Here is a 112,540-nt window from a genome sequence, read left to right as displayed (position 1 = left end):
CTTGCGGTGCCTGTCCAGCAGCCGTCGCTGCCACACCTCGTGCGGAACGGACTCGACCTCGCCGCGCTCGGGCTCGCGCGCCTGGTGGTAGTTCTCGAACCAGTAGATCTCCCCGCCGGGCGTGGTCTGGTGGCCGAAGAAGCCGTCCAGGCAGAACGACATCCGCATGGTGCCGTCCTCGGGCGCCCCGTGCGCCGAGTGCGTGTACCCCGCGGTGCCGATCACGCCCGTGTAGGCCGGCTTGGGCGCGTCGGGCAGCACGCTGTAGCGGGTCCTGGAGTGGATGCCGTCGCAGCCGACCACGAAGTCGCCCTCGGCCGTGGTGCCGTCGCGGAAGCGGACGACGACACCGGCGCCGTCCGCCGGCTCCGTCACGCTGTCGAAGAACTTGCCGAACTCGATGACGATGCCGCGCTCGCGTGCGGCCTCGCGCAGCGCCCTGTTGAGCAGGCCGCGCTTGATGAGCACCGTCTCCGCCGGATTGCTGCCCAGTTGCTTGCCCTTGTGGTTGAGGAAGGCGGTGTCGCGGGTCGGGGTGCCGCTCTTCTCCACCTCGTCGGCGACGCCCAGGGTCCTCAGGACGGCGAGCCCGTTGGGCGCCAGGTTCAAGAAGGCGCCCACCGTGTCGCGGGGCTCCTCGCTGCCCTCGTGGATGACGGCCTCGATGCCGATCCGCTGGAGGAACATGGCCAGGACGGGCCCGGCGATGCCGCAGCCGATCAGCAGCGCTCTGCGGGGTCGGGCGGCCTGAGTGCTGCTCATGGATCAACCTCGTTCTCTGCGGGATACGCGGTGGGCGGTACCTGTCAGTCCTTCTCCAGGCCGAACCGGGGCACGGCGCGCTCCAGCGGGCGCGGCAGCCACCAGGCGCTGCGGCCGAGCAGCTGCATCGCGGCGGGCACGACAAGACAGCGGATGAGGACGGCGTCGATGAAGATGGCGAAGGCCAGGCCGAAGCCGAACTGGCGCAGCATCCGGTCGTCGCTCAGGAAGAAGGAGCCGAAGACGACGATCATGATGGCTCCGGCCGCTGTGATGACCGCCCCTGTCCTGGCCAGGCCCTCCTGGACCGCGCCTGCCGGGTCCCCGGTGCGGGTCCACTCCTCGCGCATACGGGAGAGGAGGAAGATCTCGTAGTCCATGGAGAGCCCGAAGACGATCGCGAAGACCATGATGGGCAGGAACGCCTCGACGGGGCCCGCCTGTTCGCCCAGCCAGCCGTTCTGGAAGACCAGGGTGAGGGCGCCGAGCGCGGCGCCGATGCTGAGCAGGTTGAGGACGGCGGCCTTCAGCGGGATCAGTACGGAGCGGAAGACGGCGGCCAGCAGCAGCACCGAGAGCCCGACGACGATCGCGACGAACAGCGGCATCCGGGAGGAGACCGTGTCGGAGTAGTCCACGACGGAGGCCGTCGAGCCGCCGACGAGGTACTCGGCCCCGGTGCGCTCCGACAGCCCCGGCAGCACGTCGTCGCGCAGGGAGTGCACCAGATCGGTGGTGGCCGCTTCCTGCGGCGCCGAGCCGGGGTAGGCGATGACGGTCGCCACCCGCCCGTCCTCGGTCGGCACGACGCCGCCGGTACCCGCGACGCCCCGGGTGTCCTCCAAGGTCCTGGCCAGGGAGCGCGCGGGTCCTGCCGCGCTGCCGTCTCCCGCGTCGACGGCGATGACCAGCGGGCCGTTGACGCCCGGCCCGAAGCCCTGGGCCATCCGGTCGTAGGCGGCACGTCCTGTGCTGCCGGCCGGGTCGTTGCCCGCGTCGGCGAAGCCGAGCCGCATGCCCAGCGCGGGTGCGGCCAGCGCGCCCAGCGCCGCGACGGTCAGCAGCAGCACGGTGACGGGCCTGCGCTGCACGGCCGCGCCCCAGCGGCGCCAGCCCGCGCCCTCCGCCGCCTTGCCGCGCTCGGCGCGGCGTGCCGCGCGTGCGGTGAACTGCCGCTGGAAGCGTGCCCCGAAGACGGCCAGCAGCGCGGGCAGCAGCGTCAGCGAGGCGAGCATCGTGACGAGGATCGTCAAGGCCACCGACAGGGCCACCCCGCGCAGGGCGCCCAGGCCGAGCGCGACCAGCCCCAGCAGGGCGATGATCACGGTGCAGCCGGCCACGGCGACGGTGCGGCCAGCGGTCTCCAGCGCGGCGCGCGCGGCGACTGCGGTGTCCTGGCCCCGGGTCAGCTCGGAACGGTAACGGGCGAAGATGAGCAGCGCGTAGTCGATACCGACGCCGAGCCCGACGAGCATCATCACGTACGGCGTGAAGGTGGCGATGGTGAACACGTGCGAGGCCAGGACGATGGCGCCCATGGTGGTGCCGACCGCGAACAGGGCGGTGACGACGGGCAGTCCGGCCGCAACGGCGGTGCCGAACAGGAAGACGAGGATGACCAGTGCGGCCAGGATGCCCGCGCCCTCGGCCGGGCCCGAGCCGCCCTGGGCCAGCTCGCGCGCCGCTTCGCCGCCGAGTTCCACGCCGAGTCCGCCGCCCTGTACCGCACGCGCCGTATCCAGGATGCGCCGGGTGTCGGCGGGGTCCATCTCCTCGGCCGGCCGGTCGAGTTCGACGGTGCCGAAGGCGGTGGTGCCGTCACGGGAGAGCGAGGAGCCCTCGGCGAAGGCGCCCCGTACAGCGGCCACTCCGGGCAGCTTCGCGACCTCACCCTCCATGGCCCGCACGGCGCTCCGCGTGTCCTGACCACGGAGTCCTGAGGGGTCGTGCAGCACGATCTCGACGGTGTCCCCGCCCTGTGCCGAGCCGTGCTCCTCCAGCAGTTCCACGGTCCGCTGGGTCTCGGTGCCGGGGATCGTGTAGTCGTCGCGGTAGTGCTCCCCCGCGGCGGACGCGGCTGCCCAGACTCCCGCCAGCACGACCAGCCACAGGATCAGCGCCGTCCACCTGTGGCGGTGCGCGAAGCCGGCCGTGCGCGCGAAGAAGCCGCCTCGCGGGGGCTCTTGCGCCCCGGGCGCGTGCCGTGTGCGGGGTGGCGTGACGGTCACGGGGTCCTCCTGGCATACGGGTTGCCCGGCCGGTGCCGGGCCGTGCGGCCTCAGCGGTCCATGGCCCAGCCTGGCCAGCGCCTCTGGAGAACGCCTTGAGCGAGCCCCTAGACCGCGTTGTCACGGTTCCCGCCTCAGGCCGAGCGGCGCTCGTGATCACCGCAGGCCATGACTGGAGGAGCCACCGTTGTCCACGACGACAGCCACAGCGCGAGCTGTTGAACCACGCGAGTCACCCCCTTACCCCCTGGGCCCGCCCGAGCGGCTCGATCTGGCTCCCGGCTACGGGCCGCTGCTGGCCGCACCCAGGATGACGCGGGTGCGCATGCCCTACGGCGGCGACGCCTGGCTGGCCGTGCGCTACGAACATGTGCGGGAGGTGATGTCCTGCCCGCACATCACCAGGGAGCTGGTCGCGGCGCCCGAAGCGCTCCCCCGCCGGCTGCCCGAACCGCCGCCCGGCGGCTCGATCATGACGATGGACGGCGCCGAGCACGCCAGGCTGCGCAGGCTCGTCAACAAGGCGTTCACCGCGCGCCGGATCGAGGCGATGCGCGCTGACGTCCAGCGCCTCGTGGACGGGTTGCTGGACGGCATGGAAGCGGCGGGCCCGCCCGTCGACCTGGTGGAGGCGCTGGCCGTGCCCCTGCCGGTGCGCGTGATCTGCGCGCTGATGGGCATTCCCGCCGACGACCACGAGCGCTTCCGCTCCTTCACCGAAACCATCATGGGGGCCGCGGCATCAGGGCCCGACGCGGTACGCACGGCCATGGGCGACTTCTTCGCCTACTTCTCCGAACTGATCGCGCAGCGCAGGGCCGAGCCCACCGACGACCTGCTCGGCGGCCTGGTACTGGCCAGGGACAAGGAGGACCGGCTCAGCGAACAGGAGCTGGTCTGGCTCGGTATCGCGCTGCTCATCGGCGGCCACGAGACGACGCTCAACCAGATCGCCAACTTCAGCTACACCCTGCTGACCCACCCGGAGGCGCTGGAGGACCTGCGCGCCCATCCGGAGATCACGCCCCGCGCCGTGGAGGAGCTGCTGCGCTACATCCCCACAGGTGCCGGCTCGGCCCGCGCCCACATCGCCACGGACGACGTGGAACTGGGCGGGGTCACCGTGCGGGCCGGAGAGGGGGTGGTGGTGGACCTGGGCGCTGCCAACTTCGACGCCGCTGTCTTCGCACAGCCGCACCGGCTCGACCTGCGCCGCGAGCCCAACCACCACCTGGCGATGGGCCACTCCTCCCACTTCTGCCTGGGCGCCCAGCTCGCCCGTATGGAACTGAGCATCACCCTGACGAGCCTGCTGCGCCGGTTCCCCGGTCTGCGGCTGGCCATACCGGTGGAGGAGCTGCAATGGAACAGCACAGGACTCATCCGGGGACTGGCACGGCTGCCCGTGGCCTGGTGAGCGGAGGGCCCCGATGACGCGTACGGCGGCGGCCGGCACGGCGGGAGCGGCGAGTGAGGCCGCCCCGCACCCCCACCGGTGGGCCGCGCTCTGCGTCATGCTGACGGCGCTGTTCATGAATCTGCTGGACGTCACCATCATCACCGTCGCCCTGCCGGCGATGCGCGAGGGCCTCGGCTCCGGCTACGCGGCCTCGCAGTGGTTCCTGACCTCCTACACGCTGGCGTTCGGTGCCGGGGTCATCACCGGCGGCAGGCTGGGCGACAGGTTCGGCCGCAGGAGGCTCTTCCTGCTGGGAGTCGTCTGCTTCACGCTGGCCTCGACCGCCTGCGGCATCGCCCCCGACGCTGCGCTGATGATCGCCGCGCGCACGGTGCAGGGCGCGGCTGCCGCGCTGATGGTGCCTCAGGTGATGGCGACGGTCTACGCCGTCTTCCCGCTGCGTGAACGGGGCGCGGCCAGCGGCGCGTTCGGTGCCGTGACGGGCTTCGCGGGAGTCGCGGGGCCCGTACTGGGCGGGGTGTTCGTCACCTACGACCTGGCCGGGCTCGGCTGGCGGGCCATCTTCCTGGTCAACGTGCCGCTCGGGCTGGCCACCCTGGTCGCGGCTGCCCTGGTGGTGCCCGACACCCGCGCCAAGGACCCGCTGCGCATGGATGTGTGGGGGGTTGTGCTGCTGACCGGCGGCCTGCTGTGCGCGCTCTACCCGCTGGTGCAGGGGCGGGACGCGGGCTGGCCGGGCTGGATGCGGGTCTCGCTGGTCGCCGCGCCCTGTGTGCTGGCGCTGTACGCGCTGCACGCGCGCGCCAAGGACCGCAGGGACCACTCGGCACTGGTGCCGCTGCGGCTGTTCTCGCTGCCGGGCTTCGGCGCGGGTACCGCCGTGCTGTTCACCGTGCATGTCGTGATGATCGGCTTCTTCGTCGCGGTCTCGCTCGCCCTCCAGATGGGGCTGGGCTACAGCGCGCTGCGTACCGGTCTTGTCTTCCTGCCCTGGGCGCTGGGCGGGGCGCTCGCCGCGCAGCTCATGCGGTACGCCGTGCCGCGGCTGGGCCGCCATGTGGTGTCGCTGGGCGCGCTGGTGGCCGCTGTGGGGCTGCTGTGGTTCGGCACGGTGCTGAGCGCGGGCGGCGGCTGGGTGCCGATGGCGCCCGGGCTGTTCCTGGGCGGAGTGGGCACGGTGTGTGTGATCGGCCCGTCCTTCATGTTCGCCGGGACGGGGGTGACGGCGCGGGACGCGGGCGCGGCCTCCGGCTCGTGCAACGCGGCGGTGCAGCTGGGCGGGGCCCTGGGCACGGCGCTGCTGGCGGTATGGCTGTTCGCGCCGCTGGCGAGCGCGGCGGCGAAGGCCACGGGCGCCGGAGGCACGTCCGGCGGCGGCTCCAGGCTGGAGCGGCTGGTGGCCGGGGTTCCGGCGGCCGAGCGGGCCGATCTGTTCACGGAAGCCTTCTGGTCCTACACCGTCATCGCCGTCGGCGGTCTGCTGCTGGTTGCGGTGATCGCGCAGGCGCTGCCCAAGGACACGAGCCCCTACGCGCGCTGAGCCGCTGGGGGTCCGGGCCGCTGGGGCCCGGCCGCGCCGGCGTGCCGCGTGAACACACGAGTGCCCCGTCCGTTCCGGACGGGGCACTCGCTTGCGGAAGGTGCGGGACGTACGGACCGTGCGGGACGGCGTGAGGGGCTCAGACGGGGCGGGCGGTGAGGACCCGGGAGTCCAGCGGGCGGATGGGCTCGCTGATGTCGGTCAGCTCGAAGGACGCCTTGCCCAGCAGCGCCCTGAACTCCTCGTCCGTGCGCTCCTTTCCGCCCGTGTAGAGCAGCATGTTCAAGTCGCTGGTGACCATCCGCACCGTCGGAGCCCGGCCGGGCCCCGTGGGAATCACCGGCTCGACCAGCAGCAGGGTGCCGCCCGGCGGGATCGCCGCGCGGACGCTCCGCAGGATGCGCACGCAGTGCTCGTCGTCCCAGTCGTGGATGACCGCCTTGAGCAGGTAGGCATCGCCGCCGCCCGGCACGGCGGTGAAGAAGTCGCCCGCGACCGCCTGGCAGCGCCCGGCGACCCCGGCGGCTGTGAGAGTGGCCTCGGCGCCTTCGCAGCCGGTGGGGGTGTCCAGCAGAATCCCCTTGAGGCCCGGGTGAGCGGCCAGCACCCCTGCCAGCAGGGTGCCGTCGTTGCCGCCGACATCCACCAGGGTCCCGAAGCGCGAGAAGTCGTACTCGACGGCGACGGCACGTGCGGCCCTGCGGGTGTTCTCCGCCATGGCCTCGTTGAATGCCTCGCCGACCGCGGGATGGGCGGCCGTGTACTCGAACACCTTCATGCCGTAGACCTTGTGGAAGGCCGGGTCACCCGTGCGCACGCTGTGCAGCAGCTCGCCCCAGGAACGCCAGCCCTCCTCGCGCAGGTTGAGCAGGGCGAAGGACCGCAGCGAGTCGGGTGCGTCAGCACGCAGCGGGCTGCCCAGCTCGGTCAGCTCGTACTCGCCCTCGGCCGTCTCCGCCGTCAGCCCGAGGCTGGTCATGGCGCGCAGGAGCCGCAGCAGCGAGGGCGGGTGGGTGCCGGTCTGTTCGGCCAGTTCCGCGACGGTGCGGGCGCCGGCTGCCAGCTTGTCGGGGAGGTTCAGCTCGGCGGCGACATGGACGGTCTGGGCCGCCATGTGGCCGGTGAGCATCTCGAACAGCGTCATGGACGAGGTCCGGGCCCCGCCCTCGGTGTCTGTCATGGGTCACCTTCGTCGTTTCCATGGCTCATGGCCTCATGGCCTGTGTCCCCCGCGACCCCCGCGTCCTCAGGCGCGGTGCGGCCTGACCAGCAGGCGCTGGGCCCCGGAGAGGCCCCAGCCGTAGGGCTCGAACCTGCGCTGGAGCACGTCGATCCCGCTGAACTGGTCCATCAGCATGTTGAGCGCGATCTGTCCCTCCAGGCGGGCCAGCGGAGCGCCCAGGCAGAAGTGCACGCCACGGCCGAGACCGATGTGCGGGTTGGGGTCGCGGCGGTGGTCGAAGCGCTCGGCTTCGGCGAACTCGCGCTCGTCGTGGTTGGCCGAGAGCAGCCATGCCTCGATCATCTGGTCGGGCGGGATGGTGACTCCGCTGACCTCGGTGGGCCGCTTGGCGACCCGCTTGGTGTGCATGAACGGGGCGCGCAGGCGCAGCACTTCCTCGACCGCGCCGGGGATGAGCGAGCGGTCCTCGCGCAGCTCCTGGTAGACGCCGGGGCTCTCGTTGAAGCACAGCAGCGCGTTGGCCAGTAGCACGACGGTGGTGACGTGCCCTGTCATCAGCAGCAGCCCGGCGAAGGTGCCGGTCTCCTCGTCGTCCATGCGCACGCCCTCGACCTCGGCCTGCACCAGCTTGCTGATCAGGTCGTCGCGCGGCTCGGCTCGGCGGTTGCGGCAGTGCTGGGCCAGGTACTCGGTGGTGGCGGTGACGGCGCCCTCGACGGCCGCGATCAGCTCGGGGCTGTTGGGGTCGGCGCCGTCGCTGAAGCGGATCGTCTCCGACCACTCGCGGAACAGCGGCTGGTCGGCGGCCGGAACTCCGAGAAGTTCGGCGATGACGGTGACCGGCAGCGGGTAGGCGAAGTCGCGTACCAGGTCGAACTCGTCCTTGTCCTGCACGTCCTTGAGCAGCTCGGCGCAGATCGCGGTGATCCGTGGCGTGAGCTTGTCGATGGCGCGACGCGTGAAGACGGAGGAGACGAGCATGCGCATCTTGCGGTGGTCGGGCGGGTCCATCAGCGTCAGGTCTCCACGGGAGACCCGGCTCTGGTCGGGCACCGCCCTCGTCTGATCGGCGGAGAACTCCTCGTACTCGGTGATGACACGCTGGACATCCGCATAGCGGAAGACATGCCACACCCCGTGCTCGTCCTGCCAGACGGGGTGATCGTCACGCATGGTCTTCAGCCAGGAGAAGAGCTTCCGGCCGCCGTCCTCGACAGACGGCCGCGGCGGTGGGCCTTCATGTGCGGTCACGTTCGCTCCCCTTCCACTCCTCGGTCGCGCCTCGGCTGCGCCCACGCTGACGGGCGGTTCTCGGGGCTCGCTGGAGCGCGGCCTGACGGCGGCCGGGGCCAGGGGCGAGGGTGAGGGACTCACGGTCCCGCTCCACCGGCGCTCCAGCGGGACTCGTGGGGCACTTGAGCCGACGGCCGCACACTGAGCCCATGACCGGCCACTATGGTCCGATGACGAGCGAACCGGACAAAGATGAAGAGCCGGGCGTGCCCTCGCGCGCCGAGGAGACGGACAACGAGGGACAGTTACGCCCGAGGCGCTCCCGCGTCAGGCGGCGTGTGCTGCTGACGGCCGGCGGGGTGCTGGGGGCGGGGCTGCTGGTGGGGGGCGCGTACGGGGTCAACTTCGCCGTGGTCTACCGGAACCGGCGGCAGAGCAATGTGGGCGATCTGGAGTTCGCCAACACGGTGCACATCCCCCGCCTGCTGGAAGGCAGCAGCGACGGGGCCGGCCGGCTGTTCGAGCTGAAGGCCCGCGCTGGCACCACCGAGCTGCTGCCCGGCAAACAGACACCGACCTGGGGCGTCAACGGCACCTTCCTCGGGCCCACACTGCGTGCCCGCAGAGGCGAGAAGGTGCGTGTCGCCTACGACAACAGGCTTCCCGAGGCCACCACCTTGCACTGGCACGGGATGCACCTGCCCGCCACGATGGACGGCGGCCCGCACCAGATGGTGGAGCCGGGCGCGGTCTGGAAGCCGTACTGGACGATCGAGCAGCCGGCTTCGACGCTGTGGTACCACCCGCATCCGCACGAGGAGACCGCCGACCACGTCACGCGCGGCATCGCGGGGATGTTCATCCTCGACGACGAGAAGGAGACCGAGGAGCGCACGGGGCTGCCGCGCGACTACGGCGTGGACGACGTTCCCCTGATCGTCCAGGACCGCAAGTTCAACGACGACGGCACCATGGAGCTGCGCGGCGCCACCACGATGGAGAGCTTCGCCGGGGTGGGCGGAGTGGGCGTGCTGGGCGACACCATCCTGGTCAACGGCACCTACGACCCGCATCTGAAGGTGACCTCGACGCTGGTGCGGCTGCGGCTGATGAACGCGTCCAACGCCCGCGTCTACAACTTCGGCTTCACGGACAACCGCGAATTCCACCTGGTCGCCCAGGAGAACGGGCTGGTGGAGCGCCCCGTGCCGCTGCGCCGCATCCAGTTGGCAGCGGCCGAGCGCGCCGAGATAGTGGTGCGCTTCGAGCCGGGGCAGAAGGCGCTGCTGCGCAGCTTCGCACCGGACCTGGGCAACAGCTTCCCCACCGAGCGCATGGACGGCGGCGAGGACACCTTCGACATCATCGAACTGCGCGCGGCGCAGAAGCTGTCGAAGTCCCGGCCGCTGCCCGAGCGGCTGCGGGACACGCCCCCCGCCATCGAGGTGCCAGGGGACGCGAGGGTGCGCGAGTTCCGGATGAGCGGGACGCAGATCAACGGCAAGGACATGGAGATGACCCGCGTCGACGCGGTCGCAGCGGCCAGGTCCGTCGAGCTGTGGGACGTGACCGCCTCAAGCGACGGAATGCACACCCTCCACATACACGGGCTCGCCTTCAACGTCGTCACCTACAAGGGCAAGCGCCCGCCGGCCCATCTGCGCGGCGCCAAGGACACGGTGCACGTGCCGCCGGACGAGAAGGTGCGGCTGGCGGTCGCGATGCCGCGGCACGTCAACGCCGACTTCCCGTACATGTTCCACTGCCACGTCCTCAAGCACGAGGACAGGGGAATGATGGGCCAGTTCACGGTCGTCAGGCCGGGAACGGAGGACCAGGCTCCGCGCACGATCTCCGCACATCACTAGACCGTGTCCGACGGCGTGCCGCCCGCACCACCGGCACAGCGCACACCCCGGGAACCGTACGCCCAGCACGCCGAGCGACCGAGCTGCCGACCGGAGGCACGTATGAGCAGTACCGTCCAGCCGCCCCGGCGGCGCACCGCCCTGGTGACCGGCGCCAACCGGGGCATCGGCCAGGCGGTGGCCGCCGCGCTGCACGCTGACGGTCACCGGGTGGTCCTCGCGGCCCGGGACGAGGAGGCGGTACGCAAGGCAGCGGCCGAGCTGGGCGAGGGCGCCACGCACGCCGTACTGGACGTCACGGAAGCGGAGTCGGTACGTCTGGCCGCCGCGCACGCAGGCCCCGTTGACATCCTCGTCAACAACGCGGGCGTCCAGCTCGACTGGGGCGAGCGGCCCTCGCGGGTGGACCTCTCCCTGGTCGAGCGCACGCTGGAGGTGAACCTGCTGGGCACCTGGCGGGTCTCCCAGGCTTTCGTGCCCGGCATGGTGGAGCGGGGCTGGGGACGGGTGGTGAACATCTCCAGCGGCACGGGTTCCTTCACGATCGGCATCGCGGACATGTGCCCCGCCTACTCGGTCTCCAAGTCCTCCCTGAACGCGCTGACCGTGATGCTCGCCAAGGAGACCGAGGGCACCGGTGTGCTGGTCAACGCGATCAACCCGGGCCTGGTGCGCACCCGGATGCGCCCTGCGGCCGAGCAGAGCCCGCAGGAGGCGGCCGAGGACATCGTGCGGGCCGCGACGCTGGCGGACGACGGCCCCTCGGGCGTCTTCTTCCGGCGCGGCACGGTCATCGGCTGGTGAAGGGCGGTACGCCGCTGCCTCGACAGATCCTTGAGTGTGACCCAGGTGTCCGGTGATTCGCTGGCGGCCCGAACGTCAGTGCTCACAGGATGTGGTGACGTATGCAGAAGTGGAACAGGCGCCGGGCCCTCACAGCCGGCGGAGCCCTCGGCGCCGCCCTGCTCACCGGGGTCGGCACGGCACGCGGAGCCGGGACGGCACACGGGGCCGGGCCCTCCACCACGCGGCCGGGCGCCCGGCCGGGACCGCTGGAGATCGTGACCGGCGAGGACGGCTTCACCTTCCCGTCCTCGGCGCCTCGGGGTACCACGACCTTCCGGTCCGTCTCCACGAGTGCCACCTGCGGCTTCATCGGTCTCGCCCGGCTGCGCGGCGGCCACGGCGAAGAGGCGTTCAGCGGACTGCTGCGCACCATCTTCACCTCGCAGGTGCCCCAGGAGACCATCAGGGCCACGCGGGAGTTGATGGCCACGGCCGAGTTGTTCGGCGGGGCCGCCGTACACCCGGGCGTCGTCTCGTACTTCACCTCGGAGCTGGAGCCCGGCCGCTATCTGCTGCTGGAGTACCGCGACTTCCAGAGCGACCTGGGCCGCAATCCCGCGCCTGGCCAGGAGTACGTACGCACCCTCACCGTCCGGGACGGGCCCCGGGCACGCGCTGACGGTGCGGTCGGCGCTGACAGCGCTGACGGCTCCGGCGGGACAGCGGGCCGGCCGCGCTGCTCGGCGACCCTGCGCGCCGTGCACACCAGCGAAGGTCCGCGCTTCGTGCTGCGCGGCACGGCACGCGCGGGGCGTCCGCTGCGGTACGTCAACTCCGTACCGGAACAGCCCGACGAGGCGATCATCTACCGGGTGGATGACGACGCGGTGACCGAGAAGGACGTGCAGGCGTTCTTCGACGGCACGGCACCTCCGCCGTTCGCCATCGCCTCGCCCCTGGGCACCCCGCCGCTGTCGCCCGGCGAGGGCGTCACGCTGACCATGCCGACCGAGCCGGGCCGCTATGTCGCGGTCTCCTGGGTGGGCAGCGTGAAGGACGCCCAGCCCATGGCCCGCCACGGCCAGCACCTCCTGTTCCGCGTGCGCTGACACCGGGAGGCGCCGGCGCGGGAAGGCGCTGAACGCCAGTAGACGGTGCATGACAGCAGACGCTGAACGCCAGCAGGCGGTGCAGGCGGTGAACGGCAGCAGACGGTGAACGACAGCAGGCTCCCTGGGTCAGGTCCGTCCGCTGTGCGCGCCGTTGCGGCGGCGAGGAGAGGCCCCGCCGCCGCAGCAACGGCGCGCACCTCACCACGGCCGCGAGGGCGGATTCACGGCGCTGATCTGCGCCGATCCCCTTGAGCCTGGCGCGAGTCGGGAGCGCCATTCTCCTGGAACGGTCCGCCGGCACTCCCCCGCCGCGCCCCCACACAGCGGGGCGCGACGCGGGGGAGAGCGGCGACACCGTCCTGAGACCGGGAGATGATCGACGTGCTCGATGGAGCTTTCGTTACCGACCACATGCGCGCCCTGGCTGTCCATCTGGTCGCGGTCAAGCCGAACCTCCGCATGGAGGAGATCGCACCGGATGCCTCACTGACCGACGACCTCGGCTTCGACTCGATGAACCTGGAGGCCCTGGGGCGCCGAATCCGGGAGGCATACCCGGACTTCGACCTGATGCACTGGCTGGATCAGACCTTCTCGTCCGAGTCGGACAGCGTCGGCTCGATGGCCGAGTCGCTGGCCGCCTGCGAATCCGCGCCGCTGCCGCGCGCGCACACGGTGCCCTATGTCTAGCGGCGCACCGGCCCGCACCGGAGGCCGCACCGGCTCCACAGGTACTACCGACTATGTGGCGCTGGCCCGCGAGTTGGCGCCCCGGTTCGCCGAGCGTGCCGCAGCGCACGACGCCGACTCCAGCTTCCCGCACGAGAACCTCGCCGAGCTGGTCGCCAGCGGCTACACCGCGATGACCGTGCCCAAGGAGCACGGCGGTGCGGGCGCGAGCCTGGCCGAACTGTGCCGGGCCCAGCGCATCCTGGCCGCGGGCTGCGCCTCGACGGCGTTCTCCGTGAACATGCATGTACACGGCCTCGCCATGATCGCCAACCTGGGCGGCGAGAGCACGGCCCGTGCCTGCCGCCAGGTGGCCGAGGGCGCCGTGATCGCCGGGGGCTTCAGCGAGCCGGGCGTGGGCGGCAACTGGTGGCACCCGACCACCAAGGCCGAACCGGTGGAAGGCGGTTACGTCCTCAACGGGCGCAAGGGTTTCTTCACCGGATTTCCCGGCGCCACCCATCTGTTCCTCTCCGCCGCCACCACCGACGACAGGGGACTGCCGCAGCCCATGGCCTTCCTGATCCCCAAGCCTGAGCGCGGCGTGCGGGTCACGGCCGAGTGGGACGCGGCGGGCATGCGCGCGACCGGCAGCCACTCGCTGGCACTGGAGGACCTGTTCGTCGACGAGGAGTCCTCGATCGGCGAGCGGGGCACCCTGCCGCTGCTGTTCATGAACGGGGTGCACTGGGCCTGGTGCAGCTTCGCCTCCTGCTTCGTCGGCATCGCGCGCGGCGCGCTGGAGCATGTGGTCGCCACCCAGCGCAAACGGGTCATCAGCGTCATCGGCAAGCCCAACGCACATCTGCCCGGCATCCAGTTCCGGGTGGCGGAGATGGCCACCAAGCTCGCGACGGCAGAGGCGTATCTGGAGGCGGCGATCCACGCCGACCACGAGAACGTCGACCCGCTGGGCCACTACATCGACATGAGCGTCATGAAGTTCACCGTCACCCGGCTCGCGCACGAGGTCGTGACGCTGGCCATGCAGGTGCAGGGCGGCTCAGGGCTGGCCTCGGCCGACCCGCTCCAGCGCATGTACAGGGACGTGGTCGCCGGGCTGCTGGTGCCGCCCGCCGGCGACGTCGTTCTGGAGTGGGCCGGCAAACAGGCCCTGGACGTACCGCTGTTCGCCGAGCCCCGCTGGGCGGGGTGAGCGCCGTGACCGCGAGGAAGGAACCCGTGGGGATGGGCAGCACCGAAGCCGCGTCCTGGACCCGGCTCACCGAGGAGGTGGCACAGCTCGCGGCCACCTTCGGCAAACGCCGCACAGACAGCGGCGTCAGCGCAGGGCACGCAGGCAGCACAGCCGACGCGCTGGAAGCGCGGACGGCCGAGAACCTCGCCGAGCTGACCTCGGCACTCGGCGCCGACTACGGCGGATCGCTGGTGCGCACCTGCGCGCTGCTGCGGATCGTGGCCGGCGGCTGCGCGCCGACCGCCTTCGCGCTGGCGGCCCGCCTGGCCACGCCCGGCGGGAGCGACAGCGCAGCCGAGGGCAGGAGCGGCGGCGGCGGGAAGGCAGCGCGCGTGGGCGATCACGCCGAGGCCGCCGTGCTGCTCGGCCTCGCCGAGCGCGCCTACGCGCTGGCCGTCGCCGACATCAAGGAGCGCTCGGCCCCCGCGGAGCGCTCACCCGGAGCGCAGCCAGGCGCTCCGCCTCCGGCGCTGCTGCCCGGCACCCAGTTCGCCGTCGCCAGGATGCGCGCGGCGCTGGCCGCCACCACCGCACTGCTGGAGCACTGCGCGCTGACCGAGGACACCCGGGACACCGGGGACACCGGGGACACCGGGGACACCGGGAACGCCGGGGGCGGGGTCCGGGTCGGGGTCGGGGTCGGGGTCGGGCAGCACACCACCCGCGCCGACAGCTCCCTGCCCCGGGTGCAGGCGGCAGCCGCGGCTGAGCAGGTCGTCTCCCTCGCCTACGAGCAGGTGCGCGGCCATGGCGGGGAGGCCGAGCCGAGCATCGCCCGTATCTGGCAGGACCTGAAGACCGGGCCCCGTATCCGCGTCGGCGCCCATGGGGGCCACGAAGCCGATACGGCCGCCGAACTGATCGGCAAGGCCGCCTTCGGCATCGATCCTGCCGAGTCGCCGAGGTGGTTGTGATGGCGGCTTCCGGCAGGCACCTGACGGCCCTGGACCCGTCCTCGGCCACGATCGACAACGACTACTACTCCCTGATCGGCGACTCGTGGTGGGACCCGGAAGGTCCGCTGCGCGCGCTGCACGACATGAATCCGGCGCGGGTGCGCTACTTCGACAGCACCGTGCGCGCCCGCCTGGGCGAGGACAGGTCGGCCGTCCGCGTCCTGGACATCGGCTGCGGCGGCGGGCTGATGAGCGAGCGTCTGGCCGAGCTGGGCTACTCCGTGACCGGCCTCGACCTGTCCGAGGGCTCCGTGGAGACCGCGCGCGCACACGCACGGTCCACCGGTGTCGAGGTGACGTACCAGGTGGGCTCGGCCTATGAACTGCCCGCCGGGGACGGCAGCTTGGACGTGGTGCTGCTCTCGGACGTGCTGGAGCACCTGCACGACCTGCCGGGCGCCGTCGCCGAGTGCGCACGGGTGCTGCGCCCCGGCGGGCTGCTGGTCTTCGACACCATCAACCGCACCGCTGCCAGCTATCTGATGGCCATCCTCGTGCTGGAACGCCTGCTGAAGATCATCCACCCGGGCACCCACAACTGGCGGATGTTCATCCGCCCCCGCGAACTGCACGCGGCCCTGGCCCGGCACGGACTGGCGCTCGCGAAACCGCGGGGGCTGGCCCCCACGGCGCCCCGCCACCGGCTGCTGGCCGCGATCGTACGGCGGCGCCCGCTGGGCGAGTTCGGCCTGACCTCCTCGACGGCGGTCAGCTACATAGGCCACGCCGCCAAGACCGGCACCGACGAGCCCGGGAGGGCACAGCCATGACATGGGTTCGATCAGCCAGCGACAAGAGCATCACCGTGCGCTGCACGAGGGAGCGGCTGCGCGCCCTGGTGAACGACGTGACCGGCTGCGGCCGGCTGATGCCGGGCGTGGAGTCGCTGGAGCGGGTCGCAGAGGCCGCAGACGGCACGGACACCCGCGGCGTCTACCACTACCGCCTGGCGACCGTCTCCAACGGAGCCGTCACCTTCACCCCCGAGTACGAGGCGCGCTTCGACACCTCGGACCCCGACGCGATCACCTGGGAGCCGCACGGCGAGCACAACTTCCGTTCCTGGGGCACCTTCCACATCGAGGATGGCGCGGCCGAGGGCGAGCAGCGGCTGCGCATCGAGACCCGTACCGAGGCGTCCGTCGACGTGGCGCCCGTGGTGGTCGTGCTCATCGAACCGTTCGCGCAGAAGGAGACCGACGAGGTCACAGAGGGCTTTCTGGAAGCGGTCAGAGAAGCCGTTGAGCAAGAGAGAGCGGGAGTGTCGTGACGGCGACAGCGGCGCGCATCGTGGGTCTGGCACCCGCCTCGGTCGGCGAACCCGTCGGCCAGCAGGAGATGTTCGACGCCTTCTACCGCGAGCTGTACAAGGACGTGCCGGAAGCCGAGAGCCTGTTCCTCAACACCCAGGTCCGCGAGCGCTACATGGCCTGGCCGCCGCACAAGCACTTCGCCGACCGGTACCCCAGCATGCGCGAGCGCATGGCCGCCTGGGAGGAGCACGCCTTCGCCATGGGCCGGGACTCGGTCGCCGCGGTGTTCGACGGGGCGGCCGGTACGGTCTCACCGGCGGACGTGGGCAGCTACACCTTCGTGAGCTGCACCGGCTACGCGGGCCCGACCCCCGAGATGCTGCTGGCCAAGGAGTTCGGGCTCCGCGCCGATCTGCGGCGCACCTTCGTCGGCCACATGGGCTGCTACGCCGCCTTCAACGGCATCAAGGTGGCCATGGACTCGCTCACCGCCCGGCCGGACGAGCTGGCGATGGTCACCTGCGCCGAGGTCTGCTCCGTCCATCTGCGCCCTGAGGTCACCAAGGAACAGGTCGTGGTGCACGGGCTGTTCGGTGACGCCGCCGCCACCATGCTGCTGGCCGCGGCAGACGCCGACGAGCCGCCCGCGACCTCGGGGCCTCTGGTGCTGGGCACGCACACCGAGACGCACCCGGAGAGCTTCCGGGCCATGACCTGGAAGGTGATGGACGACGCGTTCCGGATGACCCTGTCGCCTTACGTGCCGCTGTATCTGTCGGAAACCATCGGTCCCTTCGTCCAGCGGCTGCTGGAGCCGCGCGGACTGAGCACCGAGGACATCGCGTACTGGGGCATACACCCCGGCGGACCGAAGATCATCGACTTCATCGGGGAACGGCTCGGGCTGCCCGCCGAGGTGCTGCGGCCCTCCCTGGACATCCTCGGCTCGCGGGGCAACTGCTCCTCCCCCACGGTGCTGCTGATCCTCGACCACCTGATGCGCGACCTGCGCCCGGCACCCGGCGAGTACGGCGTCTTCATGGCCTTCGGCCCCGGCCTGACCATGGAGTCCGCGCTGATCAGGTTCTGAGCCCGGCTCCCCTCGCGTACTTCTTCGACAGATCGCGTACTCCTCCGACGGATGGCGTATTCCTCCGACAGATCGCGTACTTCTCCGACGGATCGCGTACTCCTCCGACAGCTGACGAAAGCGGTGACCCCATGACGACAGGTGAATCACCAGGCATCCAGGACCTGGTCGCCGATCTGCTCACCCAGCAGTGGGTGACCGACCTGTTCACGGAGCTGTCCGAGCGGCAGCAGGAGTCCCTCGCCGTCTCCGGGCAGGTGCGGGCCAAGTCGGTGTCCTCGCACGCCTTCTGGCCCTTCCACGCGCCCCAGTTCCCGCTGGTCACCGAGGAAGCCAGCGGCAGCAGGATCACGGACGTGGACGGCCGCACCTATCTGGACAGCCACCTGGGCTTCGGTGCCCAGGCGCTGTTCGGGCACAACCCGCCCCGCGTGGTCGAGGCCGTACGGGACCTGCTGGGGCGCTCGACGGGCAACGGCTATCTGCATCCGGTCGAGCAGCGCCTGGCCACCCTGCTGGGCGAGTTCGTGCCGCACTGCGAGCGGTTCGCCTTCCTCAACTCCGGCACCGACGCCACGGCAGCCGCGATCCGCCTCACCCGCGCCCACACGGGCCGCCGCATGGTCGCCAAGTTCGAGGGCTCGCTGCACGGCGTGCACGACATCGCCGCGCACAACACCGCGTTCTGGTACCACGGTCACCCGGTCGAGCCCTTCCCCGAGATCGGCGAGCACGGGGTGACGCCCCTGCCGGCACTGACCGGGGTGGCACCGGCGCCCGCCACCGAGCTGCTGATCCTGCCCAACGACACCGAGGCCGCGCTCGCACTGATCGAGAGGCACCGCGAGGAGCTGGCGTGCGTTCTGGGCGAGGCGGTCTCCTCCTCGTACCCCTACGCCGAGCACACCGTGCCGCTGATCCGGCAGGTCGCCGAGCGGTGCGGGGAGCTGCGGGTGCCGTTCGTGCTGGACGAGGTGCTGACCGGCTTCCGCTACGGGCCCTCAGGCGCGGCCGGGCACTTCGACATCCCCGCCGACCTGTACTGCTACGGCAAGGTCGTCACCGGGCTCGGGCTGCCGCTGTCGGTGCTGGGCGGCAGGTCCGACCTGCTGGAGCACATGACGACCTCGGGCCTGGCACTGACCGACCTGGGCCGCAAGACGTGCGTGCAGACCACGCACGCGGGCAACCACCTGTCGCTGGCCGCCTCCTACGCCTCGCTGAGCCTGCTGCGCGAGCAGGGTGACGCCTACTACACGCGCACCCGCGCCAAGGTGGAGCTGATCCGCACCCGGCTGGCCGGCTTCCGCGCCGAGACGGGCATTCCGCTGCGGCTGCTGGGCTTCGGCGACTTCATCGGCTCGTTCGGCTTCACCGCCGAGGAGTCCTACGCGGACTACCGCACCTTCGCCGAGGCGGTCAACCCGATCGGGCTGTTCCTGCTGACGCTGATGCTGCGCCGCCGCGGTGTCTACACGCTGAGTCTGCCGATGCTGTTCACCGGCGACGTGCACAGCGAAGCGGACATCGACGAGATCTCCGGCGCCGTCATCGACTCGGCGCGAGAACTGGCCAAGCACGACTTCCCGTTCGTACTGCCCTGAACGCCCGGCGGACGCCGCGGCCTTCCTGCCCCTTTTCCGAGAGTGGACGGACCGTTCCATGACGACATCCGAGATACCGCGGTCCACGACGGCCGACGACACGCACACGGCCGAGCCGGCCGGTGCCGCTTCCGACATCGTGACCGAGCTGCTGTCGCAGCCGTGGGTGGGCGAGCTGCTCACCGAGCTGGCCGAACGGCAGCGCGGCTCACAGGAGTTGGCGGGGCGCGCGGGCGAGCTGGCCTCGTCCAGCCACGCCTTCCTGCCCTTCCACGCGCCTCAGTTCCCGCCCGCCGTTGTGCGGGCCGAAGGCAGCCGGATCACCGACGTCGACGGCAACACCTATCTGGACATGCACGTGGGCTTCGGCGGCCAGTCCCTCTTCGGGCACAACCCGCAGCCCGTGCTCGACGCGGTACGCGAGGAGCTGACCCACGCCAACACAGGCAACGGCTACCTCAACCACATCGAGCCCGAACTGGCGGCGCTGCTGCGGGAGTTCCTGCCGCACTGTGAGAAGTTCGCCTTCCTCAACTCCGGCACCGACGCCACAGGAGCGGCGATCCGGCTGGCCAGGGCGCACACCGGCAGGCAGCTCGTGGCCAAGTTCGAGGGCTGCTGGCACGGCGTCCACGACGTCGCGGCGCACAACACCTCGTTCCTGGCGCACGGCAATCCGGGTCTGGCGCCCTTCCCCGCCGTGCGCGACGACGGCAGCGTACGGCCCGCCTCCGCCTTCGCCGGAGCCGCTCCCGTCGAGGTGCTGGTCCTGCCCCACCACGCGCCCACCGCGCTCGCGCTGATCGAACAGCACCGGCACGAGCTGGCGTGTGTGATCGCCGACCCGGCCTGCCAGTCGTTCCCCTACACCGAGCACACCATCCCCGAGCTGCGCGAGGTCTCCGAGCGCTGCCGCGCCCTGGACGTGCCGTTCGTACTGGACGAGGTGCTGACCGGCTTCCGCTTCGGGCCCGGCGGAGCCGCTGCCCGCTTCGGGCTGCACGCCGACCTGATCGCCTACGGCAAGGTGACCTCCGGGCTCGGCCTCTCGCTGGCCGTGCTGGGCGGCAGGGCCGAACTCCTGGACATCATGCGCACCTCGGGTCTGTCCGCCGGGGACGTCGGCCACAAGACCTTCCTGGTCAACACCCACTCGGGCAACCATCTGGCGCTGGCCGCCTCGCTCGCCTCGCTGCGGCTGCTGAAGGAGGCGGGGCCCGCCTTCTACGAGCGGATCAACGCCAAGGCGGCCCGGCTCCAGGGCGCGCTGGCCGGGTTCCGGGGGCGCACCGGGATCCCGCTGCGGCTGCTGGGCTTCGGCGAGTACTGCGGCACGTTCGGCTTCGTGGAGAAGGAGAGCTACGCCGAGTACCGCGAGTTCGCCTCGGCCGTGAACGCGATCGGCTCGTTCCTGCTGACCCTGCTCCTGCGGCGCAGGGGCGTCTTCACGCTGAGCATGCCGATGATCTATCTCGGCGACGCGCACGACGAGGCCGACATCGACGAGCTGACCGCCGCCGTCACCGACTCAGCGCTGGAACTGGAGACGCACGGCTTCCCGTTCGTCCTGCCCTGAACCGGCATGGGCTGTCCCGAGCCCACACCAACTGGCCTGAGCCCAACCCCCACACCCACACCCACACCCACACCCACACCGACGAGTCACCGCCGGAGCGGATATGACGAGCACGACCAGTACCCGAGCAGCAGTACACCCCGACCGGCGGGAGTGGCGGCCCGACTCCGCCCCCGCCCGGATGACCGACGCCCGCACCCTGGCCGCCGCGCTGGTGGACCGTGCGGCGCGCGAACCCGGTGCGGTCGCCTACTACCTGCCCGAGGCCGCCGAGGGCGCCGGGGCCCCCGACGAAGCGGACCGGATGACCGTCGGGCAGCTCCACGAACGTGCCCACGCGGCCGGCGCCGCGCTCGCTGCGGCCGGGCTCGGCCGGGGCGACCGGGTCGTGATGTGCCTGGACACCTCGCCCGAACTGGTGGCCGCGCTCTACGGCGCCGCGCTCCTGGGGGCCGTGCCCATGCTGGCCGAGCCGCCGCTGACCGTGGGCCGCCGCAAGCTGTGGCTGGACCGCGTGACGCACATGGTCGAGGTCGCCGGGCCCACCGCGGTCGTCTGCGACGAGATGCTGCGCGAGGCGGCCGAGGAGTCCCTCGCGCCGCTCGGACTCGCCGTCGTCTGCCCGCCGTTCGCGGCCGGCACCGTCGAGCAGCCGGCGGTGGAAGCCGATCCCGAGGAGCTGGCCCTGATCCAGTTCAGCTCGGGCACCACCTCCTCCGCGAAGGGCATCATGCTCAGCCACCGCGGCGTGTTCGCTGCTGCCCACTCCATCGGCGAGGGCATCCCCTACCGGCGCGGCGACATCATGATCAGTTGGCTGCCGCTCCACCACGACATGGGCATGGTCGCCGGTCTGCTGTCCACGTTCCTGCACGACCTGCCCTCGGCGCTGTTCCGCCCGCTGTCCTTCGCGACGAGGCCGCAGATCTGGCTGCGCACCATCCACCGCTACCGGGGTACCGTCTCCGCCGCGCCGAACTTCGCCTACCGGCTGGTCGCCTCCACGGCGCACCGCATGGACCTGGCGGGCCTCGATCTGAGCTGCTGGCGCTCGGCGTTCAACGGCGCCGAGGTCGTGGAGGCAGGCACCGTACGGGACTTCACCCGCGCGATGCGGCCACACGGCTTCAGGCCCGAGAGCATGCGGCCCTGCTACGGCATGGCCGAACTGGGGCTCGCGGCCTCCTTCGCACCCGCGGACTCGCTGCCCCGCGTGGAGGTGCTCTCCCGTACCGGCATGGCCGACCGCGGCGTCGCGGTGCCGCCCGTCTCCGAGCAGGACGCGCAGGAGTACGTCTCCTCGGGCCTGCCCGTGCCCGGCATCCGGATACGGGTCACCGACGCCGAGGACCGCGAGCTTGCCGAGGGCCACTCCGGCGCCGTCCAGGTGGCCAGCGACTCGATGATGAACGGCTACTACGGCATGCCGGAGCGCACCGCCGAAGACCTGCGCGACGGCTGGCTGAACACCGGTGACCTGGGCTTCTGCCTGGACGGCGAACTGTTCGTGACCGGCCGCTCCAAGGACGTCGTCATCATCGCAGGCGGCAACTACCAGCCGCAGCCCCTGGAGTTGGCCGCCACCGCGGTGGAGGGCGTGCGCCCCGGCGGGGTCGCGGCTGTCGGGGTCCTGGACGCCGTACAGGGCACCGAACGGCTGGTGCTGGTCGTCGAATCGCGGCTGCACTCCGACCCGGAGGAAGCCGCCCTGCTGGGCAAGCGCGTCGAACAGGCCGTCAGCCGCGCCACCGGGCTGACGCCCGCCGAGGTGGTCGTTGTTCCCCGCAAGACGCTGCCCAAGACTTCCAGCGGCAAGGCGCAGCGACCGCTGCTCGCCCGCATGCTGGCGGAGGGGAAGATTCCGTGAGCGGTCCCGAACTGGCCCTGCTGGGCGGCTCGTTGCGCCCCGGCTCCTTCAGCGTGCAGGTGCTGCGGGTGTGCGCCGAGCTGGCCGCCCGGCAGGGCGCCCACGTCACGGTACTGCCGGCGCCACAGCTCGGGCTGCCGCTGTACGAGCCGGGCTGCGAGCACCGCACCGAGGACGCACGGCGGCTGCTGGCCGCCGTGCGCCGCGCCGACGGCCTGATCGTGGCCACCCCCGTCTACCACGGCGGAATGTCCGGGCTGCTCAAGAACGCCCTCGACTACCTGGAGGACCTCTCCGGCGACGCGCCCGCCTACCTGGACGGCCGCGCCACGGGCGCCGTCGCCGTGGGCTGGAGCGAACACGGCGCCGCACACGCCGTCGCCGAGGTCCGCAACGCCATCATGTGCCTGCGGGGTTGGGTGACGCCGATGAGCGTGACCGTCAACTCCGCCGACATGGCCCCCACCGACGACGCGGTCTGGTCCTCGGCCCGGACCGTACGCCGCCTGGAGATCATGGTCGGCCAGGTCACCGAGTTCGCCGCCCGCAACGCGTCACTGGCCCGCGCCTGAGCCTTCGCCGGGCAGGCGGCTCCGTACTGGAGGCGCGCGCGCACTCATGTACGCGGGTCGGGCCGGCCGGCCCTGTCCGGAACCGGAGAGGTTCGGCGCAGGTGGATCGCGCACAGCCCGCCCTGAGCGGGAAGCTCACGGGATGAGGCGGCTGGTGAAGCCGTCACGGATGAGGGATTCGTACGCCGCATGCACGTCCCCCGGGACCTCCTGCCCGATGGCGAATCCGAGCTTCGGATACTCCATGACCCGCTGGAGATCGCCGACGAGCATGTCCAGGACGAGCCTCTCGTCGCCGATGGACTTCAGATAGTCGTCGAACTCCAGCGGCTCCGATGCGCAGAAGGTCTCGACGTCGGGCCACAGTTCGCGAGCGGTCGCGAACGATCGCCTTTCCATATAGGGCTTGGAGACCAGCAGCACCGTCGCGGGGTGGATGCCGGCGGCGGCGAGGACCTCGCGGGAGAGTGCGATGTTCTGCCCGGTGTTCGCCGCGTTCGGCTCCACCAGGATCGCCTCGGCTGGGACGCCGAGGTCGAGGGCGTGCTCCCGGAAGTGGACGGCCTCCCCGCGCGGGAAGACCTTGGCGGTGGTGGCGCTGTTGCCGCCGGTGAACACCAGGGTCGGGAAGAGTCCGCGGCGGTACAGCTCGGCGGCATACGTGGCAACGCCGAGGTCGTGACTGCCCAGCCCGATCGCCACGTCGACGGGCCGCGGTTCGTGGCACATCTGGTGGTAGTCCCAGATCAGCTTGGCCTGGCGCCACTGGTCCTCGGTGATGGCCTGCTGGTCGTTGCTCACGCGTTCCTCCCTGGTCACCGCTGCCGGGAGCCGGTCGGCCCCTCGCTCATGGCCCTGATGCCCTCGATGCTGCGCAGTTGGTGCACGAGCCCGTACCGCGCGGCCACCTGCGCGGCCCGGTCGAGGATGCGGAGCCCATCATCCCGGGTCGCCGGATCGGAGAGCAGGATGTGGCCATGAGCGGTGTCCAGTCGCACGCGATGCATGGGTGATTCGGTGGTCCCGCTGCTGCGGGCGATGCCGATGAAGTGCAGGGCCTGGACGAGGTCACCGGCGCCGCGGCGAGCGAGGGCGAGTTTCTGGTGGGCCACTGACCAATCATCGGGTTCTTGAAGATCTTCGAAATCGCGGGTCGCGGCCTGCATGATGCGGGTCGCACAGTCGTAGTTGCCGTCCTTGCTCAGCGCGGTCCCCACCCACAGCCGGGCCCTTGCGCGGTCGCGGCGGGAGAGCCGGTCGTCGTCGGCGAGGGTTTCGTAGTGGCGGGCGGCGAGTTCCAGCTTGCCGGACATCTCGGTGACGACCGCGTGGGAAAGGTCGAGCTGTGCGACGCGGCGCGGGATGTCGAGCTGGGTGAAGATGGCGCGGGCGCCGGCGTAGGAGTGGTGGGCGGAGAGCGGGCCGAGCACGGCGCCCTGGTCGCGTTTGAGGTCGCCGAGCAGGGCGGTGGACCGGGCAAAGAGATACAGGCCCTTCTCGTCCAGTTCGGGAGCCTTGAACCGGCTGAGCCACCGGGTCAGGAGGCTGTCGGCGAAGGTGAAGTTCTGCCGGGACAAGGCGACCACGACCCGGTCCAGGTCATCCGTCCAGGACTCGTACTCCCAGGCCCTGGGGCCCGAGGCGGTCACACGGTGGCGGGCGGCGGTCAGCGGGCTGGTCATCTCGGACAGGAGCGTTTCGAACCGCAGGTGGACGGAGGCATCCGCGCGGCCGAGGGCGGTGTCGAGGATGGCCTGAGTGTCGGGTCTGGGCTCCGTGCCGGCGAGTCTGGATTCCCACTTGGACACGGTCGCGACCGCCAGGCCGAGCTGCTGGGCGAAGGCCCGCACACTCAGTCGCAGGGCGAACCGCAGGGCCTTGGCCTCCAGGCCGGTCCAGTGGTGCACGGTCGCCACGCGTCACTCCCTTCCAGCGGCCATCGAAGCAGATGCGATGAGGCGGCGGGACGGAAGTGGAACGGAAGTGGAACGCCCGGTGATTGGCCGCGAGTTGGGATGCGGCCACGCTCAAGAGGTCACCGCTTTTCGAGCCTCTTGGACGGTCCTCAGCATGGAACCCCTCACGGAGCATCGCCGGGTCAGCGGCCCGGTGGTTTACGGATTCCTGCGACTGGTGCGGGTCTCTGCGGCCCGGCAAGCAGCGCTGACCGCGTCGCTCGCGGAGTACTGCCGCAGCCACGAGCTGCAGTTGTCCGGCGTCTTCACCGACCGCGAGGTGACGGCCCATGCGTCCTCCGCGGCGTTCACCGGGCTGCTGGACGTGCTCGCGCTGCCGGACGTCTACGGTGTCGTCGCCCCGGCCATGTCGCACATGGGGCCGAAGGCCATAGCGATCGAACGCGGGCGGCGGATCGAAGCGGCCGGCTCCCGGCTTCTGCTGGCCCGCCGTCCTCGTCCCCCGCACCCGTCCGTCTCCCGCAACGGCCCCGTCCACCGCCGCAGTCCCGGCACCGCCCGCGTCCTGGACACCGAGTCATGAGGACCGTGATGACCAAGACGACCCAGCGGTTCTTCGAGGCCCGGCCCGAGTCGGTCGGCCAGGCACGGACATTCACCACCGAAACTCTGGCCGAGTGGGGCCTGCCGGGCCGCGTCGAGGACGTCCGGCTCTGCGTCTCCGAGCTCGCCACCAACGCCCTGGCCCACGGCACCGCGCCCGGACACGGCTTTCTGGTCAAGCTCGACGTCGACGAGGAAGTCGTACGCATGGAAGTGCACGACAGCCGCCAACAACAACCCGAGGCCCGACGGGCCACCGCCACGGACACCTCCGGACGCGGGCTGACCCTGGTGAGCGCGCTCGCCGACGGCTGGGGCGTCGAGGACCGCACCCCGTTCGGGAAGATCGTCTGGTCGTGCTTCAAGGCCGCGGAAGGGATGACGCTGTGAGCATCACTCTCACCCCGCCCGGGTCCTGAGCTGCGGCTGCTGGTGTCGCTCGCCGCCTGGACCTGGCCGGGCACCGGCGGACGAGACGACTGCGGCAGGGCTCCGGCGCCTTCGATGAAGCAGCCGCCGCAGCGCTGGGCCTGAACCGCACGGACTCGCGTCGCCCGGACCTGACCCCGGCCAAGGACTCGATGGCGGCCGGAGAACTCACCGCGGCGGCCAAGCTCAGCCCCGCCGCGACGACGAGCACACGGCGCGGGCCAAAGGGGCGCCGGCGCCTGAGTGGACCCTGGGTGGACCCGGACGAGCGGGACCGGCTCGCGGCGGTGGTCCGGCGCTCACCCCGCCTTGTTCGCGCGGAAGACGCCGTACCGCATCACGTTCTTGTCGTACGCCTGCTTCATCAGCGGGACCGAGTTCAAGAAGCGGAAGGTGTTGAAGCCTTTCGCCTTGATGAGGTCGCGGACCACCCGGGGGTCGCGGACGACGGGCTTGACGATGTCGGCCGACAGCTTCCATGTGGCGCGCACGTGCTCGGTCCAGTCGGTGGTCTCCACGTCGGTGAAGCCCAGCTCGGCGCAGAGCTTCGCGTAGTGGTCCAGCGGCAGTACGAAGGCGATCGCGAAGTCGCGGTAGAGCTTGCGCAGCAGCCGTACCTCGCCGGGCGTGAGCCGGTCGTCGCGGCAGCACCAGGTGGCCACGGCGAGGGTGCCGCCGGGTTTGAGGACGCGTTGGCACTCGGCGAGGAACGCCTTCTTGTCGGGCATCAGCTCGCAGCTCTCCATGGCCCAGACGGCGTCGAAGGTCTCGTCGTCGTAGTCGGTGGCCATGGCGTCCATCAGCCGGAAGCGGGTGCTCTCGCCGACTCCGGCAGCCGCCGCCTTCTCCTGGGCCCGGCCGACCTGTTCCTCGCTGAGGGTGATGCCGTCGATCCGGCAGCCGTGTTCGGTGGCGAGCAGCAGCGCGGAGGCGCCGATACCGCAGCCGGCGTCGAGGACGCGGGCGCCCTCGGGTAACCGGGAGAAGGCGGTCAGTTCGCGGGTGGTGCGCTCCTGCGCCTGGTGGCGGGGGACGTCGGGGGCGTCGAGGTCCCAGTAGCCGTGGTGGATGTGTTCGCCCCACAGCTGCTCGTACAGGTCGATGAGCTTGTCGTAGTGCTCGCGCACGGCGTCGTGGAGCTCTTCCACGGAGCCTGAGGGCGTCAGTCCGTTGTCGGTTGCCGGGTTGTTCACAGCTTCACCTCTTTGCTGGGGTTCGCCGGGCCGGTCGCCGACCGCGGCTGCGGCACCGGCCCGGCGGAGGGCGCGGAGGGTGCCGTGGGCACCCGGCCCCATACGCGGGGGCCGAGCAGGTTCAGGGCGGCCGGCATCACCAGCAGCCGGATCACCAGGGCGTCGAGGACGACGGCGAGCGCCAGCCCGAGCCCGAGCTGCTGCACGACGCTGATCTTGGCGGCGAGGAAGGAGACAAAGACGGCCACCATGATCACGGCGGCACCGTTCACGAGGCCCGCCGTGTTGCGCATGCCCTCGGTGACGGCGCCCCTGTGGTCGGGCACCAGCAGATACCGCTCCCGCATGCGGGCGATCATGATGACCATGTAGTCCATGCTCAGTCCGAACATGATGGCGAAGAGCAGCACCGGAGTGGTGCTGTCGATGCGCTGCCCCAGCGCTCCCTGGCTGATGAGGGTCAGCAGTCCCAGACTCGCGGCGACCACCATGGCGTTCAGAACGAGCGCCAGCAGCGGCAGCCGCCAGGAGCGGAAGGCGCGGGACAGCAGCGCGAGGGTGATCAGCGCGACGGCGCCGAGGATGGCGGGAAGCGCGCCGACGAGCGCGTCGTCGAAGTCCACGCCGTGCGCGGTCGCACCCGTCACCTTCGTGTCCAGACCCGGCACGACCTCTGCGCCCGGCAGTGCCTCGCGCAGATCGCGTACGAGGTCGTGGGCGCCGTCGCTGTCGGGTTCGTCCTTGGCGACGACCACGACGCGGCTGACGTAGCGGCCGTCACGCTGGGACCACAGCCCCGCGAAGGCGGCGCGCGCCTCGCGCGGCAGAGCCTCCAACTGCCCGGATGCGGCGGCCTCTTGGGCCGCCTTCGGCAGCCCGAGGGTGGTGACGGACCGCACCGAGCCGGTCTCCTTCAGCCCTTCGGCACGGTCGGCCGCCGTGCCGACCGCCTTGAGCAGATCGCCGGGCGGGGTGCCGCGCGGCGCTGTCAGTACGGCCTGGAGCGGAAAGAGGTCCTGGGAGTCCAGGTCCTTCTGGAGGCGTTCGATGCCCTGCCGGGACTCGGCGTCCTTCGGCAGGATCGAGGCGCTGGCCACGGGCGCCTGGAGACGGACGTTCACGACGGGCAGCGCCAGCGCGCCGAAGACCACGACGGAGATCAGCAGCAGCGGCAGCGGCCTGCGGTGCAGCCGGGTCAGCAGCCCCGCGCCCCGCCCGGCGCGCGGCATGCCCGCCTCGCCCGACGTACCCGCCTTGCCCGGCGCGAGTGGCTCACCCGACGCGAGTGGCTCACGCGGCTCGCGCGACTTGAGCGAGCCCCAGTTGATGCGCGGGCCCAGCAGCCGGAGCACGGCGGGCAGCAGCGTCATGGAGATGGCCAGGGCGATCAGGGTGACCACGATCCCGGCGAGCGCGATGCTGGTGAAGACCATCATGCGCGGGATGAGCAGCGCCAGCAGGGCCACCACGACGGCCAGGCCGCTGAAGCGCACGGCGTGCCCCGCGGTGCGCATCGCGGTCTCCAGCGCGGCCTGCGGCCCTGCGCCCTCGGTCAGCTCGTCGCGGTAGCGCTTGATGATGAACAGGCAGTAGTCGACCGAGACGGCCAGCCCGATGATGGTGACCGCGTTCATGAACAGCACGGACAGGTCGGTGACTTGGGCCAGCAGGGTACCGGCCGCCATCGCGACGACCAGCGCGACGCCGGCCAGCACGATCGGCACCAGCATGGAGCCGACCGAGCGGAAGACCAGCAGCAGGACGATGATCAGCAGCGGGAAGGCGATCAGTTCGGCGGTGACGGTGTCCTTCTCGGACTGCACGCTCATGTCGTAGTCGAGGGCCTGCTCGCCGGTGACCTTGACATCGACCCTCCGCTCGCCGAGTGCGCCCGCCAGCTTCTCGCGCAGGCCGTCGATCTCGCCCTGCACGGTGGTGGCGTCCGCGTCGAAGCCGAGCTGGAGGAAGGTGGTGTGCCGGTCCTTGGACAGCCAGGTGGGCTGCTCGCGGTAGTCCTGGACGGAGGTGACCTCCGGCGACCCCTTGGCCAGCCGTGCCGCCTCGGGAACGGCGCGGGTCACCTCGCTGTCGGGGTCGTGCAGCACCGCCTGGAGGGTCTCCTCGGGTTCGTGGAAGTCCCGCTCCAGCGCCTGCTGCCCCTTGCGGTCCTCACCGCGCGGGTTCTCGAACCCGCCCGCCTTCAGTGCGCCGGTCAGGCCCATCATCAAGGGCGTACAGAGCGCGGCCAGCACGAGCCATACGGCGATCACCGTGCGGGGGCGCCTGATCGCGGCGCGGATGACGGATTCCATTACGCGCTCCCTGCGGTCGGGGGGAGTGTCCACGTTTCATGCTTCACCCTCCGACTCAAGTGCGCCTTGAGCGGACGGAGTTGGCCGACCGCTCACCCGGACCGGACGTTCAGGGCCGGTCGTTCAGGCCCGGACACTCAGGACCGGTCGTTCAGGCCCGGTCGTTCAGGCCCGGACGCTCAGGTCGTCGTCGGCCGCTTCGGCCACGGGGCCCGCGTCGCTCGCGGGCTCAGCGTCCGGGGGGTGTCATGGTCACGGCCGCGTGGAGGAGCTGATCGATTCCGAAGCTGAAGCGTTCCTCGAAGTCGACGGACATGAAATCCTCCAGGGCCGAACTCAGGCCGGGGAAGCGCTGTTCGTCCACGTTCTCGCGCAGGCGGTCACGGGCGTCGGAGGGCGTGGCCGCCTGTTCCTCCTGGACGAGGCCCAGGGTGAAGTAGAAGAGGTTCCAGGCCGTCCACGCGGCCGTTCTGCGGCTGGAGCAGCCCCGCAGGAGTGCGGTCACCAGGCGGTCGGTGAAGGCCAGGGTCCGCGGTTCCGCGGGGAACGTACCGGTGACGAGCAAGGCGCCGTCCCGGTGCCGGAGCATCGCCCGGCGCAGCCGTCTCAGCAGCTCGGCCGCTTGCTCGTCCCACTTCTCCGGCAGATTCTCCAGGTCGACTTCTCCTAGGAGGGCCTCGGACATCGCGTCCAGGAGCCGGTCCTTGGTGCGGATGTGCCACATGACGGTGTTCATGCTGACGCCCAGCTCGGCCGCGATCGCGCGGGTGGAGAGCTTGGCGACACCGCCCCGGTCGAGTACGTCGAACGCCGCGCTGACCACATGGCCGAGCGTGATCCCGACCCTGGCGCGATCGACAGCTTGCTTCTTGTTCACTGATCGAGTATATCTGAATCGAACTTCTTGGTCAGTGATAGAGGAGCTTCGGTTTCCAGAGCTTCAAGAGCCGGGCCGGGCCGAGGCCGGGCGGCTCAGTCCTGACCGGTCGCACCGATACGCCGGGTGGGCAGGGCACAAGACCGCCACGACCGCCCCCGCGACCGGGGACCGAGCACACCGAGAAGACCGAGAAGACCGCCCTCGCGGCCGTACGCGGCCCACAGCTCGAAAGGCACCACGCATGATCCACCGCATCGAACCGGCAGGCGTCCACGGCGTCCCGGACCTGGCCGGCCAGGTATCGCTACCGGCAAGGCGGTACCCCGCCCTGCTCGGCGGACGGCCGGTCCTGGACGGAGAAGGCCGCGTCGCCGGGGAGGACGGCCACCCGGCACGGGAGCGGCAGCCGGCGCGGGGGCCGCGGTCGGCGCGGCACCGTGCCGACCCGGTACCCGGCTCTCCCGGCGTGCGGCGCCAGGTCATCGCCGCCGGGCCCGACCGCGGGACGGAGCAGCGCCGATGACGGATACGAAGCAGACCACGGTCCGGCCCGTCCTGGCGCTGTTCGCACTCACGCTGACGGTCTCGGCGGTGCTGCTGGGCAGCACCATCCTCAACGTGGCGCTCCCCACGATGCAGAGCGACCTCGGAGCGAGCACCACCCAGCAGCAGTGGTTCCTGAACTCCTACACGCTCACCTTCGCCGGCTTCCTGCTCGTCGCGGGGAACGCCGGCGACAGGTTCGGCCTGAAGCGCGTCCTGATCTGGGGCACGGCTGCCTTCACGGTGACGACCTCCGTCACCGGGTTCCTCGACTCGCCCACCGCGATCATCGCGCTCCGCGCGCTCATGGGCGTGGCCGCCGCCACGATCATGCCCACCACCCTCGCGGTGATCCTGCGGATCTTCCCGGCCGGGAAACGCGCACGGGCCATCGCCTCCTGGGCAGCCGCCTCCGGTCTGTCCATCTCGCTCGGCCCGCTGCTCGGGGGTGCGCTGCTGAGCGGGGGCATGTGGTGGGGTTCCGTCCTCGAACTCGTCGCCCTGATAGCGCTCCTCGGTCTCGCCGCGTCGCTGCTGTGGATTCCCACGGTTACGCCGAGCGGTGCCGGAGAACTGCGCATGATGCCTGTCGCCGCGTCCTTGGCGGGTATCGGCCTGCTCGTGTTCGGGGTGGTCCACGCGACGGACAAGGGCTGGGGCTACCTCGGCACCTGGCTGCCCGCCGTCGTCGGCATCGCCGTACTGGCCGGCCTCGTGCTCACCGAGGCACGGCATCGCGAACCGCTTCTGGACGTCGGTCTCTTCAGGCATGCCTCGTTCACCGTGGCCGCTGTGGCGCTGACCCTCGGCTCGTTCGTCGTCTTCGGCTACCTGTACTTCGTCACGTTCTATCTGCAGACCCTGCGTGGCTACTCGCCGTTGCAGACCGGGCTGCTGCTCATCCCGCTGTCGGCCGGACTGGTGCTCGGAGCCCCGCTGTCGCAGAAGGCGACGGAACGGTTCGGGGCGCGGGCCACGATCGCCGCCGGGATGGCCCTGATGACCGCGGCGTTCGCCTGCGTCACAGGACTGGGTGTGCACACCGCTCCCGCCTGGTTCGTCGCGGACGCGTTCGCTCTGCAGCTCGGCTTCGCGCTCGTCCTCGCGCCCGGCATGACACTGGCCTCCTCGTCGGTGCCCACCGAGCGCGCCGGGGCCGGGTCGGCGCTGCTGAACACGCTGCGCCAGCTGGGCAGCGCGCTCGGAGTCGCGGTCCTCGGGTCGGTTCTCTGGTCCCGGTACTCGGGCATGATGCAGGACCGTCTCGCCGGCTCTCCGGCAGGCGTCCGCCACACGGCATCAGAGTCGCTCGCCTCGGCGCTGGCCACGGGCGACCCCGCGGTACTGGGAGCGGCCGGGCCCGCCTTCATCGGTGCCATGCACACGACGGCGCTCGTCGCCGCGGGGGTGTCCGGGATCGCCCTGCTCGTCGCGCTGTTCACGCGTAGCTCCCACCGGACGCGCATCGTCGCCGCCGCCTCACAGGCGCCGGCGCGGCAACGGGCCGACGCCGATCACGGTTCGTGACGACTGACGGCCGGGCATCCGGCCGTCCGGGCCGTCCGGGCCGGAGCCTGCGCCCAAGGGCCGGGGGGCCGGGGGGCCACGGGGGTTCTAGCGGTTGTCGAGGAACGACGTGATGTGGCGGCCCTCGCGGAAGACGGGGTCGGCGAGGATGTCGCGCAGCAGCGGGACGGTGGTGTGCACGCCGGGCCCGCTGATGCGGAACTCGCGCAGCGCCCTGTCCATCCGGTCCAGCGCCTCGTCCCGTTCGGGCGCCCAGCAGATGACCTTGGCGAGGAGCGAGTCGTACTGCGGGGGCACCTTCCACCCGGCCCTGCCGTGGGTGTCCACCCGGACGAACGGGCCGCCGGGCGGCACGAATTCCTCCAGGGTGCCCGGCGCGGGGGCGAAGTCCCGTTCGGGGTCCTCGGCGTTGACGCGGCACTCGACGGCCACCCCGCGCGGCACCAGGTCCTCCTGGCTCATCCGCAGCGACTCACCGGCCGCGACGCGGATCTGTTCGCGCACCAGGTCGACGCCGTAGACGGCCTCGGTGACGGGGTGTTCGACCTGGATGCGGCAGTTCATCTCCATGAAGGAGAAGCCCTCGTCGTGCACCAGGAACTCGAAGGTGCCCGCCCCGGTGTAGCCGATGGCGCGGGCACCGCGCACGGCGGCGCGGGCCATGGCCGACCGCAGTTGCGGGTGCAGCCCTGGCCCTGGGCTCTCCTCGATGAGCTTCTGGTGCCTGCGCTGCACGGAGCAGTCCCGCTCGCCCAGGTGCAGCACGGAGCCGTGTCCGTCGGCGAGTACCTGCACCTCGATGTGGCGGGCGCTGTCGCAGTACCGCTCCATGTAGACCCGGTTGTCGCCGAAGACGGCCTGCGCGGTGGCGCGGGTCTGCCGGTAGGCGGGCAGCAGGTCTGTGGAGTGGCGCACCACGGTCATGCCGCGTCCGCCGCCGCCGGCCGCGGCCTTGATGATCAGCGGGTAGCCGATCCGGGAGGCCAGATCGGCGGCCTCTGCCGCGCTGTCGACGGTGCCGGGGCTGCCGGGCAGCACGGGCAGCCCGGCGTCGGTCATCAGCGCCCTGGCCACCGCCTTGTCACCGAGCCTGGCGAGCACCTCGGGTCTGGGGCCGATGAAGGTGAGGCCGTTCTCGGCGCAGATCTCGGCGAAGTCGGGGTCCTCGGACAGGAATCCGTAGCCCGGGTGCACCGCGTCGGCGCCGGTGCGCAGCGCCGCCTCGATGACGGCGGGCGCCGACAGATAGGACTTGCGGGGCGGTCCCGGGCCGATCTGCACCGCTGCGTCCGCGTCCCGTACGTGGCTGCTGTCGCGGTCGGCGGTGGAGTGCACGGCGACGGTGCGGATGCCCATCTCCCTGCACGTGCGCATGACGCGTATCGCTATCTCGCCCCTGTTGGCCACCAGAACGGTGCCGAATCCCACGGTCACGCACCCCCGTCGGCGTCGTCGGCGCCGGTGGTGTCCGGGTCGATGAGCACCAGCGGTTCGCCGTACTCGACCGGCTCCCCGTCGCCGACCAGCACCTCGACGACCTGTCCAGCGCGGGTGGCCTCCAGCGGGTTCATCAGCTTCATCGCCTCGATGATGCCGAGCTGCTGGCCCGCCTCGACGCGGTCGCCGGGCTGGACGAACGGCGGGGCGCCGGGCGCGGGGGCCGTGTAGAAGGTGCCGACCAGCGGGGCACACTCGCGGTGCCCCTCGACCACGGCCTCGGCCTCGGCGCCCTCCGCCGCGCCGGCGCCGTGGAGGTACTGGCCGGCGGGCGCCGTGCTCCCGGGTGTGTCCTGGCCGTCCCACTCGACCTCGACGCTGGCCGCTCCCAGCGCGATGCGGACCCTGCGCGGCCTGCTGGGGCCCACCCGCATGACCTCGGCGATGCTCCGGCAGATGTCGGTGAGGGCGAGGGCGCTGTTGTCGTAGTCCAGCTCGGCGAGCGCATCGTCGGTCTGTGCGCGCGGACTTTCCTGAGTCAGCTCGTTCATGAGTTTCTCTCCGTAGTACCTGCCGTTGCCGTGTCCGTTACGCGCCTGCATGCCCCGGCTCCCTAGGTCCCGGGAGCGCCAGGGCCCCCTGGCGGAACCTCGCGGGCCGCGGGGGTCTCCGCGAGGCCGAAGGCCCGGAAGCGGCGCCTGCGTCCTGCCACCGGTCGTGTGCCGTCCGTGCCCCCCGTACCGGAGGTGGCCGCGCCGCCTCCGGTACGCAGCTCGCGCAGGGCGACAACGACCGCGCGCCGCACGGCGTCGCTCATCGTGGTGGTGTCGGTGTGGCCGCCGCCCTCCGGTTCGGGTATCACCCCGTCGACCACACCGAGGCGCAGCAACGAAGCGGCGTCCAGGGCGAGTTCGTCGGCTGCCACGGCGGCCTCGGCCGCGTTCTTCCACAGGATCGCGGCGCAGCCCTCCGGGCTGATCACCGAGTAGGTGGCGTTGGCGCAGATGAGTACCCGGTCGGCGACGCCGAGGGCCAGCGCGCCGCCGCTGCCGCCCTCCCCCGTGACGACGGCGACCACCGGCACCGGGAGCGAGCCCATCAGCCGCAGGTTCTCCGCGATGGCCCCGGACTGGCCCGTCTCCTCGGCCGAGATGCCGGGGTAGGCGCCGGGGGTGTCGATCAGGGTGACGACGGGCAGGCGCAGCTTGGCCGCCAGCCGCATGAGCCGGGCGGCCTTGCGGTATCCGGCCGGTGAGGGCATGCCGAAGTTGCGGTGGACGAGTTCGGCCGTGGTGTGTCCCTTCTGGTGCCCGACCACCATCACCGGCAGGTCGTCCAGGCGGCCGATGCCGCCGACGACGGCGGCGCACTCCTCGCCCGCGCGGTCCCCGTGCAGCTCGACGAATCCGTCCAGCCAGTAGCCGATGTGCTCCAGCGTGGTGGGGCGGTCCGCCTCGCGGGCGAGCTGGACGCAGTCCCAGGCGGGCAGTTGGTCCAGAAGCTGGCTGTCCCGTACGACCGGGTCCGCCTCCGCCTCGCCCCAGCCGGGTCCTGGGGTGTCGGCGACGGCCAGCAACCGGGCGAGCTTGGGCCGCAGTTCGCTGCGCTCCCACACGCCGTCGACCAGGCCGTGGTCGCGCAGGAACTCAGCGGTCTGGAAGCCGGCCGGCAGTTTCTGGCGGATGGTCTGCTCGATGACGCGCGGGCCGGCGAAGCCCATCCGGGCGCCGGGCTCGGCGACGACCACGTCGGAGAGCGTGGCGAAGGAGGCGGCGACGCCGCCGTAGGTCGGGTCGGTGACCAGCGTGACGGTCAGCAGCCCCGCCTCGTCCAACTCGGCCAGCGCGTTGCTGGTCTTGGCCATCTGCATCAGCGCGAGCGCGCCCTCCTGCATCCGGGCTCCGCCGGAGGCGGTGACGAGGAGCAGGGGGGTGCGCTCGCGCAGCGCGGTCTCGGCGGCCGTGGTGACGGCCTCGCCCGCCGCGACGCCGAGGCTGCCGCCGAAGAAGCGGAAGTCCATGACGGCGGCCGTCAGCTGCCGGTTCTCGATACGGCCCTTCACCGCGATGACCGCGTCCTGCTGGCCCGTCCTGTGGCGGGCCTGGGTGAGGCGCTCCGCGTACGGTCGCTGGTCCACGAAGTCCAGCGGGTTGAGCTGGGTCGCCGGTACGTCGAGGGGAACGACGCTGCCCTCGTCGAAGAGCTGGGCTATGCGCGCCGGGGCGTCCAGCCGCGCGTGGGCGCCGCACTCAGGGCACACGTGCAGCAGGCGCTGGTAGCGCTTGCCGTAGACGAGAGAGCGGCAGTTCGCGCAGGAGACCCATGAGGGCTGTTCTGTAGGCGGTGCTGTGGAGGTTGTCATTGGAGTCCCTTGGGTTCTCGGATTTCGGCACCGCCGGACACCACGTCGTGGCCGCCCGCCGTCGCGGCGGGGGAAGGTGGGCCCCTCAGTACGCGGCGTCGACCTCGTAAATGCCGAACGGCACCTTCAACCGGGTATCGCGGTACGGGCGCAACGGGGCCGTGTCGTCGCGGTGTTCGGGCCCCTCCTCCCAGGCACGGAAGGCGGCGAAGTCCGCCCAGCGGCTCACGACGACCAGTGCCGTCGGATCGGTGGGTGAGCGCAGCAGCTCGTTGCCGAGCATGCCGGGCACCCCGGCCATCCGCTTGCTGACCAGGTGGTACGCCTCGCGTACCGCGGCCAGCTCGGTGGCGTCGCGCGCCGCCTGGTGGACCAGCACCCGGACCTCACCGCGCATGGGCTGCGCCTGCCGTGCCCGCTGAGCCCGCGGAGCCCGCTGAGCCCTGTATGTGCGCGACCACGTACATGGTGTTGAAGGAGCCCTGCGAGCGGTACGGGTGCAGGCGCTCGCGGTGTGCGAGGTGCGCTTCGCTGGTCTCGAAGGCGCGGAAGCCGGGCTCGTCCACCCAGTCGCTGACGATGTAGTAGACGGCTTCCTCGTCGGTGGACTTGGACAGCCACTGGCCCAGGCACGCGGGGTGACCCGTGACGGCCTCGGTGCTGCCCCGCCAGACCTTCTCGAAGTCCGCCTCCATACCGGGGTTGACCTGCATCCGCAGCAGCACCCTGTAGGCGCCCTCGGTTCCGGTGCTCATCAGGAGATCCCTCCGTCCACGCCGATGGTGGCGCCGGTGACATAGCGGGACAGGTCGCTGGCCAGCCAGAGGACGGCGCCCGCCACCTCGTCGGGCGTGCCGAGCCTGCCGAGCGCGGTCTTGGCGCTGTATCGCTCGATCATGAGTTTCTGCTGGTCCTCGGGCATCTTGTGCAGGTTCTCCGTCTCGACGACGCCGAGCGCGACGATGTTGAACCTGATGCCCTTGCCGCCGAACTCCTTGGCCAGCGACCGGTTCAGGCCGACGAGCGCGGCCTTGGTCGCGGTGTAGTGGGAGCGCAGCGGGATGCCCGCCTCGACGGCCTTGGAGCCGATGCCGATGACCGAGGAGCCCTCGCCCAGCAGCGGCAGCGCGCCCTGGGTGACCAGGTGCACGCCGGTCAGGTTGGTGTCCACGATCCGCCGCCACTCCTCCAGGGGGAGTTCGGCGTACGGGATGTGGCTGATGGCTCCCGCGTTGTTGACGACGACATCGAGGCGGCCCCAGCGGGTGCGGGCCTCGTCGATGAGGGCGCTGACGCTGTCGGGGTCACTCACGTCGGCGCACACCACGTGGTGGTCGCCTTCGGTCTGCTTGAGCGCGGCCTCCAGCGAGGCCACGGCCTCGCTCTCGCGCTGATAGCAGGTGAGCACGTCGGCTCCGGCCTCGGCCAGGGCGAGCGCGATGCCCCGGCCCACCCCCCTGGTTCCGCCGGTGACCAGGGCCTTCTTGCCCTTGAGGCCGAGATCCATGAGATTCCTCCGGGTATGTCGGTATGTCACAGCAACAGCGCGAGTGCCGCGCAGTTGGCCAGCAGTGCCGCGACGGTCAGCGTGCTGCGCCGTTGGTTCCAGGCGCCCCAGCGCCGGCGCGGGTCGCGCGCGGCGAAGTCCTGCGGCAGGTTGTCCGGGTCGAGCGTCTGGATCCACTTGTTGACCGGCACGTTCTGGGTGAGCGAGATGACCACGGTGCAGGCCGCCAGGACGGCGCCCAGGACGAACAGGGCGCTCGCCGCGCCGTCGGGCGCGAGCACGGCGAGCCAGATGTCACCGGCCAGCGTGCCCAGCAGACACAGCGGCATGGCCGGGTCGTAGCGGGTGGCGAAGAAGGCGTGCGCGTGCACGTACCTGTCCGCCGGCAGCGCTGCCAGCAGCGGCCAGCCGCCGAGCTGGGTGCCGAAGAGCACCCCGGCGGCCAGGCCGTTGAACAGCACGACCGAGGGGGCGAGATACGCGATCACGGCTTCCCTGCCGCTGCCTTCGCCGCCGCCTCGACCTTCTCCTTGATGAGCTTCATCTGGACGGCCGTGTTGCGGTTGAGGTGTTCGGTCATGCCGTCGTCGGTGACGGGCGCCGCTTCCTTCATGTGGAAGTCCTGGACCCAGCGCATCCTCACGCCCTCGCCCTCGGGCACGTACTCCCAGTAGATGTTCATGTACTCGAAGGGCCCGGTCTCCACGCGGTAGGCGTTCACCTTGCGCGCCGCCGGGTCGGGGAGGCGCTTGGAGACCCAGCTCCAGGCGTTGCCCTCCTCGTCGGGGTGCATGGTGAGCCGGAAGGTGATCTCCTTCTCGTTCTCCTCCAGCACCTCGACGGCGGCGTACTCGCTGAAGAGCCGCGTCCAGGACGTGAGGTCGTTGGTCATGTCCCAGACCAGGTCCATCGGTGCGTCGATGACGATGCTGTTGTCGGTGTGGCCCGCCATGTCGTCTCCTCCCACTTCTCGTCGTGTCCCGTCACTTCTCGTGTCCCGTCACTTCTCTACGTGTCCCGGAAAGCGCTGTGGCCCAGTACGAGCGCCGCGTTGAAGCCGCCGTATCCGCGCGCCACGACCAGCGCGGTGCGCAGTTCCTGGTGGCGCGGTTCGCCCAGCACGAGGTCGATCCCGTATCCGGGCGCGGGAGCCGAGGGACCGGCGGTGTGCGGGATGACCTGGTCGCGCAGCGCGAGCAGTGCCGTCGCCGCGTCCAGTGCCGCTCCCCCGCCGTAGAGCCGTCCGGTCAGGGTCTTGGGCGCGGTGACGGGCACGCCGCACGGCCCGAACACCTCGGCGAGCGCGGCGGCCTCGGCCCTGTCCGCCTCGGGAACGCCGAGCGCGTCGGCGAACACCACGTCCACCTCGCCGGGTTGGAGACCGGCGTCGGCGAGCGCGGCACCGACCGTACGGGCCAGTACGGGGCCACGGTCGGAGTCCGGCGGCGGGTCGAAGCCGGCCGCGTAGCCCAGGACCTGGCCGTAGCGGTGCCCGGCGCCGCGTGCCTCGGCCGCGTCGGCGTCCTCCACCACGAGCAGCGCGCCGCCCTCGCCGGGGAGATAGCCGCTGGCCTCGCTGTCGAAGGGCAGATAGGCGCGGGCCGGGTCCTGCACGGTGGACAGCTGCCCGGTGGTGAGCTGGGCGGTCAGCCCGTAGGGGCACAGCGAGGCGTCGGTGCCGCCGGTCATCACCAGCTTGGCGCCGGTACGGATCAGCCTGCGGGACTGGCCGATGGCGTCGAGCCCGCCCGCCTGTTCGCAGCACAGCACTCCGCAGGGGCCGCGCAGCCCGTGCCGGATGGAGATCTGGCCCGTGGTGGCGGCGTAGAACCAGGCGATGGACTGGTAGGCGCCCACCCATTCGGGAGTGTGCTGGTAGAGGTTCTCCATCTCGTGCTGGCCGAACTCGGTGCCGCCCGAGGAACTGGCGGTGACCACGGCCAGCTCGTACTCGGGCAGTTCGGCCGGGTGCGCCCCGGCGTCGGCCAGCGCGGCCTCGGCCGCTGCCAGGCCCAGGTGGGTCCAGCGGTCGGTCTGCTGGATGAGCCTGCTGGGCACCCGCTCCCTGGCCGAGAACCCCGGCACCTGTCCTGCGAGCCGCACCGGGTAGGACGAGGGATCGAACAGGGTGATCCGGCCGATCGCCGAGGTGCCCTCCAGCACGGAACGCCAGTGTGCCGCGGCGTCGGTGCCGGTGGGTGCCACGATGCCCAGCCCGGTGACGACCGGGGGGCGTACGGCGGTGGTGACCCCGGTGGCTGAGCGCGGTGCGGGCGCTGTGACGGCACTCATGCGGCGTTCGCCTCCCTCTCGTGGTCCACGGCACCGTGCCGGGCCAGCACCGTGGCGCTCTGGAATCCGCCGAAGCCGCTGCCGACGCTGAGGACCACGTCCATGGCGTGCTCGCGGGCGGTCAGCGGGACGTAGTCCAGGTCGCACTCGGGGTCGGGGTTGCGCAGGTTGGCCGTGGGCGGGACGACCTGCCGGTCGAGTGCCAGGGCGCAGGCGGCGACCTCGATGGAGCCGATGGCGCCGAGCGAGTGGCCCACCATGGACTTGATGGAGCTGACCGGGACGCGGTAGGCGTGCTCACCGAGGCTGCGCTTGAAAGCGGCGGTCTCGTGGCGGTCGTTCTGCTTGGTGCCCGAGCCGTGCGCGTTGATGTAGTCGACGGCGCTCGGATCGAGCCTGGCACGGTCCAGACAGACCTTGATGGCCTCGGCCATCTCGCGCCCGTTGGCCTTGAGTCCGGTCATGTGGAAGGCGTTGCTGCGGCCCGCGTAGCCGACGATCTCGCCGTAGATACGCGCCCCGCGCGCCTCGGCTGCCGTCTTGTCCTCCAGCACCAGCACGGCCGCGCCCTCACCGAGGACGAACCCGTCGCGTTCGGCGTCGAAGGGGCGGGAGGCGTGCTCGGGGTCGCTGTTGCTGGGCGAGGTGGCCTTGATGGCGTCGAAGCAGGCCGAGGTGATCGGGGAGAGCGGCGCGTCGGTCGCCCCGGCGAGCACCACGTCGCTGGTGCCCTCCTCGATGAGCTGGACGCCGTGCCCGATGGAGTCCAGGCCCGAGGTGCAGCCGGTGGAGACGAGCGCGACCGGCCCCTCGGCGCCGACCTCCCAGGCCACCTCGACGGCGAGCGTCGAGGGCACCATGTAGCCGTACAGGTGCGGGACGCCGTAGGTGTGGTCGACCAGCCAGTGCTTGCCTGCGTCGGAGAGCAGGACGTACTCCTCCTCCAGGCCCATCGTGCAGCCCACGGCGCTGCCGATGCTGACGCCGGTGCGCGCGGGGTCGGCAGCGGCGAAGTCGTAGCCGCTGTCCTCGACGGCCTCGCGGGCGCTGACCACGGCGAACTGGGCCGCGCGGTCCATCCGCCTGATCTGCCGGGGGCCCAGCCCTGCGGCCACCGGGTCGAAGTCGGCCTCGGCCGCCATCTGGGAGCGGAAGGACGCCGGGTCGAACAGCGAGATGCGGCGGGTGGCGGTACGCCCGTCGGACAGCAGCTTCCAGAATGCCTCCCGTCCGACACCGCCAGGAGCGACCACGCCGACCCCCGTGATGACGGCCCTACGGCTCACGAGGCACCGCCGACCTGCGGGTTGGGCTGCTCGGGCCGGACGGCCTGCTCGGTGTCCACATGTCCGAGGTCGGGCCGTGGCGCCAGCGGGGACAGGTGGAAGGCGGCGTGCGCCGTCTCCGTACCGGTGTTCACCAGCCGGTGCCGGACGCCGATGGGCACCAGCAGCGAGTCGCCGGGACCGAGCGCGACGGCCTGGCCGTCCATGGTCATCTCCAACTGCCCCGTGACGAGGTGCAAGAACTCCTCCGAGTACGGGTGGTAGTGCTCGGTGACGTGCTCGCCCGGTGCCAGGGTCAGCACCCCGCCGAACCCACTGGTGCATCCGGTGGTCTTCGGGCTGAGCGTGGTCCTGATGTCGCCGCCGCGCCGGGTGTTGGCCTCGACGTCGTCGGCGTGCACCCGGACGGTGCGCGTGATCTCGGTGGTCACTGACCCCGCCTCCTGATCCCTGGTTCTCGGCTGGCTTCTCGCGGGTCCGCGGCGCTGAGCACCGTCGCAGCCGCACCTACAAACCCGCTCAAGACGCCGTTGACGGGACCTGCTCCCGGTCTGCTCCCTCAGGCCCGGCCCAGCCGCCTTCGAGCGGGCGACTAGCGGTGTGGGTGCGAATGGCGGGGCCGGTCCTCGGCCCGGCCCGCCGCCACCGGCCGCCGTTATCAGCCCGCCGCCACCGGCCCGCTGTCACCAGCCCGCTGTCACCGGCCCGCTGTCACCGGCCCGCTGTCAAAGGAGGAGCGTCCATGCCGTTCGCCGCCATCACCTACGACATCAAGCCCGGCTACGAGAAAGAGATCACCGAGATCTTCACCGGCTTCCGCCGGGTCGGCTCGCCCGTCGTCAAGGGCGATGGTGGCGAGGAGGCCGCCCGCATCCTGGCGACGGCCGTCTTCATCCGCGACGACACGATGGTCCGGGTCATCGAGTACGAGGGTGATCTGGACGCCGTGGCCCGCCACATGGCCACCCAGCCGGGGGTCGAAGAGGTCGAGAAGAAGCTCGCCCCGTACCTGAGCAGGCCCCGCGACACCAGCAGCGTCGAGGGATTCGTCGCGACCTTCCGGCGCAGCCTGCTGACCTGCATGGCGCAGATGTCGGTCCGGGATTCCTGAGCCGTCCGCCGGCTCCTCGCCGGCTCTCCGTCAGCCGTCCGTCCCAGTAGGGAGTTATCCGTGCTCACACGCAGAAGCATGCTCAGAGCCGGTGCCGCCACCGGTGTCCTGGCAGCCGTTCCGGCGAGCCTGGTCATCGGGGGCCGCCCGGGTACAGCTCGCGCCGCCGAGTCGCCGTTCGCCGTGCCGCTGAAGGTGCCCACGCCGCTGAGGCCCACCCGGTTCGCCGGCCACGACTTCTACCGGCTCACCACCCGCGAGGCGGACGTCACGGTGCTGCCTGGCACCCGGACCCGCGTCCGCTCCTTCAACGGCGTGCTGAACCCGCTGATCGTGGCCGAGCGGGGCCGGCCAGTGGTCATCGAGCAGGTCAACTCGCTGAATGTGCCCTTCGCCATGCACCTGCACGGAGGTCACGTCCCCGAGCGCTCGGACGGGCACCCCAAGAACGAGGTGAAGCCCGGCGAGCGGCGGCTGTTCCGCTACCCGAACGAGCAGCGCGCCTCCACCCTGTGGATACACGACCACTCGCACCACTCACACGCGGAGAACATCTACCGCGGCCTGGCCGCCACCTACCTCCTCACCGACGAGTTCGAGGAGAACCTGCCGCTGCCCAAGGGGCAGTACGACGTGACGCTCCAGATGCGGGACGCCAAGTTCGCCGCCAACGGCACGCTGGAGTGGGACGTGCACGACTTCGAGGGCCGCAACACCATCCTGGTCAACGGCTCCCCGCGCCCCTACTTCGAGGTGGCGGCGCGCAAGTACCGGCTGCGGCTGGTCAACACCGCCAACGAGCGGCCCTTCCTGCTCCAGCTCGGCGACGGCGAGGAGTTCACCCACATCGCCACGGACGGCGGCCTGCTGCCCGCTCCCGTGCCCACCCGGATGCTCCAGTTGTGGCCCGGCGAGCGGCACGAGATCGTCGTGGACTTCGGCCGCTACGGCGTCGGCAGGAAGCTGGTCCTCAACAACACCTTCCCGTACGACGGCGAGACCACGGAGGTCATGCGCTTCGACGTGGTACGCACAGCGGGCGACCCCAGCAGCGTGCCGGGCACCCTGCGCGCTGCACCTGACCTGGGGACCTCCACGGTGGAGCGGGAGTTCACCCTCTCCTTCAACCCGCGGACGGGCGAACACCTCATCAACAACGAGCCGTTCGACATCAACCGCGTCGACATACGGCCCCGCCTGGACACCACCGAGACGTGGAGGATCGTCAACGCCGACACCCAGTTCGGAATCCCGCACTCGCTCCATCCGCACCTGGACCACTTCCGGGTCCTGGACCGCAACGGAAAACCGCCGGCGGCCGGCGAGGCGGGGCTCAAGGACACCCTCACGGTGATGGCAGGCGAAGCCGCCCGCATTCAGCTCCGATTCACCGACTACGCGGGCCGGTTCATGTACCACTGCCATCTGCTGGGGCATCTCCAGATGGGCATGATGGGCCAGATGGAAATCAGCCGGTGAGTGCCCCGTCCGCCGAGGAATCGCGCTAGCGCGCTCGTCCTCAATCGCCGGACGGGCTCAATTGAGCCCGTCCGGCGATTGAGGACAAAAGGCGATTGAGGACAAAAGCATTGAGGACAAAAGCAGGGGCTCCCTACAGAGCCGCAACCCCCACGGCGTTGAGGGCGAGAGCAAAAAGCGCGAGCCCCGTCCGCAGCAGATGCCACCGCCGCCACAGAGGGCGCGGGTCCTCCCAGTCGGGAGGCAGCGCCTCCGGGTCGGCCACCGCCTTGACCCGCCGGTTGATCGGCACATTGGCCAGGTGGGAGACGGCGGAGACCCCCAGCAGCAACACCGCTGCGACGGCGAAGAGCACGCGGGCCCCGGCCCCTTCGGCCACGACGGCCAGCGCGAGCGCCAGCCCCGTCGAGCACAGGACGACGGCCGGCATCGTGGGGTCCCAGTTGCGCCCCAGCAGTTTGTGCGCGTACACATACGTTCCCGTCGGCATCGCGAAGAGCGCGGGCAGCACGCTCAGCGCCACGGCGAAGAGCACCCCCGCCGTGACGCCGCTGCCGAGGAGCACGGCGGTACCGAGCACCTCGTCCACGCTCATGGCCTCAGGCCCCCGCGGGGTGGGTGTCGACCGTGAGCTGGGCGATCGAGCGCATCGTCGCGTCGCGGAAGTACGCGGCGAACGCGGCGGGCGAGGAGGTGTCGCGCTCCTCGGCGAGGTAGGGCTGAAGCTTCTCCTCCAGCACATGCACCCCCTTCTGCGTGGCCATGTGCCTGCCGACGGCGGCGAAGTCGCCCTCGTAGTGGATGACGCGCACCATCACGTCGTCCTTGATGAACACGCCGGTCCCCAGCAGCCGTCCGGCCGCCTGGCCGTCGTCGCCCGGCAGTCGGGGGGTGTCGACGCGCTTGAAGCCGGCGAAGATCTCCGCGATCTCCTCCTCGTGTCCGGGCTTGACCCGGTATGTGATCGCCGCGTACGGCATCAGATTCCTCCATCGACTGTGATCGTGGCCCCGGTGACATAGCGGGACGCGTCGCCCGCGAGGTAGAGGACGGCGCCGGCGACGTCGGCCGGACTGCCGAGCCTGCCCAGCGCGGTCATACCGGCGAGGCGTTCGACGAGGTGGGGCGGCAGCCCGCCGCCCGGCTCGGTCTCGGTGACGCCCGGCGCGACGGTGTTGACGCGGATGCCGCGCGTACCGACCTCCTTGCACAGCGCACGGCCGAAGCCGACGAGTGCCGCCTTGGAGGCGGAGTAGTGGACGCCGAAGGCCCGGCCGCGCAGCGCGACCGAGGCCCCGACGTTGACGACCGAGGCTCCCTCGGAGAGCAGGTCGAGCGTCGCGCGGGTGACGAGGTAGGCCGAGGTGACGTTGCTGTCCATCAGCCGGTGCCACTCGGTCTCGTCCAGGTCGGCGAACTTGCTGTGCCCGTCCACGCCCACGTTGTTGACCAGGACGTCCAGGCCCTCCAGCCGGGCGCCGCACACCTCGGCCAGGCGCGCGGCGCCCTCTGTGGTGCTCACGTCGGCGCGCACCAGGTGGTGTTCGGCGCCGCTCGCGCTCAGCTCCTCCGCCAGGGCACGCGCGGCCTCGCCTGCGGTGCGGTGTGCCACCACGAGGCGGGCGCCCGACGCCGCGAAGGCGAGGGCCGTGGCGCGGCCGATGCCGCGGGTGCCGCCGGTGACCAGGACGCGTTTGCCCGCCAGCCCGGGGCCCGGCACGGGGGCCTGCGGTCCGGGGCCCGGCACGGGGGCCTGCCCGTTGCCGGCGCTCATGCCGCCTCGGGCAGGCTCGCGTTGATCATCTTGAGCAGCAGCCGGGGCGTCTCGGCCTCCACCACGGCGTCGTCGGACAGCTCGACGCCGTACTCGCGCTTGATCACGCCGGTCACCTGGAGCAGCGCCAGGGAGTCGTATCCCAGGTCGATGAAGGGTGCGTCGAGCGCGTCCTCGGCCATCAGGTCGACGCCTTCGGACTCCCCGGCACACTGGTACAGCTTGTCGGCCAGCTCGCGCTGGGTGAACTCGCTCACTGGATCCTTCCTCCCTCTTTCGTCCACACGTAGAACGGGTCGGCCATCGCGTCCTTGGGCTCCTGCCAGTTCGGGTCGTACGGCGACACGCACTGTGCGAGGCGGGTGTTGATGTCGTCGTAGAGCGGGTGGCTCCGGGCGCGGTAGAGATTCGGGGTGATGTCCTCGTCGGCCTCGACGAGGTGGAAGTACAGGTCGTGGAACGTGAAGAGCGTGCGGCGCGACACCCCGACCATGTGGGGCAGTTCGCTCGCGTCCGACTCCTGGAAGATCTGGGCGATGGAGTCGGCCTTGCCTGGCTCCATCCGCGCCACGATGAGCGTCCGGTGCGCCACCGTCGGCCTCCTTCGGGAAAGGGCTGGGAGAAGTCCGCACTTGGCGGGCTGCGCGCAGCGTGCCAGCGGGCTCTACAGCCCCGCTCAATAGCGCCGCGCCATAGCCCCGTACGGCAGCCCCGTGCGGCCCGGCGGGTGCTCGCTCAGCGCAGCGGGCCGGTGATCACGGAGCGGCGCAGCGCCGCCTCCTTGGAGAGCAGCAGCGGCCTGCCGATGAGCCTGCCGTCGCGGCGCACGGCACTGGCCCGCACCCCGTAACCCCCGTACGGCTGGTTGCCGTCCTTCATGTCCAGCGCCGTCGCGTCGCGGGTGAGGACGGCGGTGCCCAGCGTCTCGCCGGTCAGCCGGGGTTCGCCGAGCGCCGAGGCGTACATGCCGCGCTCCAGCTCCTCGGGCGCGCGCGCCCACTCCCGCAGCATCTCCGGGTCCTCGTAGGGGACGACGCAGAAGACCGGCGCGAGCAGCTCGGGCGGGTGGAAGGCGGCGTCCTCGTCGAAGACGAGCAACGAGGGCTCCACCAGCATCCGTTCGGGGTCGGCCCCGCCCCCGGCGACGACGCGGTCGGCGTGCTCGGCCAGGAAGGCCGCCGTTCTCTCCACCGCGTCCGCGTGCACGAGGGAGGTCAGTACGGCGTCCGGCCAGCTCCGGGCGCCGACGGTGAGCACGGACAGCTCGGCGCGCAACTGCTCGACCAGCGCGTTCAGCCGCAGCCTGTGCACGAAGAGCACATCGGGACACAGCGCGTCCTGGCCGGAGTTGTAGAGCCGGGTGCGCAGCACGGTGCGGCAGGCCGCCGCCGGTTCGGTGCGCGGGCCGACGATCAGCGGGTTGGGCCCGGACCCGGCGAGGAGGAAGAGCGGGCTCTCGCCGACCTCGGTCATCAGCCGGCGGGCGCTGTGCGCCTCGCCGGTGAAGACCACGGCGTCGGACTCGGCGCACACGGGCTGGAAGGCGGCAACGGAGGCGTCGGACAGCCGGATGCGCGCGGTCAGTGCGGGCGGGAGCTTGCGGGTGATGGCCCTGTGCAGCGCGTAGGCGGTGTCGCGGATGCGGGCCGAGGGGCGGATGACGACCTCGTCGCAGTACAGCGCGGGCACCAGCCCGTGGAGCACATAGGAGTACAGGACGCTGTCCGGCGGCAGGAAGACCGACAATCGGCCGAGCTGCGGCGGGCAGTTGCGGGCCAGTTCCCAGGGCGCGCCCGACAACGCGCCGACGGAGCGCAGGAGTTCGTCGCGTGCACTGCCGTAGGTGGCGACCCGGGTCAGTACCGCCAGCAGCTCGTCGCGGCACTGGAGCAGCACGGAAGCGGCCTGCATGGACTGTTCATGTGCCGCTTCGAGATCGGGCCAGGCGCGGGTGAAGGACTCCAGCACGGGCATGGACGGCTGGCTCATCGGGAGACTCCTCGCACGCGGGCGGCCTCAACTCGTCCTTGAGCCCGCCGGGTTAGGTTTGTCCGCCCCTCCGCAGACAAACCCGGCGCCGACCGGGAGTGATTCCCAGATTAATCAGCCCGGCGACACATTGTCCAGCGCTCGCAGCGGAAGCGAAAGGAAAAGGGAACAAGCGCAGACGGAATGCAGACGGAACGCTGACGGAATACGGAAAGAATTCCAGCGACGTTCTTTCCTGCCTTTTCCGTGCGCCGCACTGTCTCCCTTCGCACCGTCTCCCTTCGCACTGCCCCTTCCCGCTCCGCGCCAGGACGGCGGAGCCGAGAAGCAGGAGACAGGACGATGACGCTCGCCGATACGCCCGGCCGCGCCGGGCCAGTTGCCCAACCGCCCGTGCCGGCGCAGACGCCCGAGCCCCTGGCGGCCGAGGATCCTCCGCTGGTGCGCCACTGGGAGACCGTACGGGCCGCCGTGCGCGCGATGCACGAGCGCGGCGCGGCGCTGTCGGGCGCCGGTACCTGCGAACTCCCCGCGATGGACGGCCCGTTGCGGGAGTTCCTGGCGGCCTCAGCCGCCTCGGTCGTACGGCTGCCCGACTACAGGTCGGCCCAACTGCACCTGCTGGACCTGCGCCGTCATCCCGCCTCGCGTACCGCCGACACCCATGGCGCGCTGCTGACGGTCGCCCGCGCCGTCCAGCACATCCGCAGCACCGGTGAGCCCGTCACCCTGCTCGCCCCCTCGTCGGGCAACGGGGCCACCGCGCTGCGGGACGCGGTGCTGCGCGCCCAGTTGTGCGGGCTGGCCGGGCCGGAGCAGCTGCACGCGGTCTGCCTGGTGCCGGCGCGCTCCCGCGACAAGGTCGCCGACTCCACGCTCGGCGAGCACCCTGAGCTGCGCCGCCGCAATCCGCTGGTCCTGTGGCACGGCTCGGAGCCGGCCGGCGTCCAGGAGCTGGCCTGGTCCTACCACCAGACGCACGCCGACCGGCTGCGCGCGCTGACCGGCTGCGCGCTGTGGTGGGGCACCCACCCCTCCGACCAGCGGGTCGCCGGTGCGGTACGCGCCCTGCTGGAGCGCGAGTCGCTGCCGCCCGCACCCGACGGGGGCCGCGTCCACGCGCAGGCCGTCGCCACCGGCACCGGATTGCTGGGGCACCAACTGGGCACCACGCTGGCGGAGTCGGGGGGAGGGCCGGCGCCGCGCTACTTCCTGGTGCAGCAGCTGCGCACCCCCGGCCTCGTGCTGCACGCGCTGAGCGGCTCCTTCTCCCGCGACCGCGTGCCCTCCTACACCTGGGACCGGGCCCGCCGTCTGCACCGGCAGCGGGACGACGCGCGCTTCCCGTACACGGCCTACACGCCGGACGAGGAGGTCGATCCCTCGTTCTACGTGCGCTTCCCGCACACGGCCGGGGAGATGACCGCGGCCGTGCGCGCGGGCGGTGGTGACGGCATCGTCGTCTCGCGCTACGAGTGCCTGGCCCGCTACCCGTCGGTGCGCGCGATGCTGCGCCCGGCCGGCATCGAACTGCCCGACGACCCCGACGCGCTGCGGGAGTGGGCGCTGGTGATGACGCTGACCGGCGTCATGAACGCGGTGGACCGCAGGCTGCTGGAGTCGCCGGCGCCCGAGGTGCTGGTGCACGGCACCGGCTGCTACGGCGAGGAGGAGCGCACCCCGCTGCCCGGCGCACACGCGCGGTACGCGGACTCGGTGGACGAGCTGCACACCGTCGTCGCCGACGCGGTCGCCCCGTACGGACCGCCGCGATGAGCGCGCCGGCCCGCGGGGCCCACCCGTTCTTCCACGACCCCCGGCACCCCGAACCCTCCCTGGCGCGCACCCACTCACCCGCCGCGCTCGCCGAGCAACTGCGCGGCGCGCTGGCGGGAACGGGCGCTGACCTGACGGGCCCGCTGGCAGCGCAGCCGCTCGTGCTGCCCCGGCGCTCCTACGACGAGCTGTTCGGCGTCGGCAGGGTGCTGCTGGGACTGGTACGCAGGGCGGTGCTCTCGCTGGGCCCGACCTGGCCCGAACGCCTGGTGGCGCTGGATGCCGACCCGGCCGACCATCCGCTGCTGTCGGGGCTGGACAACACCGAGACCGACTACTGCGCGATGATGGCGCGCGCCGACATCGTCGTCGGCGAAGCCGGGCCCCAGCTCCTGGGCTTCGACGCGGGCGACACCTTCGGCGGCCCACACGAGACCCACGCCTTCACCCGCGTATGGCGGCGCACCCACACCGAGGACGGGCGCCCGCCGTTCACCGGGCACGATCCGCTGGCGGCCCGCGTCGGCGCGTTCGAGGACGTGTGCACCCGCAGAGGGCTGCCGCGCGCCCTGGCGGTCATCGCGGGTCCGCACTGCCCGGGTCCGCGAGCGGGCTCCGGCCTTCACGAGCGGGACCTGGAGCACTTCAGGGCCCGCGGTTTCGAGGCCGCCCGCTTCGGGCCGGGGGAGCTGCCCGCCGCGCTGGGCCACCCCGGAAAGCTGCGCTATCCGCTGGGCCTGCGCGACTTCGCGCCCGGCGACTGGAGCGGCTCGGGGGTGAGCGTGGAGCCCGTTCGGGACGCGCAGCGCGCTGGGCTGCTGCTCCTGCCGCCGCAGAGCAGCGCACTCCTGGACAACAAGAGGGCGCTGGCGCTGGTGTCCGAGGGCCTGCCCTGGATGACCCGGGGCGAACGCGGGCTGGTGGACCGCTGGCTGCCGTGGACCCGGATCACCGTGGCGGGCCGTACCGCGTGGCACGGCACCGAACAGGAGCTGCCGGGGCTGCTGTTGGGCGACCGGGAGCGGTTCGTGCTCAAGAGCGCGGTACGCGCCGGGGGCCGCCAGGTCCTGGTGGGCCGCGAGTGCGGCGCGCGCGCCTGGGCCGCGGCCGTGGAGCGCGCGTTCCTGGAGGGCGACAGCGTGGTGCAGGAGTACGTCGAGCCCGCGGGTGCCCCCGTGGAGCTGACCGACGGGGAGACCACGTGGATGTCCCGTCTCACGCCGGTCCTCAGCCCGATGCTGTTCGGTGGCCGGCCCGGCGGCTGCTGGGCCCGCAGCCGGCTGGCGGCCGGCGGTACGGTGCAGAACGCCGTGCTGACCCGGGTGCGGGACGGCGGCCGGTAGGCCCCTGAAAGGCCGCGCGGCGGTGTGGCTGACCGCCGTCGCGCGGCGGCGGCTCAGTGGCTGCCGCGGAGCGCCCGCAGCGGCCCTCCGCTGCCGCTGAAGCTGGTCTCCGGGGCGATACGGGTCAGCTCCTGCTCGACGGAGGAGTCCAGCACGGCGCACTGGAGGCGCTGGAGGTCGGGCGAGGGGTCCAGGCCGAGTTCACGTGAGAGCACGCCGCGCAGCCGCTGGTAGACCTCCAGCGCGTTGCCGCGCCGCCCGGAGCGGTAGAGGGCGAGCATCAACTGTGCCTGTATGCCCTCGTGCATGGGGTGCTGGGCCGCCAGTCCCGACAGCTCGCCGACCAGCTCGTGGTGCCTGCCCAAAGTCAGATCGACCTCGATGCGCTGGTTGAGGATGCCCAGCCGGGACTCCTCCAGCCTGGTCGCCTCGATCTCCAGGAGCGGCCCGCACTGCACGTCCACGAGCGCGGGTCCGCGCCACAGCTCCAGTGCCTTGCGGAAAGCGGAGGAGGCGCCCACGAAGTCGCCCGCCTCCAGGGCCCGGTGTCCTGCGCCCGAGAGCCGGTCGAACTCGGACACGTCGACCATGCCGCCCTGGGTGTCCAGCAGATAGCCGCCGGACTCGGTCACCAGGACGCTCTTGGCGCCGTTCGGCAGATCCGCCGGCGGCCGGTCGCCCAGCGAAGCGGCGATCAGGTTGCGGAGCTGCAGCACATAGGTCTGGAGGGTGGTCTGCACGCTGCGCGGTGGGGACTCGCCCCACAGCTCCTCCACCAGCGAGGCCACGGAGACCACCTGGTCCGGATACAGCGCGAGCAGCGCCAGCACCTTTCTCGGTTTGACCGCGGTCGGGACGACGGAGACCCCCGATTGGACGACCCTGCACGGCCCCAGCACGCTGATGTCCATCTCCTGCTCCCTTCGGTTCACTTCGCACTCATGCGGACAGGTGGCTCAGGTACGTCCCGCTCGCCGCCCGCTTCTGGTCGGCACCGCGCTTCTCGCCGTCGTACGTGTCGTTGTTGTACGCCTCGTTGTTGTACGCGTCGTTGCTGTACGCCTCACCGTCGTACGCGTCGTTGTTGTACGCGTCGTTGCTGTACGCCGCGTTGTTGTTGTACGTCTCGTCGTCGTATGTCTCGCCGTCGTACGTCGCGCCGTCGCGTGCCTCGTCGTTGTGCTTCTCGGCGCTGTGCTTCCCGGCGTTCACCAGGCTCTTCTGGGTCTTCACCAGGCTCTTCCGGCCGTCCGCCGGGCTCTTCCCGCCGGCCGGGCGGGGGTGCGGTCGGGTGCGGTGGCGCAGTTCGGCTGCCAGCAGTTCGGGCAGTACGGCCTCCCGGACGAAGAAGTGACCGCCGGGGACGGTGTGCAGTGCGAAGGGTCCGCTGGTGTAGCGGCGCCACTCCGCGACGGCCGATGCGGTGGCGGCCTCGTCCTCGGCCCCCGCGAAGGCGTGCACTGGGCAGGTCAGCCGCTCCCGCGCGCCCTCGCGCAGACTCGCGGCGAGGTGGAGGTCGTCCCGCGTCGTCGACAGCAGCGTGCTCAGCCAGCGCGGGCGCTCGAACAGGTAGGAGGGCAGCGTGCCGTACCGGTTCAGCGCGGCGAGCAGGCCCTCGTCCGACAGGTCCCGGTGCTCGGTCAGCGGCGTCGGCAGATGCGGCGGCGGACAGGCCCCGAGCCCGACCAGCGCGGGCGTCCGCTGCCCGGTGCGCTGCCGGTGCTGCGCGAAGCGGTAGGCGACCAGCGCGCCGAGGCTGTGTCCGTAGAAGGCGTAAGGCTCCTCCAGGAGCGGACCCAGATGGGTGTCCAGCTCGTCCAGCAGGTGCGAGCCCTCGGTGATACGGGGCTCGCGCAATCGGGTCTCCCGTCCTGGCAGCCGCACCGGAAGGACCTGCACCTCTGAGGTGAACTCGCGCTTCCAGCGGGCGAAAGTGAGCGCTCCCGCACCGGCGTGGTGGAAGCAGAAGAGCCGCAGCGTGGCGCTGGAGCGTTCGTCCGCTCCGGGGATCGCCTCCCCCAGCCTTCGGCCGGGAGGCGCCACCAGATACGCGTTCATGCCTCCCCCTTCCTGCTGTCCCGGACATCCGGTCGGCGTTGTCGAGGGCCCGATCCTCACGACCGTTACTGGACGACGGCTTGAAAGGAGGTGGACCGGACACGGGACGCGTCCATGAATCCACCGCCCGCCGTGCGCCCGTGGCCGCTGTCGCGGTCACCGTTGCTGCCGCAGTCGCGGTCGCGGTCGCCGTGGCCGCGGTCGCTGCCGCTGCCGTCGTCGCCGTGGCCGCTGCCGTCGCCGCCGTGGCTACCGCCGCCGCCGGGTCAACCGGCGATACCGGCCGCCGTCTCGCCGGCGCCTGCCGGGTCGCTCCAGGCACTGAGGGCGTCCTCGCCCCGGAGGATGGACTGGTGGAGGCGGTCGAGGCGGGGGGAGGGCTCCAGGCCCAACTCCTCGACCAGGATGCCGCGCAGCCGCTTGAAGGCGATGAGGGCGTCCGAGGACCGGCCGTCCTGGTAGAAGGCGATCATCAGCAGCGCGTGCAGGTTCTCATAGAGCGGATACCGTCCGCGCAGCGCGCACAGCTCCCCGAGCACCTCGCGGTGCCGGCCCAGCCGCAGGTCGGCGGCGATGCGCCGCTCCATGGCGCCGAGCCGGCTCTCCTCCAGCCTGGTGACCTCGATGGCCAGGTGCTTTCCGTGCGGCAGGTCGGCGAGCGCTGGGCCACGCCACAGCGCGAGCGCGTCCGTCAGCAGGCGGGACGCCTTGGCCATGTCGCCCGTTTCGAAGGCGGAGTGTCCGGCGCGCGTCAGCCGCTCGAAGTCCAGCGCGTCCACATCGGATTCGGCGGCCTCCAGCTGATAGCCGGCGTGCCGGGTGGCGAGGATGTCCTTGTCGCTGAGCCTTCGCGGGTCGTCTCCGGCGGACTCGCCCAGCGCGGTGCGCAGCCTGCGGCGCAGCTGGAGGATGTACGTCTGGAGCGTGGTGGGGGCGCTGCGTGGGGGATTCGCCCCCCAGACCTCTTCCATGAGGTCGGGAACCGGCACGATGTGCCGGCTGTTCAGAGCGAGCAGGGCCAGGATCTGCCGCGGTTTGGCCGCGCTCGGCACGACCGAGACTCCTGCCGTCTCGGCGTGCAGAGTTCCCAGCACCCTGATGTGCATGTGGTGCCTCCCGTTGGCTGTCCGGTCGCCTCCGGTCGTATCCCCGTGACCCGAGCGACGGGTCCCCCGTGAGGAGACCCCTCAGGAGAATCCCATCCGGCATCCGGGGACAACAGTGAGTAACTCACGATCATGGAGCGGATATCACGGCCGGCCCGACCGTGAATTCTTCATATGCAGGTTCGTGAAGCCTCCACTGGCCCTTCACTTGGCGTCCCGCTCACACTGCTGATTGCGCCAGCGACCCTCACGATCGGGCCACTCCCCACACCGGCTGTTACGCAGAGTTCTCACACGACGGGAGAAGTCACGATGTCAGGTCACGCGCTCTCCAAGGTCACCGTCACCCTTCCGCAGCCCGCGGCAGGCTCCGTCGACCAGGACTGGCGCTTCGCCGAACTCACCGCCCAGTGCTACCTGGACCCCACACTGGCCGTACGCTACGCCGTCGAACCGCACGACGTGCTCGCCGAGTTCGGGATGCGCACCGACGCACAGACCCCGATCCCAGCGCTGCCTGCCGACACCGGCGGCGAGCTGACGATCACCAGCCTCGACCCGCACGACCCGGTGCTGGTCACGCCCCGCCTGACCGGCTCGTCGGTCTGCCGGACCTCCGACGACCCGCGCGACCTCGCCCCCGTCCAGCGCGACACCCGCCACGGGTGAAGCTGTGGACACCGCGCCCTCGCGGGTGGCCTTCCGGCGCCATCTGACCCCTGTCGTGGTGCCAGGGGACGCGACCTACCTCGTCTCCGAGCAGGGCGTCACCGCCATCGGCAGTGAAGCCGTCGCGGCCCTGGCCCCGTTGCTGGACGGCAGCCGGGACCTCCCGGCGCTGGTCAGGGACGCCGCGGGGAAGCTGACACCCGCAGCGCTGGGCAACTTGCTGGCGAAGCTGACCCAGGCGGGTCTCATCGACCGGTTCGCACCCTCGCCGCAGGGCGCCTCCCAGGACGCCGAGGCCGCGTTCTGGGAGTGCGCAGGACTGCACGGGGACCGGGCCCGCGAGGAGGTGGCCTCGGCCCGTGTCCTGCTCAAGGACCTGACGGCCGGGTCGGGCGTGCGGGGAGCCCAGGCGCTCGCCGCCGCAGGACTGACCGTCGACGGGAGCGGCGGCCACACCCTCACCGTCGTCCTGTGCGACGACTACCTCTCCCCCGGTCTGGCCGGCATCGACCGGGAGCAGCGCGCGGCGGGCACGCCGTGGCTGCTGGCCAAACCCACGGGCGTCACCGCCTGGATCGGGCCCGTCTTCCAGCCGGGCGCGGGGGCCTGCTGGCAGTGCCTGGCCCACCGGCTGCGCCACCACCGCCAATCGGAGCTGTACCTGGGCGAGGCCCTCGGTATGGCGGCCCCGCCCACACCGCCGCGCGCCGCCACCGGTGCCAGTCATGCGACGGCGCTGCACAACGTGGCGCTCCAGGCGTCCAAGTGGCTGGCCGGATTCCGGCACGAGAGCCAGCAGGCCGTGTGCACGCTGGACAGCCTGTGCCTGGCCATCGGACAGCACCGCGTGGAGCGCCGTCCGCAGTGCGCGGAGTGCGGTGATCCGCTGCTGGTCACCGAGCAGGTGCGGCGCCCCGTACGCCTCGTCTCCCGGCCCAAGCTGGACCAGGGCGGGGGCAGTGGCGGGCACCGGGCGCTGCCGGCCCAGCAGATCCTGGAGCGGTACGAGTATCTGGTGGGTGAGGTCACCGGGGTGGTGCACACGCTGCGGCGCGATCCGCGCTGCCCCGAGTTCCTCAACTCCTATCTGTCCGGCTCGAATCCGGCGGTCGTCGGCCGTGGCCTGCGCGGAATCCAGCACGCGCTGCGCTCGCAGAGCGGTGGCAAGGGTGTCAGCGAGCTGGACGCGAAGGTGGGGGCGCTGTGCGAGGCGCTGGAGCGGTATTCGGCCACCTTCCACGGGGACGAACCCCGCACGGCGGCGCGCCTGAGCGACCTGGGCGCTCAGGCGCTGCGTCCGAACCTGTGCCAGCTCTACCACGAGCGGCAGTTCGCCGACCGGCTGCGCTGGAACGGGGTCCATCCGGCTTTCCAGTACGTGTGCGATCCGCTGGACGAGAACGCCGTCATCGACTGGACCCCGGTGTGGTCGGTGACCCATGGCACGCACCGCATGCTGCCGACCGGAATGCTGTACTACTCGGCGCCCGGTCCTCAGGACGCGTGTTACGTGCGGGCCGACTCCAACGGGAACGCGGCGGGCGCCAGTTTGGAGGACGCCGTGCTCCAGGGGTTCTTCGAACTGGTGGAGAGGGACGCGGTGGCCCTGTGGTGGTACAACCGCTCGCGGGTGCCTGGACTGGATCTGGACTCCTTCGCCGACCCGTGGCTGAGCACGACGCGGGAGCAGCACGGGCGTCTGGGGCGTGAGTTGTGGGCGCTCGATCTCACGTCCGACCTGGGGGTCCCCGCCTTCGCCGCGCTCTCCCGGATCGCCGAAGGGCCGCGCGAGGACATCGCGTTCGGCTTCGGCTGCCACTTCGACCCGGGGGTCGCGGTACGCCGTGCCGTGACGGAGCTGAACCAGCTCCTGCCCGCCATGATGGACGCGCGGACCACGGCCGAGGACCCCGAACTGCTGGACTGGTGCACCCGCAGGACGGTCACCAACCAGCCCTACCTGCTGCCGGATCCAGAGGCCGGGGAACGCGTGCGCGGGGACTTCCCGTACCACCGGAGCGAGGATCTGCTCGATGACGTGCTCGCTGCCGAGGCGCTGGTACGGGCGCGCGGGATGGAGCTGCTGGTGCTGGACCAGACCCGGCCGGACCTGGGGATTCCCGTTGTCAAGGTGCTCGTTCCCGGACTCCGGCACTTCTGGGCACGCTTCGCGGATGGCAGGCTGTACGACGTACCGGTACAACTCGGCCGTCAACAGGCGCCGACCCCGTACGACGGCCTCAATCCGATCCCGGTCTTTGTCTAGTAATGGCGCTCACGGCCGGCGACAGCGCGCCTACGATCCGGGCAAGGGGCGGCACTGCCACGGGGAGACGCACGGTGGTGAAGGCTAACCAAGCACGTAACGGGCCGCTGTGGGGCAGACGCGCGTATCGGGCGCTCATGGGATCGCGACAGCGCGACCACGAAGGTCCTGACACCCGCTCCGCCTCGCGCATCGCGCTGATCCTGCTGGTGGTGACGCTGTTCGGGTTTCTCAGTTCGGCGACGCTGCACCTGCTGACCATCGGCGGTTCCCTCCTGCAGATCGTGGGGGGAACCGCCGCTCTCGTAGGGCTGTTCGTCACCCAGATCATGCGCTCGGCACCGCGGTCCTCCCCGCTGCGCAGGAAACAGATCCACACCCTGCTGTGGGTGCAGGCCGTTCTGGTGTACGCGCCGGTGGCGGTGATGGGGCCCTCGTGGGTGAGCCTGCCGGGTCTGCTGGCCGGCTCGGTGCTGCTGTCCTTACGCCGCCCCTGGTCATGGATCCTGACCCTCGCCATCTGGGGCAGCGTCTTCTGGCTGACGGCGTGGTACGGCTTCGAAGGTATGGAAGGCGTCTACATCGGGGTCTCCAGCATGACCACGACGGCCATGGTGTGCGGGCTGACGCTGCTGTCGCAGATGGTGATGCGGCTGCGTGCGGCGCAGCAGGAGATCGCCCGGCTGGCCGTCGAGGAGGAGCGGCTGCGCTTCGCACGGGACCTGCACGACCTGCTGGGCTACAGCCTCTCGGCGATCACGCTGCGCAGCGAACTGGCGCACCGGCTGGTGGACGGCAATCCGGTGCGGGCGAAGAACGAGGTGACCTCGGTGCTGGAGGTCTCCCGCCAGGCGCTCGCCGACGTGCGTGCCGTGGCGCGCAGTTACCGCAACATCTCGCTGCCCGCCGAGGTCTCCTCGGCCGTCTCGGTCTTCGAGGCGGCGGGGATCGAGGCCGAGGTGGACACCTCACTGGAGCGGATACCCGAGGCGGTGGGCACGGTCCTGGCGACCGTGCTGCGCGAAGGGGTCACCAACATCCTGCGGCACAGCAAGGTACGCAAGTGCGCGATCACGGTGACCGGTGACGCGGGCTGCGCCGTGCTGCGGCTGGTGAACGACGGGGTGCAGCCACGCCCCGATCCCGCGGACCCGACGACTCCCGCACCCGACGCCGAGGGCGGCAGCGGCATCGGGAACCTCTCGGCGCGGGTCGGCGCGATCGGCGGCAGGCTGAGCGCACGGGAGGAGGACGACGGCTGCTTCCACCTGGTGGCCCGCGTTCCGCTGACGCCCTCGTCCCGTCCCGGCGATCCCGGCGCACACCCGCGGCTGTCCAGCGCGGTGTGACGGGCCGCCCGAGGTGCATGGGGGCCGGCCGAGGTGTGACGGGGCCCGCTGCCCGGCCCTGGACCGTGCCGGACGCCCTACAGCCAGCCCTGTTCGCGGGCGATGCGGAGGGCGTCGACGCGGTTGCGCGCGCCGAGCTTGATGACGATCGTCGTCAGGTAGTTGCGTACGGTCCCCACCGACAGGAACAGCCGCCCCGCGATGTCCCCCGCCTCGGCACCCTCGGCGGCCAGGCGCAGCACCTCGGTCTCGCGTGCGGTGAGCGGGTTCTCCCGGGCCGACCAGGCGTCCAGGGCCAGTTCGGGGTCGATGACCCGCTCACCGGCGTAGATCCTGCGGATGGCGTCGGACAGCTTGCTGGGTGGGGCGTCCTTGAGCAGGAAGCCGGAGACCTGGGCCTCCAGGGCCCGGCGCAGATTGCCGGGCTGGCCCAGGCTGGTGAGGATCAGCGTGCGGCAGGACGGCAGCTTCTCGTGCACCTCGGCCGCCGCTGTGAGCCCGTCCATGCCGGGCAGGTCGATGTCGATCACGGCGACATCGGGGCGGTGCGCGAAGACGGTGGGCAGGATGTCGTTGCCCGAGTCGACCTCGGCGACGATCTCGATGTCCGTCTCGATGTCGAGCAGCGCGACCAAGGCGCCGCGGACCATGTGCATGTCCTCGGCGAGCACCACTGAGATCATCGTCGAGTTCCCCCGCGGACTCGGCCGTCTGTCGCCTGACTCCGTCTGTGTAGCCTGACGTCGCCTGACAGTTCGGGATGTGAGGATACCGCCTTGAGCCGCCGTCAACACCGGCTGGAGCATAACCCGAGGCCAGAGCTGAACAGTTCGTGCATGTCTCTGGATTCCGCTGCCCGCACCCACCCTCCGGCCTATCCCCCGCCCCGCAGCTCGGCCACCGCCGTACCCGAGGACTACGCGCGGCTGCGCGCCGAACAACCCGTGGCCGAGGTCACCTTGCCGAGCGGCGACACCGGATACCTGGTCAGCCGCTACGAGGACGCCCGTACGGTCCTCTCCGACCCCCGGTGCAGCAGAGCGGCGACCGTACGGCCGGGGGCGCCGCGGCTGACGGCCGTACCCTTCGAAGCCGGCGGTCTGTTCACGATGGACCCGCCGGAACACACCCGGCTGCGCGGCCTGGTCTCCCGCGCCTTCACCCCGCGCAGGGTGGAGCTGATGCGTCCACGCCTGGCCGGACTCGCCACGGAGCTGGCCGACGCGATGGAGGAGGCGGGAGCGCCGGCCGACCTCAACGAGAGCTTCGCCTTCCCCTTCCCCGTCGCCGTCATCTGCGAGCTGCTCGGCGTCCCCTACGCCGACCGCGAGCGCTTCCGGCGCTGGTCCGACGCGATTCTCTCGCTCACGGCGCACACACCGGAGGAGATGCGCGGCCACCGGGACGCGCTGCTCGCCTACCTCCAGGACCTCGTGACCGAGAAGCGCCGCGATCCGGGCGACGACCTGCTCAGCGCACTCATCACCCTCCGCGACACCGAGGCCGACACCGAGGGCGAGGGCGACACCGATGCCGAGGGCGAGGGCGGGGACGGGGACGGGGGCAACGGGCTGGACGAGCACGAGTTGCTGACCATGGCGATGACCCTGCTGATCGCAGGCCACGAGACCACGGTCGGCGTACTGGGCACCTCCGTACTGACCCTGCTGCGGCACGCGGGCCGGATGTCCCTGGTACCGGACGACGACCAACTGGCCACGATGGTCGAGGAGTTGCTACGCCTCAATCCCATCGGGGACGGCGGACCCCTGCGTGTCACCACGGCGCCCGTCGAGATCGCCGGCTGCCCTGTCCCCGCGGGCAGCGCCGTCATCGCCTCCATCTGCTCCGCCAACCACGACGAGGCCCGCTTCCCCTCGCCCGCCGCCTTCCTCCCCGGCCGCGCCCCCGCACACCTCGCCTTCGGCCACGGGCCCCACTACTGCCTCGGCGCCCCGCTGGCCCGCGCCGAACTCCAGATCGCCCTGCGCACCCTGGCCACCCGCTTCCCCACCCTCCGCCTCACCACCCCACCCGAAACCCTCACCCTGCACACCGGCCTCCTCGTCAACCGCCTCACCTCCCTCCCCGTGACCTGGAACTGACCCCACGCGGGACGTGACCCGAACGCCGCCCGGCCGGACGCCCGCGGGGTGCGCCGCGACCAACTCCGCTGGCTCCGCCCTATGTTCCGTGACCTGGGCACCGGTGGCGGCCCGGACCCGGGAGCGAGGCACGGTCCGGGCCGCGGGCCCGTGAACTCCCGGCCCCCCGAACGGCGTTCGCGCTCCAGCCGGTCGTCGGGGCCACTCCCGCTCACGGCCAGCGGCAGGCATCACGCACAGGCGGCGCCGGGGTGCGATCCTCGTCCCGGACAGGATGGATCACCAGCACACCGCGGCGGGAGACGGACAATGCCGGGACTCGACCTCATCGACGCGCCGACGCTCAGGCGGCTTCTCCCGGTGGGTGAAGCCGTCGAAGCGCTCCGCACCGCGCTACGCGCAGGGCTGGACGTGACCGGGACGCCGCCGCGTTCGCGGGTACCGCTGTCGGCGGGGCAACTGCTGATGATGCCGGCGGAGTTCGGGCAGTACGCCGGGGTGAAGATCGCCGGGGTCGTGCCGGGCAACCCGGCGCGCGGTCTGCCGACCATCACGGGCTCGTATCTCCTGCTGGAGGCCGCCACCCTGAGCCCCCTCGCGGTCCTCGACGGGGAGGCGCTGACCCTGCTGCGCACCTCGGCCGTCTCGGCACTGGCCGCCGACCACCTGGCGACCCCCGACGCCGCACGCCTGGTGCTGTTCGGCACGGGCCCGCAGTCCTACGCGCACGCCGTTGCCCTGGCAGAGGTACGCGCCCTGCGCTCCGTCGCTGTGGTAGGCCGCGACCCCGCGCGCGTCCAGGCCCTCGTCACCCGGTGCCGTGACGCCGGGCTCCCGGCGGCGCCCGGAACGGTGGAGAGCGTCCCCGGCGCCGACCTCATCGCCTGCTGCACCTCCTCACCCGAACCGCTCTTCGACGGCCGGGAGTTGGCCCCGCACGCCACCGTCGTCGCCATGGGATCCCACACCCCGGAGGAACGCGAGGTGGACAGCGCCACCGCCGCCCGCTCCACCGTCGTCGTCGAAGACCCCGCCACCGCGCTCCGCGAGGCGGGCGACATCGTGATCCCGCTGCGGCAGGGCGAGTTGGACACCGCCGAACTGGTGCCCCTCGCCGACCTCGTGTCCGGGCACCACACCGTGGACCCCTCACGCCCCCGTCTCTTCAAGGGCACAGGGATGGCCTGGCAGGACCTCGTGATCGCCACAGCGGCCCACGCCGCGTCCACGCGATGACGCCGCCGCGTCCACGCGGTGAAGCACGCGCCCCTGTTCCCGCAAGGGCGCGTGCGTCCGCCGTATCGCCGGAGTGCACGGTCGTAGCCGTAGCCGTATCAGCTACCAGGCAACCGGCGTCAGGCGCAGGCGTCGGCGTCAGCCACCAGACGTCAGGTGTCGGCCACCAGGCACCAGGTGTCGGCCACCAGCCACCCGGCACCAGCCGTCAGCCATCGGCACCAGACATCAGGCGTCGGCCCGCATGTGCTCAAGGGCCCAGTTCTCGAAGCTGGTGAGCGGGATGCCGAGGTCTCTCGCGTACTGCGGGCGGGCCGGCTGGCCGGCCACGTTCAGCCACTGGTGCGAGGCACCCATCGGCGGCATCCCCGCCGCCACGGCCTCCTCCTCGGTCATGTCGGGCGCCGTCAACCGCCTGCCCAGGGCGCGCGAGAGGACCTCGGCGACCTCCGTCATCGGCAGGTAGTCGCTCGCCAACTCCAGCTCGACACCGTCGAACCGCTCCGGCTCGGCAATCGCTGCCGCCGCCGTCCTGCCGATGTCGTCCACAGCGACCAGCGACAGCCGGGTGCCGGGATTCAGGAGGGTCACCAGGCCGCCCTCGATGCCGCGCGGGAACAGGTACGCCAGGGACGGGAGGAAGTTGTCCATGAAGAACGCCGGTTTGATGAGCGTCCAGTGGCGGAAGCCGGCCGCACGTACCCGGTCCTGGATCGCGCTCTTGGCGCCCATGGTGGGTTCCATCGCGGCCCAGCGCCCTTCGGCCCATCCGGGCGTTTCGGTGTGCTGGCCGGCGCCGGAGACGGACGTGTGCACGAACTGCGGCACCCCGGCGGCCTTGGCACCCTCCACGAGGTTGACGCCCTGGGTCACTTCCCCCTCGAAGTCGACGCCTTCCGCCGTGAATTCGGGCATCTGCACGGAGAAGACGGCGCGGGCGCCCTCGGCGGCCCGGACCACGGAGTCGCGGTCACGGAGATCGCCGGTGACCAGCTCGACGCCGAGCGCCTCGACGGCCTTCGCCCGATCGGTGGCCGGGTCCCGCACCAGGGCGCGGACGGGAACACCCGCCGCACGCAGAGCCCGTGCGGTGGCCCCGCCCTGCCTGCCGGTGGCGCCGGTGACCAGGACTGGCGCTGAGTGTGTGGACATGCTGCTCCTCGGATGTTCGTTACGTAACGGACGGCAAGGGCCGCCCTTCGGCACCGGTACGGACGACAGCCCCACCCCTCCGCGCCGCAACAACGGATCGGACAGAACGGACGGAACGGACGACAACTCCATCCCCCCACGCCGTAACGACGGATCGGATGGAACGGACGGAACGGACGGCACAGGCCGCCACACCCCCGGTGCGGGCGAAACGGCGGGGTCCGCCGTTTCTACTCCGGTACGATATGGCGGAGTCCGCCACTTAGCAACCTGGAGATGCCGCCATGCCCGACGGCCAGCGCGCCGACGCCCGGCGCAACTACACGCGCATCCTCGCCGTGGCCGAGGAGGAGGTCTCGGCGCACGGCGCCGCCGCCTCCCTGGAACAGATCGCCCGCACGGCAGGCGTCGGCTCGGCGACCGTGCGCCGGCACTTCCCCACCCGCCGCGCGCTGTTGGAGGCCGTCTCCGGGAAACGGATCGAGGCCCTGTGCGTACGCGCCCGGGACCTGACAGGCGAGGGCGACAGCCGGGCAGCGCTCCTGGAATGGCTGAGCGAGGTCGTCGCCTACTCGGTCTCCGCCCGTGGCCTGGCCGAAGCCCTGTCCTACGACGGCGCCGGGGCCGACCCCGTGTACGAGAACAGCTGCTCGGCAGCGCTGGAAGAGGCCGCCGACCCCCTACTGCGCCGCGCCATCAAGGACGGCGCGGTGGCGACGAACGTCACCGTCGCCGACCTGATCACCCTCGTGGTCGGCATCGTCCTGGCCACAGAACACCACCCCGACCCCGCCACCCGCGCCGACCACCTGTTCCACCTGGCCGTAGCGGGCCTGAGCCCCCAGCGCTGACGCCGCACTCGCGCGCTCGCCTGCGCCGCCACCCTCAACACCCGGCGCCGCGTGCGGTATCCCCCACCCCGCCGCTGATCCCGCCCCTCACCAAGGAGCTTGCATGGGCCCGGCGCCCGCCCGCGCCGGGGGCTCCTCCGGCGCCGCACTCACCGACGAACTCGGCCGCATCCTGCTGGTGCACCCCTCGTACAAGCCGGGCTGGAACCTGCCCGGCGGGCACTTGGACGAAGGGGGCGAGAGTCCTTCGCGCGGCCTGCGAACGCGAGGTGCACGAGGAGCTGGGTCTCGCCGTTGCCGTCTCACCCGAACCGCTCGTGACCGCATGGGTGTCGGCGACCGACCGGCCACCGCACCTGTACCGCCTCTTCGACGGCGGCCGGCTGACGGCCGATCAGCAGGGCGCCGTCCGGCTGCAGCACAGCGAGCTGACGGACTGGCGCTTCTTCCCACCGGAGACAACGGACCCCGAGGTCATCCCGCCCTCCCTGCGCCCCATCTGGAACACCCTCAAAACCGCCCGCATCACAGGTCGCCCCGCCTACCTCGAAGTCGCGCGGCAGGGCGGGCCCGGCTCGGGCGAAAGACCTAAGCGGCGACGAGTTCGCGTGCCCGCTCATTGAAGTCGGCGACCAGGTGGTGCCTGCCGAAGGGCTTCATGCGGCGCTGCAGGTCCTGTACGGCTTCTACGGAGTGCGCACGTCACGGCCGGTGCCTGCCACCCCCGAGACTGAGATCCTCGGGTCTACTCGTATGCCCAGGCGCGGCCGGTCTGGCGGTACTCCTCGACCGGGATCGGGTCGGCAGCGGGCCGCATCCGGGCGGTGTAGAGGAGACCGTCGAGATGGTCTACCTCATGCGCCACGAGGCGGGCCAGGCCCCGCTCGTAGACGGTGGTGACCATTTGGCCGTCGAGTACGGTGGTCTCCACCGTGATCCGCAGGGGGCGGGGCACCAGGCCGCGGACGTCGAAGAAGGACAGACAACCCTCGTACTGATCGTCGATGTCGTCGCTGGCCTCGGTGATGCGGGGGTTGAGCAGCCCGATCGGCTCGATGCCCGCTTCGGCGGGCCGAACTACTGCGGCGGCGCGCCCGATGCCGATCTGTGGGGCAGCTAGGGCCCTTGCCGGAGAAGTCGTGCACGGCCGCGATGCGGCCCATGGCCTCGGCGAGCCGCTCAACGACCTGCTCGGAGGTGTCCTTCTCCGCCGTCAGGTCGAAGGGCCGCGCCACCTCGGCCAGGATGTGGGCGCCGTACTGGACGACACCGAGATTGCGCATGCGCTGGCTTGGCCGCCGTACCTCGATCGTCCCAACTCCCCCTGTTTCGTGCTGGGTTCGGGCCTGGCTCGGATCTTCCATTCAAGACGATATCGGGCGTGCAGGGCCGGGTCGGACGTCGACCAGGCGAAGACGCGCGTCTCGCCGTCGTCGTGCCGGTGCGGTGCCATGGACGCCTCCGACGGTGACCCGCTTGTTGCGAAGACGGCCGGGAACTGGGCTTCGGCGCAGATGGTCGATGAGGTCTACGGTCACCCGGACCCGCACTCACCCGGAGTCCACGAGCAGGTCGGCGGGTGGCGCCGTGCCGGAAGCGTCCGGCGGTTATCTGTAGTCGTCAAGCATTGATGCAGGTAGAAGCCTCAGAATGGCGTGGGGGACGTAAGACACGTGGCGTGAAGTGGGCCATGGATCGGCCGCCTCCGCGCATGCCGGGCAAGCGCAGGGCGGCCTGTTCGTGGGCGTGGTCAGCGCAGTGCTGAGGCGACGCGCTTGCGCAGTTCCGGGTCGGAGATGAAGGCGACGTCGCGCCATTCGGCGCCGTTGACTTCCTCGGCCTGGAGCTCTCCGATGTCGGCGCTGGTACGGAAGAGGAAGCGGAAGTCGATGTGCCGGTGCTCGGGTTCCTGCTTGGTGGCGTTGGCGGGGATGGGGTGGGTGTCGATGTGCAGGGGGCGGGCGCTGGTCTCCTTGACGGCCTCGGCGAGGATGCCGGTCTCCTCGGTCAGCTCGCGCAGGGCGGCTTCCAGCAGGGTGTTGTCGTCGGGTTCAAGGTGGCCGCCGGGCAGGAGCCAGAGGGAGAGTGCGCGGTGGTGGATGACCAGCACTCGGTCCTGCTCGTCGGCCAGTACCGCGCCGGCGGTGGCGTGTCCGCGGAACTCCTTGCGGGAGCTGAGGGCAGCGTCCTGCTCCAGGAGGGTCAGCAGGGGCACGAGGTCGACCTTGTCGCCGGGGTAGGCGCCGATGTAGTCCTCGACGGTCTCACGGATGTGCGTGTTGGTGATTGCCATGCGGTGGCGCCTTTCTGCGGATGTCAGCGGTTGAAGTAGCCCAGCCAGGTCGCGGCAATGGCGGCACGGTCGGTCGGATTGGCCTCATGCATACCGGCTTCCAGGTCGCCGCGGGCGAGCATCGTGATGCCGGTGAGGATTTCGGCCTGAACGAGGAAGATGAACGGCCCGACGCTCGCCCCGTGCAGGAAGTTGACGGCGTCGCCCCCGTTGAGCAGGTAGAAGTAGGAGCCGGTGGTCCGGTAACGGGTGACGTGATCGCCGACGAGGGTGCGGGTGTAGACGTCCGGCAATCCGGCCAGGTCGAGTTCGTCCTCGCTGGAGGTAACGGTGGCGACGTATGAGCCGTTGCGCAGATGCGGAAAGTCCTCACCGTGCAGAGACAGCGCCCCGGTCGCGCAGAGCACCAGGCCCGCCTCGCCCAGGGCGGCCTCACGGTCGCGGGCGACGGTGAAGCCCTGGGAGAGGGCCTGGGTGCGGCGGACGGGGTCGATGTCGAAGACGGTGACCTGTACTCCCTTAACGTGCAGGAGGCGGGCGATGGACGAGCCGAGCTTCCCGAAGCCGATCACCAGGGCGGTCCGGCCGTGGAGGATGTCACCGCGGCCTCGCATGAGGGCTTCAGCGGAGAAGACCACCGACTGGCCGACGAGGAAGTCCTCGGGGTCCTTCAGGGGCGAGCGGGCGACGGAGACAACGGGGCAGGGCAGCTTCTCGATCTGCTGGTAGCGGCGGTGGCCGTTCTCAGTGTCCTCGACGACTCCGAGGACACGGCCGGAGAAACGGCCGTGCAGGTCCTCCAGGACGGGCGCGAAGTAGCCGCCGACGTCCAGGAGCACGACTTCTTCCCCGGCGGCCCGGGACTCGAAGTAGTCCAGGGCCGCGTCCGGGTCGGCGAAGATCTCGCGCGAGAGCGCGTCGACCGGGATGGTCTTCTCGACCTCGCGACGGGCGGAGTTGTTGACGGATTTCGGTTTGGGCAGGACAGCCCTCAGGCGGCTCACGGCGGCGACTGCTCGGATGAATCCGGGACGCTCGGGCAGCAGATGGGTGACCAGGAACGAGGTCGGCTTGTGTGCCGGGGCGAACTGGGCGGCGATCTTGGAGAAGTAGGCGTCCAGTCGTGCGTGTTCGAACTGTTCCACTGGTGGTGCCCTCCTTCGAAGAAGGGTGATCGGGTTGTGCCGTCTCAGACGGCGTGGAGAGAGACCGGCGGGCGTAGCCCGGTCGACTGGGAAGCTCGCCGCAGCAGGCTGGAGCGGGCTGCCGGGCGGGATATCGGCGGCAGGTCGAACTCGGCCCGGACGACCTTGCCCCGCCGGGTGGGTGTGTGTCCGTTCCGGTCGGCGATGAGGGAGACCAGGCCCAGTCCCCGGCCGCACTCGTCCTCCCCTCCCGCCCGGACGGGGGCCGGGCGGATGGCCGAGCCGTCGAAGACCTCCAGCCGCAGCACCCGGCCGGCGAGGGTGACGCGGACTCTGACCAGCGCCGAGTCGGTGTGGCGGATCGCGTTGGTCACCAGCTCCGAGACAGCCGGCTCCAGCCCGTCACGGGTGCTTTCTCCGACCTGTTCACCCCAGGAAGTGACCCGTGCGATCACCCGGTGTCGGGCGACGGGGACCTGAGCTGACCGGGCGGCCAGTGGGAAGAACGTGCAGTAGTCGGGCATCGAGACTGCCTCCAGCGGTCGGGTGTGCAGGCGGGGACGGCCCGTGAGGCGGGCCTTGTGTCGCCCGGACGGGTTGGAGGACAGTCAAAGGCCGGGTAGAGACGCGGAGGAGTTGCCAGCATGTAGGCCCGCGTAGACCCGTGTAGGCCAGGAGGGGATCGCATCGTGGGGGCGGAAGATCAGGCGATCGGCGAGAAGATCCGCGCTGCCCGCACGGCGAAGGGATGGAGCCACCCCCGTCTGGCCCGGGAACTGGGCATCGCCGAAGGACGCGGCCCGGACATCCTCGACCGGCAGTCGATCTATCGCTGGGAGACGGGCCGCCGGGTGCCGGACTACTGGATGCCCCACATCCGCCGTTTGCTGAAATTGGACGAACCAGTAGCCGATCAGCCGTTACCCGCTCTTGCGAGCGATCAGGCCGCCTTGCTCGATAGCGTGTCCTCAGTCCTGGCCCTTGGGAGGAGCGACGTGGAACGTCGGCAGTTCCTGCAAGCGTCCAGCGGCTATGCGCTGGGCGCCCTCGCGCTGCCCGATCTCGATGCCCTCACCCGCCGGACCGCCGCCGCCGAGGCCGGAGCGAAGGTAACCGTGGGCCGGGGCGAAGTCGAGGCCATCCGCCAGATGACCAAGGTCCTCGGCGACGCAGCCGCCGAGCTGGGCGGCGGACACGCCCGCCACCTGGTCGTGCGCTATCTGACCCTGGACGTCGCCGACTGGCTGAACGGTACCTTCACTGAGGCAACCGGCCGTGACCTGTTCGCCGCCACCTCCCAACTGGTCCATCTGGCCGGGTGGATGGCCGGAGATGAGGGCGACCAAGGCATGTCCCAGCGCTATTACGCCCATTCCTACCGCCTCGCCGCCGAAGCCGGAGATGCCGAACTCTCGGCGACCGCCCTGCGGGGCATGGCCGTCCAGGCCATCGACCTAGGACACCGGGCCGCCGCCGTCCGGCTCTCCGAGCGGTGCGTGCATCACGCCCGCCACCTGGAGAGCCCAAGGGCGACCGCCTACTACCAGACGACGCTGGCCAACGCCGCCGCCCTGGACGCGGACCGCCGGACAGCCACCAGGTCGCTGGCGACCGCACAGACCGCCATCGAACGCGGCCCTGATGACCCCGGCGAGTCCTGGGCTGCCCACTACTCGCCCGGCCGGTGGGCCCATGAGGCCGGGATGATCCTGGCCCAGCTCGGAGACCTGGACGCGGCCGAGGACCACCTCCAACACGCGCTGAACATCGCCGGACTCGACCGCCGCCGCACTCGCGCGATCGTGCTCGCCGATCTCGGCCAAGTCCACCTCAAGCGCGGGGACGTGGGGGCCGCCCTGGCCACCTGGGGCGACTTCGTCAACTGCGCGGATGGCATCCGCTCCATCAAGGTCGGCACCGCCGTGCAGGACATGACCGCCCGCCTCGACCGGCTCGACGACGTGACGGGCGCCGGCGAACTCAAAGAGAAGGCCGGTGCCCTGTGGGCACCGGCCTGACTTCCCCGACTCCGTTCCGAAACAGATGATTCCAACGGCGGAGGCCCGGGGGTGCTGGGCTGAACATGCCCCGCCCGCGTACGGCGCGACAAACGAGGCCCGGTCGTCAGGTGTTCTCCCGGCGGATCCTGTCGCGCAGGCTCATGCGGGCCGCGGCGAGGTCGTCGTGAGCCTCTTCCAACCTCTTCTCCAAATCGGCTTTCTCGCCACGCAGAGCGTCCCGCTCAACGGTCAACTGCCGGGAAATAGCGGTCAACTCATCTATTCGAGCTACCAGCTCCGCGTTCCCGGCCCGGTCCAGTTGGTGGCCGAGATTGCGCTGAAGGGCCGCCTTGAGCTTGTCCCGCTCCCCGCGCAGGCTGCGGACTTCCGCTTGGGCCAGTTCCAGCTCGGTGCGCAGGCTGGCCGAGCTCGCAGGGACCAGGGCGTCGAGATGGCGCATCACGCCACGTTCTCCGTCGCGTCGGACGAACCGGTCTTCCCCCCGGAAAACGCTGGGATGGCGAAACTCCGGCAGAGAAGCTGGATGAATTCATCGCGGCAGCTTGATGCTCTGCTGACTTGAGACCGCCGGGCCCGCGGCGACTGGCGCGAGGACAACTGGCGCCTCCCGCTCACGGTCATCCACAACGGGCAGGTGATCGGCCAGCAGAACCTCTCGGCGCGCGACTTCCTCACCACCCGCGAGGCGCGCACGGGCTTCTGGCTCGGGCGACGATTCCAAGGCCGCGGCCCCGGCACACAGATGCGCGCCGCTGCCCTCCACCTCGCCTTCGGGTGCCTCGGAGCCAAGCGCGTCGTCTCCACTGCGTTCTCGGACAACTCCGCATCCCGCCGCGTCTCTGAGAAGTTCGGTTACGAGCCCAACGGTGTACGACGTATCGCCGTCGACCACCGGCTCGTCGAGGCACACGACGATGTCCTCACGGCTGACCGGTGGCACCTATATCCCCGCGACCGCGTCCGTGTACAGCTCGGAGGTCATGTCGCCCTCCCCGACGCCCAGTTCAGCCAGTACGTCGCTCACGTCCTTGAGGGCGTCTTCGACGGCCGCCCCGTCCTCGACGAGGGTTTCCACCTCGATGAACGTTCCGTCTATTTCCGGTACCCGCACGAGGGTGGCGAGCATCTCGCGGCCCCTGGCCCGGATGTCGTAGTTACGGCACCGCTTCTCGAAGGCGATCACGGGGATGTATCCGAGCCTGCGCAGGGTCTCGTGCAGCGCTTCCACCCCCTCAACACGAGTCCCGTGCTCGGGCTTGGAGCCTGACGCCTCGTCCACCGTGGCGTCCTTGAAGGTCAGCAGCGACCGCGTCCCACCTGCCCCGTGGACGGTACGCACCCGCAGCTCGGCGTCGCGGGCGGCGAGGGTGCGCGCCTGATCGTCGTAGTACGTGTCCTGGTACACCTCGGCTCGCCCCGCGCCGCGCGCTTCCAGTCGGCGCGTGACGTCCTCGGGCACCCGCACCCGAGCCTTCAGCTCCGCTTCGGGCATCGCTTCTTCCCCTTCCTGGCCCTGCTGGCCCTGCTGGCCAGACCGTGCGTACCCCGTCGCTCTGCGCGAAGTGCCGTGGGCAGCGTGACTCGTGACGATGCCGTTGTGCGTGTCCGCCGTATGACTCGGGCAGTGGCGGGGCGATGCCGCTCCTGCCGGACGAGCCATCCAGCGAGCGGCGGCGAAGAGCCCCGCACCGGGCGGCGACCCGCCTTGGACCGTCGTACGCCGAGCCTGTCCCACCGAACCCCTGGAGCATCCCGCCCATGACGGACACCGCACCCCGCATCCGTGAACTGGACCTCTACCGCCGCTACTTCGACCTAGTGGCGGACGAGCGGAAGACGATCGAGGTGCGGGTGAGGTATCCGCACCTGGAAGACCTCGCCGCCGGCGACGTGATCCTCTTTCGCGTCAAGGGCACCGACGAGGCGTGCGAGGTTCGCGTGCTGCGCGTCACCCCGTACGACGGCTTCGAGGCACTGCTCGACGGCGAGGGCCCGGGGAACATCAATCCCGCTGCGGGCCGCGGGGAACAGCTCGCCAACATCCGGGAGATCTACCCGCCGGAAAAGGAGAAGCTGGGCGCTCTGGCGATCGAGATGGAGCTTCGTGATCCTGCGACGGCGCCGGGCGACTGACCGCGAAGCGGTCTCACGGACATACGGTTCGCGGGTGGGCCGCGGGCAACGGCGGCCGGTGGGGCGAAGCGTGGGATCGGAGGCGCTGTGAGTCTGTTGGGGCAGATACTTCCGCTGGTGGGCGTGGCGTTGGGCGCTGTCGCCTCGTTTCTGGTGAGCAGCTTGAACGAGCGGGCCCGGTGGCGGCGTGAGCAGTCCGTGCGCTGGGACGGGCGGCGGCTGGACGCGTATTCCGAGTACCTGCACGCGGTGAAAGAACTCGCGGGCCGCTATCAGGGCATCGCCGCGGCTCGTGGGCTGGTGACCGGGCCCGTACCGCTGGAGCCCAGCGGCGAGGTGCTCGCCGAGCTGGGTGCTGCCGAGGCGCGGCGTTCCGCGCTGGCGGAGACCTGCGAGTTACTGGGGGACACCGACACGAACACCGCCTCCAAGACGCTGAACCACTGTCTGTGGCGCCTGGAGCACCTCGCACGGGGTGTGGCCACGGAAGTGGAACAGAGCTGGGAGCAGGCGTACGGGGAGTTCAGGGATGCACAACGGCGGTACGCCGAGTGCGTCCGGGCCGGCCTCGGGGTGGCGGGGCCCGTCAGCCGGGACGTCGCCTGGCCGCCGGGCTGGCGGCCCGCGCGCCGGCCGCCGGATGCCGGGTAAGGCGGCCGGCACGCCGGAACAGGGACAGCGGCAGGGTGCGGGAGCCGTCGGGGGCCCGGGGGCCGTAGCCCGAGGCGTGGTCGATCGCTATGTGGGCGAGCCAGCCGAGGGCCGCGACGGTCAGGGGGCGGCTGCGCAGGAGGGTGGCTGTGCCGTAGAGGAGGGCGGGGACGCCCACGTTGTGCAGGAGGTTGTACGGGAGGACGGCGTGGCGGGGCAGGGGGTCGAAGGTGGGGGCCGAGGCGATGCCGTAGAGGAGGGCCGCGTCGGGGAGGACGGCGCAGGTCCACAGGACCCGGCTGCGGGCGCCTCCGAGGCGCGCGCCCGCGCTCAGTGCCGCCAGCCCTACGGCGCCGCTCAGCGCACGGCCCGCCGGGGCGCGGTAGGTCCAGCCGTCGATACGGCCGCGGCTCCTGTCGCCCCCGCCCTTCACGCCCGTACCCTCCCTCCGCGTCCGGGGCGCAGCCGGGCTGTGGAGAGGGCTGTGCGGCGCAGGGGGTGGACGGCGAGGGTGGTCAGGGCCGCGTGGAGGAGGGTGGCGCGTACGCGGGCCAGGTGGGCGGGGGCGCCGTGTTCGTCGTCGAGGACGAGGAGTTCGCGGCGTGCGCCCGGGTCCCGTACGAGTGCGGCGGCGTCCGAGAGCGGCACGATGTCGTCGCGCAGCGCGGCGACGTAGGTGACGGGAAGGGCGCGCAGCGCGGCGAGTTCGCCGGGTTCGAGTGCCCAGTCGGCGAGGGAGGGGAGCACCTCGGGTGCGGCGCGTCCCGTGAGGTGGGCGAGGGTGTGGACCGTGGTGGCGGGTACGCCGCGCTGCCAGTCGCGGTCACGGAAGAAGTGCCGTACGGGCGCGGCAACGGTGGAGATGCCCACGATGCGCGGGTCGGCGAGCGCGGCGCGCAGCGCCAGGTGGCCGCTGAAGCTGAGCGCGAGGGCGTGGGTGCGGCGTACGTCGGCGCGTTCGGCGAGCCGGTCGAGGAGCGCGGTGTAGAGGGCGCCGCTGTCGGCGCCGTAGCGCAGGGTGTTCTCGCCGACGCCGGGCAGTTCGGTGACGGCGAGGGCCGTGCCGAGTGCGGCGGCACGCGCGAGCAGGGGTGCCCACTGTTCCTTGACGGAGACGATGCCGCCTGTGACCACGATCAGGGGGCGGGGCCTGGACGCCGACAGACCCGCGGTCCAGGCGGCGAACCTGCCGCCTCCGCCGGGGAGTTCGATCTCCAGGCGGCCGATGCCCGGGTAGGTGGCACGCCACAGGTCGAAGGACCGTACGCACAGTCGCTGCGCCCGCTCCCGTGCGGGCCCGTCGGGGTACGGGAAGCGCGCGAGCGCGTAGTGCCGGACCGCGTCCAGGTGGTGTCCGCGCGCGGCGAGCGCGTCACCCGCACGGTTCCAGACGACGGGCCAGGAGTCGGGTGCTTCGCCGTGCGCGGCGCCGATACGGGAGAGCAGCGCCCGGCAGCGGTCGGGTCCTATGCCCTGGGCGCGGGCGTGCAGGGGGGCGAGGGCGCGCAGTTCGGCGAGCCCAGGCTCTCCGGTGAGCAGTGCGCTCATGTCGGTTCGTCCTCCTTCGGCCTGGCGTCGGCCGGCGTGGGGCCGGCCCGCGTGCCGTCACGGGAGGCACGGGGCGGCTGTGGGCGCCGGCCGGGGAAGTAGGCGGGCGCGAGCACACGGCGCTGGAGTGCGGGGCTCGCGTTGACGGTGCGGTAGACGGAACGGCGCAGCACTCCGGCCGCCGGCGCGGTGAGCGCGAACATCCGTTCCTGACGCAACTGGAGGGCGCGCGAGCGCCGTACGTCGCCCTCGCGCTGCCGCTGGAAGTCTCCCAGCGCGAGGGACAACGGGCCGCCGCCATGACCGGAGCGGCGTCCGGCCCCGCCCCCGGTCCCGGTCCGGGCCCCGCCTCCGCCGTCGCGTCCGGCCGGCCCCAGTGCGCGGGCGACGAGCGGGGCGAGCGCGACCGCGTCGGCGAGCGCGTGGTTGATGCCCTGGCCGAGTATCGGCGAGAGGGTGTGCGCCGCGTCGCCGATGAGGACGACGCCTGGCGCCGACCAGCGGGGCACCTCGGTGGTGAAGATGTCCAGCAGCGTGGTGTCCGACCAGCCGCTCAGCCCCTCGTGCACGGCGTCGGCCGCCTCGGGGGCGAGCTGGGCGAGCCGGGTGCGCAGGTGGTCGAGCCCGCCCGAACGCAGCGCGCGCAGCCCGCCCTTGGCGACGTTGAGGCCGACACGCACGGTGCCGTCGGTGCTGGGCAGGAACAGTCCGTGGCCGCGCCTCCCGATACGGACGCGGTACGTACGCCGGTCCCATGCGGCGGGGAACGGCAGCTTCATCCAGATGACGTCCCGCTCCAGCGGGGTGCGCCTGGCGTGCGTGTCGAGTCCCGCGAGGCGGCGTACGGCGCTGTTGCGGCCGTCGGCGCCCACGGTGAGCGCCGCGCCGATCTCCACGGGGCCCCGTGGCGTGGTGGCCCGTACGCCGGTGACGGCCGCGCCCTCGGTCAGCAGACCGACGGCGACGGCGGGCTCCAGTACGGTGCACTCCCCCGCTGCGGTGCTCTCCCCCGCGCCCTGTGTGCGGGCGGCTTCAGCTTGCGCGTGCGGGTGCGTCCGGGTCGCGAGCGCGTGCGTCCGTGCCGCGAGCGCGGACAGCAGGACGGGCTGGGCGAGTTCGACGGGGTGCCGGTAGGCGTACGGGAAGTCCTCGAAGCGCACGCGGAGTACGCGGTGTCCGGCGTCCTGGATCTCCAGCCGGTCCACGCGGTGCGTCGCTTCCCGTACGTGGTCGAGGACACCGAGCCCGTCGAGCAACCGTACGCCGTCGGGCGAGACGGACTCACCGCGGAAGGAGGGGCCCGCGCTCCTGGCGGGGTCGCGCTTCTCCAACAGCACGACGCCGCGCCCCAGTTGGGTGAGCGCGAGGGCGAGCGCGCGGCCTCCTGGGCCGCCGCCGACGACGCACACCTCCGTCTCGATGCGCTCGGTGCCCCCGGTACGCCCGGTGCCCTCGGTACCCCCGGCACGCTCGACGCCGTCGTTCCGCTTCTTGCCGGACGGTTCCGTTCCGGTCCGTTCCGTCTCAGCCCCCACGGGCTTCTCCTTCTCCGTGCCGGGGGCCCTCAGGTTCTCCGTGCCGGGGTCCCTCAGGGCCAGGTCCGTGCCGGGGCCCGTCAGGGACGGGACCGTGCCGGGGTCTGTCGGGGCCGGCGACGTGGGGCCCGGAATCCGTGGCGCCTGGCCCGTCTGGCACACGGGGCTCGCGCGGTTCGGGTGAGGTGCCGCCGTCGCCGGAGACGAGGGCCTCGATGAGCCCGGCGTCGAGCATGGTGGCCGCCGCGGTGTCGTTGGTGTCGCCGAAACCGGCGTCGAACAGGGCGACGCTCACGGTGTAGGCACGGTCGACGAGGCAGGTGTGGAAGGTCCACTCCTCGCCCGTGCCCGGTGAGCCGTCGGGCCTGAGCACCTGTACGTCGCGGCCCTGCGGCCCGAAGCCGAACTCGGTGAAGCGGAAGCGCATGCCCTGTCCGATGGCCTTGCTGTACGCCTCCTTCAGCGTCCACAGGCGCACCAGCGCCGCGTTGCGCCGCTCCTCGGCGATCTGCGCGAGGGTGCGGCGCTCGTAGGGCGTACACACCTGGTTCTCGGTGCCGAGCCCCAGCATGGGACGGTCCTTGGCCTCCGCGTCCACGCCGATCCAGCCGCGCCGGGTGAGGCCCACGAGCAGCAGGTCCTCGGTGTGGCTGAGGCTGATGTCGATCTGGTCGAGGCCGCGCAAATAGGGGCGTCCGCCGGGCTTGTAGGCCAGTTCGACCGATTCCGGAGACGCTTCGATCACGGCGCAGGCCACATGCTTGAGCAGCAGCCGTGAGGCCACGAAGCGCGCCCGTATCTGGGGGTGGGTCATCGCCTGGAACCTGGCGAAGTCCCGGCCCAGCAGCCCGCGCAGCCCCGGTGCCTCCAGGTCCCGGGGCAGCCAGTCGCCGAGCTGGGCGTGCACGACGACGCTGCCGTGCCGCTCCACCGCCTCACGTACCCGTTCCCAGGGGCCCTCGGGACCGGTCATCCGCACCGGTTGGGCGAACGCCTCAGTCGTACGCGGGCTCGTCGCAGGGCCCAGGAAGATCGCCATGCCGGCCCTCCAGCCGCATCACCACACCATCGAGTACGTCCGCCGCCGCGGCTCCGTCGAGCACTCTGTGATCAAAGGTCAGTCCGAGGCGCATGACGGGCGCCACCCGCACCTGCCCTCCGCGCACCACCGCTCTGTCGGTCACGCGTGTCACGCAGAAGGTGACCGCCGTCCCGCCGTAGGAGTGGAACGTGTCCACCGCGCGGTGCCCGAGCGCGCTCACCGCGAAGGTGCCCAGCAGGCGGGCACGCGCCGCGGGTCCGCGCACCCCGTATCTGAAGACCAGTTCGCCCACCGGGGGCGGCAGTCCACACAGCATGCGTATCCCTTCGGCTCCGGGCAGTTCGTGGGGTGCGGCGTCGCGGTAGCGGTCGACGAGGTCCTGGACACCGTCCAGGGGGAGGGTGTCCAGGCGCGGCAGCACGACGGTACGTACGGCGCGCGCTCCGCCCGGCCCGGCCGCGTCCAGCGCGAGCTTCGCGCTGACGCCGGGTCCCGGCAGCGGCACCGTGCGCGGGCGCAGCACTCCCGCCGCGAGGGCCCGGGCCTCCGGGTGCGCGGCGACGACGCGGGCCGCCGCGTGCAGCAGGTAGGTCACGTACGAGTAGCGGCGCCCCGCCGCACGTGCTGCCTCGCGGTGTTCGGCGACCCGCGTCATGTCGGTGTCGGCTCCCAGATGTACGGGCGAGGCGGCGCGCGCCCAGCGCAGGAAGTAGCGGGTGTGCCGTCTGCCCCTGTCCCTGTCCCTGTCCCCGCCGGAAATCCCCCTGCGGCCGGGGTCCTGCGTGCGGTCCGGGGCCTGCGTGCGGTCCGGGGCCTCCGTACGGCCGGGGTCCTGCGGGCTGACTGTAGGAACCGTGGGTCCGGGATCGTTCATGTGGCCACCGCCACGGCCCAGATGTCGCGCAGGCTGCGTGCCTGGAGCACCTCGGCGACGGGCACTGGCCTGCCGAGTTCGCTCTCCAGCAGCGCAACGAGGCGCAGCAGGTGGACGGAGTCCCAGTCCTCCAGCTCGGTGAGTTCGGCTCCGGCGTCGTGGGGGGCGAGCGCCGTGCCGAGGTGCTGGTTGGCGAGGGCGATCAGGTCCTCGACGGTGTGCATGTCTCCACCTCCGCTTCGGTGAGCCGCAGCCGCAGCCGTACGTGTGCGGGCACGGGTGGTATCCGTTCCAGGTCGTGCCGGAAGTGCGCCTCTTCGGCACCGGGTGGCCCCGAGGTGGCGCCGGGTGGTCCCGCACTGGCGGGTGGCCCCGCGCCGGCGCCGGGTGGCCCGGGGGTGGGACGGAATCCGTGGTCCGGATAGAGCGCCGCCAGTGCCGCGTTGGCGCGGGTACGGCGCCAGGTGCCGTGCACGGCGGGCAGCCCTGCCGCCTGCGCCGCGTACAGGAGGCCGCTCAGTGTGGCCTCCTCGATGCCCCGGCCGAGCACCCGGCAGCTGAGAACGAGGTTCTCCAGGTGCAGGCCCTGCGCGTCGATACGCGCGAAGACGGCGCCGATCACGCCGTCGTCACCGAATCTGTCCGCGGTCCGTACGGTCAGTGCGAGCGAGTCGGTCCCCTCGGCCAGCGCGCGGACGCGCGCGGGTGTCAGCCGCGTACCGGTGAGGTTGAACCTGTTGGTGCGCAGGCTGAGTTGGGCCAGCCTGGCGGCCTCGTGGTCCCGGGCCGGTGCGATCTCGGCCCGCAGGTCCAGGCTGTGGAGGAACGCCTGGTGATCGGTCGCCCCGGCCTGGAAGCGTGCACGTTCCTCGCGCTGGGTGTAGCGCGACGGCCGCATCCTGTCCTCGTCGGTGAGCGTCGGCGTGTCGAACCAGCCGTCGGCCAGCAGGTGTTCGATGTGCAGCGCCGGCTCGGCGTCCAGCGGTACGACGGCGGCGCCCGGCACCCCGGCGTGCACGGTCTCGCGCTCGAAGGGTGTGTCGTCGGCGAAGACAACGGACTCGGGCGCGATGCCGAGCCGCGCGGCGATGGTGCGTACGCCCTGCGCCTTGGAGCCCCAGTCGGCGACCACGGTGAGGAAGTCGTCGGCGCCCAGCGGGAATTCGGGGTGCTCGGCGAGGGCGCGCGCCACGGGCTCCGGATCGTTCTTGCTGCACACGGCGAGCAGCACACCCTGGGAGGCGAGCTGTTTGACGGTGCGCTGGAACGCGCCGAAGGCGGCGCCCCGCAGTGTGCCGGAGGCGCTGAGGCCCTCGGGGCCCTCCTCGGCGAGCACGCCGTCCCACAGGGTGCCGTCCAGGTCGAGGACCAGGCACTTCTTGGCGGCGCCGCGCAGCGCGCGCACCAGGTGCGCGGCCTCGCTGGCGTAGGCGGTCAGCAGCGCCGTCGTGCAGTGCGCGTCGGCGTAGGCGCCCAGGCGGGGGTCGTCGGCGCGGACGCCGGAGGCGATGAGGGGCTCCAGGTCGAGCACGGCGAGTCCGGCGCCCGGGTCGGACATGTACAGCAGGTCGGCGTTGAACTCGCGCCACAGACCGCCGAGTTCGGCGCGCTGCGCCAGCCCGGTCAGCTGGTGCGTGAAGCGGCGCAGCAGCGGCACGGTGTTGAGCACCAGCGTCGCGCCCCGTGGTGCGTACGCCGCGTGCGCCGCCGCCAGTTCGCCCAGCAGCTTGCGCTGCCGCTCGGCTGCGACGGTCACATCGAGCGGCTGCCACGGCTCTTCCACGGCGTGCCATACGGTCAGCGGGTCCAGCACGCAGAGGGTGACCTCCGGCTCGTGCGCGTACAGCGCGGAGGCGGGGTTGCCCAGTTCCCCCACGTACCCGCCGCCGCCACCCACGTACGGCAGCACCAGCAGCCCGTGCCGCGCCGCCTGGGCCGTGAGCGGCGGCACGACCTCGCCCACGGTCGCCCTGCCGGTCACGGCGATCCGCACGCGGGGCGTACCGGGGTGCGCGGCGAGCACGGCCCCGGGGTCGAGCTGTGCGAGCACCCGGCCGGCGAAGTCCAGCTCCCTGCCCCCGGCACGGGCCAACGCACCGCGTACGGCGGGGTACTCGCGGGCCAGCTCGCCGCGTGCGTGCAGGTCCCGCACGGTCACGGGCGCGGGCGCCGATGCGGGTCCGGGCACTGGTGCGGGTGCCGGTGCGGCGGGCGCTGGCGCCTGTGCGGGCACTGGTGTGGACATTGGTGTGGGCGCGGGTGCGGTCACGCGCGCGGACGCGGGGGTGCGGCTGCGCCTCGGGGGGAGAGCGCCGGGGTCAACCATGGTGCGCCTCCACTGCGAAGCCTGCTTTGATCCACTTGCTGGACTCGATGGCGATGCCCAGGGCACGCCGCCCGGGGCCGAACCCGCCGAGGAGCTTCTCCAGTTGCAGGAAGACGAGCGCGTTCCCGTTGTTCCCCGTCTCCGCCACACAGGAGACGGCGTCCCACTCAAGGCCGTGGCTCAGCTCCCTCGTGATCCGCTCGGTCATCCGCCCGCTGAGCTGCGGTGGAAGCAGATGCCCGACGCTTTCGGGCGGCCAGCCGAGCGCGTCGAGGAGTTCGTCGCGCACCTCCAGCGCCATGGCGGGCACACGGTGCTCGATGGCCTTGTAGTCCTCGGTCGCCGCGGGTCTGTACGGGTGCCGGTCGGCGGCCCCGAACCATTCGAGGCGCTGGCCCGGTGGCAGCCCGAGCCCGCTCATGCGGTGCTCGGCCCGGGTGAGTACGGCCCGCGAACCCGCCCTGCCCGTGCCGTGGCTGACGACGGCGGCTCCGGCACCGTCACCGAAGAGCGCATAGTTGACGAGCGCTCCTGGCGGCAGCTCCCTGAAGTCCTGGCACAGATCCAGGTGTTTGCTGCACACGTCGCCTCCGACGACGAGCCCGAGCGGCCTGTCCCCGCCCGCGCCGGTCTCCAGCAGCGCGAGGGCGAGCGCGAACGCCTGGACGGCGCCCGTGCATCCGGACTGGAGCTGGTAGGCGGGCGTGCCGTCGATGCCGAGCCGGTCGGCGAGGAGGGTGGCCGTGGTGGGCATCAGCGCGTCGGGGGTCGCGGTGGCGACGACGATGAAGCCGACGTCACCCGGTTCGGCGCCCGCGTCGGCGAGCGCGCGGTCGGCGGCGTCGGTGCACAGGTCCTCCAGGCTCCAGCGCGCCCGCCCGGTGTCGAGATCGACGGCGAAGTACCGGGTACGGGTGCCGATGAACGTCTCGACCCACTCGGAGGCGATGCCCAGGCGCCGCGAGAGCCGGTCGTTGTCGACGGGTTCGCCCGGCAGCGCCGTGCCGATGCCGGCGAGCTGGACGGCGCCCGCGCCACGCCGGCCGTTGCGTGCCGCGCTGCCCGCCGGGCGGCCGGCGGGGTGCGCCGCCATCACACGGCCGCCGGTGCGAGCAGGCCGCGTACGTACTCCGCGAGGGAGCCGACGCTCACGAGGCTGGAGAGCATTTCGGGCAGGGAGAGTTCCCCGAGTTCGGGGAAGCGGACCTCCAGCCGGTACTTCAGTTCCATGAGCATGACGGAGTCGAATCCCAGGTCGTCGTAGAAGCGCAGTTCGTCGTCCAGCTCACCGGCCTCGTCGCCGACGATGGCGGCGACGACCTCACGGATGTGTTCGGGAACGAGTGCCGGCTGCGTCCCGGTGGCGGCGGCCCCGTCACCGGTAACACCGTCCTGGGCGCTGTGAGCACCGTCCCGGGCGCTGTGAGCACCGTTCCCGTTGGCTGAACTCCCCTGGGATGCTGCCCCGTTGGGCGAGGCGGCCCCGTTGGGACAACCGTTGCCGTCGGGGTGGCTCGCGTGCCCGTTGGCGGTCGGGTCGTAGGGGGTGGAGGGTGCCATGCGCCAGGAGCGCCAGCGGGTGGAGAAGACGTGTGCAGGCAGCCGTACGGTGCGGCGGTCCTCCTCGCCGTACAGGCCGTCCCAGTCGGGGTCGAGCCCTTCGCAGTAGAGGCGGGCAAGTGCCTCGGCCGGCTGCCGCGCGCCGGAGGACGCGTCCTTGCACAGGGGCAGGGCGGGCACCGAGCGGGAGGCGGCGATCCTGCGCAGCAGCCCGGACAGTACGGGCCTGGGCCCGATCTCCACGACATGGGTGGGCGGTTCGGCGCACAGGGAACCGACAGCGGCCTCGAAGAGGACGGTCGCCGGTATCTGGCGGGTCCAGTAGTCGGCGTCCAGCCGCGTTCCCTGCGCCAGGAGTCCGCCCTCGACCGTGGAGTGGAACGGCAGCCGGGGCTCGCGGCCCGTGACGCGGGACGCCGCCCTGGCGAAGCGGTCGAGCATGGGCTCCATCAGCGGTGAGTGGAAGGCGTGCGAGACCTGGAGCGGGGTGCAGCCGAATCCGCCGCGCTCCAGCTCGGCCCGTACCCGCGCCAGCGCCTCCAGCTCTCCTGACAGCACGGTCGCGCCGGGCCCGTTGAGCGCGGCGACGGCGACCAGCGGCTCGCCCTCGACGAGCGCAGCCGCCTCGCGCGCACGCGCGCGGGTGGCGAGCATGCCGCCGCCCTCGGGCAGCGCCTCCATGAACGCGCCGCGCAACGCGACGAGCCGCGCGGCGTCCGCCAGGTCCAGCGCCTCGGCGACCACGGCGGCTGCGAACTCGCCGATGCTGTGCCCGATCACGGCCGAGGGGCGCACGCCCAGGTCCATCAGGGTTCTGGCCAGGGCGTACTCCACCGCGAAGAGTGCGGGCTGTGTGGTGCCCGTGCGGTGCACCCGGTCGCTGCCGCCGAGGATCAGCTCGTGCACGGGATCGACCGTGTACGGCCTGAGCGCGGCTGACGCCTCCTCCAAGTGGCGCCGGTAGAGGGGTGATTGCGCGTACAGGCCCGCCGTCATGCCCGGGTACTGGGCGCCCTGCCCCGTGAACGCGAAGGCCACGGTGGGCTCTTCGACCGCCGCGGGAACATCGCCCTCGACCGCTGCGCCCGCTTCCAGCGCCTCGGCCAGCTCCTCGGGCCCGGTCACCACGGCGGCGAAGCGGCAGGGGTGAGCGGACCGCACCAGGTTGCTCGTACGGCACAGCGCGCCCAGGTCGGCCGACGGCACGCGGGACACGGCCCCGGCCTGGGCACGGAGGTTGTCCCGGAGCGCTTCGGGAGTGGGAGCCGAGAGGGTGAAGACGCCGGCCGCACGCGCCTGCGAGGACACGGGGTGTGGCGTGGACGTGGACACACGCGCGGCCACGGGCATGGACGCGTGTGCGACCACGGGCATGGACGCGTGCGGGGGCCCGGGGGAAGGCGCCGGCGCGGGTGGCGGGCCGAGCACGAGGTGGGCGTTGGTGCCGCCCATGCCGAAGCTGGAGACCCCGGCCCGGCAGTCGGCCCCCTCGGCCGCGAGGTCCAGTGGCGCGGTGCACAGCTCCATGTGCCGCTTGGTGAGGCCGAGTTGGCTGTTCTCCTCGCCCGTTTCCGGCCCCGGGGGCACGGTGCCCTCGCGCAGCGCGAGCACGGTCTTGAGAAGTCCCGCCATCCCGGCGGCGCCCTCGGTGTGCCCGATGACGGCCTTGACGGAGCCGAGCACGAGCGGCTTCTCGCGCGGGCCTTTGCGCTTGCCGAGCGCGTCGTCGAGGGCCAGCACCTCGATCAGGTCGCCGAGCACCGTGCCCGTGCCGTGCGCCTCGACATAGCGGACCTGCCCGGGTGCGACACCAGCGCGCTCGCACGCCGCTGTGATCACCTCGCGCTGCGAGGCGCGGTGCGGGGCCATGATGCCGTTGCTGCGCCCGTCCTGGTTGACGGCGCTGCCGTGGATGACGGCGTGCACGGGGTCGCCGTCGCGTTCGGCGTCGGCGAGGCGGCGCAGCGCGACGACGCCCACGCCCTCGCCGCGGCCGATACCGTCGGCCGCAGCCGCGAAGGGCTTGCACCGCCCGTCGGCCGCCGCGAGCCCTGACTGCTCGTAGATCTGGTCCAGCGCGGTACCGATGAGAACGTTGACGCCACCGGCGAGCGCGAGGTCGCACTCGTCGGTCAGCAGCGCGTTGCAGGCCAGGTGCACGGCGACCAGGGACGAGGAGCACGCGGTGTCCACGGTCATGCTGGGCCCGCGCAGGTCGAGTTGGTAGGCGAGCCGGTTGGCCAGCATGGAGCGTCCGCTCCCGGTGCCGGTGCGTGGCGTGATGCCGGCGGGGTCGGCGAGGGAGAGCCGGGCCCAGTCGTCGGACATGGCGCCGACGTAGGTGCCGGTCCTGCTGCCCGCGAGCCGGCGCGGTGCGGTCCCCGAGTCCTCAACGGCCCGCCACGCGCACTGGAGCAGCAACCGCTGCTGGGGGTCCATGGAGGCGGCGTCGGCCGTGGAGATGCCGAAGAAGTCGTGGTCGAAGGCATCGCAGTCCGCGAGGAAGGCACCGGGCGCCCCGGCCCTGAACCGCGTGGGCGGGGGCTCGCCGACGGCGTGCACGCGGCCGGTGAGCAGCCGCCAGTACGCCGCGGGGTCGGGCGCCGAAGGGAAGGCGCAGTCGAGTCCGACGACGGCGATGTCCCGCGCGCCCTGCGGCAACGGCGGTACGCGCGTGGGCACTTGGGCCTCCTCGCGCTGCTTCCGGGAAGCGCCGGAAGTGCTGGAACCTGGCACGGTCGCTACACCTCCGGTCGCCCGTCGCTCGCGCTGCCGCTGTCGCCCTCGCCCCTGTCCTCGCCCCTGTCCTCGGCCCTGTCCTCAGCTCTTCCCTCGCCGCCGCTCTCTCGGTCACCGCGGTAGTCATCGCGGCCCTCGGACGTGTCCTCGCCGCCGCTCTCCCCGTCGCCGAGCTTGACGTACTCGCGCGCGAGGTAGCGGGCGAGGTCCTCGACGGTGGGGTGGTCCCAGGCGACGGTGGGTTCGAGATACAGCTCGAACTCGTCCTCGATGTCCCCGTAGAGACTCAGCGCGGCAACGGAGTCGAGCCCGTACTCGGCGAACGGAGTACGCGGGTCGATCTCCGCGACGGGGCGCTGAAGGAACTCGCTGAGCCGAGCGGCCAGCCAATCCCGGAACCCGCGTTCGCCGACGTCCTCACGCCCGGCCGCACGCCCGGCCACGCGGTCCACCAGCCCGGTCGCCCGGGGGCCCGGGGGCTGCGCCCCGGTGGATTGCGGCACCATGTGTGCTCCTCAGCAGCTCGTCTACGGGCGTGTACGGTCAGCCTGCGATCGGGGTGTCGTACAGGTCGTAACTGCGGGCCTCGTGGTAGCGCGAGAGCACCTCGTCCAGGAGGCGGTCCTCGCACCCGGCGGGCAGCTTGGGCAGCGGGCGGCCCAGCCGCTTGCCCAGCCGGCTGAGCGCGGCTGCCAGCCATTCGGGCCCGGCGAGGAAGCCCTCGTCGTCCGTCTGGAGCCACACACCCAGGCAGGCAGCCGCCGCCAGCAGCAGCGCGTAACGGTCGGCCACGGCGTAGGCGCGGGGGCTGGCCAGCACCGTTCTGTCCTTGGCGGTCATCGCGGCGCACTCCTCCTGGAGGCTGCGCAGCTCGTCCTCCATCTCGCGCGCGAGCGCACCCAGCGCCTCCCCATACTCGGCGGCCCCGGCGGCCCCGGCGACCCGCGCGCCGCCTTGCCCGCGCCGCGCGCACTCCTCCTCGACGGCTTCGGCTGCGCCGTTGAGCGAGCAGGCCAGCGCGTCGGTTCCGGCGACGAGCGCCAGCCGTGAGGGGTCCAGGGGCGGCAGGCACTCGCGGAGGCGGAAGAGCCCGGCGGGCGCGGGTGCGCCCTTGAACCACGCGGTGCGTGCCAGCCGGGCCAGCTGCGGGATGATCGTCGCCTGGCAGGCCGCCGTCCCCGCGTGCCCGAGGCTGATCATCGGCAGATCGCGTACGTGCTTCTGGAACGCGCCGTACTCCCCACCGCGCACATAGAAGTTGGCGCCCAGCACGATGGACAGGTCGTAGGTGGTCTCGGTGAGCAGCTTGGGCAGCAGGTACTTGACGGCGGCGGCGTAGACGCTGGTCTCGCCGGGCAGCAGATGCACGGCCCGGGTCGCGGCCAGCGCGAGGCAGTCGCAGACCAGCAGATCGGTGAAGGCCCCGGCGAGGGTGGCGCGTGCGTGCGGGATCTCCAGTACGGAACGGTTGTAGAGCTGCCGGTCCAGCGCGAAGCTGACGGCGGTGCGCAGCGCCGTGTCGCCGCCGCCGAGGATCATCGAGGGCAGCACGCTGCGGGTGATCTGGAAGGACCGCAGGGCGAGTTCGACGCCGTCGCCCAGCTCGCCGACGAGCGCTTCGGGCCCCACGGGGCAGTCGGTGAACTCGATGCCCGCGTTCTGGCAGCCGCGTACGCCGACGGTGGCGTAGCGCGGCAGATAGCGCATGTACCCGTCACCGGCGGGCAGCCGGTCCTTCTCGATGAGCAGCACGGAGTGGCTGCGGCTGCCCGCTGCCTCGTCGGTGCGGCTGAACAGGACGAGTGCCTCCGCGCGTACGACGTTGTTGATGACGTGCTTGGCCCCGTCGAGGACGAAGCCCTCGGGGGTGGGCTTCGCGCGGAACTCGTTGCGCACGAAGTCGTTGCCGTGCGCCAGCTCGTGGTAGGCGATGGCCAGCCTGCCGCCGTTCAGGAGGAGTTCGGCCACCCGCCGCCGCTGGTCCTCGGTGCCCGCCGCCCATACGGCGATGGCGGCGAGGAAGGTGGTGGCGCCGTAGCCGAGGCCGAGGCTGGCGTCGCGCCGGAAGACGGTACGCAGGACCCTGCCCATGGTGTCGATACGGTCGAGCCTGCCGCCCCACTCGCGGGGCACGAACTCGGCGTTGAGGCCGAAGTCGGTCAGCTCCTCCTCGGCGAGCGCGAGCAGTTCGCCGCGCTCGTCGGCCTCCAGCAGCGCGGTGAGCCCGAGCGGGTTGTCCGGCTCTGACGGGTCACCGAACCGGCGTTCCAGGTCGGCGACCCTGTGCTGGACACGGGTCTCTTCCTCGGTCGGTGTCAGCATGGCGGCCCCTCCGCTATTCGGCACGGGAGCAGGGAGAACAGCTCTCCCGCCTCGTACTGTCCGGCCATCCCTGCCAACAGCCGCTCGTACAACGGCTCCCGTGCCTCCTCCTCGGCCTCTCTGGTGCTCCGGGACCGGGGCAGCGGTCCCGTGCACCCGGGGACAGCTTCCTCCAGGCGGCTCAAGAGCCGGTCCAGTACGCCTTCCAGCCAGCACTGGCGCGTGCCGGCCCCCGGCGCCGCGGCCCCCCGTGTCGCGGACCCGGGAGCGCCGGACTCCGGAGCGCCGGGCGAGAGGAACCCGTTGTGCCGCCACAGCCCCAGCGCGCAGGCGGCGGCGAAGCAGACGCTGTAGCCGCGTGCCAGGTCGAAGCTCTCCACGGGTGCCCCGCCGGGGACGAGCCGGGCAGCGCCCATCCGGGCATGCAGTTCGGCGGCGGCGCCCACCAGGCGCAGCGCCAGCCGCGCCGCCCTGGTCAGCGAGGGGTCACGCCCGGCCGCCGCTGCCAGCGCCTCGGCCGAAGCCGGCAGGGACCCCATCAGGGTGCTGCCGCGCCGCACGAGCAGGCTCAGGCGTTCGGGCCGCAGCTCGGGCAGCGGGTGGCCGAGGGAGAAGGTCGCCGTGCGCTCCACGCTCCCTGTCCAGTCCCGCGGGTGGTTGCGGGCGAGGGTACGGAACTGCGCGGTGAGCGCGTACAGGTTGACCATCGTGTTGCCGTCGAAGATGCCGACGATCCTGTGGTCGCGCTCCAGCTTCTGGAAGCGGCCGTGCGCGTAGTGGTCGGCGAGGAAGGAGCGTGCGCCCAGCACGCCCCGCAGCCGTGCGACGAGGTCGTCGACGACCGTGGGCACCAGGTACTTGGCGACGGCCGAGGTGACGCTCAGCTCGCCCGGCAGCGTGTGGATGCTGCGCGCGGCCACGGTGCTCAGCGCCTCGGTGGCGAGCAGATCGGCGTAGCTCTCGGCGAGGGTGCGCCGCGCCATGGGCAGGTCCAGCAGGCGGCGCCCGTACAGCTCGCGCCCGGCGGCGAAGCCGTACGCGAGGCGCAGCCCGTGGTCGGCGGCGCCGAGGGAGAGCGCGGTGCACAGGGAGCGGGTGATCTGGAGGGACTTGAGAACGGTCTCGGGCCCCTCGCCCTCGCGTCCCACGAGGCACTCGCGGCCGACCGGGGCGCCGTCGAAGGCGATACCGCTGATGTCGGCGCCGCGTATGCCCAGGGTGCGCACCTTGGGCAGGGTGCGGTAGGTGCCGGCCGGCAGCTCGTTCTTGTCCACCAGGAGCAGGCTGAAGCCGCGCGGCCCGCCCTCGGCCCTGGTCCGGGCCAGCAGACACACCAGGCGGCCCCGGGTGGCGTTGTTGATGAGCCACTTCTCGCCGGTGATGCGGTACCCGCGCGCAGTGCGGTCGGCGACGACCTCGCCCGCCATCAGGTCGCTGCCGTGCGTGCGTTCGGTGAGCCCGAGCGAGACGGGCTCTCCCGCGCGGACGAGTTCGGCCAGCCGCGCCGCACCCGCGCGGTCCTCGGCGACCCAGATGCACACCGCGCCCAGGAACGTCTTGCCGTGGCCGATGGCGGTGGTCAGATCGCGCCGGGCCAGGGTGCGGACGATCTCCAGGAGCTGCGGCAGCCCGGTGAGCGCGCCGCCGTACTGCGCCGGCACGTAGAAGTGCTGGACACCGAGCCTGTCGAGCGCGGCGCAGGCCCCGGCGGGGAACTCCTCGCCGGTGTCCTCGCGCGCCGCCGTGGCGTAACTGAGCGGGCCGCTGCCGTCGGTGGGGTCACCGAGCCGCGCGTCCAGGCGCTGCGCGAGGGGCCAGCGGTCGGCGGCCGGGTCCTCCGGCCCGTCGGCTGCCAGCCGTTCGCTCAGTACGGTCATCGCGCCCGCTCCGCCACCAGCTCGCGTACCTCGGGTGCGACGACCTCGTGGAGCGGCTGGATCTGCCCGTCCAGGAACATCCGCCGCATGGCGCCGCGCTGGAGCTTGCCGCTGGTGGTCCTGCGTACGGTTCCCGGCCGTACGAGGAGCACGTTCTCGGACGCCACCTCGAACTCCTTGGCCACGCACTTCTGCACGGCGGCTGCCAGGGAAGCCAGTTCGGCGTCGAAGTCGCGGCTGGTGCGCACCTCCTGGACGACGACCACGTGGTCACGGTCGGACTCGACGGCAAAGGCAGCGCTGGAGCCGAAGAGCGCGCTCACCCGCTGGACGCTGCGCTCGATGTCCTGCGGGTAGAGGTTGCGCCCCGCCACGATCATGATGTCCTTGAGCCGCCCCGTCACGAACAGTTCGCCGCCGTCGAGCACGCCGAGATCGCCGGTGCGCAGGAAGCCCCCGGTGCCGTCGCTGGTCGCCGCGCGGAAGGCGTGGGCGTTCTCCAGCGGCCTGTTCCAGTAGCCGTGCGCGACGCTCTCGCCCCGTATCCACACCTCACCCACCCGCCCGTCGGGCAGCTGCGCATGGCTCTCGGGGTCCACCACGCGTACGTCGCAGCCGTGCGGGATGCCCGAACTGACCAGCGTGCGCGCCGACTTGCCCGCCCGTGCCCCGCGCATCCGGTGGTGTTCGAGATGCGCGGCGTCCACGGCCCGTTCCCTGGCCGGCTGCCCGGGAACACCGCCGGTCACGAGGAGGGTGGCCTCGGCGAGCCCGTAACAGGGGTAGAACGCCGTGCGCCGGAACCCCGTGGAGGCGAACCTGCCGGCGAACGCGTCCATGGTCTCGGCCCGTACCGGCTCGGCGCCGTTGACGGCCGTCTCCCAGCGGGACAGGTCCAGCGCGCCGATCTGCTCGTCCTTGACGCGGCGCACGCACAGGTCGTAGCCGAGGTTGGGCCCGCCGCCCGTGGTGATGCCGAACTCGTCGATCATGCGCAGCCAGCGCACGGGCCGCTTCACGAAGGTGATGGGCGGCATCAGCACGCCCCTGCTGCCCAGCCACAGCGGGTGGAGCAGATGCCCGACGAGCCCCATGTCGTGGTGGAAGGGCAGCCAGCCGCCGACGACGGAGTCCCGCGTGGTGCGCATGGCCTGGTGGATGGCCTCCTGGTTGGCGAGCATGTTGCGGTGCGTGACCATCACGCCCTTGGGTTCGCTCACCGAGCCGGAGGTGTACTGAAGGTAGGCGACATCGTCCGCGAACAGCCCCGGCTCGCTCCATGCCCCGCCCCCGCCGGGCTGGGCACGGTCGGTCGCCAGACAGACGACCTCCGGGTGCCCGATGTTGGCGAGAAGCTGGGAGACGGACGAGGCGTTCGCCGAGTCGGTCATCAGATAGCTGATGGCGGCGTCCCTGACGATGTTCGCCACGCGCTCCACGTTCTGCCGCGCCCCGCTGGGAGGCGGCGCGGGAACGGCGACGGCGCCCGCGAGGAGGCAGCCGAGGAAGCTGCTGACGAACTGCTTCCCGTCGGTGTGCAGGATGAGGACGCGCTGCCCGTGGCAGCCGCGTTCCTGGAGCCAGGAGGCCAGACCGAACGCCCGCCTTCGCAGCTCTCCGTAGGTGAGGGTGTCCGCTTCGAGCTTGTCGTCGCGGTCCGCCGTGACGAACGCGTACGCCTCGTCCTCGGAGTGCTCCTCCATTCTGCGCACCGCGAGTTCGGTGAAGTTCCCGGGCACCGTCATCTTCGCCCCCATAACCCCGTTGGCCGCCCGCCCCAGGGACGGGCGCCTCTCCAGACGACCTCCAACCCGTCATCTCTGGCCAGAGCTTGGCCCCGACCTCTCAAATCCCCCTCTATTCCACGTGGACTTTGTTGAACACCGGAACTGTTCGCTGGTCATGCGCGCCCCCGGTCCGCGCCTCCGCCCCGCCGGGCTCCTCCGGCGCTTCCCTGCTCTGCCTGCGGAGCTCCTCGTGCACCCACGTGTGGGGCACATGGACCCACAGGCTTCCGTACATCACCAGCGCCCTGCCCACGGCGATCAGCGCTCTCCGTGCGAACTGCATCGCGTCCTCCGCTCCCCGGTCCCCGCTCCTCGGTTCCCGTTACCGGAGCATGGGCGGCGACGCTCAACTGCGGCTTAAGAGGCCGCCTTCACATGGTGAGGCGCCCGCCGCCCAGGCCGAGGGCCGCGTCGATGAGGGGGACGTGGCTGAACGCCTGGGGAAAGTTGCCGACCTGGCGCAGGCGCACCGTGTCCCACTCCTCGGCGAGCAGGCCGAGGTCGTTGCGGAGCGCCAGAAGGCGTTCGAAGAGCGCGCGCCCCTCGGCCGGCCGGCCGATGAGGGCGAGGTCGTGGGCGAGCCAGAAGGAGCAGGCGAGGAAGACGCCCTCGCCGCCGGGCAGCCCGTCCCCCGCGTCGCCGGCCGCACCGCCCGCACCGCCCGCACCGCCCGCACCGCCCGCACCGCCCGCACCGCCCGCAACGGGGTAGCGCCGCACGAAGCCGTCCTCGCACAGCTCGCGCTGTACGGCCTCGACGGTGCCGACGACGCGCGGGTCACCCGGCGGCAGGAAGCCGACCTGCGGGATGAGCAGCAGTGAGGCGTCCAGCTCGCGGGAACCGTAGGACTGGGTGAAGGTGTTGCGGTCCGCGTCGTACCCCTTGGCGCACACCTCCCTGTGCACCTCGTCGCGCAGGGCACGCCACCGGGCGACGGGGCCTTCCAGGCCGAGCCGGGAGAGGCGGCGTACGGTGCGGTCGGCCGCGACCCATGTCATGACCTTGGAGTGGGTGAAGTGGCGGCGGGGGCCGCGTACTTCCCAGATCCCCTCGTCCGGCTCGCGCCAGTTGGACTCCAGGTAGTTCATGAGCTTCATCTGGAGGATGTGGGTGCTGTCGTCGCGCGAGAGCCCGGAGGTCTGGCCGAGGTAGAGCGCGTCGACGACCTCCCCGTACACGTCGAGCTGGAGCTGGGCAGCGGCGCCGTTGCCGATGCGTACGGGCCCTGAGCCCTCGTAGCCGGGCAGCCAGGGCAACTCCGCCTCGGACAGCTCGCGTTCACCCGCGACCCCGTACATGATCTGGAGGTTCTGCGCATCGCCGGCGACGGCGCGCAGCAGCCACTCGCGCCACCGGCGTGCCTCCTCGCGGTAGCCGGTGCGCAGCAGCGCGGTCAGGGTCATCGCCGCGTCGCGCAGCCAGGTGTAGCGGTAGTCCCAGTTGCGTACGCCGCCGATCTCCTCGGGCAGCGAGGTGGTGGGCGCTGCGACGATGCCGCCGGTGGGCGCGTAGGTGAGGGCCTTGAGCGTGATCAGGGAGCGGACGACGGCCTCGCGCCAGGGCCCTTCGTAGCTGCACTGGTCGGTCCACGCCGCCCAGAACCGCTCGGTGCCGCGCAGCAGTTCGCGTGCCTCGGGCCGGGGCGGCGCCGAAAGGTGCGAGGGCCGCCAGCTGAGGGTGAGGGTGACGCGCTGGCCGGCTGCGACGGTGAAGTCGGCGTGTGTGGTCAGGTCGCTGCCGTACGTGGGCACGTCGGTGTCCAGCCACAGCGAGTCGGGCCCGGCGACGGCGACGGTACGGTCGGGCAGCCCGGCCGCGCTCTCTCGCTGCACCCACGGGACGATACGGCCGTAGCTGAACCGCATCCGCAGCGCCGAACTGATCCGCACCCGCCCGCTGACGCCCTCGACGATCCGCACCAGGCAGGGCGCCGCGTCCTCGCGCGGCGGCATGAAGTCGGTGAAGCGCACGGTCCCCTCCGGGGTGTCCCACTCGGATTCCAGGACGAGCGATTCACCTCGGTAGCGCCGCCGGGTGGCGCAGCCCCCTTGCGCGTGCGCGGGTGCGACCCGCCAGAACCCGTGTTCGTCGGTGCCCAGGAGGCCCGCGAAGACGGCGGGCGAGTCGAACCGGGGCAGGCACAGCCAGTCGACCGACCCGTTCCTGGAGACCAGGGCCGCCGTCTGCATGTCCCCGATCAGCGCGTAGTCCTCGATCAGCGTCGCCACCCAGACTCCCCGGCTCCCCGGCCTCCCGGCCACCCGTAAGCACAGCCACGGCTGCCCCCAGCCAAAGCGCAAGCCATGGAGAACCACTCAAGAGCCACTGGCCCGGCCGCTGAATCGTGACAACCTGCCCTGTGCACCGACTCCGCCGGTCTCCTCATCGCCTCTCACCTACAGTGCGGAGGCAGCAGTTGATGGATTCCCGCGGACATGGTGGAAATGAGGTCGGCAATTCCGATGCGCGCAGCCGTCGAGCGTCCTGACATGTCGGAAGGCGCACGCTCGGCCGCCTACAGCGCTGTCTCGGCATCTCTCGCCCCGCGAAGCGACCGCCGGCTGAGCGAACTGCTGGACACCGCCGTACCGCTTGGCTCCGGCATCGGCGGTTGGTCCGGGCTGCTGGAGATCGGTGGGAGGCCGGTCTTCGTGAAGCGGGTACCGCTCACGGACAGGGAGCTGCTGCCCGAGCATGTACGGTCCACGGCCAACCTGTTCGGGCTTCCCACCTTCTGCCAGTACGGCGTCGGCAGTCCTGGCTTCGGGGCGTGGCGGGAGCTGGCCGTTCACACCATGACGACGAACTGGGTGCGCGGAGGCCAGTACCAAGGGTTTCCGATGATGTACCACTGGCGCGTACTGCCAGGCGCAGCCGCGCTTCCCGGGGAACTCGCTGACGTGGAGCGGGCCGTGGCCTATTGGGGAGGCGGGCCGGAGATACGCCGCCGCGTCGAGGCGCTTCACCAGTCCTCCGCGAGCCTCACCCTGTTCCTGGAGTACGTGCCCCAGACGCTCCACGAGTGGCTGACCGAGCAGGTACAGGCCGACGAGGAGACCGCCGACCGGGCGTTTTCCCTGGTGGAAGCCGAACTGGAGGCCGGCACATCCTTCATGAACGCGCGCGGGCTCCTCCACTTCGACGCCCACTTCCAGAACATCCTGACCGACGGCCGACGCCTTTACTTCGCCGACTACGGCCTCGCCCTCTCCTCCACATTCGATCTGTCACCGTGCGAGAGCGACTTCTTCGCACGACACCGCACCTACGATCGCTGCTACACCCGCAGCTGGCTGGTGAACTGGCTGCTCACGGCCCTGTACGGCTACGAGCGGGAGAAACGCTCCGCACTCCTTCACGCATACGCGGAAGGCCGGCCCCCACCGAACGGACCGCGACGGGCCAGGGCGCTCCTCTCCCGCCACGCACCGCTCGCCGCACTGCTGACGGACTTCTACCTCAAGATCCAGGACGAGAGCAGAGAGACCCCCTACCCCTCGAAGGCGCTCAGCCGGGCCCTCGAAGCGGACAGGTCCCGGCACGGCTGAGCGGACGCTCAACTCCTGCGCAGGCGCGGAAAAGAGGGCACGGCGGCGAGGAAGAAGAGGGTGGTGAGGATGTAGGGCCAGGTGAGGGTGTGGCCGCCGAAGGGGGCGAAGAACGAGGTGACGGCGACGGTCAGCACCGTGGAGGCGGCGGCGCCGACGGCCGCGTAGCCCAGGCTCCACGCGCCGCGGTCGAGGAAGACGGCGCCGAGCGCCATGGCGACGAGGACCGCGTTGTAGCCGAGCAGTCCCTCGGTGACGCCGGACGCGGGCGCCCCCAGCGCCCAGGCGGTGACGATGCCGACGACGCTGCCCAGGCAGGCGGTGAGCCCGGCGACCAGGTCGGCCACGAAGATCCCGAGGAGGAAGAGCAGCCCCACGTACCACTGCGGCATCAGGAAGATCTGCCCGACGTTGGCGAAGAACGCGTGGCCGATGCCGTCCCAGTCCAGCGCCGGGCTGCCGGCCGCCGAGCGGGGCAGCGCCGAGAGCGCCGAGCCCTCGTGCCACACGCGCGGGAAGCCGGGAGCCGCGATGGTCATCACGCTGGCGATGAGGCAGAACGGGAGCGTGAACGTGGGCATGGACCACGGCCTGAGCAGATTGACGAGCGCGCCGGTGACCACGGCGGAGACGAGCGCGCCGCCGAGCGCGAGTGCCCAGGTGGAGGCGTGTCCCGGCCCGAGGAAGACGGCGAAGGCGACGGCGACGAGGCAGCCGTTGAACCCCTCAAGTCCCGCGCCTATGCGCTCCTTGTCGACACCGAGCCCGTAGGCGGCTGCGGTTCCCGCGACGGTGCCGAGCAGCCCGTAGAGGCCGTACTGCCAGCCGGCGGCGAACAGGGCGGCGAAGAAGAAGACTCCGCATGCGGCGTTCGGCATGAAGTCCACCTGCGCGATACCGCGCAGCACCTCGTACCCGAACCGGAACGGCTGGCGCCGCGCCACGGCAGGCTCCGGCAGGTCCCATGACACGACTCGACTCATGGATGTAACGTACATGTTTCCCCTGGTCCGACAGCGTGCGGGGATCGCGTTCCGTGGCGGATGGCGAGAGCCGGCGTGTGGCCGTGTGGCCGTGTTCCGCAGCCCGTGGCCCGCACCGCGCGCCGTGGGTCAGCCGTTCAGCGCGCTCATCCCGGGCGCTGCCAGCGCGGCGGCCCTGTCCCGTGCGGTTGCCGCGAGGGCGGCCTGGCCCAGTTCGTCCGCCAGCCGTGCCTGGCCCAGCCAGTTGTACGGGCTGCTCGGGCGCAGGTTCAGCCGCTCGCTCAGCAGGGTGCGTGCCAGCTCGTACCGTCCCGCTCGCAGCGCCGCCTCGATGAGCGTGCGCTGTACGGCGTCGCGCTGCGCGTGCGAGCCTCCGAAGGTCTGGAGTCGGTTCCGCTGGGGCGCCAGCAGGTCGACGGTGTGCCCGTACCGCTCCTGCGCGAAGGCGATCAGCGCCCTGCACACGGGCAGCCCCACCTGCGCGGTCATCGTGTGGTTGGTCACGCCGGGGTGGGGCCTGGCCGCCCACTCGGCGCGGTCGGCGACCAGCGCCTCTGCCTCGCGCATGCGGCCGGCGCCGAGGTAGGCCATGACGGCATGGGTGTCGTTGAACGCGTAGTGCGGCCCGTCGTCGCGCGCGGCCCACGCATCGGCGAGCGCCTCCCAGCGCCCTCCGACCGCTCCGGCCGTCGTCGGCCCGTCCAGCAGCAGCCTCCACAACAGGGCCGAGGCGTCCAGGAGTTCCAGCGCCAGGCCCTCGGACCCCGCGTGGTGCAGCGTGGCGTCGTAGATCTGGAGCGCGCGCCCCGTGTCCCCCGCCTCCAGCGCGTAGAGGGCGTAGTGCCACCAGTTGTGCACGGCCATCATGTTGCCCGCGCCCCAGTGCTCGCGCCGCGCGTCGAGATAGCCGATGCCCTCGGCGAACCTGCCCTGCATCTCCAGCGCGTGCACGACCGCGTGGATGCCCCACACATCACGCGCGTTACGGGCAACGGCGGCGAGGCCCACCTGCTCGGCGCGCGCGTAGTGCCCCGACTCCTCCAGGCCGAAGGCGAACATGCCCAGCAGCGGCCCGTAGTGCGGGTCGTCCTCGTCCCAGGCCGACAGAGCGCCGGCGATACGGTCGCGCAGTGAGGCAGCGTTCCCCGTGAAGAAGTCGATCTGGTGGCCTACTGCCAGCGCCAGTGCGTCGCGGGGCCAGGAGACGGACAGTTCGCGCAGCAGCGTCCCGGCACGCTCGATGTCTCCCGCGAGCCAGACGGAGGCCGCCTGGAGGTGGGCCCGCTCGCGTGCGGTGAACCCGCTCTGGTCCACGCTCTCCCGGAAGCGCGCGAACCTCTCACGCGCGACGGCGGCCTGGTCGGCCTCCGTGCCCAGCAGACCGAGATAGGCGGCGAACGCGTGCGCCAGCGGAGCACGGGGAGCCGCCTCCCGCATGGCCTCGACCGCGTCGGCCACATCGCCCCTGAAGAACAGCAGGGAGTCCACCGCGTGTGCGTAGTGCTCGCCAGCCTCGGTGTCAGCGCCCCCGCCGGTCGTCTCCAGACCGTGCCTGTCCCTGCCCGCCGCGCCCGCCGCGTTCACGTCCTTCACGACCACTGGCCCTCCTCCCGCCACCGCCCTCGGAGGTCTTCCCACGCCGCTGCGCGCGCATGTGCCGACCTTCCTCATGCTGCCCGGCTGAGTGAGTGTCCTGCCAGTGGCCCGGACGGGTGAGCCCGCCGGAAGCCACCGGCAGGGAGGTGCCCAAGTCGCCCTGGGCTGCGTTCAGTTGGGGCTGGGCCAGAAAGAGGCAGTCGGTGAGGTCGGCCCCGCGCAGATCGGCGTCCCGCAGGTCGGCGCCCAACAGGTCGGCGCTGCGCAGATCGGCTCCGCGCAGATCGGTGGCGATCAGCAGCGCACCCCGCAGGTTCGCGCCCCGCAGCGAGGCGCCCCGCATCCGCTTCCCGGCGAGATCGGCCCCGCGCAGCTCCCGCCCCCCGAGCCCCGCACGTGCCCGCTCACTGACCCGCCCCAGCACCTCGCCGACCCGCGCACGCCACGCGTTCACCTCGGTCGCGACCAGCTCGTCCGCGCTGCCGCCCACCAACTGGTCGATCTCGTCCCGCAACCCGGACGCCTCGCGGGACAGGGCGCCGGGCTCGCCTCGCGGTTCCGGCGACTCGCCGCGCGGTTCCGGCGACTCGCCGCGCGGCGCCGTGGGCTCCTCGCACCTGGCGGCCTCGGTGAGGTACCACAGCAGCTCGTGGAGCTGCCGCGTCACCCGGAACACCTCGAACATCCGTGGTCCAGGGGTGAGATCGGCACGCTGCGACACGCGCTGCCCCGCGCCGTAGCAGTCGTAGACGGAGCAGCCGGAGAACCCGCTCTCCCTGAGCCTCGCGTGGATGCCGCACCGGTTGTCAGCGGTCAGATTGCCGCACGGCGTGCCCGCCGCCTTGTTCACGGCGAAGTCCGCCGAGGCGGTGAAGGGCAGTGCCACACAGCACAGCCCCGCACACCGCTCACAGTCGCCCGCCAACCGCTCCACACTCTCGCTCACCCCACCAACCTAACCCGCCCAGGAAGCGCTCCTTCCGCCTGCGCCCGCTGACCGGCCTCCGCTCCGCAGCGCCGCCCTGGCGGGGAGGACGGCGGCCAACAGACCCAGGACGAGGCAGCCGCCCACGGCGCCGCCCACCCAGGGCCAGGCCACAGTCAGTTCGACGGGCACGCCGAGGCCGTCCCGCAGCCCGTGGACCATGCCGAGCAGCGCGGGCACCACAGCGGCCAGGCCGAGCGTGGCGCCCAGCGCGACGACGCAGACCGTCTCGCCCGCGACGGCGGCCAGCACCTGCCGGGGTGTGGCGCCCGAGAGCCGCAGCACCCGGAAGTCGCGGGCTCTGTCGGCCGTTGCCGCCAGCAGTGTGGACGCCACGGCGACGGCGGTGTAGCCGGCCGTCATCGCGACGAGGAGCAGCGTGAAGAGCCGGATCAGCCGGTCCTCCTCCTCGTCGGCCAGCGCGGCGTAGTCCTCCAGCGAGACCTCGCGCAGCCCGAGCCGGGTATCGGCGCGCACGGGTTCGCCGCTGGTGCGGTAGGCGACGTCGGCGAGGGCCGAGGGGTCGTGCGCGCTGACCAGCCCGCGCGGCAGCAGCAACTGGTACGGGCCCTCGGTGTCCAGGACCGCGGCGACGGCGGAGACGCGGAGCCGCACGGTGCGGCCGTCCTCGAAGGTGAGCGTCGCACGCGCGCCCGCACGCCAGCCGTGTGCCGAGGCGACGGCGCGGGAGACGACGGCCGTGCCGGCACGCGGTACAGGACCTGAGGTGAGCCGCGCGTAACCGGGGCCCACACCGGCGGCGTTGAGCGCGGCCCTGCCCTCGCCGCCGTAGACGGTCGTGCCCAGCGGCGCGGTGTCCCGCATGCCGGCTGTGGCCGCCTCCGAGAGGCCGGGCGTACCGTGCGGCGCGACGGCGGCCTCGGCCCGTACGGCAGCGGCACGCCGCGCGGTGTCGGCGCTCTGCGTCGTCTGCACCGTGCTGGTGAGCAGCACGGCGAAGGTGACGGTGGCCAGTACGGGCGCGACGGTCGCGGCCGTGCGGCGTACGGCGGTGAGCATGTTCTCCCGCACCAGCAGCCCGGTCGCCCCCCGGCGCCGGGCCAGCGGGCGGGTCAGCGCTCCGACGACGGGCCGCAGCAGTGCCGGGACCAGCAGGGTGAGTCCGGCGGTGAGGCCCATCGCCGTGCCCAGCCCGAGCAGCACCATCGAGTCGCTCCCCGCGAACGCCGTGCCCACAGCGCAGCCGAGCCCGGCGGCTGTGGTGGCCAGCCCGGCGAACAGGCGCCGCCGCACCGGCCGGCTGTCGACGGCCGCCTCCCTCATCGCCTCCAGCGGTGCGACCCGCGCGGCACGGCGCGAGGCGGACCACACTCCGGCCAGCGCCACGGCCACACCGAGCACCAGCGCGGCGAGCGGCACCCACCACCGCGTGCGCACCGCGAAGCCCTCAGGCTGGAGCCCCGCTTCCACCAGCACTCCCGCGACGGCGGGTGCCAGGAGTACACCCGCGACGGCTCCGGCCGCCGCGCCGAGCGCGCCCACCGTCAGCGCCTCGCCGTAGAGCATGCGGCGCAGCTGCCGTGGCGTGGCACCGATGGTGCGCAGCAGCCCGAACTCGCGGCGGCGCTGCGCGACGGTGAAGGCGAACGCCGAGGACACGATGAAAACGGTGACGAAGGTGGACAGCAGCGCCATCGCGGTGAGCACCTGGCCGCCGATCCAGCGCGTCATCTCGTCCTGCTGGGGCGCGAGCGCGTCCCGTGCGGCGCCGGTGAGCACCGTGCCCTCTCCCCCGACCACGGCCCGAGCGGCCCGCGCGACCCCGGCGGCCCCGGGCTCCCCGGTGGCCCCGGCGGCCCCAGCGCCCTTGCCGGCCTCGGCGGTCCGGGCGCCCTCGCCCGCCTCCGCGGTGTGAGCAGGACCGGCCGCACCGGCCGTGTCCGTGCCGGGGCCCGTTTCGAGGAGGAGGCCGATCGTCCGTACTCCGCCGGCGAGTTGGGCCGCTCGCCTGTCGGTGACGTAGAGGCCGGGCCCGTCCACGGTGCCGGTGACGGTGAAGCGCCGTGCCCCCTCGGCGGTCAGTACGCTGACGCGGTCGCCCGGGCCGTGCCCCAGCGCCCGGTCGAGGACCAGATCGCTGTCGGCCCGTGGTGGTGTGCCCGCCGTCAGTCCGTACGAGGCGAGCGCTGCTGAGGACCAGCCGTGGCCCTGCCTGTCGCCCTTGCGCTGCTCGGTGCCGGTGAGCTGCGCGTAGAAGGAACGGTCGGGTACGGCGGCCCGCACCCCGGGCAGCGCCTCCAGGGTGCGCCGCAGGTCGCGGACGCGCTCGGGCGCCCACGGCGGGTTCTCCGCGAACACGCCGCCGACCCGCTCACCGGCCGGGCTGTGCACCAAAACCGGTGCCCCCGCGAGCCGTTCGGGCACTCCCGTACCGCCGGACAGCAGGATGAGGCCGCTGAGGGTCACCACTGTGACGCCGAGCGCCACGGCCACGAAGGAGCCGAGGAAGGAGGTCCAGCGCTCGCGTACGGTCGCCACGCTGATCATGACGCCACCGCGCTCTGCGCGTGCGCGCCCCGGTGGCGCTCCTCCAGCGCCGCCATACGGGCCGCGATGGCCTCCGCGCCCCTGCCGCCCGGCAGTTCGTCCACTCCGCGCCCGTCAGCGAGCAGCACGACGCGGTCGGCGTAGGCAGCGGCGGCCGGGTCATGGGTGACCATCACGACGGTCTGCCCACCCCGGCGCCCGGTACGGGCACCGTCTCCGGCTCCCGCTCCCTCGCCGTCTCCCTCGCCGTCCGCACGCGCTTCCCCGCCGGGTACGGCCCCTCCGCGTACATCCCCTCCGAGTACGCCTCCTCCGGGTGCGTCAGTGCCGAGTACGTCTCCGTCCGCGTCGACGAGCCCGCGCAGCATGCGCAGCACGGTGTGCGAGGTGTGCGTGTCCAGGGCGCCCGTGGGCTCGTCCGCGAAGAGGACGGTTGGCCGGGTGATGAGCGCGCGGGCCAGCGCCACGCGCTGCTGCTGCCCGCCGGACAGTTCGCCGGGGCGGTGTGCGGCACGGTCAGCGAGCCCGACCCGGCGGAGCGCTTCGCCGACCTGTCCCGGCGCCGCGCGGCGGCCTGCGAGCCGGAGCGGGAGTTCGACGTTCTGCGCCGCCGTCAGCGCCGCGACCAGGTTGAACGCCTGGAACACGAACCCCACCCGTTCCCTGCGCAGCACAGTCAGCGCGTTCTCGTCCAGGGCCCCCAGCGCTGTTCCCCCGATCAGCACCTCGCCCTCGCTGGGCCTGTCGATCCCCGCGGCACAGTGCAGCAGCGTCGACTTCCCCGAGCCTGACGGCCCCATGACCGCGGTCATCGTTCCCGCGGCGAAGGTGAGGGTGACCGCGTCGAGCGCGGTGACCGACTGTGTTCCCTGCCCGTATCTGCGGGTGACGGCGCGCAGTTCGACGGGGTGTTCCGGGACCGGGCCCGGGCGTGAAGTGGTCATGCTCCCCAGTCAACGGCCCGGATCCGTCCCGCACATGGGCCCAGGCGCGAGTCCCCGTACTCCACCTGGCACTACTGCGGGCGCCCGCACGCACGGCTACGGTCGGGCAGGTGATCCCCCGTACCGTGCTGGAGGCCCTGGCCCATGGCCCGCTCCGTTACCCACTGACCGCCTGGCCCTGGCGCGCTGCGGGCTTCCTGCTGGCCGGCGGGGTGTTCGCCGCCGCCGTGTACGTGGGGGTGGGTGCGCTGCTGACGGCTCCGTTCGGCCCTGTGACGGGAGCGGTGTGCGCGGCGCTGGTGGTGGTGTTCGCCGCTGCGCTCGCCGGACCGCTGGAGTGGTGGCGGCTGCGGCTCGTGGACCACGACCTGGCCCGCCCGCGCCCGAACCGCTGGACGCACGGGTACGGAATCGTGTCGGTGCTCGCCGTCGGCTGGGCCGATCTGGCGGTCGTCCTGGTCGCTTTGGGCATCCCGGGACTCCTGCTGCTCTCCCCGTTCCAGCCGACGGCCGCGGCGTGGCAGACGGTGGCCGGCCCCGTCGCGGGCGCACTGCTGCTGCCGGTGGCCGCGTATCCGATCGGCGCGTGGGCGGGAGTGCGGGGCGTGGTGGCGCGTGCCGTACTGGCGCCAGGGGACAGGGAGTTGCACGAGGTCGAACGCTCGCGGGCGCGGCTGGTCGACGCCTTCGACAGCGAGCGCCGCCGTATCGAGCGCGATCTGCACGACGGCGCGCAGCAGCGGCTGGTCGCCCTCAACGTGAAGCTGGGCCTGGCCTCCCTCGACCTGGCGGCACTCGGGCTGCCGCAGGGGAACGTCGCGGTACGGGAGGTCGGCGAGGCGCACGCGCTGGCCAAGGAGGCGCTGGCCGAACTGCGCGAACTGATCCGGGGCGTGCACCCGCAGGTGCTCAGCGAGCGCGGCCTGCACGCCGCCGTACGGGACGTGGCGGGGCGCTCGACGGTGCCCGCCGAACTCGACCTCGACCTGCCGGGCAGGCTGCCGGCCGCGGTGGAGGCCACCGCCTACTTCGTGGTGTCCGAGTGCCTGGCGAACGTGGCCAGGCACAGCGGCGCCACACACTGCCGGATACGGGCGCGCGTCCACGCGCGTGTGCTGCGGCTGGAGGTCGAGGACGACGGTACGGGCGGGGCCGAGCCCGCTCGCGGCTCGGGTCTGACCGGCCTGGCCGACCGGATCGCCGCGGCCGACGGCAGAATGCTGCTGTCCAGCCCGCAGGGCGGGCCCACCCTTCTGAGAGCGGAGATCCCGTGCGGCAACCCCTCCGGATCGTGATCGCTGAGGACTCCGTCCTGCTGCGCGAGGGCGTCGTGCAGTTGCTGCGGCGCTTCGGCCACGAGGTGCCCGCCGCCGTCGGTGACGGGCCCTCGCTGCTGGCCGCCGCGCGCGAGCACCGTCCCGACCTGGCGGTCGTGGACGTGCGCATGCCGCCCGACCACACGGACGAGGGGCTGCGTGCCGCACGCGTACTCCAGGCCGAACAGCCGGACCTGGCGCTGCTGGTGCTGAGCCAGTACGTCGAACAGACCTTTGCCGAGGAGCTGTTGGCGGCACGGGACTCCCGTGCCGGTACCGGCTACCTGCTGAAGGAACGCATCGGCGACGTCGAGGAGTTCACGGACGCGGTGGCGAGGGTCGCGGCCGGGGCCACGGTCGTGGACCCGGAGGTGGTGCGGCAACTGCTCGCGGGCAAGGGCCCGCTGGAGCGGTTGACGCCGCGCGAGCGCGAGGTGCTGGGGCTGATGGCAGAGGGCCGTTCCAACGCCGCCGTCGCACGGCGCCTGGTGGTCACGGAGGCGGCCGTGGCCAAGCACATCGCCGGCATCCTCCTGAAACTGGACCTGCCTCCGGAAGCCCCCGACGACAACCGCCGCGTCCTGGCGGTCCTCACCTATCTGCGGGGGTGAGCACCTGCCTGCGGGGGGCACCTGTCTGCGGGGGTGAGCGGCGCACCCGGGGCGGCCGAGGGCGAGGCGGCGTTCCCCACCGCACCCTCTCGGTGCGTCACGGCCCCTCGGTGCGTCACGGCGTCGGGATGCCGGCGGGACGGGAGGGGCGGCCGAAGCGTACGGGGACGCCGGGTGAGTACAGGACGCTCACCGGGTCACCGAGCGGGCCCTCGATCCCGGCAGCCGCCACCAAGTCCTCGTCGCATTCGAGGAGTTCCGCCCGGTGCAGCGGCCAGCGGGGATGGGCGTTGGGCAGGTAGACCGAGCGCCCGAAGAAGGCGTTGTGCATGCCCCAGCGCGCGGTCAGGAAGTGCTCCAGCTCGGTCGGCTCTCCCAGGGGCTCGGCCCTGCGTACGGTGAGGCGGCTGTACGCGCCGCGGGGTCCGGGCCAGCGCCGTGAACTGGTGTAGGTGAGGGTGTCGCCCTCGGCCCGTACGGCCATACGGGACCACAGGTAGGGCAGCCGGAAGCCGGTCCTCGCCATCACGACGGGCACCAGCCGGGAGGCGTCCAGGGAGCGGAAGACGACCCCGCGCCGCCCGTGCGCGTCCACGGAGTACAGGCGCACATTCGTCTCGGGGAACGTGCCCAGGTACGGAACCCCGGGCAGCCCCAGCCATCCGACGCGGTACATACGGAAGGCCACGAGCCCGACGTACGTCATCCCGTGCAACGTGTCGGGCACGGCACCTCGCGGCAGCAGCCCGGCCACCGTTTCCGGCTCCACGGCCCAGTGGACGAAGGTGAGGTCCAGCCAGGACTGATGGAGCAGGGGGCGCGGGAAGGACACGGGCGGGTCCGTGGAGATGGGCTCGGGGGCGTTCGGATTGAGCGGGGCGGTCGACACCGCACCAGCATCGCAGAGGCACACACGTGCACTCGTCGAACCCGGCCCCGCCTCCGCATCAGCCCTCATCCGCCCACGTGCCGAAGCACCGAACCGCCCTCGTCCGCGTCACGCCGCGAAGCGCAGTGCCCCTCACTCGCGTCACTCGGCGAAGCGCAGCACCCGTTCCTTCGCCGTGTCGGGCATCAGCTCCACCACGGGCAGTACGTCTTCCCACAGGTCGCGCTTGACGATCTCGGCGATCATCGACCGGAGCTGCTCGTCGGGCAGTTCGCCGGCGATCTCGGCGACGCGGACGCGCGAAGGGTCGGGGAGCGCCGCGACCAGAGGCAGGAACTCCGCCCACAGACCCGTGGCGACGACGGCCGGTACGACCCCGGCGAGGACCTCGCCGTCCTCCAGCGAGGGCAGCGCGGCGACGGTGCGCAGTTGGCCGGGGGCATCCTCGTCGTCGTCCAGCAGCGCGACGAGGGGCAGCAGCGACTCCCACAGTCCGCCCTCGTGCACGGCCCGTACGAGCGAGTCGAGGTGCTCCGTCGACTGCGCAGCGGTGAGCGAGGCGATGCGGCGGCGGTGTTCGTCGTCGGCCATGGCGGCGACTGCCAGCGCCTCGGGCCACAGGTTCTCCGTTCCCGCCGTGGTGATCAGGCGCGCGAGCCGTTCGGCGCCGAGCAGGTCGAGGATGGGGCCGATACGTGCGGGCTCGTCGATGTAGAAGCCGGTACGCAGGACGGCGCTGCCCTCGATGAAGCCGAGGATGCGGGAGATGGCTTCGTCGCGCAGGTGCCCGACGAAGCGCCCCATGGTCAGGTGGTCGCCCCTCTCGGCGAGCGCGACGGCGATACGTACGACGAGATCGCCGTCCAGCCTGTCCACGATGCCGGGTATGCGCCGGGGGTCGAGATAGGCACAGGAGGAGGCCGTGAACGAGACGGGCAGCTTCTCGATGATCGCCGCCGCCCGCGCGGGTTCCAGTCGTCCGGCGACGGCCGCTGCCAGCCGGGGGCCCAGGGCCTTCTGGGAGATGGCCGCCGAGACGGCCGCCGGCACCAGCTTGGTCGCACCGGCGATCCTGTCGAGCATGTCGGGGGCGCCGTCGTGCAGAGCGGCCACGGTCTGCTGCCGGAAGCGGCGCAGGTCGTCGTGGGGCAGTGCGTGCAGGAAGGCGAGGCGCGTGGCGTCCTCGACGCCGAGCAGCGCGGCGATCTTCTCCGTCTCGGCACGGTTGCGGAGCGCGTCCATGGTCGGTCCCACCTTCCCGTCACTTGAAGAGGATCTTGCGAACGGGCCCGCGCGCCAGCGCGGGCACCAGCGTGAGCGCGGCCTCGGCGGCCTCCTCCAGGCCCTCGTTCTGCGCGGCACGCTCGGCGTTGAGCGCGTCGGCCAGCAGCGCGGTCTGTTCGGGCGCGAGCGTCCCGAAGCTCACGGGCTGCGGGCCGCCGAGCGCTTCACGAAGCGGGTCGGCGCTCCCGGCCGCGCTTCCGGCCGCGTTCCCGGCCGGGCTTGCGCCGGGCGACGGGTCACGGCGCGGGTCGGGTGCTGCGTTGCTCATGTGCCCTCCCGGTTCGGTTCGGTGCTGTCGGACACGGGGAGGGTCCCGCTGCTTTGAATTTAAGTCAATAACTCGCGTCAGTAAGGAGGTTGGGGCCTCAAGGGACCCGTGGGCCGCGAAGAACGTTCACCGCCGAGAACGAGCTTTCACCGCTGAGAGCGAGCCTTCAGCGCCGCGGCGAGCGGCGGCAACGGGCCCGGTCGCCCCCGCCGCCCCATGACAGCGGGCCCGGCACCGGGCACAATCCGGCGCATGCCCGAGACACCGCCGATACCGGCACGCCTGACCGTCGTCACCCTCGGCGCCCGTGACCTGCCGAGGCTGCGCGCGTTCTATCTCGCCCTGGGCTGGCCCGAGTTGCCTGCGAGCGACGACGGTTGGGCCGCCTTCCCGCTGGGCGGCGCGATGCTCGCCCTCTACCCCCTGGACGAACTGGCCCGGGAGGCCGCGCCCGGGGCCCCACCGCCGGCGGGCTGGTCCGGCGTCACCCTCGCCTGCAACGTCGAGACCGCCGCACAGGTGGACGCCGCCTACACCGCGGCGCTGGCCGCCGGCGCCACCTCCGTCGAGGCACCGAAGGACCGCGAGTGGGGCGGCCGTTCCGCCTACCTCACCGACCCGGAAGGCAACCGCTGGGAGTTCGCCTGGGCCCGCAACGCGGTCTTCGACGCGCGCGGCGCCGTCACGTCACTGGGGTAGGGACCGCCAACCGCACTCGGCCGAGCGGCCCTGTGGCTACTCCCCGCCACCGTCGCCGCCGTCACCGCCGCCGCCATCCCCGCCCCGGCTTCTGGAGGGCACACTCATGCGGAGCACGGTGCTGGTGTCCCTCATGTCTTCGGGGAGGGCCGCCACCGCTCCGACTCCCCGGGCACGGTCGAGCCGTTGGCGCATGCTCAGGGTCAGCTTCAGGTCCAGTTCTGCGCGCTCCAGGAGGTCCAGCAGGAGCAGCGTGTGCTCGTCCAGGGGAATCAGTCCGCTGTTGACGGCCCGTAGGCGGCTGAGCAGCGCGTCGCGCAGGGCGGCATCCGGGTAGTGGCGTTGTCTGGTCACGCGACCGCCAGGAACGTGCCGCAGCACACCGCGTTCACTCAGAACGTCCCTGTGCAGGAAGACCCCTTCACGGCTGCGCAGCTGGAGCCACTCGTGCACGCGTATCGCCCCGCCGTCGGGCGCCGCGTGAAGCTCCAGCTTCTCCAGAAGACGATCGGCCCAGTCGAGGCCGGTGGGAGCGGTGTCCAGCAGGCGGATCTCGCCTGGCTCGGAGTAGACCTCGAAGCCGAGCACCCTCCTCTTCTTCCGGGGAACGACCCGCAGCCTGCGGCGCAACGCCAGCTCGCCGAGTTCAGCAGCCGCGCAGCCGGCCGCGGTCTGGGACAGGTCGTGAACTTCCCCTGAGTCCAGGTGGGAAAGGAGCACGAAGGCTTCGGGCAATGTGACCTGCGGCGGGGGAGCGGACATGGGCACACCCTGCCCCACACCGTCCCGGCCCCGCCATCTCCCCAGGGCGCGCACCACCGGGAGGGACCCGGCCCGGGGGGCGACCGGAACCGGGCGTGCGTCCTGTCACGTCTGACGTGGTGTCACGTGCCGCGTGGATGTGTGTCGCATGGGTGTGTGTCGCGCGGGGCGCACGCCGAAAGGGACAGGGGGCAGGGGAACGTATGGGCCGCGAGGCGTTGACCGAGGACGATCCGCAGAGCATCGGCTCCTACTGGCTGGCCGCGCGGCTCGGGGCCGGCGGGCAGGGGATCGTCTACGAGGCGTACGACGAGGCCGGAACGCGGTGTGCGGTGAAGGTGCTGCGCGCTGAGGTGGCGGCGCAGAGCCACACCCGGCAGCGGTTCGCCAAGGAGTCGACGGCGGCCGAACGCGTGGCCTCGTTCTGCACGGCGAAGGTGCTGGACTCCGACCCGGAGGCCGATCCCCCTTACATGGTGAGCGAGTTCGTCAACGGCCCTGACCTGGGCGTTGCCGTGGGCTCCTCGGGCCCCCTGGAAGACGACGCGCTGCTGCGGCTGACCACGGGGGTCGCCACCGCGCTCACCGCCATCCACGGCGCTGGCGTGGTGCACCGGGACCTGAAGCCGGCGAACGTGCTGCTCGGCCCCGACGGCCCCCGCGTCATCGACTTCGGTATCGCCCGCACCCACGACATGTCGCTCACGGCGACGGGCAAGATGATGGGCACGCCCGCCTACATGGCGCCGGAAGTGCTCAAGGGCGCGCGTGCCGACGACCGCGCCGACGTGTTCGCGTGGGGCGCCGTCGCACTGTTCGCCGCGACCGGGCGCGCCCCGTTCGACGGCGAGAACCTCGGCGAGATCGTCGTCCGGGTCACCGAGCACCACCCCGATCTCGCCCCGCTGCCCGCGCAGTTGCGCCCCCTGGTGACGGCGGCGCTGGCCAAGGACCCGGCCGAGCGCCCCGGCTCGGCCGACCTGCTGCTCGGCCTGCTGCGGGCCGACATCTCGGCGCCCACCCCGGCGCGGGCCGGAACGCCTGAACTCCTCCTGGCGGGTGCACGTTCGGCCGCCGAGGTGCAGGCGCCCGCCGGGCACCCCGGGGCTGTGCCGGAGCTGGGCACGCTGGCAGAGTCCGCATACGGCCAACTGGGCCCGGCAGCAAGGGCGTTCACGCAGGAGGCGCTGCTGCGGCTGGTGGTGCCCGGCGACGCGCCGGACGGCTCGCAGGACACGGTGCGCACGGCGGCACGGGACGAACTCCTGCTGGGCCGCCCCCTCGACGAACGCCCCGCGGCGCACACCGCGCTGGACGCGCTGGTGTCGTCGGGGGTCCTGCTGAGCGAGGGGCACACGATCCGCCCCGCGGGCGCCGGGCTGCTGCGGGCCTGGCCCCGGCTGCGCGGCTGGGTGGACGAGCACCGCGCGGCGCTGCGCGTGCTGCACAGGACGCGCGCCGCCGCCCACGCGTGGGAGCGGGGTGGGCGCGACCGGGAAGACCTGCCGCGCGGCGACGCGCTGCGCTCCGCGCTCGACTGGGCGGGGGCCGCGCCCGCCGCGGCCCGCCCCAACCTGCTGGAGCGCGAGTACCTCGAAGCGGGCCGCGCCGGCCTCGCCCGTACGGTACGGCGCCGCCGCAGGCTGCGCGGCGGCATCGCCGTACTGGTCGCGGCGGCGCTGACGGCGGGCACCGTCGCCTGGCAGCTCCAGCGCAGCAACGACGAGCAGGAGGCCGAAGCGGCGTCCCGCGACGTGGCGACGGCCGCCGAGAGCATGCGCTCGTCGGACCCGAAGACGGCCAAACTGCTGAGTGTCGCCGCCTGGCGCCTCTCCCCCACCCGCGAGGCCCGCGGGGCGCTGTACGGGGCGTCGTGGCAGCCGGAGAGCGACATCTTCACGGACCCCGTGCCCGACCTGTTCACCACCTCGCTGAGCGACGACGGCACCACCCTGGTCGGCTTCAGCGAGGACGAGCCGGTGGACAGTCGCCGCAGTGGTGACGGTGGCCGCACCTACCGCTGGGACCTGCGGACGGGCAAGGCCCTGCCGACGTCGAAGCGGTCCCCCGGCATCCCGACGGGCCTGGAGGACGGCACGCCCGTCATCTCGCCGAACGGACGTTACGCCGCGTACTCCGACCTCCAGAACCCCTACGGAGCCACCGTGCGGGAGCTGAGGACGGGCCGGAAGCTGACGGAGCGGGCTCCCGGCCTGCCCCTCGCGCTCTCGGAGGACGGCCGGTACTTCCTGGGAAGCACCGGCGAGGAACTGCACGTGTACGACACCCGGAAGCAGACGACGGCGCTGCGCGTGCCGTTCGTGGACGGACCCACCGCGTTCTCCGCCGACGGAAGCGTGCTTGCGGTGTGCGACGAGCACAAAGCGCCGACCCTGTACCGGCCGCGGAGCGGAGAGAAGCGCGCCGTGAAGGGCGGCGAAAAGTGCAAGGTGGACGCCGGGCCGGCCGGAGACCCCCAGAGTCTCGTCAGCCTGGACCTGAGCCCGGACGGCACACGGCTGGTGCAGGACGGCACCGACCTGATGCAGTGGCACACCGCGACGGGGCGGGTTCTGGGGGGAGGCAGAGCGCAGGGGCCGGGCGGCAAAGACCCCGTGCCCCGCAGCGACGCGAGGGCCCACATTGTCGACGAGAACGAGGACAGCGTGTTCTACGGCTCCGACAGCCGTACTCTCGTGCACGCCTTCGACAACGCCGTCTTCGTCACCGACCGGTCCACGCCGGACCAGCCGCTGCTACGGGCCACCGTCTCCGGGGCACTGGACGGTGCGGCCTTCGACTCCGCGCACCGGCAGTTGCGGACGTCGAGTGGCAAGGTACGCAGCTTCCCGCTCCCCTCCCGGCTCCGGGGGTCCAGTCTCAAGGGCATCTTCAGTCCCGACGCACGCACACTGCTGTCGGGCGAGAGGGAAGCGGAGACCGACGGCTCGGACGACGTCAACTCGCGGGCGTGGGACGTACGACGGGAGCGGCGCCGCGCGCAGCCCACCTTGCGTGAGCAGCCGGCCACCAGCAGCACCGATGACCGGCCCTGGCGTGGCCGCTCGGTCGCCTTCCGGCCCGACGGACGCGAGGTGAGCTACTACACCGGCGAGCGGATGGTGCGCCAGGACGTGCGTACGGGCAAGGTGACCAGGCTGCCCAAGAGCCCCTCCTCGCGGGGAGAAGTGACCTCGCTCGCTTACGGGCCCGGGGGCCGCGTCCTCGCCGTTGGCCGTACGGGGCCGGAGCCGGGCTCCGTCGAGATCCGGCGCGAGGGCCGCGACACACCGCGCGTCCTCAAGGGCGTGGGTGGGAGCAGCCTGGCCGTCGGCGGCACGGAGGGGCACGAGGTGCTGGTGACGTCCTCCGGACAGTTCAGGGACCTGCGGTCAGGAGAGAAGCGCACCGGGATCTTCGGCCAAACCGGCGTCGAGGACGTCGAGTTCAGCCCGGACGGGAAGACGCTGGCCGTCAGCCAGGAGGACGGCTGGATCTCCCTGTGGAACGGCGACGCCACCCGGCGCCTGGGCAGCATGCCCTCCGACGCCGCCGAGCAGCAGGCGGAGCAGGAGTCCGTCGACGGGCTGCGGTTCGCGCCCGACGGCCGCACCCTGGCGGCGCGCGTCGGTGAGGAGCGGTTCCAGATGTTCGACGTGCCGGACCGGAAGCCCCTGGGCACGGCACACCCCGGCCTCGGGAGCACGCTGGTGGATCTCGCCTTCGACAGGAACGGCAGGCTGCGCGCGTCCTCGCAGAGCGTCCGCCTCGCCACGGCCGACCTCGACCCCGACCGGCTCGCCCGCAGCATCTGCGACAGCACCGGAGGCGGGCTGACCCGCGCGCAGTGGAAGCAGAACGTGCCGGATGTCCCCTACCGCGAGGTGTGCGACTGAAGCGAGCCCGCCCGTGCCCCCACCGCGTCCCCGACCGTTGGCCCATCCTCCAAGCGGACCTGGCACTTGCTATAGCGGATTGCAGATGCGAGGCGTAGGCGCATATGTTGGCGCACATGCAGTCGTACACAATCGGGCAGGCGGCGCGCCTGCTGGGGGTCAGTCCCGACACGGCGCGGCGCTGGGCCGACGCCGGGCGCGTGGCGACCCACCGCGACGAGAGCGGGCGGCGCCTGATCGACGGGCGTGACCTGGCCGCGTTCTCGATCGAGATCGGCCAGGGCGGCGGCGCCGACGAGAACGGTGAGGCCGAGGCGTCCTACACCTCCGCCCGCAACGCGTTCCCCGGCATCGTCACCGCCGTCAAGCTCGGCGATGTCGCCGCCCAGGTGGAGATCCAGGCGGGCCCGCACCGGCTGGTCTCGCTGCTGACCCGGGAGGCCGTCGAGGAGCTGGGCCTTGAGGTCGGCGTACGGGCCACGGCACGCGTGAAGTCGACCAGCGTGCACATCGACTGCCCCTGAACCTCTCCGCCGCGCACCTCTTCGTCCCTCGCCCCGCTGTTCGCCGCCGCACCCTCCGCTTCCCCTCTGGAGTGCCACCCTCATGCCCACACCGCCCGCACGCCGCCGTGCCACCACCGTGCTCGCCGCCGTCGCCGCCGTCGCCGTCCTCGCGTCGCTCTCCGCCTGCGGCAGCGGCGGGCAGTCCGGGGACGAGTCGGGGGGCAAGAGCGGCGGCAAGACCGAGCTGACCGTGCTCGGGGCTGCCTCACTCACCGATGTGTTCAAGGCGGCGGGCAAGGCGTACGAGGAGGAGCACCCGGACACAAAGGTGTCCTTCTCCTTCGCCGGTTCGCAGGAACTGGCCGCGCAGGTCAAACAGGGAGCGCCCGCGGACGCGCTGGTCACGGCCGACACCAGGACGATGGACGGGCTGCGCTCCGAGACCGGCAAGCCCACCGTGATCGCCAAGAACCGGCTGGTCATCGCCACGGGTGAGGGCAACCCGAAGAAGGTCAAGGCGCTCAAGGACCTCACGGACAGCAAGCTCAAGGTCGTGCTCGCCGCATCCGAGGTGCCGGTCGGCCGCTACAGCAAGCAGGTGCTGGACAAGCAGAAGCTCGACGTGAAGCCCGTCTCGCAGGAGACCAACGTCCGCGCCGTGCTCAGCAAGGTCGAACTGGGCGAGGCCGACGCGGGCATCGTCTACAAGACGGACGCCGCCACCGCCACGGGCAAGGTCGACGCCGTCGAGGTCCCCGACAGCCAGAACGCACTCGCCGACTACCCGGCGGCCACCCTCAAGGGTTCGGAACACCAGAAGGCGGCGGCGAAGTTCGTGAAGTGGCTCAGCACACCCAAGGCCCAGAAGTACCTGCGCGACGCGGGCTTCCAGAAGCCGTGACGGCTCCCGCCGAGGGTCCCGTGAAACGCGGCACGGCTCCCGCCGAAAGCTCTGGCCCTGGCCCTGGCCCCGAGGAACGAAGGAAGCCGACAGCCCTGTGAGCCCCCTCGCCCCCGGTTCGCGTACGCGCCGCACGCGCGCGCCGCGAACTCCCGGTGCCCGTACGCCCGTTGCGCTGGCGGTGCCCGGGCTGCTGGCGGTCGCGTTCCTGCTGATGCCGCTCGCCGGCATCCTCGCGCGCACCTCGTGGGGCGAGCTGGGCGAGCATCTGACCAGCGACGGCGTCACCGGCGCGCTACGGCTCTCGCTGCTGGTCTCCTTCTGGGCGCTGGGCCTCTCCCTCCTGCTGGGCGTACCGCTGGCCTGGCTGCTGGCCCGCGTCCAGTTCCCCGGCAAAGCCCTGGTGCGCTCCCTCGTACTGCTGCCGATGGTGCTGCCGCCCACGGTGGGAGGCGTGGCGCTGCTGCTCGGCTTCGGCAGGCGTGGGCTGCTGGGGCCGTGGCTTGAGGACACGTTCGGGGTCGTGCTGCCCTTCCACACCTCGGGCGCCGTCGTGGCGGCGACGTTCGTGGCGATGCCGTTCCTCGTCATCAGCCTGGAGGGCACACTCGCCGGGCTGCGCCCCTCCTACGAGGAGACGGCGGCCTCGCTCGGCGCACGGCCCTTCCGCGTGTTCCTCACGGTCACCCTCCCCATGGTGGCGCCAGGGCTCGCGGCCGGTGCGGCGCTCACCTGGGCGCGCGCGCTGGGCGAGTTCGGCGCCACCATGACCTTCGCGGGGAACCTTCCCGGCACCACACAGACCCTCCCCCTCCAGGTGTATCTGCTCCTCCAGGAGCAGCCAGAGGCGGCGACCTCCGTTTCCCTGCTGCTGCTCGCCATCGCCATGGCCGTACTCGTCGCGCTGCGCGGGCGGTGGGCGGGCGGCGCGACGACGGGCCGCGTACGGACGTCACGGCGCCGGACCGGGAAGCGGGACGCGCAGACCGAGAAACGGGACGCGCAGGAAGCGCACCCCGTACCCGCCCCGCACCCCGTACCAGCGAGCGCACCCGTGGCCGCGCACCTGTCCGCGCCCGGTGACCTGCGGGAAACGGGGCCCGACTCCGCCCCCGAACCCGGCCTCGACCGACCGGCCCCGAGCTGGCCCCTGCACGCAGACGTGACCGGCTTCACCGACCTCACCCTGGACGCCGAACCGGGCACCACGGTCGCCGTCGTCGGCCCCAACGGCGCCGGCAAGACCACCCTGTTGCGGGCCCTTCTCGGCCTCACCCCGCGTGCCAGCGCCGCACTCACGCTGGGCGGCACCGACGTGTCCGGGTTCGCGCCGCACCGGCGCGGCGTGGCGTGGGTGCCGCAGGACGGCGCGCTCTTCCCGCACCTGAGCGCGCTCGGCAACACCGCGTACGGGCTGCGTGCCCAGCACGTACCCCGTGCCGAGCGCAGGCGCGAGGCGCAGG

Annotated in this window: 102 protein-coding genes and 1 pseudogene (2 of these 103 only partly in view); 42 read left to right on the top strand and 61 right to left on the bottom strand. The window is 71.9% G+C overall.

Annotated features, from left to right (window positions below; all coding sequences use genetic code 11):
• Window positions 1-762 carry the 5' portion of an FAD-dependent monooxygenase gene (locus tag NMN56_RS18915; protein ID WP_274041563.1) on the bottom strand. The gene continues 456 nt to the left of window position 1, outside the view, so only the first 762 of its 1,218 coding nucleotides appear in the window; the start codon lies at window positions 760-762; the stop codon falls past the left edge of the window.
• A 44-nt stretch (window positions 763-806) separates the two neighbouring features.
• The gene (locus NMN56_RS18910) at window positions 807-2,990 is read right to left on the bottom strand and encodes an MMPL family transporter (protein WP_274041564.1); all 2,184 of its coding nucleotides are present in this window, start codon (window positions 2,988-2,990) and stop codon (window positions 807-809) included.
• 187 nt (window positions 2,991-3,177) lie between these two features.
• Here NMN56_RS18910 and NMN56_RS18905 point away from each other — a divergent pair, with 187 nt between their 5' ends.
• Together NMN56_RS18905 and NMN56_RS18900 are read left to right on the top strand one after the other, a co-directional pair.
• Entirely contained in the window at window positions 3,178-4,407 is a 1,230-nt protein-coding gene (locus NMN56_RS18905) for a cytochrome P450 (RefSeq protein WP_274041565.1), read from the top strand.
• 13 nt (window positions 4,408-4,420) lie between these two features.
• On the top strand, window positions 4,421-5,950 hold the full coding sequence (locus NMN56_RS18900; RefSeq protein WP_274041566.1) for an MFS transporter: 1,530 nt from the start codon (window positions 4,421-4,423) through the stop codon (window positions 5,948-5,950).
• Between the two features lie 139 nt (window positions 5,951-6,089).
• Here NMN56_RS18900 and NMN56_RS18895 read toward each other — a convergent pair whose 3' ends face one another.
• Together NMN56_RS18895 and NMN56_RS18890 are read right to left on the bottom strand one after the other, a co-directional pair.
• Window positions 6,090-7,130 (bottom strand): methyltransferase, encoded by a 1,041-nt coding sequence (locus tag NMN56_RS18895; protein ID WP_274041567.1) that lies wholly within the window; start codon window positions 7,128-7,130, stop codon window positions 6,090-6,092.
• A gap of 66 nt (window positions 7,131-7,196) precedes the next feature.
• Complete coding sequence (locus NMN56_RS18890; RefSeq protein ID WP_274041568.1) at window positions 7,197-8,384, bottom strand: cytochrome P450; 1,188 nt, start codon at window positions 8,382-8,384, stop codon at window positions 7,197-7,199.
• A gap of 191 nt (window positions 8,385-8,575) precedes the next feature.
• Here NMN56_RS18890 and NMN56_RS18885 point away from each other — a divergent pair, with 191 nt between their 5' ends.
• The 13 genes from NMN56_RS18885 to NMN56_RS18825 all read left to right on the top strand — a co-directional run bounded on the left by NMN56_RS18885 (window position 8,576) and on the right by NMN56_RS18825 (window position 22,977).
• Window positions 8,576-10,234, top strand: a complete 1,659-nt coding sequence (locus tag NMN56_RS18885; RefSeq protein WP_274041569.1) for a multicopper oxidase family protein — start codon at window positions 8,576-8,578, stop codon at window positions 10,232-10,234.
• 102 nt (window positions 10,235-10,336) lie between these two features.
• The gene (locus NMN56_RS18880; RefSeq protein WP_274041570.1) at window positions 10,337-11,038 is read left to right on the top strand and encodes an SDR family NAD(P)-dependent oxidoreductase; all 702 of its coding nucleotides are present in this window, start codon (window positions 10,337-10,339) and stop codon (window positions 11,036-11,038) included.
• Window positions 11,039-11,139: 101 nt separating this feature from the next.
• A complete protein-coding gene (locus NMN56_RS18875) occupies window positions 11,140-12,129 on the top strand; it encodes a hypothetical protein (protein ID WP_274041571.1) in 990 nt (329 codons plus the stop codon).
• A gap of 384 nt (window positions 12,130-12,513) precedes the next feature.
• Window positions 12,514-12,822, top strand: coding sequence for a hypothetical protein (locus NMN56_RS18870; RefSeq protein ID WP_280842705.1), 309 nt, complete (start codon window positions 12,514-12,516; stop codon window positions 12,820-12,822).
• The gene (locus NMN56_RS18865) at window positions 12,815-14,017 is read left to right on the top strand and encodes an acyl-CoA dehydrogenase family protein (protein ID WP_274041573.1); all 1,203 of its coding nucleotides are present in this window, start codon (window positions 12,815-12,817) and stop codon (window positions 14,015-14,017) included. The genes NMN56_RS18870 and NMN56_RS18865 overlap by 8 nt, the downstream gene beginning before the upstream one ends.
• A 32-nt stretch (window positions 14,018-14,049) precedes the next feature.
• Window positions 14,050-14,973: a hypothetical protein gene (locus tag NMN56_RS18860; protein WP_274041574.1), complete on the top strand. Its 924-nt coding sequence runs from the start codon at window positions 14,050-14,052 to the stop codon at window positions 14,971-14,973.
• Complete coding sequence (gene ubiG, locus NMN56_RS18855) at window positions 14,973-15,785, top strand: bifunctional 2-polyprenyl-6-hydroxyphenol methylase/3-demethylubiquinol 3-O-methyltransferase UbiG (RefSeq protein ID WP_274041575.1); 813 nt, start codon at window positions 14,973-14,975, stop codon at window positions 15,783-15,785. The genes NMN56_RS18860 and ubiG overlap by 1 nt, the downstream gene beginning before the upstream one ends.
• Window positions 15,782-16,285, top strand: a complete 504-nt coding sequence (locus NMN56_RS18850) for a hypothetical protein (RefSeq protein ID WP_274041576.1) — start codon at window positions 15,782-15,784, stop codon at window positions 16,283-16,285. Before ubiG ends, NMN56_RS18850 begins: the two co-directional genes overlap by 4 nt.
• A complete protein-coding gene (locus NMN56_RS18845; protein ID WP_274041577.1) occupies window positions 16,282-17,358 on the top strand; it encodes a type III polyketide synthase in 1,077 nt (358 codons plus the stop codon). Before NMN56_RS18850 ends, NMN56_RS18845 begins: the two co-directional genes overlap by 4 nt.
• Window positions 17,359-17,489: 131 nt before the next feature.
• A complete protein-coding gene (locus NMN56_RS18840; RefSeq protein WP_274041578.1) occupies window positions 17,490-18,962 on the top strand; it encodes an aminotransferase class III-fold pyridoxal phosphate-dependent enzyme in 1,473 nt (490 codons plus the stop codon).
• A gap of 58 nt (window positions 18,963-19,020) precedes the next feature.
• Window positions 19,021-20,538, top strand: coding sequence for an aminotransferase class III-fold pyridoxal phosphate-dependent enzyme (locus NMN56_RS18835; protein WP_274041579.1), 1,518 nt, complete (start codon window positions 19,021-19,023; stop codon window positions 20,536-20,538).
• Window positions 20,539-20,641: 103 nt separating this feature from the next.
• Window positions 20,642-22,405 carry an AMP-binding protein gene (locus tag NMN56_RS18830; protein ID WP_274041580.1) on the top strand — a complete coding sequence of 588 codons (1,764 nt, stop codon included), beginning with the start codon at window positions 20,642-20,644 and terminating at the stop codon, window positions 22,403-22,405.
• On the top strand, window positions 22,402-22,977 hold the full coding sequence (locus tag NMN56_RS18825; RefSeq protein WP_274041581.1) for an NADPH-dependent FMN reductase: 576 nt from the start codon (window positions 22,402-22,404) through the stop codon (window positions 22,975-22,977). Before NMN56_RS18830 ends, NMN56_RS18825 begins: the two co-directional genes overlap by 4 nt.
• A 135-nt stretch (window positions 22,978-23,112) precedes the next feature.
• Here NMN56_RS18825 and NMN56_RS18820 read toward each other — a convergent pair whose 3' ends face one another.
• Window positions 23,113-23,778, bottom strand: a complete 666-nt coding sequence (locus NMN56_RS18820; protein ID WP_274041582.1) for a YdcF family protein — start codon at window positions 23,776-23,778, stop codon at window positions 23,113-23,115.
• Between the two features lie 14 nt (window positions 23,779-23,792).
• A complete protein-coding gene (locus NMN56_RS18815; protein WP_274041583.1) occupies window positions 23,793-24,893 on the bottom strand; it encodes a helix-turn-helix domain-containing protein in 1,101 nt (366 codons plus the stop codon).
• Window positions 24,894-25,047: 154 nt separating this feature from the next.
• Between NMN56_RS18815 and NMN56_RS18810 the strand changes: the two genes are divergently transcribed.
• The gene (locus NMN56_RS18810; RefSeq protein ID WP_274041584.1) at window positions 25,048-25,476 is read left to right on the top strand and encodes a hypothetical protein; all 429 of its coding nucleotides are present in this window, start codon (window positions 25,048-25,050) and stop codon (window positions 25,474-25,476) included.
• A gap of 8 nt (window positions 25,477-25,484) precedes the next feature.
• A complete protein-coding gene (locus NMN56_RS18805; protein ID WP_274041585.1) occupies window positions 25,485-25,886 on the top strand; it encodes an ATP-binding protein in 402 nt (133 codons plus the stop codon).
• Window positions 25,887-26,224: 338 nt separating this feature from the next.
• Here the strand turns inward: NMN56_RS18805 and NMN56_RS18800 are convergent, their stop codons facing one another.
• From NMN56_RS18800 to NMN56_RS18790, 3 genes are all read right to left on the bottom strand, one after another.
• Window positions 26,225-27,118 carry a methyltransferase domain-containing protein gene (locus tag NMN56_RS18800; RefSeq protein ID WP_274041586.1) on the bottom strand — a complete coding sequence of 298 codons (894 nt, stop codon included), beginning with the start codon at window positions 27,116-27,118 and terminating at the stop codon, window positions 26,225-26,227.
• Window positions 27,115-29,430 carry an MMPL family transporter gene (locus NMN56_RS18795; protein WP_274041587.1) on the bottom strand — a complete coding sequence of 772 codons (2,316 nt, stop codon included), beginning with the start codon at window positions 29,428-29,430 and terminating at the stop codon, window positions 27,115-27,117. Before NMN56_RS18795 ends, NMN56_RS18800 begins: the two co-directional genes overlap by 4 nt.
• A 229-nt stretch (window positions 29,431-29,659) precedes the next feature.
• Entirely contained in the window at window positions 29,660-30,307 is a 648-nt protein-coding gene (locus NMN56_RS18790) for a TetR/AcrR family transcriptional regulator C-terminal domain-containing protein (RefSeq protein WP_274041588.1), read from the bottom strand.
• Between the two features lie 244 nt (window positions 30,308-30,551).
• Between NMN56_RS18790 and NMN56_RS18785 the strand changes: the two genes are divergently transcribed.
• Both NMN56_RS18785 and NMN56_RS18780 read left to right on the top strand, forming a co-directional pair.
• On the top strand, window positions 30,552-30,833 hold the full coding sequence (locus NMN56_RS18785) for a hypothetical protein (protein ID WP_274041589.1): 282 nt from the start codon (window positions 30,552-30,554) through the stop codon (window positions 30,831-30,833).
• Window positions 30,830-32,380 carry an MFS transporter gene (locus NMN56_RS18780; RefSeq protein WP_274041590.1) on the top strand — a complete coding sequence of 517 codons (1,551 nt, stop codon included), beginning with the start codon at window positions 30,830-30,832 and terminating at the stop codon, window positions 32,378-32,380. The genes NMN56_RS18785 and NMN56_RS18780 overlap by 4 nt, the downstream gene beginning before the upstream one ends.
• Before the next feature lie 87 nt (window positions 32,381-32,467).
• Here NMN56_RS18780 and accC read toward each other — a convergent pair whose 3' ends face one another.
• From accC to NMN56_RS18725, 11 genes are all read right to left on the bottom strand, one after another.
• Entirely contained in the window at window positions 32,468-33,808 is a 1,341-nt protein-coding gene (gene accC / locus NMN56_RS18775) for an acetyl-CoA carboxylase biotin carboxylase subunit (RefSeq protein WP_274041591.1), read from the bottom strand.
• Window positions 33,809-33,810: 2 nt separating this feature from the next.
• Window positions 33,811-34,368 (bottom strand): acetyl-CoA carboxylase biotin carboxyl carrier protein, encoded by a 558-nt coding sequence (locus tag NMN56_RS18770; protein WP_274041592.1) that lies wholly within the window; start codon window positions 34,366-34,368, stop codon window positions 33,811-33,813.
• A 62-nt stretch (window positions 34,369-34,430) separates the two neighbouring features.
• Window positions 34,431-36,179, bottom strand: coding sequence for an acetyl-CoA carboxylase carboxyl transferase subunit alpha (gene accA, locus NMN56_RS18765; protein WP_274041593.1), 1,749 nt, complete (start codon window positions 36,177-36,179; stop codon window positions 34,431-34,433).
• Window positions 36,180-36,264: 85 nt separating this feature from the next.
• Window positions 36,265-36,576 (bottom strand): antibiotic biosynthesis monooxygenase family protein, encoded by a 312-nt coding sequence (locus NMN56_RS18760; RefSeq protein ID WP_274041594.1) that lies wholly within the window; start codon window positions 36,574-36,576, stop codon window positions 36,265-36,267.
• A complete protein-coding gene (locus NMN56_RS18755) occupies window positions 36,566-36,934 on the bottom strand; it encodes an antibiotic biosynthesis monooxygenase family protein (RefSeq protein WP_274041595.1) in 369 nt (122 codons plus the stop codon). The genes NMN56_RS18760 and NMN56_RS18755 overlap by 11 nt, the downstream gene beginning before the upstream one ends.
• Window positions 36,934-37,686, bottom strand: a complete 753-nt coding sequence (locus tag NMN56_RS18750; RefSeq protein WP_274041596.1) for an SDR family NAD(P)-dependent oxidoreductase — start codon at window positions 37,684-37,686, stop codon at window positions 36,934-36,936. The genes NMN56_RS18755 and NMN56_RS18750 overlap by 1 nt, the downstream gene beginning before the upstream one ends.
• 26 nt (window positions 37,687-37,712) lie before the next feature.
• Window positions 37,713-38,174, bottom strand: a complete 462-nt coding sequence (locus NMN56_RS18745) for a DUF1772 domain-containing protein (RefSeq protein ID WP_274041597.1) — start codon at window positions 38,172-38,174, stop codon at window positions 37,713-37,715.
• Window positions 38,171-38,638, bottom strand: a complete 468-nt coding sequence (locus NMN56_RS18740) for an SRPBCC family protein (RefSeq protein ID WP_274041598.1) — start codon at window positions 38,636-38,638, stop codon at window positions 38,171-38,173. The genes NMN56_RS18745 and NMN56_RS18740 overlap by 4 nt, the downstream gene beginning before the upstream one ends.
• A gap of 56 nt (window positions 38,639-38,694) precedes the next feature.
• Complete coding sequence (locus NMN56_RS18735) at window positions 38,695-39,978, bottom strand: ketosynthase chain-length factor (protein ID WP_274041599.1); 1,284 nt, start codon at window positions 39,976-39,978, stop codon at window positions 38,695-38,697.
• On the bottom strand, window positions 39,975-41,264 hold the full coding sequence (locus tag NMN56_RS18730) for a beta-ketoacyl-[acyl-carrier-protein] synthase family protein (RefSeq protein ID WP_274041600.1): 1,290 nt from the start codon (window positions 41,262-41,264) through the stop codon (window positions 39,975-39,977). Before NMN56_RS18730 ends, NMN56_RS18735 begins: the two co-directional genes overlap by 4 nt.
• The gene (locus tag NMN56_RS18725; RefSeq protein WP_274041601.1) at window positions 41,261-41,695 is read right to left on the bottom strand and encodes a cupin domain-containing protein; all 435 of its coding nucleotides are present in this window, start codon (window positions 41,693-41,695) and stop codon (window positions 41,261-41,263) included. Before NMN56_RS18725 ends, NMN56_RS18730 begins: the two co-directional genes overlap by 4 nt.
• 311 nt (window positions 41,696-42,006) lie before the next feature.
• Here NMN56_RS18725 and NMN56_RS18720 point away from each other — a divergent pair, with 311 nt between their 5' ends.
• On the top strand, window positions 42,007-42,375 hold the full coding sequence (locus tag NMN56_RS18720; RefSeq protein WP_274041602.1) for a SchA/CurD-like domain-containing protein: 369 nt from the start codon (window positions 42,007-42,009) through the stop codon (window positions 42,373-42,375).
• 60 nt (window positions 42,376-42,435) lie between these two features.
• A complete protein-coding gene (locus NMN56_RS18715) occupies window positions 42,436-43,854 on the top strand; it encodes a multicopper oxidase family protein (RefSeq protein WP_274041603.1) in 1,419 nt (472 codons plus the stop codon).
• 133 nt (window positions 43,855-43,987) lie between these two features.
• Here NMN56_RS18715 and NMN56_RS18710 read toward each other — a convergent pair whose 3' ends face one another.
• From NMN56_RS18710 to NMN56_RS18685, 6 genes are all read right to left on the bottom strand, one after another.
• Window positions 43,988-44,449 carry an anthrone oxygenase family protein gene (locus NMN56_RS18710; RefSeq protein ID WP_274041605.1) on the bottom strand — a complete coding sequence of 154 codons (462 nt, stop codon included), beginning with the start codon at window positions 44,447-44,449 and terminating at the stop codon, window positions 43,988-43,990.
• Between the two features lie 4 nt (window positions 44,450-44,453).
• A complete protein-coding gene (locus NMN56_RS18705) occupies window positions 44,454-44,834 on the bottom strand; it encodes a SchA/CurD-like domain-containing protein (protein WP_274041608.1) in 381 nt (126 codons plus the stop codon).
• Complete coding sequence (locus NMN56_RS18700; protein ID WP_274041610.1) at window positions 44,834-45,628, bottom strand: SDR family NAD(P)-dependent oxidoreductase; 795 nt, start codon at window positions 45,626-45,628, stop codon at window positions 44,834-44,836. Before NMN56_RS18700 ends, NMN56_RS18705 begins: the two co-directional genes overlap by 1 nt.
• Window positions 45,625-45,885, bottom strand: a complete 261-nt coding sequence (locus NMN56_RS18695) for an acyl carrier protein (RefSeq protein WP_274041612.1) — start codon at window positions 45,883-45,885, stop codon at window positions 45,625-45,627. The genes NMN56_RS18700 and NMN56_RS18695 overlap by 4 nt, the downstream gene beginning before the upstream one ends.
• Window positions 45,882-46,220 (bottom strand): TcmI family type II polyketide cyclase, encoded by a 339-nt coding sequence (locus NMN56_RS18690; RefSeq protein ID WP_274041614.1) that lies wholly within the window; start codon window positions 46,218-46,220, stop codon window positions 45,882-45,884. Before NMN56_RS18690 ends, NMN56_RS18695 begins: the two co-directional genes overlap by 4 nt.
• Window positions 46,221-46,363: 143 nt before the next feature.
• Window positions 46,364-47,617, bottom strand: a complete 1,254-nt coding sequence (locus tag NMN56_RS18685) for an aldehyde dehydrogenase family protein (RefSeq protein WP_274041615.1) — start codon at window positions 47,615-47,617, stop codon at window positions 46,364-46,366.
• Window positions 47,618-47,959: 342 nt separating this feature from the next.
• Here NMN56_RS18685 and NMN56_RS18680 point away from each other — a divergent pair, with 342 nt between their 5' ends.
• Both NMN56_RS18680 and NMN56_RS18675 read left to right on the top strand, forming a co-directional pair.
• Window positions 47,960-49,393 (top strand): DUF6002 family protein, encoded by a 1,434-nt coding sequence (locus NMN56_RS18680; protein ID WP_274041617.1) that lies wholly within the window; start codon window positions 47,960-47,962, stop codon window positions 49,391-49,393.
• A complete protein-coding gene (locus NMN56_RS18675) occupies window positions 49,390-50,736 on the top strand; it encodes a hypothetical protein (RefSeq protein WP_274041619.1) in 1,347 nt (448 codons plus the stop codon). Before NMN56_RS18680 ends, NMN56_RS18675 begins: the two co-directional genes overlap by 4 nt.
• A gap of 53 nt (window positions 50,737-50,789) precedes the next feature.
• Here NMN56_RS18675 and NMN56_RS18670 read toward each other — a convergent pair whose 3' ends face one another.
• The 3 genes from NMN56_RS18670 to NMN56_RS18660 form a co-directional block, all read right to left on the bottom strand.
• Window positions 50,790-51,647, bottom strand: a complete 858-nt coding sequence (locus tag NMN56_RS18670) for an AfsR/SARP family transcriptional regulator (protein WP_274041620.1) — start codon at window positions 51,645-51,647, stop codon at window positions 50,790-50,792.
• Window positions 51,648-51,675: 28 nt separating this feature from the next.
• A complete protein-coding gene (locus NMN56_RS18665; protein ID WP_274041622.1) occupies window positions 51,676-52,794 on the bottom strand; it encodes a thioesterase II family protein in 1,119 nt (372 codons plus the stop codon).
• Window positions 52,795-53,060: 266 nt separating this feature from the next.
• The gene (locus NMN56_RS18660; protein WP_274041632.1) at window positions 53,061-53,900 is read right to left on the bottom strand and encodes an AfsR/SARP family transcriptional regulator; all 840 of its coding nucleotides are present in this window, start codon (window positions 53,898-53,900) and stop codon (window positions 53,061-53,063) included.
• 312 nt (window positions 53,901-54,212) lie between these two features.
• Here NMN56_RS18660 and NMN56_RS18655 point away from each other — a divergent pair, with 312 nt between their 5' ends.
• The 3 genes from NMN56_RS18655 to NMN56_RS18645 all read left to right on the top strand — a co-directional run bounded on the left by NMN56_RS18655 (window position 54,213) and on the right by NMN56_RS18645 (window position 58,184).
• Window positions 54,213-54,569 (top strand): hypothetical protein, encoded by a 357-nt coding sequence (locus NMN56_RS18655; RefSeq protein WP_274041634.1) that lies wholly within the window; start codon window positions 54,213-54,215, stop codon window positions 54,567-54,569.
• A 4-nt stretch (window positions 54,570-54,573) separates the two neighbouring features.
• Window positions 54,574-56,835 carry a TOMM precursor leader peptide-binding protein gene (locus NMN56_RS18650; RefSeq protein ID WP_274041636.1) on the top strand — a complete coding sequence of 754 codons (2,262 nt, stop codon included), beginning with the start codon at window positions 54,574-54,576 and terminating at the stop codon, window positions 56,833-56,835.
• A 137-nt stretch (window positions 56,836-56,972) separates the two neighbouring features.
• Window positions 56,973-58,184: a sensor histidine kinase gene (locus tag NMN56_RS18645; RefSeq protein WP_274041638.1), complete on the top strand. Its 1,212-nt coding sequence runs from the start codon at window positions 56,973-56,975 to the stop codon at window positions 58,182-58,184.
• Between the two features lie 77 nt (window positions 58,185-58,261).
• On the opposite strand, the gene NMN56_RS18640 is transcribed toward NMN56_RS18645, so the two are convergent.
• Entirely contained in the window at window positions 58,262-58,867 is a 606-nt protein-coding gene (locus tag NMN56_RS18640; protein WP_274041640.1) for a response regulator transcription factor, read from the bottom strand.
• Between the two features lie 153 nt (window positions 58,868-59,020).
• Between NMN56_RS18640 and NMN56_RS18635 the strand changes: the two genes are divergently transcribed.
• Both NMN56_RS18635 and NMN56_RS18630 read left to right on the top strand, forming a co-directional pair.
• On the top strand, window positions 59,021-60,289 hold the full coding sequence (locus NMN56_RS18635) for a cytochrome P450 (protein WP_274041642.1): 1,269 nt from the start codon (window positions 59,021-59,023) through the stop codon (window positions 60,287-60,289).
• Between the two features lie 309 nt (window positions 60,290-60,598).
• Complete coding sequence (locus tag NMN56_RS18630; protein ID WP_274041644.1) at window positions 60,599-61,525, top strand: ornithine cyclodeaminase family protein; 927 nt, start codon at window positions 60,599-60,601, stop codon at window positions 61,523-61,525.
• A gap of 228 nt (window positions 61,526-61,753) precedes the next feature.
• Here the strand turns inward: NMN56_RS18630 and NMN56_RS18625 are convergent, their stop codons facing one another.
• Window positions 61,754-62,677, bottom strand: a complete 924-nt coding sequence (locus NMN56_RS18625) for an NmrA/HSCARG family protein (protein ID WP_274041646.1) — start codon at window positions 62,675-62,677, stop codon at window positions 61,754-61,756.
• A gap of 284 nt (window positions 62,678-62,961) precedes the next feature.
• Here NMN56_RS18625 and NMN56_RS18620 point away from each other — a divergent pair, with 284 nt between their 5' ends.
• Together NMN56_RS18620 and NMN56_RS43520 are read left to right on the top strand one after the other, a co-directional pair.
• Entirely contained in the window at window positions 62,962-63,528 is a 567-nt protein-coding gene (locus tag NMN56_RS18620; RefSeq protein WP_274041648.1) for a TetR/AcrR family transcriptional regulator, read from the top strand.
• A gap of 269 nt (window positions 63,529-63,797) precedes the next feature.
• Window positions 63,798-64,151, top strand: coding sequence for an NUDIX hydrolase (locus tag NMN56_RS43520; protein ID WP_488199813.1), 354 nt, complete (start codon window positions 63,798-63,800; stop codon window positions 64,149-64,151).
• Between the two features lie 122 nt (window positions 64,152-64,273).
• Here NMN56_RS43520 and NMN56_RS18610 read toward each other — a convergent pair whose 3' ends face one another.
• The 4 genes from NMN56_RS18610 to NMN56_RS18595 form a co-directional block, all read right to left on the bottom strand.
• Window positions 64,274-64,711 carry a peptide deformylase gene (locus tag NMN56_RS18610; protein WP_274041650.1) on the bottom strand — a complete coding sequence of 146 codons (438 nt, stop codon included), beginning with the start codon at window positions 64,709-64,711 and terminating at the stop codon, window positions 64,274-64,276.
• A gap of 567 nt (window positions 64,712-65,278) precedes the next feature.
• A complete protein-coding gene (locus NMN56_RS18605; protein WP_274041654.1) occupies window positions 65,279-65,821 on the bottom strand; it encodes an NUDIX hydrolase in 543 nt (180 codons plus the stop codon).
• Between the two features lie 23 nt (window positions 65,822-65,844).
• The gene (locus NMN56_RS18600) at window positions 65,845-66,966 is read right to left on the bottom strand and encodes an adenosylhomocysteinase (protein ID WP_274041656.1); all 1,122 of its coding nucleotides are present in this window, start codon (window positions 66,964-66,966) and stop codon (window positions 65,845-65,847) included.
• A gap of 44 nt (window positions 66,967-67,010) precedes the next feature.
• Window positions 67,011-67,490 (bottom strand): ATP-binding protein, encoded by a 480-nt coding sequence (locus tag NMN56_RS18595; protein ID WP_274041658.1) that lies wholly within the window; start codon window positions 67,488-67,490, stop codon window positions 67,011-67,013.
• A 165-nt stretch (window positions 67,491-67,655) separates the two neighbouring features.
• Here NMN56_RS18595 and NMN56_RS18590 point away from each other — a divergent pair, with 165 nt between their 5' ends.
• Window positions 67,656-68,984 (top strand): transcriptional regulator, encoded by a 1,329-nt coding sequence (locus NMN56_RS18590; protein ID WP_280842706.1) that lies wholly within the window; start codon window positions 67,656-67,658, stop codon window positions 68,982-68,984.
• 106 nt (window positions 68,985-69,090) lie between these two features.
• On the opposite strand, the gene NMN56_RS18585 is transcribed toward NMN56_RS18590, so the two are convergent.
• The gene (locus NMN56_RS18585) at window positions 69,091-69,426 is read right to left on the bottom strand and encodes a hypothetical protein (RefSeq protein WP_280842707.1); all 336 of its coding nucleotides are present in this window, start codon (window positions 69,424-69,426) and stop codon (window positions 69,091-69,093) included.
• Between the two features lie 195 nt (window positions 69,427-69,621).
• Between NMN56_RS18585 and NMN56_RS18580 the strand changes: the two are divergent.
• Window positions 69,622-69,783 (top strand): annotated as a pseudogene (locus NMN56_RS18580) (GNAT family N-acetyltransferase); the annotation flags it as partial.
• Window positions 69,784-69,927: 144 nt separating this feature from the next.
• On the opposite strand, the gene cyaB reads toward NMN56_RS18580, so the two are convergent.
• The gene (gene cyaB / locus NMN56_RS18575; protein WP_274041661.1) at window positions 69,928-70,479 is read right to left on the bottom strand and encodes a class IV adenylate cyclase; all 552 of its coding nucleotides are present in this window, start codon (window positions 70,477-70,479) and stop codon (window positions 69,928-69,930) included.
• A gap of 266 nt (window positions 70,480-70,745) precedes the next feature.
• Between cyaB and NMN56_RS18570 the strand changes: the two genes are divergently transcribed.
• Window positions 70,746-71,120 (top strand): ASCH domain-containing protein, encoded by a 375-nt coding sequence (locus NMN56_RS18570; protein ID WP_274041663.1) that lies wholly within the window; start codon window positions 70,746-70,748, stop codon window positions 71,118-71,120.
• Window positions 71,121-71,207: 87 nt separating this feature from the next.
• Window positions 71,208-71,771, top strand: a complete 564-nt coding sequence (locus tag NMN56_RS18565) for a hypothetical protein (protein WP_274041664.1) — start codon at window positions 71,208-71,210, stop codon at window positions 71,769-71,771.
• On the opposite strand, the gene NMN56_RS18560 is transcribed toward NMN56_RS18565, so the two are convergent.
• The 15 genes from NMN56_RS18560 to NMN56_RS18490 all read right to left on the bottom strand — a co-directional run bounded on the left by NMN56_RS18560 (window position 71,707) and on the right by NMN56_RS18490 (window position 91,609).
• Window positions 71,707-72,204, bottom strand: coding sequence for a DUF4260 family protein (locus NMN56_RS18560; RefSeq protein ID WP_274041665.1), 498 nt, complete (start codon window positions 72,202-72,204; stop codon window positions 71,707-71,709). The two genes, NMN56_RS18565 and NMN56_RS18560, sit on opposite strands and share 65 nt — an antisense overlap.
• Complete coding sequence (locus NMN56_RS18555; RefSeq protein WP_274041666.1) at window positions 72,201-73,319, bottom strand: alpha/beta hydrolase; 1,119 nt, start codon at window positions 73,317-73,319, stop codon at window positions 72,201-72,203. The genes NMN56_RS18560 and NMN56_RS18555 overlap by 4 nt, the downstream gene beginning before the upstream one ends.
• Window positions 73,316-74,854 carry an FAD-dependent oxidoreductase gene (locus NMN56_RS18550; RefSeq protein ID WP_274041668.1) on the bottom strand — a complete coding sequence of 513 codons (1,539 nt, stop codon included), beginning with the start codon at window positions 74,852-74,854 and terminating at the stop codon, window positions 73,316-73,318. Before NMN56_RS18550 ends, NMN56_RS18555 begins: the two co-directional genes overlap by 4 nt.
• A complete protein-coding gene (locus NMN56_RS18545; RefSeq protein WP_347178616.1) occupies window positions 74,844-75,893 on the bottom strand; it encodes a 4'-phosphopantetheinyl transferase superfamily protein in 1,050 nt (349 codons plus the stop codon). The genes NMN56_RS18550 and NMN56_RS18545 overlap by 11 nt, the downstream gene beginning before the upstream one ends.
• Complete coding sequence (locus NMN56_RS18540) at window positions 75,850-76,770, bottom strand: 2-oxo acid dehydrogenase subunit E2 (RefSeq protein WP_274041670.1); 921 nt, start codon at window positions 76,768-76,770, stop codon at window positions 75,850-75,852. Before NMN56_RS18540 ends, NMN56_RS18545 begins: the two co-directional genes overlap by 44 nt.
• The gene (locus NMN56_RS18535) at window positions 76,767-76,994 is read right to left on the bottom strand and encodes a phosphopantetheine-binding protein (protein ID WP_274041671.1); all 228 of its coding nucleotides are present in this window, start codon (window positions 76,992-76,994) and stop codon (window positions 76,767-76,769) included. Before NMN56_RS18535 ends, NMN56_RS18540 begins: the two co-directional genes overlap by 4 nt.
• A complete protein-coding gene (locus tag NMN56_RS18530) occupies window positions 76,973-79,015 on the bottom strand; it encodes an HAD-IIIC family phosphatase (protein ID WP_283742492.1) in 2,043 nt (680 codons plus the stop codon). Before NMN56_RS18530 ends, NMN56_RS18535 begins: the two co-directional genes overlap by 22 nt.
• A 73-nt stretch (window positions 79,016-79,088) precedes the next feature.
• Window positions 79,089-80,189 (bottom strand): 3-oxoacyl-ACP synthase III family protein, encoded by a 1,101-nt coding sequence (locus NMN56_RS18525; protein ID WP_274041674.1) that lies wholly within the window; start codon window positions 80,187-80,189, stop codon window positions 79,089-79,091.
• Window positions 80,189-83,392 carry a type I polyketide synthase gene (locus NMN56_RS18520; protein ID WP_280842712.1) on the bottom strand — a complete coding sequence of 1,068 codons (3,204 nt, stop codon included), beginning with the start codon at window positions 83,390-83,392 and terminating at the stop codon, window positions 80,189-80,191. Before NMN56_RS18520 ends, NMN56_RS18525 begins: the two co-directional genes overlap by 1 nt.
• A 5-nt stretch (window positions 83,393-83,397) precedes the next feature.
• Window positions 83,398-83,901, bottom strand: coding sequence for an acyl carrier protein (locus tag NMN56_RS43025; protein ID WP_347178615.1), 504 nt, complete (start codon window positions 83,899-83,901; stop codon window positions 83,398-83,400).
• A 37-nt stretch (window positions 83,902-83,938) separates the two neighbouring features.
• The gene (locus NMN56_RS18510; protein WP_274041676.1) at window positions 83,939-85,717 is read right to left on the bottom strand and encodes an acyl-CoA dehydrogenase family protein; all 1,779 of its coding nucleotides are present in this window, start codon (window positions 85,715-85,717) and stop codon (window positions 83,939-83,941) included.
• A complete protein-coding gene (locus NMN56_RS18505; RefSeq protein WP_274041678.1) occupies window positions 85,711-87,594 on the bottom strand; it encodes an acyl-CoA dehydrogenase family protein in 1,884 nt (627 codons plus the stop codon). The genes NMN56_RS18510 and NMN56_RS18505 overlap by 7 nt, the downstream gene beginning before the upstream one ends.
• Window positions 87,591-89,339 (bottom strand): fatty acyl-AMP ligase, encoded by a 1,749-nt coding sequence (locus NMN56_RS18500; RefSeq protein ID WP_274041679.1) that lies wholly within the window; start codon window positions 89,337-89,339, stop codon window positions 87,591-87,593. The genes NMN56_RS18505 and NMN56_RS18500 overlap by 4 nt, the downstream gene beginning before the upstream one ends.
• 112 nt (window positions 89,340-89,451) lie before the next feature.
• Window positions 89,452-89,664 carry a hypothetical protein gene (locus NMN56_RS18495; RefSeq protein ID WP_274041680.1) on the bottom strand — a complete coding sequence of 71 codons (213 nt, stop codon included), beginning with the start codon at window positions 89,662-89,664 and terminating at the stop codon, window positions 89,452-89,454.
• An 88-nt stretch (window positions 89,665-89,752) separates the two neighbouring features.
• A complete protein-coding gene (locus NMN56_RS18490; protein ID WP_274041681.1) occupies window positions 89,753-91,609 on the bottom strand; it encodes a glycoside hydrolase family 15 protein in 1,857 nt (618 codons plus the stop codon).
• 261 nt (window positions 91,610-91,870) lie between these two features.
• On the opposite strand from NMN56_RS18490, the gene NMN56_RS18485 reads away from it, so the two are divergent.
• On the top strand, window positions 91,871-92,929 hold the full coding sequence (locus tag NMN56_RS18485; protein ID WP_274041682.1) for a serine/threonine-protein kinase: 1,059 nt from the start codon (window positions 91,871-91,873) through the stop codon (window positions 92,927-92,929).
• Between the two features lie 8 nt (window positions 92,930-92,937).
• On the opposite strand, the gene NMN56_RS18480 is transcribed toward NMN56_RS18485, so the two are convergent.
• The 5 genes from NMN56_RS18480 to NMN56_RS18460 all read right to left on the bottom strand — a co-directional run bounded on the left by NMN56_RS18480 (window position 92,938) and on the right by NMN56_RS18460 (window position 99,945).
• Window positions 92,938-93,912 (bottom strand): urea transporter, encoded by a 975-nt coding sequence (locus NMN56_RS18480; RefSeq protein ID WP_274041683.1) that lies wholly within the window; start codon window positions 93,910-93,912, stop codon window positions 92,938-92,940.
• 129 nt (window positions 93,913-94,041) lie between these two features.
• Window positions 94,042-95,505 carry a tetratricopeptide repeat protein gene (locus tag NMN56_RS18475; protein WP_274041684.1) on the bottom strand — a complete coding sequence of 488 codons (1,464 nt, stop codon included), beginning with the start codon at window positions 95,503-95,505 and terminating at the stop codon, window positions 94,042-94,044.
• Window positions 95,432-96,454 (bottom strand): pentapeptide repeat-containing protein, encoded by a 1,023-nt coding sequence (locus NMN56_RS18470; RefSeq protein ID WP_347178614.1) that lies wholly within the window; start codon window positions 96,452-96,454, stop codon window positions 95,432-95,434. The genes NMN56_RS18475 and NMN56_RS18470 overlap by 74 nt, the downstream gene beginning before the upstream one ends.
• 9 nt (window positions 96,455-96,463) lie before the next feature.
• Window positions 96,464-99,001, bottom strand: a complete 2,538-nt coding sequence (locus NMN56_RS18465; RefSeq protein WP_274041685.1) for an ABC transporter permease — start codon at window positions 98,999-99,001, stop codon at window positions 96,464-96,466.
• Window positions 98,998-99,945, bottom strand: a complete 948-nt coding sequence (locus tag NMN56_RS18460) for an ABC transporter ATP-binding protein (RefSeq protein ID WP_274041686.1) — start codon at window positions 99,943-99,945, stop codon at window positions 98,998-99,000. The genes NMN56_RS18465 and NMN56_RS18460 overlap by 4 nt, the downstream gene beginning before the upstream one ends.
• A gap of 110 nt (window positions 99,946-100,055) precedes the next feature.
• On the opposite strand from NMN56_RS18460, the gene NMN56_RS18455 reads away from it, so the two are divergent.
• Together NMN56_RS18455 and NMN56_RS18450 are read left to right on the top strand one after the other, a co-directional pair.
• The gene (locus NMN56_RS18455; protein WP_274041687.1) at window positions 100,056-101,240 is read left to right on the top strand and encodes a sensor histidine kinase; all 1,185 of its coding nucleotides are present in this window, start codon (window positions 100,056-100,058) and stop codon (window positions 101,238-101,240) included.
• On the top strand, window positions 101,216-101,872 hold the full coding sequence (locus NMN56_RS18450; protein ID WP_274041688.1) for a response regulator transcription factor: 657 nt from the start codon (window positions 101,216-101,218) through the stop codon (window positions 101,870-101,872). Before NMN56_RS18455 ends, NMN56_RS18450 begins: the two co-directional genes overlap by 25 nt.
• A 115-nt stretch (window positions 101,873-101,987) precedes the next feature.
• Here NMN56_RS18450 and NMN56_RS18445 read toward each other — a convergent pair whose 3' ends face one another.
• The 3 genes from NMN56_RS18445 to NMN56_RS18435 all read right to left on the bottom strand — a co-directional run bounded on the left by NMN56_RS18445 (window position 101,988) and on the right by NMN56_RS18435 (window position 104,313).
• Complete coding sequence (locus tag NMN56_RS18445; protein ID WP_430542625.1) at window positions 101,988-102,761, bottom strand: YqjF family protein; 774 nt, start codon at window positions 102,759-102,761, stop codon at window positions 101,988-101,990.
• A 141-nt stretch (window positions 102,762-102,902) separates the two neighbouring features.
• Window positions 102,903-104,003, bottom strand: a complete 1,101-nt coding sequence (locus tag NMN56_RS18440; RefSeq protein ID WP_274041689.1) for a hypothetical protein — start codon at window positions 104,001-104,003, stop codon at window positions 102,903-102,905.
• 19 nt (window positions 104,004-104,022) lie between these two features.
• Window positions 104,023-104,313, bottom strand: a complete 291-nt coding sequence (locus NMN56_RS18435; RefSeq protein ID WP_274041690.1) for a hypothetical protein — start codon at window positions 104,311-104,313, stop codon at window positions 104,023-104,025.
• A 252-nt stretch (window positions 104,314-104,565) separates the two neighbouring features.
• Here NMN56_RS18435 and NMN56_RS18430 point away from each other — a divergent pair, with 252 nt between their 5' ends.
• Window positions 104,566-105,012: a VOC family protein gene (locus NMN56_RS18430; protein WP_274041691.1), complete on the top strand. Its 447-nt coding sequence runs from the start codon at window positions 104,566-104,568 to the stop codon at window positions 105,010-105,012.
• Window positions 105,013-105,048: 36 nt separating this feature from the next.
• Here the strand turns inward: NMN56_RS18430 and NMN56_RS18425 are convergent, their stop codons facing one another.
• Window positions 105,049-105,774, bottom strand: coding sequence for a GPP34 family phosphoprotein (locus NMN56_RS18425; protein ID WP_274041692.1), 726 nt, complete (start codon window positions 105,772-105,774; stop codon window positions 105,049-105,051).
• Window positions 105,775-105,977: 203 nt separating this feature from the next.
• On the opposite strand from NMN56_RS18425, the gene NMN56_RS18420 reads away from it, so the two are divergent.
• The 4 genes from NMN56_RS18420 to NMN56_RS18405 form a co-directional block, all read left to right on the top strand.
• Window positions 105,978-109,670 carry a WD40 repeat domain-containing serine/threonine protein kinase gene (locus NMN56_RS18420; RefSeq protein ID WP_274041693.1) on the top strand — a complete coding sequence of 1,231 codons (3,693 nt, stop codon included), beginning with the start codon at window positions 105,978-105,980 and terminating at the stop codon, window positions 109,668-109,670.
• Between the two features lie 116 nt (window positions 109,671-109,786).
• Window positions 109,787-110,194, top strand: a complete 408-nt coding sequence (locus tag NMN56_RS18415) for a TOBE domain-containing protein (RefSeq protein WP_274041694.1) — start codon at window positions 109,787-109,789, stop codon at window positions 110,192-110,194.
• A gap of 82 nt (window positions 110,195-110,276) precedes the next feature.
• Window positions 110,277-111,077, top strand: a complete 801-nt coding sequence (gene modA, locus NMN56_RS18410) for a molybdate ABC transporter substrate-binding protein (RefSeq protein ID WP_274041695.1) — start codon at window positions 110,277-110,279, stop codon at window positions 111,075-111,077.
• 214 nt (window positions 111,078-111,291) lie between these two features.
• Window positions 111,292-112,540, top strand: the 5' portion of a protein-coding gene (locus NMN56_RS18405; RefSeq protein WP_283742494.1) for an ABC transporter permease. Its footprint extends 716 nt past the window's final position; only the first 1,249 of its 1,965 coding nucleotides appear in the window; it begins with the start codon at window positions 111,292-111,294; its stop codon lies beyond the right edge, outside the window.

Source organism: Streptomyces iconiensis (genome assembly GCF_028657195.3).
Lineage (GTDB): Bacteria > Actinomycetota > Actinomycetes > Streptomycetales > Streptomycetaceae > Streptomyces > Streptomyces iconiensis.
The sequence above is the reverse complement of the archived record's forward strand: the minus strand, read 5'-3'. Positions and strand labels throughout refer to the sequence as shown.

Bases quoted from the DNA above. Each gene is read 5' to 3' on its own strand.
- NMN56_RS18900 (WP_274041566.1), top strand. From the start codon at position 4,421: ATGACGCGTACGGCGGCGGCCGGCACGGCGGGAGCGGCGAGTGAGGCC.
- NMN56_RS18895 (WP_274041567.1), bottom strand. From the start codon at position 7,130: ATGACAGACACCGAGGGCGGGGCCCGGACCTCGTCCATGACGCTGTTC.
- NMN56_RS18885 (WP_274041569.1), top strand. From the start codon at position 8,576: ATGACCGGCCACTATGGTCCGATGACGAGCGAACCGGACAAAGATGAA.
- NMN56_RS18880 (WP_274041570.1), top strand. From the start codon at position 10,337: ATGAGCAGTACCGTCCAGCCGCCCCGGCGGCGCACCGCCCTGGTGACC.
- NMN56_RS18875 (WP_274041571.1), top strand. From the start codon at position 11,140: ATGCAGAAGTGGAACAGGCGCCGGGCCCTCACAGCCGGCGGAGCCCTC.
- NMN56_RS18865 (WP_274041573.1), top strand. From the start codon at position 12,815: ATGTCTAGCGGCGCACCGGCCCGCACCGGAGGCCGCACCGGCTCCACA.
- NMN56_RS18860 (WP_274041574.1), top strand. From the start codon at position 14,050: ATGGGCAGCACCGAAGCCGCGTCCTGGACCCGGCTCACCGAGGAGGTG.
- ubiG (WP_274041575.1), top strand. From the start codon at position 14,973: ATGGCGGCTTCCGGCAGGCACCTGACGGCCCTGGACCCGTCCTCGGCC.
- NMN56_RS18850 (WP_274041576.1), top strand. From the start codon at position 15,782: ATGACATGGGTTCGATCAGCCAGCGACAAGAGCATCACCGTGCGCTGC.
- NMN56_RS18840 (WP_274041578.1), top strand. From the start codon at position 17,490: ATGACGACAGGTGAATCACCAGGCATCCAGGACCTGGTCGCCGATCTG.
- NMN56_RS18835 (WP_274041579.1), top strand. From the start codon at position 19,021: ATGACGACATCCGAGATACCGCGGTCCACGACGGCCGACGACACGCAC.
- NMN56_RS18830 (WP_274041580.1), top strand. From the start codon at position 20,642: ATGACGAGCACGACCAGTACCCGAGCAGCAGTACACCCCGACCGGCGG.
- NMN56_RS18810 (WP_274041584.1), top strand. From the start codon at position 25,048: ATGGAACCCCTCACGGAGCATCGCCGGGTCAGCGGCCCGGTGGTTTAC.
- NMN56_RS18805 (WP_274041585.1), top strand. From the start codon at position 25,485: ATGACCAAGACGACCCAGCGGTTCTTCGAGGCCCGGCCCGAGTCGGTC.
- NMN56_RS18795 (WP_274041587.1), bottom strand. From the start codon at position 29,430: ATGGAATCCGTCATCCGCGCCGCGATCAGGCGCCCCCGCACGGTGATC.
- NMN56_RS18785 (WP_274041589.1), top strand. From the start codon at position 30,552: ATGATCCACCGCATCGAACCGGCAGGCGTCCACGGCGTCCCGGACCTG.
- NMN56_RS18780 (WP_274041590.1), top strand. From the start codon at position 30,830: ATGACGGATACGAAGCAGACCACGGTCCGGCCCGTCCTGGCGCTGTTC.
- NMN56_RS18770 (WP_274041592.1), bottom strand. From the start codon at position 34,368: ATGAACGAGCTGACTCAGGAAAGTCCGCGCGCACAGACCGACGATGCG.
- accA (WP_274041593.1), bottom strand. From the start codon at position 36,179: ATGACAACCTCCACAGCACCGCCTACAGAACAGCCCTCATGGGTCTCC.
- NMN56_RS18760 (WP_274041594.1), bottom strand. From the start codon at position 36,576: ATGCGCGGTGAGGTCCGGGTGCTGGTCCACCAGGCGGCGCGCGACGCC.
- NMN56_RS18755 (WP_274041595.1), bottom strand. From the start codon at position 36,934: ATGAGCACCGGAACCGAGGGCGCCTACAGGGTGCTGCTGCGGATGCAG.
- NMN56_RS18750 (WP_274041596.1), bottom strand. From the start codon at position 37,686: ATGGATCTCGGCCTCAAGGGCAAGAAGGCCCTGGTCACCGGCGGAACC.
- NMN56_RS18740 (WP_274041598.1), bottom strand. From the start codon at position 38,638: ATGGCGGGCCACACCGACAACAGCATCGTCATCGACGCACCGATGGAC.
- NMN56_RS18735 (WP_274041599.1), bottom strand. From the start codon at position 39,978: ATGAGTGCCGTCACAGCGCCCGCACCGCGCTCAGCCACCGGGGTCACC.
- NMN56_RS18720 (WP_274041602.1), top strand. From the start codon at position 42,007: ATGCCGTTCGCCGCCATCACCTACGACATCAAGCCCGGCTACGAGAAA.
- NMN56_RS18710 (WP_274041605.1), bottom strand. From the start codon at position 44,449: ATGAGCGTGGACGAGGTGCTCGGTACCGCCGTGCTCCTCGGCAGCGGC.
- NMN56_RS18705 (WP_274041608.1), bottom strand. From the start codon at position 44,834: ATGCCGTACGCGGCGATCACATACCGGGTCAAGCCCGGACACGAGGAG.
- NMN56_RS18700 (WP_274041610.1), bottom strand. From the start codon at position 45,628: ATGAGCGCCGGCAACGGGCAGGCCCCCGTGCCGGGCCCCGGACCGCAG.
- NMN56_RS18685 (WP_274041615.1), bottom strand. From the start codon at position 47,617: ATGAGCCAGCCGTCCATGCCCGTGCTGGAGTCCTTCACCCGCGCCTGG.
- NMN56_RS18680 (WP_274041617.1), top strand. From the start codon at position 47,960: ATGACGCTCGCCGATACGCCCGGCCGCGCCGGGCCAGTTGCCCAACCG.
- NMN56_RS18675 (WP_274041619.1), top strand. From the start codon at position 49,390: ATGAGCGCGCCGGCCCGCGGGGCCCACCCGTTCTTCCACGACCCCCGG.
- NMN56_RS18670 (WP_274041620.1), bottom strand. From the start codon at position 51,647: ATGGACATCAGCGTGCTGGGGCCGTGCAGGGTCGTCCAATCGGGGGTC.
- NMN56_RS18665 (WP_274041622.1), bottom strand. From the start codon at position 52,794: ATGAACGCGTATCTGGTGGCGCCTCCCGGCCGAAGGCTGGGGGAGGCG.
- NMN56_RS18660 (WP_274041632.1), bottom strand. From the start codon at position 53,900: ATGCACATCAGGGTGCTGGGAACTCTGCACGCCGAGACGGCAGGAGTC.
- NMN56_RS18655 (WP_274041634.1), top strand. From the start codon at position 54,213: ATGTCAGGTCACGCGCTCTCCAAGGTCACCGTCACCCTTCCGCAGCCC.
- NMN56_RS18645 (WP_274041638.1), top strand. From the start codon at position 56,973: ATGGGATCGCGACAGCGCGACCACGAAGGTCCTGACACCCGCTCCGCC.
- NMN56_RS18640 (WP_274041640.1), bottom strand. From the start codon at position 58,867: ATGATCTCAGTGGTGCTCGCCGAGGACATGCACATGGTCCGCGGCGCC.
- NMN56_RS18635 (WP_274041642.1), top strand. From the start codon at position 59,021: ATGTCTCTGGATTCCGCTGCCCGCACCCACCCTCCGGCCTATCCCCCG.
- NMN56_RS18630 (WP_274041644.1), top strand. From the start codon at position 60,599: ATGCCGGGACTCGACCTCATCGACGCGCCGACGCTCAGGCGGCTTCTC.
- NMN56_RS18625 (WP_274041646.1), bottom strand. From the start codon at position 62,677: ATGTCCACACACTCAGCGCCAGTCCTGGTCACCGGCGCCACCGGCAGG.
- NMN56_RS18620 (WP_274041648.1), top strand. From the start codon at position 62,962: ATGCCCGACGGCCAGCGCGCCGACGCCCGGCGCAACTACACGCGCATC.
- NMN56_RS18605 (WP_274041654.1), bottom strand. From the start codon at position 65,821: ATGGCAATCACCAACACGCACATCCGTGAGACCGTCGAGGACTACATC.
- NMN56_RS18595 (WP_274041658.1), bottom strand. From the start codon at position 67,490: ATGCCCGACTACTGCACGTTCTTCCCACTGGCCGCCCGGTCAGCTCAG.
- NMN56_RS18585 (WP_280842707.1), bottom strand. From the start codon at position 69,426: ATGCGCCATCTCGACGCCCTGGTCCCTGCGAGCTCGGCCAGCCTGCGC.
- cyaB (WP_274041661.1), bottom strand. From the start codon at position 70,479: ATGCCCGAAGCGGAGCTGAAGGCTCGGGTGCGGGTGCCCGAGGACGTC.
- NMN56_RS18570 (WP_274041663.1), top strand. From the start codon at position 70,746: ATGACGGACACCGCACCCCGCATCCGTGAACTGGACCTCTACCGCCGC.
- NMN56_RS18555 (WP_274041666.1), bottom strand. From the start codon at position 73,319: ATGAGCGCACTGCTCACCGGAGAGCCTGGGCTCGCCGAACTGCGCGCC.
- NMN56_RS18545 (WP_347178616.1), bottom strand. From the start codon at position 75,893: ATGGCGATCTTCCTGGGCCCTGCGACGAGCCCGCGTACGACTGAGGCG.
- NMN56_RS18540 (WP_274041670.1), bottom strand. From the start codon at position 76,770: ATGAACGATCCCGGACCCACGGTTCCTACAGTCAGCCCGCAGGACCCC.
- NMN56_RS18535 (WP_274041671.1), bottom strand. From the start codon at position 76,994: ATGCACACCGTCGAGGACCTGATCGCCCTCGCCAACCAGCACCTCGGC.
- NMN56_RS18530 (WP_283742492.1), bottom strand. From the start codon at position 79,015: ATGTCCACACCAGTGCCCGCACAGGCGCCAGCGCCCGCCGCACCGGCA.
- NMN56_RS18525 (WP_274041674.1), bottom strand. From the start codon at position 80,189: ATGGCGGCGCACCCCGCCGGCCGCCCGGCGGGCAGCGCGGCACGCAAC.
- NMN56_RS43025 (WP_347178615.1), bottom strand. From the start codon at position 83,901: ATGGTGCCGCAATCCACCGGGGCGCAGCCCCCGGGCCCCCGGGCGACC.
- NMN56_RS18510 (WP_274041676.1), bottom strand. From the start codon at position 85,717: ATGCTGACACCGACCGAGGAAGAGACCCGTGTCCAGCACAGGGTCGCC.
- NMN56_RS18505 (WP_274041678.1), bottom strand. From the start codon at position 87,594: ATGACCGTACTGAGCGAACGGCTGGCAGCCGACGGGCCGGAGGACCCG.
- NMN56_RS18500 (WP_274041679.1), bottom strand. From the start codon at position 89,339: ATGACGGTGCCCGGGAACTTCACCGAACTCGCGGTGCGCAGAATGGAG.
- NMN56_RS18495 (WP_274041680.1), bottom strand. From the start codon at position 89,664: ATGCAGTTCGCACGGAGAGCGCTGATCGCCGTGGGCAGGGCGCTGGTG.
- NMN56_RS18485 (WP_274041682.1), top strand. From the start codon at position 91,871: ATGTCGGAAGGCGCACGCTCGGCCGCCTACAGCGCTGTCTCGGCATCT.
- NMN56_RS18480 (WP_274041683.1), bottom strand. From the start codon at position 93,912: ATGAGTCGAGTCGTGTCATGGGACCTGCCGGAGCCTGCCGTGGCGCGG.
- NMN56_RS18465 (WP_274041685.1), bottom strand. From the start codon at position 99,001: ATGATCAGCGTGGCGACCGTACGCGAGCGCTGGACCTCCTTCCTCGGC.
- NMN56_RS18460 (WP_274041686.1), bottom strand. From the start codon at position 99,945: ATGACCACTTCACGCCCGGGCCCGGTCCCGGAACACCCCGTCGAACTG.
- NMN56_RS18440 (WP_274041689.1), bottom strand. From the start codon at position 104,003: ATGGACGCGCTCCGCAACCGTGCCGAGACGGAGAAGATCGCCGCGCTG.
- NMN56_RS18435 (WP_274041690.1), bottom strand. From the start codon at position 104,313: ATGAGCAACGCAGCACCCGACCCGCGCCGTGACCCGTCGCCCGGCGCA.
- NMN56_RS18430 (WP_274041691.1), top strand. From the start codon at position 104,566: ATGCCCGAGACACCGCCGATACCGGCACGCCTGACCGTCGTCACCCTC.
- NMN56_RS18425 (WP_274041692.1), bottom strand. From the start codon at position 105,774: ATGTCCGCTCCCCCGCCGCAGGTCACATTGCCCGAAGCCTTCGTGCTC.
- NMN56_RS18420 (WP_274041693.1), top strand. From the start codon at position 105,978: ATGGGCCGCGAGGCGTTGACCGAGGACGATCCGCAGAGCATCGGCTCC.
- NMN56_RS18415 (WP_274041694.1), top strand. From the start codon at position 109,787: ATGCAGTCGTACACAATCGGGCAGGCGGCGCGCCTGCTGGGGGTCAGT.
- modA (WP_274041695.1), top strand. From the start codon at position 110,277: ATGCCCACACCGCCCGCACGCCGCCGTGCCACCACCGTGCTCGCCGCC.